General features: G+C 69.6%; 104 protein-coding genes, 3 tRNA genes and 1 pseudogene (2 of these 108 cut by a window edge). 29 read left to right on the top strand and 79 right to left on the bottom strand.

Annotation, left to right across the window (positions count from 1 at the left end):
- The 9 genes from ybeY to lepA all read right to left on the bottom strand — a co-directional run.
- Window positions 1-364 carry the 5' portion of an rRNA maturation RNase YbeY gene (gene ybeY, locus WA967_RS05035; RefSeq protein ID WP_424419795.1) on the bottom strand. It extends 95 nt beyond the left edge of the window, so 364 of the gene's 459 nt are visible here — the first part of the coding sequence; its start codon is at window positions 362-364; its stop codon lies off the left edge, out of view.
- Entirely contained in the window at window positions 361-1,386 is a 1,026-nt protein-coding gene (locus WA967_RS05030; protein ID WP_424419805.1) for a PhoH family protein, read from the bottom strand. The genes ybeY and WA967_RS05030 overlap by 4 nt, the downstream gene beginning before the upstream one ends.
- A gap of 85 nt (window positions 1,387-1,471) precedes the next feature.
- A complete protein-coding gene (locus WA967_RS05025) occupies window positions 1,472-1,819 on the bottom strand; it encodes an HIT domain-containing protein (RefSeq protein WP_424419794.1) in 348 nt (115 codons plus the stop codon).
- A 14-nt stretch (window positions 1,820-1,833) separates the two neighbouring features.
- Window positions 1,834-2,562, bottom strand: coding sequence for a 16S rRNA (uracil(1498)-N(3))-methyltransferase (locus tag WA967_RS05020; protein ID WP_424419793.1), 729 nt, complete (start codon window positions 2,560-2,562; stop codon window positions 1,834-1,836).
- 16 nt (window positions 2,563-2,578) lie between these two features.
- A complete protein-coding gene (gene dnaJ, locus WA967_RS05015; RefSeq protein WP_424419792.1) occupies window positions 2,579-3,691 on the bottom strand; it encodes a molecular chaperone DnaJ in 1,113 nt (370 codons plus the stop codon).
- 22 nt (window positions 3,692-3,713) lie between these two features.
- A complete protein-coding gene (gene hrcA, locus WA967_RS05010; RefSeq protein ID WP_424419791.1) occupies window positions 3,714-4,754 on the bottom strand; it encodes a heat-inducible transcriptional repressor HrcA in 1,041 nt (346 codons plus the stop codon).
- Between the two features lie 52 nt (window positions 4,755-4,806).
- Window positions 4,807-6,027, bottom strand: coding sequence for a radical SAM family heme chaperone HemW (gene hemW / locus WA967_RS05005; RefSeq protein WP_424419790.1), 1,221 nt, complete (start codon window positions 6,025-6,027; stop codon window positions 4,807-4,809).
- Entirely contained in the window at window positions 6,027-6,677 is a 651-nt protein-coding gene (locus tag WA967_RS05000) for a DUF1990 family protein (RefSeq protein WP_424419789.1), read from the bottom strand. The genes hemW and WA967_RS05000 overlap by 1 nt, the downstream gene beginning before the upstream one ends.
- A 51-nt stretch (window positions 6,678-6,728) precedes the next feature.
- The gene (gene lepA / locus WA967_RS04995; RefSeq protein WP_424419788.1) at window positions 6,729-8,576 is read right to left on the bottom strand and encodes a translation elongation factor 4; all 1,848 of its coding nucleotides are present in this window, start codon (window positions 8,574-8,576) and stop codon (window positions 6,729-6,731) included.
- A gap of 255 nt (window positions 8,577-8,831) precedes the next feature.
- Here lepA and WA967_RS04990 point away from each other — a divergent pair, with 255 nt between their 5' ends.
- From WA967_RS04990 to WA967_RS04970, 5 genes are all read left to right on the top strand, one after another.
- Window positions 8,832-9,815 (top strand): ABC transporter permease, encoded by a 984-nt coding sequence (locus WA967_RS04990; RefSeq protein WP_424419787.1) that lies wholly within the window; start codon window positions 8,832-8,834, stop codon window positions 9,813-9,815.
- Window position 9,816: 1 nt separating this feature from the next.
- Complete coding sequence (locus WA967_RS04985; RefSeq protein WP_424419786.1) at window positions 9,817-10,749, top strand: ABC transporter permease; 933 nt, start codon at window positions 9,817-9,819, stop codon at window positions 10,747-10,749.
- On the top strand, window positions 10,746-12,689 hold the full coding sequence (locus WA967_RS04980) for an ABC transporter ATP-binding protein (RefSeq protein WP_424419785.1): 1,944 nt from the start codon (window positions 10,746-10,748) through the stop codon (window positions 12,687-12,689). Before WA967_RS04985 ends, WA967_RS04980 begins: the two co-directional genes overlap by 4 nt.
- Before the next feature lie 128 nt (window positions 12,690-12,817).
- A complete protein-coding gene (locus WA967_RS04975; protein WP_424419784.1) occupies window positions 12,818-14,527 on the top strand; it encodes an ABC transporter family substrate-binding protein in 1,710 nt (569 codons plus the stop codon).
- Between the two features lie 84 nt (window positions 14,528-14,611).
- The gene (locus tag WA967_RS04970) at window positions 14,612-15,334 is read left to right on the top strand and encodes an alpha/beta fold hydrolase (RefSeq protein WP_424419783.1); all 723 of its coding nucleotides are present in this window, start codon (window positions 14,612-14,614) and stop codon (window positions 15,332-15,334) included.
- Here WA967_RS04970 and WA967_RS04965 read toward each other — a convergent pair.
- On the bottom strand, window positions 15,285-16,520 hold the full coding sequence (locus tag WA967_RS04965; RefSeq protein ID WP_424419782.1) for an MFS transporter: 1,236 nt from the start codon (window positions 16,518-16,520) through the stop codon (window positions 15,285-15,287). The genes WA967_RS04970 and WA967_RS04965 overlap by 50 nt on opposite strands.
- Window positions 16,517-17,878 carry a GH1 family beta-glucosidase gene (locus WA967_RS04960; RefSeq protein WP_424419781.1) on the bottom strand — a complete coding sequence of 454 codons (1,362 nt, stop codon included), beginning with the start codon at window positions 17,876-17,878 and terminating at the stop codon, window positions 16,517-16,519. The genes WA967_RS04965 and WA967_RS04960 overlap by 4 nt, the downstream gene beginning before the upstream one ends.
- Before the next feature lie 235 nt (window positions 17,879-18,113).
- Between WA967_RS04960 and rpsT the strand changes: the two genes are divergently transcribed.
- Window positions 18,114-18,374, top strand: a complete 261-nt coding sequence (gene rpsT / locus WA967_RS04955; protein WP_424419780.1) for a 30S ribosomal protein S20 — start codon at window positions 18,114-18,116, stop codon at window positions 18,372-18,374.
- An 85-nt stretch (window positions 18,375-18,459) separates the two neighbouring features.
- Here the strand turns inward: rpsT and holA are convergent, their stop codons facing one another.
- The 5 genes from holA to pabB all read right to left on the bottom strand — a co-directional run bounded on the left by holA (window position 18,460) and on the right by pabB (window position 26,409).
- A complete protein-coding gene (gene holA / locus WA967_RS04950; protein ID WP_424419779.1) occupies window positions 18,460-19,482 on the bottom strand; it encodes a DNA polymerase III subunit delta in 1,023 nt (340 codons plus the stop codon).
- Window positions 19,483-19,513: 31 nt separating this feature from the next.
- Window positions 19,514-21,796 carry a ComEC/Rec2 family competence protein gene (locus WA967_RS04945; protein WP_424419778.1) on the bottom strand — a complete coding sequence of 761 codons (2,283 nt, stop codon included), beginning with the start codon at window positions 21,794-21,796 and terminating at the stop codon, window positions 19,514-19,516.
- A complete protein-coding gene (locus tag WA967_RS04940) occupies window positions 21,793-22,416 on the bottom strand; it encodes a helix-hairpin-helix domain-containing protein (RefSeq protein WP_424419777.1) in 624 nt (207 codons plus the stop codon). Before WA967_RS04940 ends, WA967_RS04945 begins: the two co-directional genes overlap by 4 nt.
- A 121-nt stretch (window positions 22,417-22,537) precedes the next feature.
- On the bottom strand, window positions 22,538-25,030 hold the full coding sequence (gene leuS, locus WA967_RS04935; protein WP_424419776.1) for a leucine--tRNA ligase: 2,493 nt from the start codon (window positions 25,028-25,030) through the stop codon (window positions 22,538-22,540).
- Window positions 25,031-25,128: 98 nt separating this feature from the next.
- Window positions 25,129-26,409, bottom strand: a complete 1,281-nt coding sequence (pabB, locus tag WA967_RS04930; protein ID WP_424419775.1) for an aminodeoxychorismate synthase component I — start codon at window positions 26,407-26,409, stop codon at window positions 25,129-25,131.
- Window positions 26,410-26,478: 69 nt separating this feature from the next.
- Between pabB and WA967_RS04925 the strand changes: the two genes are divergently transcribed.
- From WA967_RS04925 to WA967_RS04915, 3 genes are read left to right on the top strand one after another with little or no spacing between them, the layout of a single operon-like run.
- Entirely contained in the window at window positions 26,479-27,135 is a 657-nt protein-coding gene (locus tag WA967_RS04925) for a DedA family protein (protein WP_424419774.1), read from the top strand.
- A 13-nt stretch (window positions 27,136-27,148) separates the two neighbouring features.
- Window positions 27,149-28,177 (top strand): App1 family protein, encoded by a 1,029-nt coding sequence (locus WA967_RS04920; RefSeq protein ID WP_424419773.1) that lies wholly within the window; start codon window positions 27,149-27,151, stop codon window positions 28,175-28,177.
- Window positions 28,174-29,019 carry a 3-methyladenine DNA glycosylase gene (locus WA967_RS04915; protein ID WP_424419772.1) on the top strand — a complete coding sequence of 282 codons (846 nt, stop codon included), beginning with the start codon at window positions 28,174-28,176 and terminating at the stop codon, window positions 29,017-29,019. Before WA967_RS04920 ends, WA967_RS04915 begins: the two co-directional genes overlap by 4 nt.
- Before the next feature lie 43 nt (window positions 29,020-29,062).
- Here the strand turns inward: WA967_RS04915 and WA967_RS04910 are convergent, their stop codons facing one another.
- Both WA967_RS04910 and WA967_RS04905 read right to left on the bottom strand, forming a co-directional pair.
- Window positions 29,063-30,238 carry a glycoside hydrolase family 3 N-terminal domain-containing protein gene (locus WA967_RS04910; protein ID WP_424419771.1) on the bottom strand — a complete coding sequence of 392 codons (1,176 nt, stop codon included), beginning with the start codon at window positions 30,236-30,238 and terminating at the stop codon, window positions 29,063-29,065.
- Window positions 30,239-30,248: 10 nt separating this feature from the next.
- Entirely contained in the window at window positions 30,249-31,358 is a 1,110-nt protein-coding gene (locus WA967_RS04905) for an NAD(P)-binding domain-containing protein (protein WP_424419770.1), read from the bottom strand.
- Window positions 31,359-31,481: 123 nt separating this feature from the next.
- Here WA967_RS04905 and WA967_RS04900 point away from each other — a divergent pair, with 123 nt between their 5' ends.
- Window positions 31,482-32,618: a calcium:proton antiporter gene (locus tag WA967_RS04900; protein ID WP_424419769.1), complete on the top strand. Its 1,137-nt coding sequence runs from the start codon at window positions 31,482-31,484 to the stop codon at window positions 32,616-32,618.
- A 22-nt stretch (window positions 32,619-32,640) separates the two neighbouring features.
- Here the strand turns inward: WA967_RS04900 and WA967_RS04895 are convergent, their stop codons facing one another.
- From WA967_RS04895 to WA967_RS04865, 7 genes are all read right to left on the bottom strand, one after another.
- On the bottom strand, window positions 32,641-32,976 hold the full coding sequence (locus WA967_RS04895) for a hypothetical protein (RefSeq protein WP_424419768.1): 336 nt from the start codon (window positions 32,974-32,976) through the stop codon (window positions 32,641-32,643).
- A 60-nt stretch (window positions 32,977-33,036) separates the two neighbouring features.
- Window positions 33,037-33,717, bottom strand: a complete 681-nt coding sequence (locus WA967_RS04890) for an ABC transporter ATP-binding protein (protein ID WP_424419767.1) — start codon at window positions 33,715-33,717, stop codon at window positions 33,037-33,039.
- Window positions 33,717-34,598 (bottom strand): ABC transporter ATP-binding protein, encoded by an 882-nt coding sequence (locus WA967_RS04885; RefSeq protein WP_424419766.1) that lies wholly within the window; start codon window positions 34,596-34,598, stop codon window positions 33,717-33,719. The genes WA967_RS04890 and WA967_RS04885 overlap by 1 nt, the downstream gene beginning before the upstream one ends.
- A 27-nt stretch (window positions 34,599-34,625) precedes the next feature.
- Window positions 34,626-37,304, bottom strand: coding sequence for an ABC transporter permease (locus WA967_RS04880; protein WP_424419765.1), 2,679 nt, complete (start codon window positions 37,302-37,304; stop codon window positions 34,626-34,628).
- On the bottom strand, window positions 37,301-39,637 hold the full coding sequence (locus tag WA967_RS04875; RefSeq protein ID WP_424419764.1) for an FtsX-like permease family protein: 2,337 nt from the start codon (window positions 39,635-39,637) through the stop codon (window positions 37,301-37,303). The genes WA967_RS04880 and WA967_RS04875 overlap by 4 nt, the downstream gene beginning before the upstream one ends.
- 71 nt (window positions 39,638-39,708) lie before the next feature.
- The gene (locus tag WA967_RS04870) at window positions 39,709-40,956 is read right to left on the bottom strand and encodes an arginine deiminase (protein WP_424419763.1); all 1,248 of its coding nucleotides are present in this window, start codon (window positions 40,954-40,956) and stop codon (window positions 39,709-39,711) included.
- 82 nt (window positions 40,957-41,038) lie between these two features.
- A tRNA-Ala gene (locus tag WA967_RS04865) sits at window positions 41,039-41,114 on the bottom strand.
- 111 nt (window positions 41,115-41,225) lie between these two features.
- Between WA967_RS04865 and WA967_RS04860 the strand changes: the two genes are divergently transcribed.
- A complete protein-coding gene (locus tag WA967_RS04860; protein ID WP_424419762.1) occupies window positions 41,226-41,642 on the top strand; it encodes a DUF1003 domain-containing protein in 417 nt (138 codons plus the stop codon).
- A gap of 12 nt (window positions 41,643-41,654) precedes the next feature.
- Here WA967_RS04860 and rsfS read toward each other — a convergent pair whose 3' ends face one another.
- From rsfS to rplU, 9 genes are all read right to left on the bottom strand, one after another.
- The gene (gene rsfS / locus WA967_RS04855; protein WP_424419804.1) at window positions 41,655-42,032 is read right to left on the bottom strand and encodes a ribosome silencing factor; all 378 of its coding nucleotides are present in this window, start codon (window positions 42,030-42,032) and stop codon (window positions 41,655-41,657) included.
- Window positions 42,032-43,300: a hypothetical protein gene (locus WA967_RS04850; protein ID WP_424419761.1), complete on the bottom strand. Its 1,269-nt coding sequence runs from the start codon at window positions 43,298-43,300 to the stop codon at window positions 42,032-42,034. The genes rsfS and WA967_RS04850 overlap by 1 nt, the downstream gene beginning before the upstream one ends.
- A complete protein-coding gene (gene nadD / locus WA967_RS04845) occupies window positions 43,297-43,899 on the bottom strand; it encodes a nicotinate-nucleotide adenylyltransferase (RefSeq protein WP_424419760.1) in 603 nt (200 codons plus the stop codon). The genes WA967_RS04850 and nadD overlap by 4 nt, the downstream gene beginning before the upstream one ends.
- 4 nt (window positions 43,900-43,903) lie before the next feature.
- Window positions 43,904-44,113 (bottom strand): hypothetical protein, encoded by a 210-nt coding sequence (locus WA967_RS04840; protein ID WP_424419759.1) that lies wholly within the window; start codon window positions 44,111-44,113, stop codon window positions 43,904-43,906.
- A 49-nt stretch (window positions 44,114-44,162) separates the two neighbouring features.
- Window positions 44,163-45,440: a glutamate-5-semialdehyde dehydrogenase gene (locus WA967_RS04835; RefSeq protein ID WP_424419758.1), complete on the bottom strand. Its 1,278-nt coding sequence runs from the start codon at window positions 45,438-45,440 to the stop codon at window positions 44,163-44,165.
- A gap of 54 nt (window positions 45,441-45,494) precedes the next feature.
- Window positions 45,495-46,283: a glutamate 5-kinase gene (gene proB / locus WA967_RS04830; protein ID WP_424419757.1), complete on the bottom strand. Its 789-nt coding sequence runs from the start codon at window positions 46,281-46,283 to the stop codon at window positions 45,495-45,497.
- Window positions 46,280-47,779, bottom strand: coding sequence for a GTPase ObgE (gene obgE / locus WA967_RS04825; protein WP_424419756.1), 1,500 nt, complete (start codon window positions 47,777-47,779; stop codon window positions 46,280-46,282). The genes proB and obgE overlap by 4 nt, the downstream gene beginning before the upstream one ends.
- Before the next feature lie 95 nt (window positions 47,780-47,874).
- Window positions 47,875-48,132, bottom strand: a complete 258-nt coding sequence (gene rpmA, locus WA967_RS04820; protein WP_298867169.1) for a 50S ribosomal protein L27 — start codon at window positions 48,130-48,132, stop codon at window positions 47,875-47,877.
- A 20-nt stretch (window positions 48,133-48,152) separates the two neighbouring features.
- Window positions 48,153-48,461: a 50S ribosomal protein L21 gene (gene rplU / locus WA967_RS04815; protein ID WP_183037746.1), complete on the bottom strand. Its 309-nt coding sequence runs from the start codon at window positions 48,459-48,461 to the stop codon at window positions 48,153-48,155.
- A 208-nt stretch (window positions 48,462-48,669) separates the two neighbouring features.
- On the opposite strand from rplU, the gene WA967_RS04810 reads away from it, so the two are divergent.
- Window positions 48,670-48,936: a DUF4031 domain-containing protein gene (locus tag WA967_RS04810; RefSeq protein ID WP_424419755.1), complete on the top strand. Its 267-nt coding sequence runs from the start codon at window positions 48,670-48,672 to the stop codon at window positions 48,934-48,936.
- Here WA967_RS04810 and WA967_RS04805 read toward each other — a convergent pair.
- Entirely contained in the window at window positions 48,901-51,183 is a 2,283-nt protein-coding gene (locus WA967_RS04805; RefSeq protein ID WP_424419754.1) for an Rne/Rng family ribonuclease, read from the bottom strand. The two genes, WA967_RS04810 and WA967_RS04805, sit on opposite strands and share 36 nt — an antisense overlap.
- Before the next feature lie 268 nt (window positions 51,184-51,451).
- Between WA967_RS04805 and WA967_RS04800 the strand changes: the two genes are divergently transcribed.
- Complete coding sequence (locus WA967_RS04800; RefSeq protein ID WP_424419753.1) at window positions 51,452-52,060, top strand: vitamin K epoxide reductase family protein; 609 nt, start codon at window positions 51,452-51,454, stop codon at window positions 52,058-52,060.
- Between the two features lie 103 nt (window positions 52,061-52,163).
- On the opposite strand, the gene ndk is transcribed toward WA967_RS04800, so the two are convergent.
- Genes ndk through ileS form a run of 4 tightly spaced genes read right to left on the bottom strand, consistent with a single transcriptional unit; the run spans window position 52,164 to window position 57,733 of the window.
- Window positions 52,164-52,580 carry a nucleoside-diphosphate kinase gene (ndk, locus tag WA967_RS04795; RefSeq protein ID WP_424419752.1) on the bottom strand — a complete coding sequence of 139 codons (417 nt, stop codon included), beginning with the start codon at window positions 52,578-52,580 and terminating at the stop codon, window positions 52,164-52,166.
- Window position 52,581: 1 nt separating this feature from the next.
- Window positions 52,582-52,989, bottom strand: a complete 408-nt coding sequence (locus WA967_RS04790; RefSeq protein WP_424419751.1) for a DUF4233 domain-containing protein — start codon at window positions 52,987-52,989, stop codon at window positions 52,582-52,584.
- On the bottom strand, window positions 52,986-54,338 hold the full coding sequence (locus WA967_RS04785; protein ID WP_424419750.1) for a bifunctional folylpolyglutamate synthase/dihydrofolate synthase: 1,353 nt from the start codon (window positions 54,336-54,338) through the stop codon (window positions 52,986-52,988). Before WA967_RS04785 ends, WA967_RS04790 begins: the two co-directional genes overlap by 4 nt.
- On the bottom strand, window positions 54,335-57,733 hold the full coding sequence (ileS, locus tag WA967_RS04780) for an isoleucine--tRNA ligase (protein WP_424419749.1): 3,399 nt from the start codon (window positions 57,731-57,733) through the stop codon (window positions 54,335-54,337). The genes WA967_RS04785 and ileS overlap by 4 nt, the downstream gene beginning before the upstream one ends.
- Window positions 57,734-58,167: 434 nt before the next feature.
- On the opposite strand from ileS, the gene WA967_RS04775 reads away from it, so the two are divergent.
- From WA967_RS04775 to WA967_RS04765, 3 genes and pseudogenes are all read left to right on the top strand, one after another.
- Complete coding sequence (locus tag WA967_RS04775) at window positions 58,168-58,818, top strand: pentapeptide repeat-containing protein (protein ID WP_424419748.1); 651 nt, start codon at window positions 58,168-58,170, stop codon at window positions 58,816-58,818.
- Between the two features lie 43 nt (window positions 58,819-58,861).
- A pseudogene (locus tag WA967_RS04770) lies at window positions 58,862-59,112 on the top strand (type II toxin-antitoxin system Phd/YefM family antitoxin).
- Window positions 59,109-59,363, top strand: a complete 255-nt coding sequence (locus WA967_RS04765; RefSeq protein ID WP_424419747.1) for a Txe/YoeB family addiction module toxin — start codon at window positions 59,109-59,111, stop codon at window positions 59,361-59,363. The pseudogene WA967_RS04770 and the gene WA967_RS04765 overlap by 4 nt, the downstream one beginning before the upstream one ends.
- On the opposite strand, the gene WA967_RS04760 is transcribed toward WA967_RS04765, so the two are convergent.
- Genes WA967_RS04760 through WA967_RS04745 form a run of 4 tightly spaced genes read right to left on the bottom strand, consistent with a single transcriptional unit; the run spans window position 59,357 to window position 64,257 of the window.
- Window positions 59,357-60,841, bottom strand: a complete 1,485-nt coding sequence (locus WA967_RS04760; RefSeq protein WP_424419746.1) for an ATP-binding cassette domain-containing protein — start codon at window positions 60,839-60,841, stop codon at window positions 59,357-59,359. The genes WA967_RS04765 and WA967_RS04760 overlap by 7 nt on opposite strands.
- Window positions 60,838-61,641, bottom strand: a complete 804-nt coding sequence (locus WA967_RS04755) for an ABC transporter permease (protein ID WP_424419745.1) — start codon at window positions 61,639-61,641, stop codon at window positions 60,838-60,840. Before WA967_RS04755 ends, WA967_RS04760 begins: the two co-directional genes overlap by 4 nt.
- Window positions 61,641-62,615 carry an ABC transporter permease gene (locus WA967_RS04750; protein WP_424419744.1) on the bottom strand — a complete coding sequence of 325 codons (975 nt, stop codon included), beginning with the start codon at window positions 62,613-62,615 and terminating at the stop codon, window positions 61,641-61,643. Before WA967_RS04750 ends, WA967_RS04755 begins: the two co-directional genes overlap by 1 nt.
- Window positions 62,616-62,622: 7 nt before the next feature.
- Window positions 62,623-64,257 (bottom strand): ABC transporter substrate-binding protein, encoded by a 1,635-nt coding sequence (locus WA967_RS04745; protein ID WP_424419743.1) that lies wholly within the window; start codon window positions 64,255-64,257, stop codon window positions 62,623-62,625.
- Between the two features lie 167 nt (window positions 64,258-64,424).
- On the opposite strand from WA967_RS04745, the gene valS reads away from it, so the two are divergent.
- Window positions 64,425-66,995, top strand: coding sequence for a valine--tRNA ligase (gene valS, locus WA967_RS04740; protein ID WP_424419742.1), 2,571 nt, complete (start codon window positions 64,425-64,427; stop codon window positions 66,993-66,995).
- Between the two features lie 2 nt (window positions 66,996-66,997).
- Window positions 66,998-67,255, top strand: a complete 258-nt coding sequence (locus WA967_RS04735) for a hypothetical protein (protein WP_424419741.1) — start codon at window positions 66,998-67,000, stop codon at window positions 67,253-67,255.
- A 36-nt stretch (window positions 67,256-67,291) separates the two neighbouring features.
- Here WA967_RS04735 and WA967_RS04730 read toward each other — a convergent pair whose 3' ends face one another.
- The 4 genes from WA967_RS04730 to tdh form a co-directional block, all read right to left on the bottom strand.
- Window positions 67,292-67,513 (bottom strand): hypothetical protein, encoded by a 222-nt coding sequence (locus WA967_RS04730; protein WP_424419740.1) that lies wholly within the window; start codon window positions 67,511-67,513, stop codon window positions 67,292-67,294.
- Complete coding sequence (locus WA967_RS04725) at window positions 67,510-68,112, bottom strand: helix-turn-helix domain-containing protein (protein WP_424419739.1); 603 nt, start codon at window positions 68,110-68,112, stop codon at window positions 67,510-67,512. The genes WA967_RS04730 and WA967_RS04725 overlap by 4 nt, the downstream gene beginning before the upstream one ends.
- A gap of 184 nt (window positions 68,113-68,296) precedes the next feature.
- On the bottom strand, window positions 68,297-69,478 hold the full coding sequence (locus WA967_RS04720) for a glycine C-acetyltransferase (RefSeq protein ID WP_424419738.1): 1,182 nt from the start codon (window positions 69,476-69,478) through the stop codon (window positions 68,297-68,299).
- 11 nt (window positions 69,479-69,489) lie between these two features.
- Window positions 69,490-70,533, bottom strand: a complete 1,044-nt coding sequence (gene tdh / locus WA967_RS04715) for an L-threonine 3-dehydrogenase (protein WP_424419737.1) — start codon at window positions 70,531-70,533, stop codon at window positions 69,490-69,492.
- An 89-nt stretch (window positions 70,534-70,622) separates the two neighbouring features.
- Between tdh and WA967_RS04710 the strand changes: the two genes are divergently transcribed.
- Window positions 70,623-71,561: a LysR family transcriptional regulator gene (locus WA967_RS04710; protein ID WP_424419736.1), complete on the top strand. Its 939-nt coding sequence runs from the start codon at window positions 70,623-70,625 to the stop codon at window positions 71,559-71,561.
- Window positions 71,558-73,609: a M3 family metallopeptidase gene (locus WA967_RS04705; RefSeq protein ID WP_424419735.1), complete on the top strand. Its 2,052-nt coding sequence runs from the start codon at window positions 71,558-71,560 to the stop codon at window positions 73,607-73,609. The genes WA967_RS04710 and WA967_RS04705 overlap by 4 nt, the downstream gene beginning before the upstream one ends.
- A gap of 54 nt (window positions 73,610-73,663) precedes the next feature.
- On the opposite strand, the gene WA967_RS04700 is transcribed toward WA967_RS04705, so the two are convergent.
- The 11 genes from WA967_RS04700 to WA967_RS04650 all read right to left on the bottom strand — a co-directional run bounded on the left by WA967_RS04700 (window position 73,664) and on the right by WA967_RS04650 (window position 83,849).
- A complete protein-coding gene (locus WA967_RS04700; protein WP_424419734.1) occupies window positions 73,664-74,368 on the bottom strand; it encodes a hypothetical protein in 705 nt (234 codons plus the stop codon).
- A 68-nt stretch (window positions 74,369-74,436) separates the two neighbouring features.
- Window positions 74,437-75,705: an ATP-dependent Clp protease ATP-binding subunit ClpX gene (gene clpX, locus WA967_RS04695; protein WP_424419733.1), complete on the bottom strand. Its 1,269-nt coding sequence runs from the start codon at window positions 75,703-75,705 to the stop codon at window positions 74,437-74,439.
- A 145-nt stretch (window positions 75,706-75,850) separates the two neighbouring features.
- A complete protein-coding gene (locus WA967_RS04690; RefSeq protein ID WP_424419732.1) occupies window positions 75,851-76,702 on the bottom strand; it encodes an aldehyde dehydrogenase family protein in 852 nt (283 codons plus the stop codon).
- Entirely contained in the window at window positions 76,699-78,222 is a 1,524-nt protein-coding gene (locus WA967_RS04685; protein WP_424419731.1) for an aldehyde dehydrogenase family protein, read from the bottom strand. The genes WA967_RS04690 and WA967_RS04685 overlap by 4 nt, the downstream gene beginning before the upstream one ends.
- Window positions 78,223-78,231: 9 nt before the next feature.
- Window positions 78,232-79,233, bottom strand: coding sequence for a deoxyribose-phosphate aldolase (gene deoC / locus WA967_RS04680; protein ID WP_424419730.1), 1,002 nt, complete (start codon window positions 79,231-79,233; stop codon window positions 78,232-78,234).
- The gene (locus WA967_RS04675; protein ID WP_424419729.1) at window positions 79,230-80,165 is read right to left on the bottom strand and encodes a sugar-binding transcriptional regulator; all 936 of its coding nucleotides are present in this window, start codon (window positions 80,163-80,165) and stop codon (window positions 79,230-79,232) included. The genes deoC and WA967_RS04675 overlap by 4 nt, the downstream gene beginning before the upstream one ends.
- Before the next feature lie 158 nt (window positions 80,166-80,323).
- On the bottom strand, window positions 80,324-80,965 hold the full coding sequence (locus tag WA967_RS04670; protein WP_424419728.1) for an ATP-dependent Clp protease proteolytic subunit: 642 nt from the start codon (window positions 80,963-80,965) through the stop codon (window positions 80,324-80,326).
- A gap of 12 nt (window positions 80,966-80,977) precedes the next feature.
- Window positions 80,978-81,568 (bottom strand): ATP-dependent Clp protease proteolytic subunit, encoded by a 591-nt coding sequence (locus tag WA967_RS04665; RefSeq protein WP_424419727.1) that lies wholly within the window; start codon window positions 81,566-81,568, stop codon window positions 80,978-80,980.
- Window positions 81,569-81,657: 89 nt separating this feature from the next.
- Entirely contained in the window at window positions 81,658-82,161 is a 504-nt protein-coding gene (locus WA967_RS04660; RefSeq protein WP_424419726.1) for a tetratricopeptide repeat protein, read from the bottom strand.
- Between the two features lie 83 nt (window positions 82,162-82,244).
- Entirely contained in the window at window positions 82,245-83,714 is a 1,470-nt protein-coding gene (gene tig, locus WA967_RS04655) for a trigger factor (protein WP_424419725.1), read from the bottom strand.
- Window positions 83,715-83,772: 58 nt separating this feature from the next.
- A tRNA-Pro gene (locus WA967_RS04650) sits at window positions 83,773-83,849 on the bottom strand.
- A gap of 106 nt (window positions 83,850-83,955) precedes the next feature.
- Here WA967_RS04650 and WA967_RS04645 point away from each other — a divergent pair.
- The 5 genes from WA967_RS04645 to WA967_RS04625 all read left to right on the top strand — a co-directional run bounded on the left by WA967_RS04645 (window position 83,956) and on the right by WA967_RS04625 (window position 87,103).
- Window positions 83,956-84,026, top strand: a tRNA-Gly gene (locus tag WA967_RS04645).
- Between the two features lie 156 nt (window positions 84,027-84,182).
- The gene (locus WA967_RS04640) at window positions 84,183-84,743 is read left to right on the top strand and encodes a SipW-dependent-type signal peptide-containing protein (protein ID WP_424419724.1); all 561 of its coding nucleotides are present in this window, start codon (window positions 84,183-84,185) and stop codon (window positions 84,741-84,743) included.
- 37 nt (window positions 84,744-84,780) lie between these two features.
- Window positions 84,781-85,395, top strand: a complete 615-nt coding sequence (locus WA967_RS04635; RefSeq protein ID WP_424419723.1) for a SipW-dependent-type signal peptide-containing protein — start codon at window positions 84,781-84,783, stop codon at window positions 85,393-85,395.
- Window positions 85,392-86,576, top strand: a complete 1,185-nt coding sequence (locus WA967_RS04630; RefSeq protein WP_424419722.1) for a signal peptidase I — start codon at window positions 85,392-85,394, stop codon at window positions 86,574-86,576. The genes WA967_RS04635 and WA967_RS04630 overlap by 4 nt, the downstream gene beginning before the upstream one ends.
- 122 nt (window positions 86,577-86,698) lie before the next feature.
- Window positions 86,699-87,103 (top strand): hypothetical protein, encoded by a 405-nt coding sequence (locus WA967_RS04625; RefSeq protein ID WP_424419721.1) that lies wholly within the window; start codon window positions 86,699-86,701, stop codon window positions 87,101-87,103.
- A 59-nt stretch (window positions 87,104-87,162) separates the two neighbouring features.
- Here WA967_RS04625 and WA967_RS04620 read toward each other — a convergent pair whose 3' ends face one another.
- From WA967_RS04620 to rpsA, 19 genes are all read right to left on the bottom strand, one after another.
- Entirely contained in the window at window positions 87,163-87,519 is a 357-nt protein-coding gene (locus WA967_RS04620; protein WP_424419720.1) for an RNA polymerase-binding protein RbpA, read from the bottom strand.
- Entirely contained in the window at window positions 87,519-87,767 is a 249-nt protein-coding gene (gene secG, locus WA967_RS04615) for a preprotein translocase subunit SecG (protein WP_424419719.1), read from the bottom strand. Before secG ends, WA967_RS04620 begins: the two co-directional genes overlap by 1 nt.
- A gap of 81 nt (window positions 87,768-87,848) precedes the next feature.
- Window positions 87,849-88,658: a triose-phosphate isomerase gene (gene tpiA, locus WA967_RS04610; RefSeq protein ID WP_424419718.1), complete on the bottom strand. Its 810-nt coding sequence runs from the start codon at window positions 88,656-88,658 to the stop codon at window positions 87,849-87,851.
- Entirely contained in the window at window positions 88,655-89,875 is a 1,221-nt protein-coding gene (locus WA967_RS04605; RefSeq protein ID WP_424419717.1) for a phosphoglycerate kinase, read from the bottom strand. The genes tpiA and WA967_RS04605 overlap by 4 nt, the downstream gene beginning before the upstream one ends.
- Window positions 89,876-89,885: 10 nt before the next feature.
- On the bottom strand, window positions 89,886-90,896 hold the full coding sequence (gene gap, locus WA967_RS04600; RefSeq protein WP_424419716.1) for a type I glyceraldehyde-3-phosphate dehydrogenase: 1,011 nt from the start codon (window positions 90,894-90,896) through the stop codon (window positions 89,886-89,888).
- A gap of 101 nt (window positions 90,897-90,997) precedes the next feature.
- Window positions 90,998-91,624, bottom strand: coding sequence for a superoxide dismutase (locus WA967_RS04595; RefSeq protein ID WP_424419715.1), 627 nt, complete (start codon window positions 91,622-91,624; stop codon window positions 90,998-91,000).
- Between the two features lie 124 nt (window positions 91,625-91,748).
- Window positions 91,749-92,732, bottom strand: a complete 984-nt coding sequence (gene whiA, locus WA967_RS04590) for a DNA-binding protein WhiA (protein WP_424419714.1) — start codon at window positions 92,730-92,732, stop codon at window positions 91,749-91,751.
- An 88-nt stretch (window positions 92,733-92,820) separates the two neighbouring features.
- Window positions 92,821-93,693, bottom strand: coding sequence for an RNase adapter RapZ (rapZ, locus tag WA967_RS04585; RefSeq protein ID WP_424419713.1), 873 nt, complete (start codon window positions 93,691-93,693; stop codon window positions 92,821-92,823).
- Window positions 93,694-93,720: 27 nt separating this feature from the next.
- Window positions 93,721-95,625, bottom strand: a complete 1,905-nt coding sequence (uvrC, locus tag WA967_RS04580) for an excinuclease ABC subunit UvrC (protein WP_424419712.1) — start codon at window positions 95,623-95,625, stop codon at window positions 93,721-93,723.
- Window positions 95,625-98,516: an excinuclease ABC subunit UvrA gene (gene uvrA / locus WA967_RS04575; protein ID WP_424419711.1), complete on the bottom strand. Its 2,892-nt coding sequence runs from the start codon at window positions 98,514-98,516 to the stop codon at window positions 95,625-95,627. Before uvrA ends, uvrC begins: the two co-directional genes overlap by 1 nt.
- A 9-nt stretch (window positions 98,517-98,525) precedes the next feature.
- Complete coding sequence (locus WA967_RS04570) at window positions 98,526-99,101, bottom strand: hypothetical protein (protein WP_424419710.1); 576 nt, start codon at window positions 99,099-99,101, stop codon at window positions 98,526-98,528.
- Window positions 99,098-100,366 carry a DUF58 domain-containing protein gene (locus WA967_RS04565; protein ID WP_424419709.1) on the bottom strand — a complete coding sequence of 423 codons (1,269 nt, stop codon included), beginning with the start codon at window positions 100,364-100,366 and terminating at the stop codon, window positions 99,098-99,100. The genes WA967_RS04570 and WA967_RS04565 overlap by 4 nt, the downstream gene beginning before the upstream one ends.
- A gap of 2 nt (window positions 100,367-100,368) precedes the next feature.
- The gene (locus tag WA967_RS04560) at window positions 100,369-101,334 is read right to left on the bottom strand and encodes an AAA family ATPase (protein ID WP_424419708.1); all 966 of its coding nucleotides are present in this window, start codon (window positions 101,332-101,334) and stop codon (window positions 100,369-100,371) included.
- A complete protein-coding gene (locus WA967_RS04555) occupies window positions 101,331-101,819 on the bottom strand; it encodes a hypothetical protein (protein ID WP_424419707.1) in 489 nt (162 codons plus the stop codon). Before WA967_RS04555 ends, WA967_RS04560 begins: the two co-directional genes overlap by 4 nt.
- A complete protein-coding gene (locus WA967_RS04550; protein ID WP_424419706.1) occupies window positions 101,816-102,559 on the bottom strand; it encodes a DUF4129 domain-containing protein in 744 nt (247 codons plus the stop codon). Before WA967_RS04550 ends, WA967_RS04555 begins: the two co-directional genes overlap by 4 nt.
- Before the next feature lie 47 nt (window positions 102,560-102,606).
- Window positions 102,607-104,682, bottom strand: coding sequence for an excinuclease ABC subunit UvrB (uvrB, locus tag WA967_RS04545; RefSeq protein ID WP_424419705.1), 2,076 nt, complete (start codon window positions 104,680-104,682; stop codon window positions 102,607-102,609).
- A gap of 59 nt (window positions 104,683-104,741) precedes the next feature.
- Window positions 104,742-105,971 (bottom strand): MFS transporter, encoded by a 1,230-nt coding sequence (locus WA967_RS04540; protein WP_424419704.1) that lies wholly within the window; start codon window positions 105,969-105,971, stop codon window positions 104,742-104,744.
- Complete coding sequence (gene coaE / locus WA967_RS04535; RefSeq protein ID WP_424419703.1) at window positions 105,947-106,546, bottom strand: dephospho-CoA kinase; 600 nt, start codon at window positions 106,544-106,546, stop codon at window positions 105,947-105,949. Before coaE ends, WA967_RS04540 begins: the two co-directional genes overlap by 25 nt.
- A gap of 96 nt (window positions 106,547-106,642) precedes the next feature.
- On the bottom strand, window positions 106,643-108,103 hold the full coding sequence (rpsA, locus tag WA967_RS04530) for a 30S ribosomal protein S1 (RefSeq protein WP_424419702.1): 1,461 nt from the start codon (window positions 108,101-108,103) through the stop codon (window positions 106,643-106,645).
- Window positions 108,104-108,285: 182 nt separating this feature from the next.
- Between rpsA and WA967_RS04525 the strand changes: the two genes are divergently transcribed.
- Window positions 108,286-109,200: a 5'-3' exonuclease gene (locus WA967_RS04525; RefSeq protein ID WP_424419701.1), complete on the top strand. Its 915-nt coding sequence runs from the start codon at window positions 108,286-108,288 to the stop codon at window positions 109,198-109,200.
- A 13-nt stretch (window positions 109,201-109,213) separates the two neighbouring features.
- On the opposite strand, the gene WA967_RS04520 is transcribed toward WA967_RS04525, so the two are convergent.
- Both WA967_RS04520 and trpD read right to left on the bottom strand, forming a co-directional pair.
- Window positions 109,214-110,200, bottom strand: a complete 987-nt coding sequence (locus WA967_RS04520) for a PHP domain-containing protein (protein ID WP_424419700.1) — start codon at window positions 110,198-110,200, stop codon at window positions 109,214-109,216.
- Window positions 110,201-110,213: 13 nt separating this feature from the next.
- Window positions 110,214-111,278: an anthranilate phosphoribosyltransferase gene (gene trpD / locus WA967_RS04515; RefSeq protein ID WP_424419699.1), complete on the bottom strand. Its 1,065-nt coding sequence runs from the start codon at window positions 111,276-111,278 to the stop codon at window positions 110,214-110,216.
- A 192-nt stretch (window positions 111,279-111,470) separates the two neighbouring features.
- On the opposite strand from trpD, the gene WA967_RS04510 reads away from it, so the two are divergent.
- The 3 genes in view from WA967_RS04510 to WA967_RS04500 are tightly spaced (at most 36 nt apart) and all read left to right on the top strand, a layout consistent with a single transcriptional unit that may run on beyond the window.
- Window positions 111,471-112,124 carry a cytochrome c oxidase subunit 3 gene (locus WA967_RS04510; RefSeq protein WP_424419698.1) on the top strand — a complete coding sequence of 218 codons (654 nt, stop codon included), beginning with the start codon at window positions 111,471-111,473 and terminating at the stop codon, window positions 112,122-112,124.
- 20 nt (window positions 112,125-112,144) lie between these two features.
- Complete coding sequence (locus tag WA967_RS04505) at window positions 112,145-112,978, top strand: cytochrome c (protein ID WP_424419697.1); 834 nt, start codon at window positions 112,145-112,147, stop codon at window positions 112,976-112,978.
- A 36-nt stretch (window positions 112,979-113,014) separates the two neighbouring features.
- A protein-coding gene (locus tag WA967_RS04500; RefSeq protein WP_424419696.1) for a Rieske 2Fe-2S domain-containing protein crosses the window boundary here: on the top strand, window positions 113,015-113,332 show its 5' portion. The gene runs 759 nt beyond the window's last position; only the first 318 of its 1,077 coding nucleotides appear in the window; its start codon is at window positions 113,015-113,017; its stop codon lies beyond the right edge, outside the window.

Below are 113,332 nucleotides of genomic sequence, written 5' to 3'. Positions count from 1 at the left end.
CCAGCAGATGCAGCAGGCCGTGCGTGGTCAGCAGGATCAGCTCGTCCATCAGGGAATGGCCGGCGGTCTGCGCCTGGCCCTCGGCGACCTGCGGGCACAGCACGATGTCGCCCAGCAGACCCGCGGGCGTATGCCTGTCGGGGGTGCCCGGACGCAGCTCGTCCATCGGGAAGCTCAGCACATCGGTGGGGCCGGGCTCGTCCATCCACTGCACGTGCAGCGCCTCCATGGCGCCCTCGTCGACCAGCACGATCGCCACTTCGGCGTCCGCGCTGACGTGCAGCTGCTCGAGGTTGAAGTCGGTGAGGCGCTGCAGCACGGTCTCGTCGATCTCGATGGCCGACTCGTTGTTGATCTCGATCATTCCAGGCCCCGTTTCGGCTTGCGGTCTCTGAGGTTCGCCCGCGCACCCGTGCGCCGCTCCGCGCGGTTCGCGAACTCGTGCGCCTGCTCGCGCTCGAAGCGCGCGGCGGTGCGGCGCTCGTCATACTCGCTGTACGCGTCGACGATGCGGCCGACCAGCGAATGGCGCACCACGTCTTCGCTGGTCAGGCGGGAGAAGTGGATGTCGTCGATGCCGTCCAGCACACGAGTGACGAGCCGGAGGCCCGACGCGCCCTGCGGGAGGTCGACCTGCGTGATGTCGCCGGTGACGACCATCTTGGTTCCGAAACCGAGTCGGGTCAGGAACATCTTCATCTGCTCGGGCGTGGTGTTCTGCGCCTCGTCCAGCACGACGAAGGAGTTGTTCAGGGTGCGCCCGCGCATGTATGCGAGGGGCGCGACCTCGATGGTGCCGGTGGTCATCAGCCGCGGCACGATCTCGGGGTCCATCATCTCGTTGAGGGCGTCGTACAACGGGCGCAGGTACGGGTCGATCTTGTCGGTCAGCGAGCCCGGCAGGAATCCCAGTCGCTCCCCCGCCTCGACGGCCGGGCGGGTCAGGATGATCCGCTCGACCTCCTTGCGCTGCAGCGCCTGAACGGCCTTCGCCATCGCGAGGTACGTCTTGCCGGTGCCTGCAGGCCCGATGCCGAACACGATCGTGTTCTGCTCGATGGCGTCGACGTACTCCTTCTGCCCGAGTGTCTTGGGCCGGATGACCCGTCCGCGGGTGGAGAGGATGGCCTCGCCCAGCACCTCGCTGGGGCGCGGCCCGTCATCCCTGCGCAGGATGCGGGCGGAGTGCTCCACGTCGCTGGGCACCAGGTCGGCACCGGCGCGCGTCATCTCCAGCAGCTCCTCCACCAGCCGCTTCGCGGCGTCGACATCGGCATGCGCTCCGCCGAGGGTGATCTCGTTGCCGCGCACCATCACCTGCACGCGCGGATGCTGCTTCTCCAGCATCCGCAGCAGCCTGTCCTGCGGACCCAGCAGCTGCACCATGGCGACCCCGTCGGCATAGATGCGCTCGGTGCGCTCGGGCCGTGCGGGGAACTGCGGGGCGTCGCCGTCGGACGGCGACGGGATATCAGAAGCCAACGAGCTTGTTCTCCTCGATGTTCGCGAGCACATGGGCGTGCACGTGGAAGACGGACTGCGCGGCGCTGGCGCCGTTGTTGAAGATGAGCCGGTACTCGCCGTTGGCGTGCTCGGTGGCGATCTGCTTGGCCATGGCGACCATGTCGGCCATCAGTCCCGGATCGCCGGCGGCGAGCTCGGTGACGTCACGGTACTGCTCGCTGCGAGGGATCACCAGCACGTGCAGGGGGGCTTGCGGATTGATGTCGCGGATCGCGAAGACACGGTCGTTCCGGGCGACGATCTCGCCGGGGATCTCCCCGTTCAGGATGCGCGTGAAGATCGAGGGCTCACTCATGGGCTTCAGTCTAGTTACCAGCGGCCCAGCGCGGCGGAGAGCACCGCGATGGCCGCCGGTCCGGCGGTGGAGGTGCGCAGCACCGTGTCACCGAGCCGAACGCGCTCGGCACCGGCGCCCTCGAGTCGATCCAGCTCTTCCGGGGCGATGCCGCCCTCCGGTCCGACCACGAGCACGATGTCGCGTCCGTCGGAGCGGATGCCGGAGAGCCGGGCTTGCGTCCACGGGTCCAGCACCAGCATCCGGGCCTCTGCCGCACGCTCCGCGAGCTGCGCCGTGGTGGTCACCGGAGCGACCTCGGGAACCCACGCGCGATGCGCCTGCTTGGCGGCCTCGCGGACGATCGTCGACCAGCGCTCCCGCCCCTTGGACGCCTTCGGCCCCTCCCAGCGCGAGACGCTGCGCGCGGCCTGCCAGGGCACGATCTCATCCACGCCCAGCTCGCACGCGGCCTGCACGGCGAGTTCGTCGCGGTCGCCCTTCGCGAGCGCCTGCACGAGCACGATGCGGGATTCCGGAGTCTCCTGCACGCGCCGCGCGGACACGCGCACGGTCACCCGGGCCGCGGAGACGTCCTCGACAGCGCCCTCGATCCACACGCCGCGGCCGTCGCCGAGCGTGACGCTCTCGCCCACGCGCACGCGGCGCACCACCGAGGCGTGCTTGGCCTCGGCGCCGGTGAGCGCGATCACCTCGCCGACGGCGGCGTCCGTGCAGTCCGGCACGATGAAGTGCAGTGCCATGCGGCTCCTGTCGGGGTCAGTGGCTGCGGAAGCGGTCGCGCAGCTTCGAGAACAGCCCCTGCTGGAACTGCGCGAGCTTGGGGGCCGGAGCCTTGGTCTTCTTCGCGAAGTCCTCGATGAGCTTGCGCTGCGCGGAGTCCAGCTTGGTGGGCGTGACCACCTGTACGCCCACCCGCAGGTCGCCGCGCTGGCTGCCCCGCAGCGGCGTGACGCCACGGCCCGCGATGGTCAGCACATCGCCGGACTGCACGCCGGCGCGCAGCTCCAGGTCGACCGAGCCGTCGAGCCCGTCGATGCTCGTGGTGGTGCCGAGGATGGCATCCGCCATCGACACCTCCAGCGTGGCCAGCAGATCGTCGCCCTCACGGCTGAACACCGGATGCGGGGCCACGGTCACCTCGACGTACAGGTCGCCGTTGGGGCCGCCCGCGCGGCCGACCGCGCCGGAGCCCGGCAGCTGCAGGCGCAGGCCGGTCTCGACACCTGCCGGGATGTCGAGCGACACCGTACGACGGGTGCGGACGCGCCCCTGGCCGGCGCAGCCGCCGCAGGGCACCTGGATGACCGTGCCGAAGCCCTCGCAGGTACCGCAGGGCTGAGTGGTGATCACGTTGCCGAGCAGGCTGCGCACCTGGCGCTGCACGTGGCCGGAGCCGCCGCACACGTCGCAGGTGACCGGCGAGGTGCCGGGCGCGCAGCAGCTGCCCTGACACGTCTCGCACAGCACGGCGGTGTCGACCTCGATGTCGCGGTGCGCGCCGAAGACGACGTCGCCCAGGTCCATCGTGACCCGCACGAGCGCGTCCTCGCCGCGTTCCCGCCGAGAGCGCGGGCGCGCCTGTCGCCCGCCGCCGGCACCGGCGCCGAAGAAGGTCTCGAAGATGTCGCCGAAGCCGCCGAAGCCGCTGAACCCGCTGCCGTGCTCGTCGCCGCCCATGTCGTAGCGGCGGCGGGACTCCTCGTCACCCAGCACGTCATAGGCGTGCGTGACGAGCTTGAACCGCTCGGACGCCTCCTCGCTCGGGTTCACATCGGGATGCAACTGCCTGGCGAGCTTGCGGTACGCCTTCTTGATCTCGTCCTGGCTCGCGTCCCGGGACACCCCGAGGACTTCGTAATGGTCCGCCACGATCACCTTTCTGACACCCGGGTCACCGGGTCGTTCCGTCTTCCTCGAGCATGCGCGACAGGTAGCGCGCCACGGCGCGGGCGGCCGCGAGGTTGCTCGGGTAGTCCATGCGGGTGGGGCCCATGACACCGACCCGGGCCGTGCCGCCGGGCGCCGCGTAGTCACTGGTCACGATCGATGCCTCACCGAGGCCGAACGACGCGTTCTCGAGCCCGATGCTGGTGGCCAGCCCGTGCTCGTCCGTGACCATCTCGCTCATCAGCCTCAGCAGCGTGACCTGCTCCTCGATGGCCTCCAGCAGCGGATGGATGCTGCCGCGGAAGTCCTGCTCGCGCCGCGCCAGCGTCGCGGCCCCCGCCATCACCAGCTTCTCCTGCCGGAACTCCGCGAGCTCCTCGGAGATCACCGCGGCCAGGGCCAGCAGCGCGGGCTGCAGCCGGCGCGCACCGGGCTGCTCGGGCTCGCCCAGCGACAGGATGCGGTCGGTCGCATCGCTGACGGCACGCCCGGTGATCAGCGAGGCCAGCCGCGCGCGCAGCACCGCCGCATCCGCCTCGTCGAGCTCGATGGGCAGCGGTGCGATGCGCTGTGAGACGCCGCCGGCGTCGGTGACGAGGATCACCAGCATCCGATTCGGCGTCAGTGCGACCAGCTCGATGTGCGTGATGCTGGCGCGCGCGAACGACGGGTACTGCGCCAGCGCGACCTGTCCTGTCAGCTGCGTGAGCACCCGCACGGTGCGGGCCATCAGGTCGTCGAGATCGGCAGGGTCGGCGAGGAAGGCCTCGATGGCATTGCGCTGCCCGGTGGAGAGCGGACGCACCTGTGCGAGATGGTTCACGAAGACGCGGTAGCCCTTGTCTGTCGGCACACGCCCCGACGAGGTGTGCGGTGCGGCGATGAGCTCCTCGTCCTCCAGCTGCGCCATGTCGTTGCGGATGGTCGCCGCCGAGACGCCGAACGCGTGCCGCTCGACGATCGACCTGCTGCCGACCGGCTCATGAGTGGCGACGTAGTCCTGCACGATCGCGCGGAGGACCTCGAGTCCCCGTTCTGTGACCATGATCCCTCCCGCTGGCACTCTTACCTCTAGAGTGCCAATCTTACCCCCGGGCCTATTCCGTGAGGGCGCGCACCACCGCGTCGGCCAGCAGGCGCCCGCGCAGGGTCAGGCGCACGCGGCGGTCGCGCAGAGCGGATGCCGCGTCCACCAACCCATCGGAGATGAGCTCGGCCACCCGCTCGCGGTGCGTCTCGGCGATGTCCTCGATGTCCAGCCCGTCGGCGAGCCGACTGCGCAGCAGCACGCGCTCCAGCGTGCGCGCCTGCTCGTCGGGACGCTCGCGGCCCGCGGCGGGCGACTCACCCAGTGACAGTCGCTGGGCGTACGCGGCGGGATGCTTCACATTCCACCATCGCAGGCCCGCGACGTGGCTGTGCGCGCCCGGGCCGAAGCCCCACCAGTCGGACCCGCGCCAGTACGCGAGGTTGTGGCGGGACTCGTGTCCCCCGGCCCGAGCCCAGTTGCTGACCTCGTACCAGTCGAAGCCGGCATCCGCCAGCCGCCGATCGGCGAGCTCGTACATGTCCGCCTGCAGGTCGTCATCGGGTGCGGGCACCTCACCGCGGCGGATCTGCCTGGCGAGCTTGGTGCCGTCCTCGATGATCAGCGCGTACGCGGAGATATGGTCGGGTTCGAGCGCCAGTGCAGCATCCAGCGACCGCTCCCAGTCCGCGAGCGACTCCCCCGGCGCGCCGTAGATCAGGTCCACGCTCACGTCGAGTCCCGCCTCGCGGGCGAAGCGCACGGCCGTCGTCACGTTCTCGGGGTCGTGCGTGCGATCCAGTGCTGCCAGCACGTGCGGCACGGCGGACTGCATCCCGATGGACATCCGGGTCACGCCGGCCTCCAGCAGGGTCTGCACGACCTGCGGCGTCACGGTGTCGGGATTGGCCTCGACGGTCACCTCCGCGCCGTCGCGGATGCCGAACGCGTCGGTCGCGGCCTGCAGCATCCGCGCCAGGTCGCCCGCCGGCAGCAGCGTGGGCGTGCCGCCGCCGAAGAAGACGGTGTCCATCGGACGCACTCCGCCGACCTGGTCGAGCACGTCGCGAGCCAGCTCGATCTCGCGGATCAGCGTGTCCGCGTACTGGTCCTGCCTCGCGCCGCGCAGCTCGGTGGCCGTGTAGGTGTTGAAGTCGCAGTAGCCGCAGCGCACGCGGCAGAACGGCACGTGCAGGTACGCCGAGAACGGGACGGCGGGATCGACGAGGAGCCCCGCGGGAAAGCGTCCGTCGGCGGGAGCCGGGTCGCCCAGGGGAAGAGGCCCGCCCATCAGATGGGAGTGGCGTACAGGGGGGAGATGGCCCGAAGATAGCGCGAGAACAGCTCTCGCCGGCGACGACGCACCATGCCCGGGAGCTTGTACAGCATCGAGGTCGGCGTGTCGAAGGCCCGCACGGTGAACCACACCTCGTCGGTGTCCTCGCGCCAGTCGATGTCGAACGACTCCTCGCCGCTGACCGTCGAGCCGCCGACGGTGCCCAGCACGAAGCCGATCCGGCGACGCTCCTCGGTGACGGAGATCACCCGCAGCTCGGCGTCCGCCCGCATGCCCTTGACGCGGCCGCGCACCTTGAGCGTCATCCCCGGCGCGACGAACGGAGTGCCCTCGGCGTCGAAGCGCTGCTCGACCTGGCTCCGGTTGGGGGCGATCGGAGTGCCCTCGGCGTCGAAGCTGACGCCGGTGTAGCTCTCGCCGGATGCCGGGCGCACATCGCTCAGCTCCAGTCCGCCCGCACGTTGCGCCGTCCACGACAGCAGCGCCTCACCGGCGATGCGGAAGCGGTCCTCGCCGCTGCCGATCCGCCAGGACTCCTCCGCGGGGATGCTGCCCTCCGGCGGGTACTGCATGAGGTCGGGGGCATGAGTGGCCCCGACCGCGGCGTAGTCCACCGTGCCTTCTCGGAATGTCCCGCGACGCATGAATCCCAGCCTATTCGACGTGCCTGAACAGCACCCGCACGACGTGCGGAACTACTGCTTCTTGCCCTCGACGTCCCCCGACAGCGCGGCGATGAATGCCTCTTGGGGAACCTCGACGCGGCCGACCATCTTCATGCGCTTCTTGCCCTCCTTCTGCTTCTCGAGCAGCTTGCGCTTGCGGCTGATGTCACCGCCGTAGCACTTGGCGAGCACGTCCTTGCGGATGGCGCGGATGGTCTCGCGAGCGATGATCCGCGCGCCGATGGCGGCCTGGATGGGCACCTCGAACTGCTGGCGAGGGATCAGCTTGCGCAGCCGCTCGGCCATCATGGTGCCGTACGCGTACGCCTTGTCGCGGTGCACGATCGAGCTGAACGCGTCGACCTTCTCGCCCTGCAGCAGGATGTCGACCTTGACCAGGTCGGCCTCCTGCGAGCCTGCGGGCTCGTAGTCCAACGAGGCGTAGCCCTGCGTCTTCGACTTGAGCTGGTCGAAGAAGTCGAAGACGATCTCGCCGAGCGGCATGTTGTACCGCAGCTCGACGCGCTCCTCGGAGAAGTACTCCATGCCCAGCAGCGACCCGCGCCGCGACTGGCACAGCTCCATCACCGTGCCGACGTAGTCCTTCGGCAGCAGGATGGCGGTCTTGACCATCGGCTCGGCGACCGCGGCGACGCGCCCGTCGGGGTACTCGCTGGGGTTGGTGACGGTGACCTTCTCCCCCGAGTCGGTGGTGACCTCGTAGATCACGCTGGGCGCCGTGGTGATCAGGTCGAGTCCGAACTCGCGCGACAGCCGCTCCTGGATGATCTCCAGGTGCAGCAGACCGAGGAATCCGCAGCGGAAGCCGAAGCCCAGCGCGACCGAGGTCTCGGGCTCGTACTGCAGCGACGCGTCGGAGAGCTTGAGCTTGTCCAGCGCCTCGCGCAGCTCCGCGTAGTCGCTGCCGTCGATCGGGTAGATGCCCGAGAAGACCATCGGCTTCGGATCGGTGTACCCCGCCAGCGCATCGGATGCCGGGCGCCGGGCGGTCGTGACGGTGTCGCCGACCTTCGACTGGCGCACATCCTTCACACCGGTGATGAGGTAGCCGACCTCGCCGACGCCGAGCCCCTGGGTGGGAACCGGCTCCGGGCTGGACACGCCGATCTCGAGCAGGTCGTGATTCGCGCCGGTGGACATCATCTGGATGCGCTCACGCGGCTGCAGCTTGCCATCGACCATGCGCACGTAGGTGACCACGCCGCGATAGGCGTCGTAGACGGAGTCGAAGATCATGGCACGCGCGGAGGCATCCGCGTCTCCCGTGGGCGCCGGCACCTCGCTGACGATGAGGTCCAGCAGCGCCTCCACGCCGACGCCGGTCTTGCCGGAGACCCGCAGCACGTCATCGGGGCTGCCGCCGATGAGATCCGCGAGCTCCTTCGCGTACTTCTCGGGTTCGGCGGCGGGCAGGTCGATCTTGTTGAGCACCGGGATGATCGTCAGATCGTTCTCCAGTGCCAGGTACAGGTTCGCGAGGGTCTGCGCCTCGATGCCCTGCGCGGCGTCGACCAGCAGGATGGCTCCCTCGCAGGCAGCGAGCGAGCGGGACACCTCATAGGTGAAGTCCACGTGCCCCGGCGTGTCGATCATGTTGAGCGCGTAGGTCCCGGCATCCGTCTGCCACGGCATCCGCACGGCCTGGCTCTTGATGGTGATGCCGCGTTCGCGCTCGATATCCATCCGGTCCAGGTACTGGGCGCGCATGTCGCGGTCGGACACCACGCCGGTGATCTGCAGCATCCGATCGGCGAGGGTCGACTTGCCGTGGTCGATGTGGGCGATGATGCAGAAATTCCGGATCTGCGACGCGGGCGTCGCAGCGGGCGGGAGCGGGGTGAGTGCGCGGGGTGACATGTGGTCCTTGAACGGGAGGAGGGATCCCGGCAAGTCTACGAGAGGGCGCGCGAATCCTGCATTCGTGCGGACCGGTGATAGTCTCGCGAAGTTGCCGCCGGCCGCCCCATCGGGAGGTCGCGCGGCACAGGACTCCGTCACGGCCGACGCAGGCTGTCGGTGTGCGTAATCGTTCGGATGGTGTTTGAATCATTCCGACCCAGCGCTGCGTCGGCAGATCCCGCGCGCGTCTGTAGAAGAGAAAGAATCACCACCTTGATCAAGTATCTCGTGCGCCGAACTCTCGGCTGGCTGCTGATGATCGTGGTCGCGACCAATGTCACCTACTTCCTGGCATGGGCCTTCCTCGATCCGCGCAGCAACTACGTCGGCCGGAAACCGCCGCTGAGCCCCGACCAGATCGAGGGTCTGCTCCGGCCCCGCAACCTCGATGCGACGGTCCCGCTGCTGGATCGATGGTGGACCTGGTTCACCGGCATCCTCCTGCGATGGGACTGGGGCGTCAGCCCGACCGGCGGCTCGGTCAACAACGAGGTCTCTTACCGCATGTGGGTGAGCGCGGAGCTCGTGCTCGGCGCCACGATCATCGCCACGCTGCTGGGCATCTGGATCGGCGTGTACACGGCGTCGCGCCAGTACAAGCTCGGCGACCGGGTCTGGCAGGGCATCTCGATCGTCACGATGAACATCAACATCATCGTCGCGGGCCTGGGCGTCGTGCTCCTCGCCATCGCGTTCAACGACTGGCTCGGCGTGCGCGTGTTCTACGTGACGGGGTCGTCGACCGAGGGCGTCACCGGGTTCTTCCCCGTGATCATCGATGCCCTCCAGCACCTGGCTCTGCCGACCATCGCCCTGGTGGTCATCCAGTACGCCGGCATCCACTTCCTGCAGCGCACGCTGCTGCTGGACAACATCAGCGCCGACTACGTGCGCACAGCGCGGGCCAAGGGCCTGACCAAGCAGCAGGCCATCCGCCGCCACGCGCTGCGCACCTCGCTGATCCCGGTGGCCACCCAGGTGGCGTTCTCGATCCCCGCGATCTTCACCGGCGGCATCCTGACCGAGACGATCTTCGCCTGGCAGGGCATGGGCCGATACTTCCTGACCACCATCAACGGAAACGACATCCACGGTGTGGTCGCCGTCGCCGCGTTCGGCGCCGTGCTGACCGCCATCGGCGCCCTGCTCGCCGACATCGCCGTCGTTGCCCTCGACCCGCGAGTGAGGGTGAGCTGACATGACCACCGACATGATCGACCCCGCCGTCCAGCCCCCCGTGGGCCCGGACACCACCGCCGAGCGCCTGCCCGGCAAGCAGCTGAGCAAGTGGTCGCTGTACACGCGCCGCTTCCTGCGCAACAAGCCCGCAGTCGCCGGCATCGTGATCTTCATCCTGATGGTGATCTACTCGATCGTCGTCCCGCTGCTCTCGCCCTACAAGATCGACGACCAGGACTTCCTGAACCTGGGAACCGGCCCGTCGCCCGAGCACTGGTTCGGCACCACCGCCGGCGGCAACGACACCTGGACGCAGACCGCGGTCGGCCTGCAGCGCTCGCTGATGATCGCCGTGACGGTCTCCATCGGCATCACCGCGCTGTCCGCGATCGTCGGCACCGCCGCGGCGTACTTCCGCGGCCGGGTGGAGCAGATCACGCTGCTCATCATCCACTTCCTCATGGTCGTGCCGACCTTCCTGATCCTGGCGCTGATCTCCAACGACGCCGGCGGCGACTGGCGCGTGATCTCGCTGGCGATGATCTTCACCGGCTGGTTCTTCCCCGCCCGAGTGATCTGGACGCTGGCGCTCTCGCTGCGCGAGCGCGAGTACATCGACGCCGCGCGCTACATGGGCGTGCCGGGGATGACCATCGTGATGCGCCACCTCGTGCCCAACATCGGCTCGCTGCTGGTGATCAACTTCACGCTCGGCGTGGTGACCGCTGTGATGACCGAGACCGGTTTGTCGTTCATCGGCTTCGGCGTGAAGATCCCCGACGTGTCGCTGGGATCCCTGATCGGCTACGGCGCGGCGACGGTCACCAGCGCGCCCTGGCAGTTCTACTTCCCCGCTGCGGCGCTGACGCTGCTGACCGTCTCGATGGCGCTGGTCGCCGACGGCCTGCGCGACGCCCTCGATCCCACCTCGGCGGCAGGAGGCCGCGCATGAGCACCCCCACTTCGAAGACAGTCCTGTCCGTCCGCGACCTCAAGGTCAGCTTCGCCTCCGAGGCGGGTCGCGTCGACGCCGTCCGCGGCGTCTCGTTCGACCTCGAGGCCGGCAAGACCCTGGGCATCGTGGGCGAGTCGGGATCAGGGAAGTCCGTGACCTCGCTGGCCATCATGGGCCTGCTGGCCGAGAACGCGAAGGTCACGGGATCGGTGCAGTTCGAGGGGCAGGAGCTCCTCGGCAAGTCCGACAAGCAGATGTCGATGATCCGCGGCAACGGCATGGCGATGATCTTCCAGGATCCGCTGACCTCGCTGACGCCGGTGTTCACCATCGGCGACCAGCTGGTGGAGGCCCTCACCGCGCATCACGGCATGTCCAAAGCGGCAGCCTGGGACCGATCGATCGAGCTGCTCAAGGTCGTGGGCATCTCCAAGCCCGAGCGGCGGATGAAGTCGTTCCCGCACGAGTTCTCCGGCGGTATGCGCCAGCGCGTGGTGATCGCCATTGCCATGGCCAACAACCCGCGGCTGATCATCTGCGACGAGCCCACCACGGCGCTCGACGTCACGATCCAGGCGCAGATCCTCGACCTCATCGAGAAGGCGCAGGACGAGACCGGCGCCGCCGTGATCATGATCACGCACGACATGGGCGTGGTGGCGCGCACGGCCGACGACGTGATGGTGATGTACGCGGGCAAGCCGGTGGAGCACGCCCCCGCGCACGAGCTGTTCCACAACACGAAGATGCCGTACTCGATCGGCCTGCTGGGCGCGATCCCCCGCGTCGACAAGGTGGAGAAGGAGCCTCTGATCCCGATCAAGGGCAACCCGCCGCTGCTGATCGACCTGCCGGACGCCTGCCCGTTCGCCGCACGGTGCCCGATCGCCATCGACGCCTGCCACCGACGTGAGCCCGACCTCGTGCCGGTGCACTCGGAGACCGGTGAGCAGCACCTGGCCGCCTGCATCCGCTCCGAGGAGATCGACGCCGACGGACTCATCGGCGGCCTGCCGGTCTACCCGCCGGCGGCGGTGCACTCCAGCGCCCTGACCCGTATGCCCCGCGAGGAGCGCCCGATCACCCTCGAAGTGCGGAACATGCGCAAGACGTTCCCGCTGCTGAAGGGTGCGCTGTTCAAGCGCAAGGTCGGAGAGGTGCAGGCCGTCAAGGGCGTCAGTTTCGACGTCCGCGAGGGCGAGACGATGGCCATCGTGGGCGAGTCCGGCTCGGGCAAGACGACCACGCTGCTGCAGATCATGGATCTGGTCAAGCAGGAGGACGGCGACATCATCATCGGCGGCACCAGCGTGAACGGCCTGCACAACAGGAAGGCCGAGCGAAAGCTGCGGCACGACATCCAGATCGTGTTCCAGGATCCGATGGGGGCCCTGGACCCTCGCATGACGGTCACGGACATCATCGCCGAGCCCATGCACGCCATCGGCATGCACCGTGACGAGATCCACACCCGTGTGCAGGAGCTGATGGACCTCGTGGGCCTGGACCCGGCGCACCGCGACCGCTTCCCCGGTGCGTTCTCTGGTGGTCAGCGGCAGCGCATCGGCATCGCCCGCGCGCTGTCGACCAATCCGAAGATCGTCGTGCTCGACGAGCCCGTGTCGGCGCTGGACGTGTCGATCCAGGCGGGTGTCATCAACCTGCTGGACGAGCTGAAGGTCAAGCTGGGCCTGTCGTACCTGTTCGTGGCGCACGACTTGTCGGTGATCCGGCACATCGCCGATCGGGTGGCCGTGATGTACCTCGGTGAGTTCGTGGAATACGGCGACGTCGACGACGTCTTCGACAACCCGCAGCACCCGTACACGCAGGCTCTGCTGTCGGCCATTCCCGTGCCCGATCCCGACGTCGAGCGCACGCGCCAGCGCGTGATCTTCGACCCGGAGACCATGAGCACGCGCCCGGCGACCGTCTGATCCGCACCGGTATTTCAGTGCGGTAACCGTCGGATAACGGTTAGTCACGATTCACTCACGTGCGTCCCGATTCGGATGCGATGCGAACTAACCTCCCTTATGACACGCCGAAAGGCGAAAGGAGCACCATGAAGCAGCACAAGCTGATGGGAGCGCTGGCAATCTCCGGCGCTTTCGCACTCGTTTTGAGCGGGTGTGCAGCAGGCAACACCGGAAACACCGGTGACAACGGGGGCAAGGATGCGCCGAAGACCGATCTCTCGGACTACAACCCCCAGCCCCGCTCGAACATGAAGCAGGGCGGTACCGTCAACCTCGCGATCAACGAGATCCCCGAGCAGCTGAACGCGTTCAATGGCGACGCCAGCGCGGACACGGCGACGATCGCCGCCTTCTACATGCCGCAGATCATCCTGATGAAGCCGGACGGCACCGAGTACAAGAACGACAACTACCTGTCCGAGTGGAAGCACGAGGTCAAGGACGGCAAGACGGTCCTGACCTTCACGTTCACGGACAAGGCCACCTGGAACGACGGCACCCCGATGGACTGGACCGCCATCGACGCCACGTGGAAGGCCAACCGCTCCACCGATGAGGGCTTCGTCCCGAACGCGACGGACGGCTACAAGGAGATCGAGTCGGTCGTGCAGGGCGACACGCCCAAGACCGCGATCGTGACCTTCAAGGGCGAGTTCGCCTGGCCCGAGATGCCCTTCAACGGCGGCGTCATCCACCCGAAGCTGGCCGATCCGGACACCTTCAACAAGGCCATGATCGACAACCCGCACGCCGAGTGGGGCGCCGGCCCGTACACCGTGGACCAGTTCGACGCGAACAAGGACTTCATCTCCTTCAAGCCGAACCCCAAGTGGTGGGGCGACAAGCCGCTGCTCGACAAGCTCACCTTCACCGGCATGGACGCGCAGGCTTCGATCAACGCCTTCAAGAACGGCCAGATCGACCAGGTCAACGTGGGCACCAAGGACCGCCTGGCCCAGGTGTCCGACATGAAGGACATCACGATCCACCGCGCGCAGCAGCCCGCGAACACCCTCATCGAGGTGGACGCCGACAAGCCGCAGTTCAAGGACGTCAAGGTGCGTCAGGCCTTCTTCGCCGCGATCAACATCGAGCAGCAGAAGAAGATCGCCTGGAACGGCCTGGACTACACCGAGAAGCCCGCAGGCTCCTTCATCCTCTACTCGTTCCAGCCCGGCTACAGCAACTCGCTCGAGAAGGCCGGCTACAAGTACGACCCGAAGGCGGCGAACAAGCTGCTCGACGACGCCGGCTGGGCGAAGGGCTCCGACGGCATCCGCGAGAAGGACGGCGTGAAGCTGTCCGTCACCTACCCCATCTTCAGCGACGACCCCACGCAGGCAGCCCTCGCGCAGTCGCTGCAGAAGATGGAGAAGGAGGTCGGCATCGATCTGAAGGTCGACGTCCGCCCCTCCAACAAGTTCGCCGACGACTACAACGGCAAGAACTGGGACGTCGTCGGGCTTCGCTTCACCTCGTCCGACCCGTTCGGCCCGGCCTGGTTCTTCCAGATGTACGGCCAGGACCAGGGTCTGAACCTGTCCGGCGTGCAGAACGCCGAGACCGACCAGAAGATCCACGACCAGGTCGAGTCGCAGACCACGCCGGAGAAGCAGATCGAGGCCTCGAACAAGCTCGAGCCCGAGATCCTCAAGGAGTGGGGCATCATCCCGATCTACAACGGCCCGATGATCTACGCCGTCAAGAAGGGTCTTGCCAACCTCACGCCGTGGCCGTACTCCGGTCTCGACCTGTTCGGCAACCAGCCCGTCGAGAACTTCGGCTGGGAGAAGTAAGCACCTGACGAAGGGCTCCTGAGCCCGTCGAAGGACGCGGGGCCGGTGGTTCATCCACCGGCCCCGCTTTCCTATGCTGGGAGCGTGAGCGAACAGGTCGTCCTGGTGCACGGCATCCGCACCTCTGCGACGATGTGGCGCGCCCAGCTGGCCTATCTCGAGGCGGCGGGCATCCGCGCCACCGCTGTCGATCTGCCCGGTCACGGCACCCGGATGGACGAGGACTTCACCCTGCATGAGGCGCTGCACACCATCGATGCGGCTGTCCGCAGCGCCGCGCAGCAGGGTCCGGTGCTGCTGGTGGGGCACTCGATGGGCGGGCTGCTGTCGCTGGCGTACACGGGCGGTGAGCAGACGCCGCCGGTGGCGGGACTGGTCGCGGCCTCCTGCAGTGCGCTCCCCCGCGGTGCAGGACTCGCCGCTTACCGGATGCTCGCGGGAGCCGTCAACAGGCTCCCAGACCACGGGGACTGGATCACCGAGCGAATCCTCGATGCGACGATTCCGTCAGAGACGCGCGCGGACTTCGGCGCCGGCGGCTATGCGCTGGATGCCCAGGATGCCGCGCTCCGGAGCCTCGCTGCGCTGGACATCGCCTCAGCCGTCGTGCGCATCCGCATCCCGCTGTGGTTCGTGAACGGGCAGTTCGACCAGCTGCGCACGCACGAGCGGCTGTTCCGCCGGCTCGCCCCGCACGCCGAGCTGATCGTCGTGCCCCGCACGACGCACCTGGTCACGGCCATGCGGCCGCGCGTGTTCAACGCGGTGCTGGGGCTGGCTCTGGCGACCGTGCGAGAGCGGTCATGAGGCCGCCCAGCACCGACAGCACCGCAGCCATCAGGAACACCAGCCAGAAGCCGCCGACCAGCGCGACCAGCCCCGCCCCGGCCATGGGTCCGATGAGCTGCCCCAGTGCCGCGGTGACGTTGACGATGCCGAGGTCCCTGGCGTGGTCCTGCTCGTCGGGCAGCAGGTCGGTGGCGAACGCCAGGCCCACCGTGGAGAATGCGCCGTAGCCGAGGCCCATCAGGGCCGCCGCGACCAGAGTGGTCTCGAACGTGGGCAGGATGACCACCACCACACCGGACGCCGCCTGCACGAACGTCGCCGCCACAGTCAGCCCGCGGCGCTTCCCGGTGCGGTCGGAGAGGATGCCGGTGAAGATCGACGCGATCACGACGAACACCGTGTAGACGACGATCAGCAGCAGCAGGTTGTCCTGCGCCTGGGCCTCGGGCTGGTTCAGTCCGTGCAGCAGGAAGAAGAGGAACAGCGCCGTGCCCAGCGCGTTGCCGATGTTCGAGACGAGCCGGCCCCACAGCATCCAGGCGAAGTCGCGATCACGCAGCGAGGCGAGCCGTCCCCGGTTCGCGGTGCGCCGCGGAAGATCCGACGCCACTGCCGGCGGATCCGGCAGCAGCAGTGCGGCCCCCGTGCCGATCACGGCGATGACGACAGCCAGCAGCAGATAGCCGGCCAGCACGCCCAAGCCCAGGAGCACGACCAGGCCCACGCCCAGCACGATGCCGACGGCCTGGCTTGACCCGACGGCGGATGATGCCGCACCCCGCTGCGCAGGCGGCAGCTGATCGGCGATGAGGGCCGTGAACGCCGCCGAGGCCACCGAAATGCCGATCGACACGCCCACCCAGCACGCGCCGACCAGCCACGGACCGTCGACCAGTCCGGTCAGCACCAGGAAGATCGCGGCCAGCCACACGCCGGCCAGCGCCCACGGGCGGCGGCGTCCGCGCGAAGATCTGGAACGATCTGAGATCGCACCGACGAGCGGCGCCGCGACGATGCCGAACAGCCCTCCGATGCCCAGCACGAAGCCCGAGGAGACCACGCCGCGGATCCAGTCGTCGTCGGAGGTGTTCAGCTGCAGCGGGAGCAGCAGCTGAACCGGCGTGAGCTGCACGGTCCAGATGGCCAGCCAGGCCAAGGTGAACAGCGTCATCCAGCGGGCGCCGACCTTGGCCGTCGCGGTCATCGGGCAGTCCCCTCGGCGGCGGTGCGGGACCGGCGGATCAGGTCGCGATACCAGTCGTACGACGCCTTGGGTGTGCGGATGCCGGTGGCGAAGTCCACGTGCACGAGCCCGAAGCGCTGCGTGCACCCGTCGGCCCACTCGAAGTTGTCCATCAGCGACCAGACCGTGTACTCGTCCACCGGCACGCCCCGATCGATGGCCTGGGCGACCGCGTCGATGTGCCGGGCGAGGTAGTCGATGCGGTCGTCGTCCTGCACGCGCCCGGACCCGTCGGGTTCAGGGAAGGATGCGCCGTTCTCGCCGATCACGATCGGCGGCATGTCCGGATGCCGGTGGTGCAGGTCCACGAGGAAGTCGCGCAGGGCCTCGGGGACGATGGGCCAGCCGAAGCCCGTCAGCGGCGCTCCCGGCGTGGACACCAGATCGAACGGGATGGGGCTGCCCTCGGGAGCCGCGGCCACGGTGGTGGGGTTGTAGAAGTTCACTCCGTAGAAGTCGCAGGATGAGGCGATCTCGTCCAGATCGCCGTCCTGCACCGGCATCGGCGGCAGCCCGAGAGCCTGGATGTCGGGATACGCGCCGGCCAGCAGGGGTTCGGAGAACATTCTGTTGTGCACGAGGTCGTAGACGTGCGCGGCGGCGAGATCGGCATCCGACCCGCTCGCGGGGATCACCAGGGTGTGGTTGTTGGTGAGCCCCACCTGCGCAGCTCCGGCGGCACGTAGAACCGATGCCGCGCGCGCGTGCGCCAGCAGCTGGTGGTGCACGGTGGGCAGCGCGCCGAACAGCAGCTGCCTGGCCGGCGCGAGCTCGCCGGTGCCGTAGCCCTGCAGCGTGGTCATCGCGGCTTCGTTGATCGTGTACCAGCGCGCCGTGCGATCGGCCAGACGCTCGCCCACGAGCCCCGCGTACTCGGCGAAGCGGTCGACGATGTCGCGGGTCAGCCAGCCGCCATCGGCCTCGAGCTCGACGGGCAGCTCCCAGTGATAGAGCGTCGGCTCGGGGGTGAGGCCGTGCTCGAGCAGCGCGTCGACGAACCTCTCGTAGTGGTCCAGCGCGCGCTGATTCGCCGGTCCCGCTCCGCCGGGCTGGATGCGCACCCACGGGATCGAGAAGCGGTAGCCGTTCACACCCAGGTCTGCGAGCAGCGCGATATCGTCCGCCGTGCGGCGATAGCTGTCGCAGGCCCGCTCCGCAGTGCCGCCGTCGATCACGGCGCCGGGCCGGTCGACGAAGTCGTCCCAGATGGACCTGCCGCGACCGTCGGCGGTGCGGGATCCCTCGATCTGGAAGGCGGAGGTGGCTGTGGACCAGCGCAGGTTCGCGGGAATCCGGAGTGCAGACTGCGAGGCGGACATCGTGCTCCTTTGACGTCATCGTCCATCGGGGTACACCGATTGTGCACCCAGTCTCATGCATTGCGCGACTGAATATCATCCTCGACTCGCGCTCCTCCCCCCGTTTCGCGCCGACCCGCCCGGTGCTGGTAGCATTGACTCTTGGCTTGCGTGTGGGTTCGCCCCTCACGACCGCTGTCGGCGCCCTCTCTCGTCTGCAGCATCCGATTCCCATCCAGACAGAAAGCGTCCACACGTGGCAAACATCAAGTCGCAGATCAAGCGCAACAAGACCAACCTGAAGGCGCAGGAGCGCAACAAGGCCGTCAAGAGCGAGCTGAAGACCGTCGTCCGCAAGACCCGCGAGGCCGTCATCGCCGGTGACAAGGAGGCCGCTGAGGCCGCCCTCAAGGTCGCGTCCGTCAAGCTCGACAAGGCCGTCAGCAAGGGCGTCGTGCACAAGAACCAGGCGAAGAACCGCAAGTCGGCCATCGCCAAGCAGGTCGCCGCTCTCTGAGCCCGCAGACACGAGAAGGCCGTCCCGTTCACGGGGCGGCCTTCTGCTTGGCTTCGACAGGCTCAGCAACCCGGCTGTCTGCTGGTCAGGCGCCGTACGGCTCGCGGGTGGCGACGACGGCCACCATGCGCTCCAGCGCGAAGATCGGGTCGCGCGCAGCGCCCTTGACGTCGGCGTCCGCGCGGGCAGTGGCCTGGATGGCCATGCCGAGGGAGCGCTCGTTCCAGCCGCGCAGATCGCGGCGGGCGCGGTCGACCTGCCAGTCCTTCATACCCAGGCGCTGCGCGAGCTGCCGGCTGGGCTCCCGGTTGCCCGCCACGCGGGCCATGGTGCGCAGCTTCATGGCGAAGGCGGCGACCAACGGCACCGGGTCGGCTCCGGAGGCGAGGGCGTGCCGCAGGGCGACCAGCGCCTCGCCGTAGCGACCGGCGATGGCCGTGTCGGCCACCACGAACGCCGACACCTCGACACGTCCGCCGTAGTAGCGGGTGACGACCTCGTCGGTGATGTCGCCCTCGACGTCGCCGATCAGCTGCTGGCAGGCGGCGGCGAGCTCGGTGAGGTCGTCGGCGAAGGCCGAGACCAGGGAGCGCAGCGCCGTCGGCGCGATGCGCTTGCGGGCGGCCTTGAACTCCCCCGCCGCGAAGTCCACGCGGTCGCTGTCGCGCTTGACGGCCGCGCAGGGGATCTCGATCCCCCCGCCCGTACCCGCGCGCACGGCGTCCAGCAGCTTCTTGCCCCGCACCGTGGCTCCGGTGTGGCGCAGGATGACCGTGGCGCCCTCCTGCGGGTGCTCGAGGTACTTCACGGCCTCCTGCAGGAAGGCGTCCGTGCACTTCTCGACCCCGGCCACGCGCACCAGCCGCGGCTCGCCGAACAGCGACGGCGAGGTGAGTCCCAGCAACGTGCCCGCGGCGTAGTCGTCGGCACGGATGTCGCTGACCTCCAGCGCCGCGTCTTCGGCGCGCAGGTAGTCGCGCACGCCGGCGATGGCACGCTCGGCCAGCACCTCCTCGGGCCCGGAGACCAGCACGATGGGTGCGGGGCGAGGCTCGCGCCATGAGATCTGCGGGATCTTCGCGCCCTTCGCGGTCTTCGGTGCTGCCATGCTCTCCAGCCTATCGGCGGTGAAGACATCGTCACCCTTCGGATGGGGGCTCTCCGGGCGGAGCGCGGGTGGACCACATCAGCAGCTCGCCGTCGCGCTCGCCCAGCAGGATCGTGCCGCGTCGGTCGGTGCGCAGCGCCCGGGTGCCCGCGGCTTCCAGCAGTGCCAGAGTCTCCGGACGCGGGTGTCCGTAGTCGTTGTCCGCCCCCACGCTGATCAGCCCGACCGAGGCGCGGACGGCCTCGTACAGGCCGGGCTCCTGGTCGCGGCTGCCATGGTGCGCGACCTTCACGACGTCGTACGCGCCGTGCAGTCGGCCCGAGCTCAGCAGCAGCCGCTGGGATCCTGCGCCCAGGTCGCCCAGCAGGACGGTGCGCGGGATGCCGCCGCCGGAGACCTCCAGCACGACGCTGGCGTCATTGCCCGAGGGGAAGACGCGCGGATCGGCATCCGGCCACAGCACTCGCCAGCGCGCGTCGCCGAGCGTGCCGGACAGCCCGGTGCTGGCGTCCTGCAGCCTCGCTCCCCCGTCGGCCAGTCGTGCCAGCATCCGCCGCTCGTCGTTCTCGGTGACGGGTCCGTGCAGCACGGTTCCCACCTTCCCGAAGACCGCGGAGGTGCCGCCGACGTGATCCAGGTCGAAGTGCGTGAGCACCAGCAGGTCGACGCGGGAGACGCCGGTCTGCGCCAGGCAGCGCGTCAGCAGATCAGGGTCGGGTCCGGTGTCGACGAGGGCGGTCATCCCCGCCGAGCGCAGCAGCACGGCATCCCCCTGACCGATGTCGCAGGCCGCCACAGCCCAGTCCGACGGTGTCGTCAACGGCGCCAGAGGGCCGCTGAGCAGCATCCGCCCGCCCGCGGCTGCCAGCGCGACGATCAGGACGACTGCGGATGCGGTGCGCAGCCACCGCCTGCGGGGCCTGGCCAGCACGACCACGACGGCGATGCTCAGCACCGCCACGATGACAGCCGCAACCGGGCCTGCCACCACCGCGACCGTGGCTCCGGGCAGTCCCGCGCTCACCGTCGCCGTCGTGTCGATCCATGCCGCCGGAAGCCAGGCTCCGGCCGCCAGCAGGTCGGCCAGCGGCGGGATGCCGGCGGTCAGGCATGCCAGCAGTCCCACGACCGTGGCGATGGGCGCCGCGGGCTCGGCGATGAGGTTGGCCACGACGGCGACCAGCGACTGCTGCTCCGAGAACAGCGCGATGATCGGCCCGCAGACCACTTGCGCTGCCAGCGGCACGGACAGCGCGAGGGCCAGCGGCGCCGGCATCCACCGCCCGAGCCCCCGCAGCAGCGGCCTCGACAGCACCAGCAGCGCGGCCGTGGCCGCCGCCGACAGGGCGAAGCCGGGCGACGCGGCGAACCAGGGATCCGCGATGAGCAGTCCGCACACCGCCAGCGACAGCATCGCCAGGCCCGCACTGGGACGCCCCAGAAGGATGCTCAGCATCGCCAGCGCCGCCATGACCGCCGCGCGCACCACGCTGGGCTCCGGGGTGACCAGCACGACGAACGCGCCCAGCGCGGTCAGCGAGAGCACGACCCGCAGCGCGCGGCTGCCGCCCGCCAGCGAGACCAGCCAGAACACTGCGGCGACGATCACCATGCAGTTGCTGCCGCTGACCGCCGTCAGGTGCGAGAGCCCCGACGCGATCATGGCGTCGTTCAGCTCTGGAGAGACCGCCCGGGTGTCGCCGACGGCGAGGCCGGGCAGCAGGCCCGCACCCGGTTCGGGCAGCCGAGTCGCACGGGCCACGAAGGTCGCCCGCGTGCCGGCGGCGACGGCGAAGACACCGGATGCCGGCGATGCGACCTCCACGTCTGTGCCGAAGATCACCAGCCCCGCCTGCTCACTCGGCCCGGTGGCCTTGCCCTGACCGGTCACCCGCAGGCGGGCGCCCATGTCGACGCCGGGGACGGGTTCCACTCCCACCCGCACGCGAGCGCTCAACGGCTCCGTTCGACCGGGTGACCCCACGCTCACGGTCTGGGCGTCGAACCACAGTCGCCCGTCCTCGCCCACGGATGCCGACGATGCGACCTCCACGACGGCCTCCACCGCCCGCCCGTCGGACTGCGCCAGCACGGCGCGCTGCGGCTGAGCGCCGGCGACGACCAGCCCCACCGCGCTCGCGCACAGCAGCACCAGCACGACGAAGCCCCGCCTCCACCGGCCCGCCAGCAGCACCCCGACAGCCCCTGCCCCACAGGCGCCCGCCAGGGGCAGCGTGAGCACCGGCAGCTGAATGCACAGCAGCGCCACCGCCCAGAGCAGCAGCGCCAGGATGCCAGTGCGCAGGTCCTTCATACACGCACCTTGTCGCGCATCCCGGCCAGCAGCTTGTCGCCGATGCCCGGCACCGCCAGCAGGTCGTCGACGGCGCGGAACCTGCCGTTCTTCTCCCGCCAGTCCAGGATGCGCTGCGCGAGCGCCGGGCCGATCCGCGGCAGCGTCTCCAGGTCATCCTGCGTGGCGGCGTTGAGATCGACCTTCCCGTCCGCACCGATGGCCGACTCCGCGGCCTCGCCCGCGGCCGCGTCGGATGCCACGCCCCGGGCCGGCACGATGATCTGCTCGCCGTCGGTGAGCGCGCGGGCGAGGTTCACGGCCTGCAGGTCGGCATCCTCTCGTGTCCCGCCGGCGGCGGCCAGCGCGTCGACCAGCCGCGCATCGGCGTCGAGGATGTACAGACCGGGGTGCTCGACCTCGCCCAGCACGTGCACGTACAGCCCGCCGTCGGCGGGCGTCGAGGTGGACGAGCCGCCCTTCAGGCTGATCGCGTCCACGGGGGTCGACTGCCCTCGCAGGATGCCCCAGCCCACCGCGGCGGAGAGCACGACGAGCCCCAGCGTGACGGCGGCGCCGATGCCCAGCCTCAGACGAGGACGCGGCGGGGCGTCCTGTTCAGACGGCGGAGATGCGGGCACTCCGTCACGCTACGCACCCGCGCGGACGGCGGATGCCGGAATCCCGGCGCATGTGGAGAACTCCTGCACATCGGGGGGATGTGCAGGAGTTCTCGGCGGGCTCAGCGACCCGGCCCTGAGGTCAGCCCTTGACGGCGAAGTTGACGATCTTCGGAGCGCGCACGATGACGCGTACGATCTCCTTGCCCTCCAGGGCCCGCTGCACCTTCTCGTCGGCGCGGGCGGCGGCCTCCAGCTCGGCCTCGCTGATGTCCGCGGGGACGTCGAGGGTGGCGCGAACCTTGCCGTTCACCTGCACGGCCGTGGTGGCGGTGTCCTGCACGAGCAGCGCGGGATCGGCATCCGGCCAGGCGATCTCGCTCAGCGACGGCTCGTGACCCAGACGCGACCACAGCTCCTCGGCGGTGTGCGGGGCGATGGGCTCCAGCAGCAGCGCGACGGTCTCGGTCGCCTCGCGCACGGCAGGGTCGGCCGCGCCGGCACCCGCGTCGATGGTCTTGCGGATGCCGTTGACCAGCTCCATCAGACGCGCGACCAGCACATTGAACTTGGTCTGCTCGAGAAGGGTCGGAGCGTCGGCCAGCAGGCGGTGCGTGATGCGGCGCAGCACGACGTCGCCGCGGGAGGCATCCGCCCCCACCGGACTGGAGGTCTCGTCTCCGGCACGCAGGGCGCGGGCGAGGAACTTCTGAGCCCCGGAGAGCGAGACGCCGTTCCACTCCTTGTCGTCCTCCACGGGGCCCGCGAATGCCAGGCCCAGGCGCAGCGCGTCGGCGCCGTACTGACCCAGCAGGTCCGACAGCTCGACGAGATTGCCCTTGCTCTTGGACATCTTGGAGCCGTCCATGATGACCATGCCCTGGTTGACCAGGTTGGAGAACGGCTCCTGGAAGTCGATCAGCCCCATGTCGAAGAGGACCTTGGTGATGAAGCGCGCGTAGAGCAGATGCAGGATCGCGTGCTCGACGCCGCCGAAGTAGCCGTCCACCGGCGCCCAGCGCTTGGCCTCCGCCGGGTCGAAGGCGAACTGGTCGCTGTTCGGCGACAGGAAGCGCAGGAAGTACCACGAGCTGTCCACGAAGGTGTCCATGGTGTCGGGGTCGCGCAGCGCGGGCTCGCCGGAGACGGGGTCGACCGTGCGCACCCACGATTCGGCGGCGCCCAGCGGCGAGGTGCCCTTGGGGCGCAGGTCCAGGCCCTCCACGTCGGGCAGGCGCACGGGCAGGCGGTCCTCGGGAACCGGCACGACCGAACCATCCTGCAGATGCAGCATGGGGATCGGGGTGCCCCAGAAGCGCTGGCGCGAGATCAGCCAGTCGCGCAGGCGGAAGTTCTTCGCCGCGCGCCCGGTGCCGGCGGCGCTCAGCATCTCGATCGTGCGGGCGATCGCCTCGTTCTTCTCCAGCCCGTCGAGGTCGCCTGAGCCGGTCATGCGGCCGTTGCCGGTCAGGGCCTTTCCGGTGACCGCCGGGTCGAGCTCGGCCAGGTCCTCGCCCTCGTTCGCGCCGCCGGGTGCCGTGGTGTCCAGCACCACGCGCACGGGCAGGTCGAAGGCACGGGCGAAGTCCAGGTCGCGCTGGTCGTGCGCGGGCACGGCCATCACGGCGCCGTGGCCGTAGTCGGCCAGCACGTAGTCGGCCGCCCAGATCGGCATCCGCTCGCCGTTGACCGGGTTGATGACGTGACGGTCCAGGAACACGCCGGTCTTGGGGCGGTCGGTGGACTGACGCTCGATCTCGGTCTGCTTCTGCACCTGCTCCAGGTAGTCCTGGAAGCGCATGCGAACCTCGGCGGAGGATCCGGATGCCAGCTCGGCGGCCAAGTCGGAGTCGGGCGCGACCACGAAGAACGTGGCGCCGTGCAGGGTGTCGGGGCGCGTGGTGAACACCGTGACGGGCTCGTCGCGGCCCTCGATGCGGAAGTCCACGTCGGCGCCGGTGGAGCGGCCGATCCAGTTGCGCTGCATCTGCAGCACCTTGTGCGGCCAGTGCCCCTCGAGCGCGTCCAGGTCGTCCAGCAGCCGATCGGCGTACTCGGTGATCTTGAAGTACCACTGGGTGAGCTTCTTCTTCACGACCTCGGTGCCGCAGCGCTCGCAGCGCCCGTCGACGACCTGTTCGTTGGCCAGCACGGTCTGGTCCTTGGGACACCAGTTCACAGCGCTCTTGCGGCGGTATGCCAGGCCGCGCTCGTGCAGCTTCAGGAACAGCCACTGGTTCCAGCGGTAGTACTCCGGGTCCGAGGTGTGCAGCACGCGCGACCAGTCGTACGACATGCCGTAGCCGCGGAAGCCCGCCTTGTGCTGGTCGATGTTCTTGTACGTCCACTCGCGCGGGTCCGCGCCGCGCTTGATGGCGGCGTTCTCGGCGGGCAGGCCGAACGAGTCCCAGCCGATCGGGTTGAGCACGTTGTACCCGCGGTGCCGCCAGTAGCGCGCCACGATGTCGGGGTACAGGTAGTTGATCGCGTGCCCCATGTGCAGATCGCCGGAGGGATACGGGAACATTCCCAGGATGTACTTGCGGGGCCGCTCGTCGCCCTCACCACCGGCGAGGAACGTCTCGTCCTCCGCCCAGAACTGCTGCCACTTGGCCTGGATGTCATGCGCGGACATCGCCTCAGCGGGTTCGGTGGTGGTTTCGGACGCGTGCTCGGACAAGGAACGACCAATCTGAAGATGCAGGGAGCCCGCGAGAAGCGGGATGTTCCAGGTTATCGCGACTGGAGGAGCGCCGCCCACTCGTGAGGCAGCCCTGCCCCCAGCGCCGCGAGAGGCGCCCTTGCCTTCACGGAGACCTCCGCGGCCTCGGCATCCGGCTTCGACAGCCACGTGATCCCCCCTCCCGCACCGACGTACGCGTGATCGTGTTCGACGACGATGGAGCGGATGACCATGGCCAGATCCACCCTGCCGTCCAGCCCCACGTGCCCGAAGCAGCCCGAGTAGACCCCGCGGCGAGCGCCCTCCAGCCGGCGCAGGATGGCCATGGCCGACTCCTTCGGCGCCCCGGTCATGCTGCCCGCGGGGAAGGCCGCGTCCACGAGATCCCCGACGGTCGTGCCCTCGCGCAGCCGCACGCTCACGGTGCTCACCAGCTGATGCACGGCGGGGTACGTCTCCACCTGCCACAGGCGCTCCACGTCGACCGTCCCCGGCACGCCGACATGGGAGAGATCGTTGCGCATGAGGTCGACGATCATGACGTTCTCGGCGCGCTCCTTGGGATCCGCCTGCAGGTCGGCCGCCAGGCGGGCGTCCTCCTCGGCGTCCGCACCCCGCGGCCGGGTGCCCTTGATGGGGCTGGTCCGCGCCACTCCCGCTGAGACCTCGAGGAACTGCTCGGGACTGGCGCTCAGCAGCATCCGCTCCCCCACGCGGATGAACCCGCCGTGGTGCGCAGGCGTCGCCGCCCGCAGCCGGCGGTAGACCGACAGCGGATCCCGCGGACGCGAGGCGGTGAAGCGCGTCGTCAGGCACAGCTGGTACGCGTCACCGCGCTCGATGGCGGCACGGCACTCCTGCACGAGCTGCATGTACTCGTCGACACCGTGACGGGCGCTCGCGAGGTTCGGCCCGGGTTCTGCCGGAGGAGCAGCGGATGCCGTGGGCACGACAGCCAGGACCTCCGCACGCCAGGCGTCGGCCTCATCCTCGGCGGCGAGCGCGAACGCGCGCCCGGTGGCGTGGTCGACGGCGATCGCGCGCTCCACCGTGATCCAGGCTCCCTCGCCCTCGTACGAGAGCCAGCCCACCCAGCCGCCGCGGAACGGCAGATCGTCTGCGAGGGCGGCAGTGTCCAGCGACACGGAGCGGACCGCAGTCGGATCCTGCTCGACACGGCCGGTGCCGAGGACGCTCCAGCCCTCGGATGCGTCAACGCCGGCATCCAGCCAGAATGCCGTGCTCCGGTCGGCGAGCAGTCGCAGGAAGACGGCTTCGGCATCGACGACGGCAGCCAGCGGCAGAGCCTGAAGAGGGCGGGGAGCGGGCACGTCTCCCAGCGTAGGGGCGCACGGCGCCGTTCTCAGCGTCCGAGAGCTCGGAGGCCGTACGCTCATGGGGTGAACGACTTCGTGCTCTGGGCGATCCAGACGGTGCAGTCCGTCGATCCGGTCCTGCGCACGCTGCTCGCCGGAGCCGCCATGATGCTGGAGACCAGCATCCTCGTCGGCCTGATCGTGCCCGGTGACACGGTCGTGCTCGTGGCGGCGCTCGGGGTCGCGTCGTGGGGCCAGGGCATCGCGCTGGGCGTCAGCGTGATCGTCGGCGCGCTCATCGGCGAATCACTGGGATTCTGGCTGGGCCGCTGGGCGGGACCGCACATCCGGCACTCCTGGCTGGGCCGACGCATCGGCGAGGAGCACTGGGAGCGGTCCGAGCGCTACCTGCGCAAGCGCGGGGGCATCGCCATCTTCCTGTCGCGCTTCCTGCCGTTGCTGCACTCCCTGGTTCCCCTGACCGTGGGCATGAGCGGCTACGCGTACCGGCGCTTCATCGCCTGGACGCTGCCGGCCTGCGTGCTGTGGACGACCGCCTACGTGGGCCTGGCCGCAGGCGCCGCGGGCAGCTACCCCGAGCTCTCCCAGCGCATGCACTACGCGGGATACGTGTTCGTCGGCATCATCGCCCTGCTGCTGATCGGGGTGCTGGTGGTCAAGAAGGTCATCGCCCGCCGCGAGGAGCGCCATATGAGGGATGAGTCGCAGCACGAAGCGTGAAAGACTGGATGCGATGCCCTCCGCCTCCGCGGCCAAGATCCACTGGTTCGCCCGACTCGAACACCGCGTCCATGTCTCGCGCGAACGCCGCGCCCGCAGACGTGGTCGTTCGGCGACCGTCGTCCCGATTCCGGGCTACGGCGGAACCGGCTGGGTGCGGGTGGTCGGGCGGGTGCTGATCCTGCCGCCTGTGCCGAAGAAGGCGCGCGACGAGGCGGCCGGCGCACGCGGCTGGCGCGCATTCGCCGGCATCCCGGTCGGCTACGCGGCCGTGCAGGTGCACGTGGGCGGACGCACGCACGACGTGGTCGCCGACCGCGGCGGCGTGATCGACACCGTCATTCCCGCGGACCTCTCTCCCGGCTGGCAGACCTTCACGATGTCCGTCGAAGGCCGGGAGCCCGTGGAGGCCACGGCGTTCATCGTCGCCGACGATGCGCGCTTCGGCGTGGTCTGCGACGTGGACGACACCGTCATGGTCACAGCCCTCCCCCGGCCGTTCGTGGCCGCGTGGAACTCCTTCGTGCTCGACGAGCACGCGCGCACACCCGTGCCCGGGATGGCCGTGCTGCTGGAGCAGCTGCGCCGCGATCGCCCCGGCGCACCCATCATCTACCTGTCCACGGGCGCGTGGAACGTGGCGCCCACGCTGCGCAGGTTCCTCTCCCGGAACCTGTTCCCCGCGGGGGCCATGCTGCTCACCGACTGGGGCCCCACCCATGACCGCTGGTTCCGCAGCGGCCGCGACCACAAGACGAGCAACCTGCAACGACTGGCCGAGGAGTTCCCCGGCGTGCGGTGGCTGCTCATCGGCGACGACGGGCAGCACGACGAGTCCATCTACTCCGACTTCCTCGAGCGCAATCCCGGGTCCGTCGCCGGCGTCGCCATCCGCCGCCTGCTGCCCGCCGAGGCGGTGCTGGCCGGTGGCCGCGCCACTGTCCAGCACGTGGCAGGGTCCGTACCCTGGGTGAGCGCCGAGGACGGCGCGGGCCTGCGGGATCGGCTGCGCGAGGCCGGCATCATCGACACCGCGTCATGAGACTGCCCCGCGACGCGTGGATGCAGCGCGCCGGAGTGCATCAGGAGCGCGCGGATGCCCTGACCGCGGCGCACCGCGAGCGCGCGGCCCGCGGCGAGAAGCACCCGGTGTGGGACTTCCTGTTCACGTACTACGGCTACAAGCCCGCCTTGCTGCGCCGCTGGCATCCGGGCTCGGGAATCGTGCTCGAGGACGCACCGGAGCGCGCAGGGTGGCGCTGGTACACCCCCGCCGGCCTCGGCGATGCCGTGATGCCGGATCCCGAGGCCTTCCGCACCGAGAAGCCCCAGTTGGCGGGCCTGGTGGAGCGGATGCTGCGCCGCACAGCGTCTCGCCCGGGGCAGTTCGGCTGCTTCGGCCTGCACGAGTGGGCCATGGTCTACCGCGAGGCCGAGCACCGGCATCCGGCGCCGCTGCGACTGGGCCAGGCGGGCACGGATGCCGTGGTCGAGGCGCACGAACTGCGCTGCACGCACTTCGACGCGTTCCGGTTCTTCACGCCGGATGCCGTGCCGCGCAACCGCCTGTCGCCCACGCGCGACTCGCAGCCCGATCTGGAGCAGCCGGGCTGCCTGCACGCGGGCATGGACCTGTACAGGTGGGCCGTGAAGCTCGGGCCGCTGATTCCCGGCGAGCTGCTGCTGGACGCTTTCGAGCTGGCGCGGGACATCCGCCTGCTGGACATGGAGGCCGCGCCCTACGATCTGTCGGAGTGGGGCGTGCAGCCGGTGCGCATCGAGACGCCGGAGGGCAAGGCCGAGTACGTGCGCCGCCAGCGCGGCTTCGCCGAGCGCGGCGCGGTCATGCGGGAGCGGATGCTGGCGGCCTGGCTGGGGCACTGACCTGGCTGGGCACTGACCTGACTGGGGCACTGACCTGACGGGGTCACTGAGCCGGTCGAAGTGTCGCCAGCTGCATGCGCAGCGCCATGACGTGCTCGGCGGCATCCTGCAGTCGCGCGGCGGGCAGTCTACCGTCCTGCACGGCCTGCACGATGGCCCGGGCGATCTGCCCGGCCGTCTGCGGCGTGGAGCCCGCGATGACCAGCACCATGTCGTTGCCGGCCGCGATCGCCGCCACGCCGTCGGCCACCAGGCCCCGGTAGGCCGGCACCCCCGAGGAGGTGAGCATGCCGATGTCGTCGGTGATCGTGAGCCCGGCGAAGCCCAGCTCGTCGCGGGCGATCTCGTGCCAGCGCGGCGACAGCGAGGCGGGGGCGGAGTCCACGGCGGCGTACGCCAGGTGGCCGAACATGAGCACCTCGGCTCCGGCGGCGATGCCGGCCTGGAACGGCACCGCCGGGCCCTGCCGCCACTGCGCCAGTGCCAGGTCTGTGTGCGGGATGCTGACGTGCGAGTCACCCGGCGTCGCTCCGTGACCCGGGAAGTGCTTGAGCGTGGACAGCACGACGCCCTTCTCACCGTTCACGGCCGCGGTCACGCGCGCGGCTGCGGACGACGGATCCGCACCCAGCGCGCGTGGCGCGATGAACGCCGTGGGATTGGCGGGGACATCGGCGATGACGCCGAAGTTCAGGTTCGCGCCGATCTCGGCGACCATCTTCGCTCGCTGTGCGAAGACCTGCTGCACCCGAGCGGGATCGTCGGCCTGGAGTCCCCTTCCACCGGGCAGCGTGTCCCACGGCAGCCGGGAGATGTAGCCGCCCTCCTGGTCGATGGCGATCAGCGGCGGCAGGTCGGCATCCAGCGTGAGGGCGTCCGTCACAGTGCGCTCGGCGGCGGCGTCAGCGGCGATGTTGTCGCCCATCAGGATGAAGCCGCCCAGCGGCGCGCCGTCGGCACCCGAGGCCATGAATGCGCGGAGGGCGGCGGGGTCGGTTCCCGGGATCGTGCCCATCACGACGCTGGAGGCCTGCTGGGCGGGGCTCATCCGCGCCACTGCCGCCTGCACGGGATCCGGGGTCGGAGTCGGGGTGGGGGTCGCGGTCGGCGACGCGGCCCGTGATCCCGTCGGCCCGGCCGGAGCTGTTGCGGGCGCGCAGCCGACCAGGGCGATCACGGCGAGCGCTGCGATCGCCGTGCCCCAGGCGGATCTGCGCATGCCTGCGACTCTAGGCGATGACGCTGACAACTCCCACTGATGGGTTCCTGAGCCTGTCGAAGGGCCCTGCTTCGAGTCCGTCGAGACTGCGCCGCACGCCCTTGGCCGCCGAGCGCCCCGCGCGGTTGGCGCCGATGGTGCTGGCCGAGGGGCCGTAGCCCACCAGCTGGATCCGAGGATCCGCGACGGCAGTGGTCCCCCGGCCGTTCCGGGCGAGCTGGATGCCGCCCTGCGGGCTGCGCAGATGCAGCGGCGCCAGGTGTGCGATGGCGGGACGGAAACCGGTGGCCCACAGGATCACGTCGACCCGCTCGAAGGATCCGTCCGCCCAGCGCACGCCGTCGGGCTCGATGCTCTGGAACATCTCACGGCGGGCAGCGTACGCGCCGAGCCGTTCGGCCGTGCGCTCCTGCGGACGCAGCACGAGTCCGGTGACGCTCACCACGCTCTGCGGCGGCAGGCCCCGCGCGACGCGCTGTTCGACGAGGGCGACGGCCGCGGCGCCCGCCTCGGGCGTGAAGTCATCGGTGCGCCACACCGGCGGACGGCGCGTCACCCACACGGTATCGGTGATCGGGGCCAGCGCGCCGAGGAACTGCACGGCAGAGGCTCCACCGCCCACGACCAGCACCCGCTTGCCGGCGAAGTGCTCAGGGCCCGGGTAGTCGACGGTGTGCAGCTGCTCGCCGAGGAAGGTCTCCATACCCGGGTAGTGCGGCAGGAAAGGCTTCGACCAGGTGCCCGTGGCGTTCACGAGGGTGCGCGTGCGCCAGGTGGCCCGGGCGGCGCGCACCACGAGGATCCCCCCGTCGTCACTCACCTCGCGCACGGTCACGGGCCGGATGATCGGCAGGCCGTGCTCGTGCTCATAGGCGGCGAAGGTGCGCGGCACGGCCTGATTGGCGCGCTCCGTCGTGTGCGCGGGCGGGCTGTCGCCGGGCAGCTCCGCGACGCCGTGCACGTCGAGCATCGTCAGCGCGTCCCATCGGTGCTGCCAGGCCCCGCCGGGATGCTCGTTCGCATCCAGCACGACGTGCCCGATGCCGAGTCGCTTCAGGTGGTACGACGTCGACAGGCCCGCCTGGCCGGCTCCGATCACGATGCTCTGAAGGATGCTCACACCGCGGCCCAACGCCCGGAAGGGTGCGGATGTTCCCTTGCTACACTGGCCGGCAAGCGACCGCCGGGACGACCCGGCGGAGAGATCACAGGCGGGGACGGCCCTGCGGATTCGGCATCCGCCATGCGAACCCTGCTGCGCTCCACCCTCACCCCCATCGCCGTCCTGCGGCTGGTGCTGGGCTGGGGCTCCTTCCTCCTGCTGCTCGTGCTGGCGCCCTTGCTCGCCGGTCCGCTCCCGGTCTGGCTGCTGTGGCTGATACTGGCCGGCATCGTCGCGGTCATCACCGTCAGCGCGTTCGGCGTGGTGACGGAGGCCGAGCATCTCGCCGACCGCCTGGGCGACCCCTACGGCACCCTGGTGCTGACCCTGTCCATCGCCGCCATCGAGGTGATCCTCATCTCAGCCGTCATGCTGGGGCCGGGTGAGCATGCGACCATCGCCCGCGATTCGGTGATGGCCGTGTCGATGATCATCATGAACCTGGTGATCGGCGCTTCCCTGCTGGTGGGCGGGTACCGGCATCCGGATCGGCGCGCCAACAGCACGGGCGTCTCGCTGTATCTCGGGATGCTGATCGTGCTGCTGACCGTCGCCTTCGCCCTCCCCGGGCTGATCGGCGACGGCACGGGGGCCTACACGCCCGCGCAGGCGATCATCGTGGTGATGCTGACCGTGGGCGTGTACGCCTTCTTCCTGGTGCGGCAGATGGGCGCGCAGCGCACGGACTTCCAGGAGATCGAGGAGGCCTCGCCACCGGCATCCGCTCCCGCTCGTCCGCCGATCCCGCGGGTGCTCTCCGAGCACCGCGCCGAGCTGACAGCGCGCACCGCGCTGCTGATCGCGATGGTGCTGCCGATCGTGCTGCTCTCGCACGACATGGCCGTCCTGCTGGACGAGGGACTGGATCGTCTGGGGGCTCCGGTCGCGCTTTCCGGCATCCTCATCGCGATGATCGTTTTCCTGCCCGAGACCATCACCACCATCCGCGCGGCCGCCGGCGGTGAGCCTCAGCGGGTCAGCAACCTGTGCCACGGTGCGCTGGTGTCGACGGCGGGACTCACGATCCCCGCGGTGCTGACGATCGGGCTGCTCACCGGGCAGCACGTGCTGCTCGCCGAGACTCCGGTGAACCTGGTGCTGCTGGGCGCCTCGCTGCTGCTGACGCTGGCCACGTACTCGGCCCGCAGGCTCACGCCGCTGCACGGCGCGGTGCACCTGCTGGTGTTCGTGCTGTACGGGCTGAGCGTGTTCGCCTGAGCGCCGGTCGGCGGGCCTGTGCTCACGCCTTCTCGGCGGTGCCGAACTCCCCCACCAGATAGGTCATGGTGCGGGCCACGCAGTCCGCATCGCACCGCCCGGCCTGATAGCCGCCCCCGCAGGTGATGAGCTCTTTGAGCACGGGGATGAGTTCGTTCGATCGGGCGCCCAGAGGCGCCAGGTCACGGCCGGCCTCCCTCTCCTGCGCCTGGTAGCCGCGCACCGCGGCGATCATGGCGTCCGTCATGTCCTGCACATCGATGTCGCCGCGCAGGAAGCCGGGTCCCATCGCGATCGGCGCCTCGATGGCGGTCCTGATGCGGTCCGCCTGCTGCTCTGCCTCGATCGTGTCCACCATGGTCTGCTCCTTCGCGCTGCTCCCGGTACTTCCATTGTGCTCCCGATCCGGGTGAGAAGCTCAGCCCCGACGGTCGCGCAGCACTCCGTCGTGCAGCTCCAGCACGCGATCGGCGCGCGCCGCCATCGCGGCGTCGTGCGTGGCGACGATCGCAGCCGTGCCGTTCTCGTGCACGAGGCGGGCGATCAGCTCCATGATCTGCGCACCGGTCTCGCTGTCCAGCTGGGCGGTCGGCTCGTCCGCCAGCAGGATGCCGGGTGCCATCACCAGTGCGCGGGCGATCCCGACGCGCTGCTGCTGGCCGCCGGACAGCTCCCCTGGACGCTGCCCGGCATGATCGGCCAGGCCCACGTCGCGCAGCGCGTCCGCCACACGGCGATCCCTCTCGGCAGGCGCCATCCGGCGGATGCGCAGCGGCACCTCGACGTTCTCGGCCGCCGAGAGCACCGGGATGAGCCCGGAAGTCTGGAAGATCGAGGCGATGCGCGATCCGCGCAGAGCGGCGACGTCGGTGGAGGCGTCAGCGAGGTCGGCGCCGTCGACGAGCACCCGACCGGACGTGGGACGGTCCAGACCGCCCAGCATCGTCAACAGCGTGGTCTTGCCCGCCCCCGACCTGCCGGCGACCACCACCAGCTCTCCCGCCCGCACGGACAGTTCCGCCTCGCGCACGGCCGCCACGTCGCCCGACGGGCTCGGGAAGACCCGGGACAGCGCCTCGGCCTCCAGCACGGCGCTCATCAGGAATCCTCCTCGCGGTCGGGCGCGACGCGCACATGATCGGGCTCCAGGCTCAGCCTCACCCGCTCGCGCAGGTCGAGGGCCGACACGAAGTCGGCCGGCAGCTGCATCCGTCCCGCACGATCGAGCACCGCGTACTCCCTGGCCGTGCGCACGGCGACGCCGTCTTCACCCGTGCTGCGGCTGCGCAGCGTCTCCGTCGACGTGCGCCCGTCGCGGATGCGCACGGTGCGCTCGACGTGCTCGGTCACACCGGCATCGTGCGTGACGATGAGCGTGGTGACGCCGCGCTCGCGATTGACGATCTCCATCGCCGCGAGGACCTCGGCACTGGTCTGATCGTCGAGCTCGCCCGTGGGCTCGTCGGCCAGCAGCACGCGCGGCCGGTTGGCGAGAGCCACGGCGATCGCGACGCGCTGCCGCTGCCCGCCCGAGAGCTGTGCGGGACGCTTGTCCGCGAAGTCCGCGGCGCCCAGTTGCGTCAGGAGCTCGTCGGCGAGAGCCCCCCGCTCCCCCCGTGGCACGACGCCCGCCATCTCGTGGACCATGGCGATGTTCTCCCGTGCCGAGAGGTACGGCAGCAGATTGCGGGCGGACTGCTGCCACACGAACCCCACACTGCTGCGGCGGTATCTCAGCCTCTCCGCGCTGCGCATGGTCACCAGATCGTGCCCCGCCACGCGCGCCGAGCCGGCCGTCGGCCTGTCGAGCCCGGCCAGGATGCCGAGCAGGGTGCTCTTGCCCGATCCGGAGGCGCCGATCAGCGCCACCATCTCGCCCGTCGCCACCCGCAGCTCGAGTCCCTGCAGCGCCTGCACCTCCACGCCCTGCGCGGTGAAGATCCGCACCAGGCCCGCGCAGACGATCGCACCATCCGACATGTCACTCATCCTCTCCCGACCTCCGGCTCACGGCATCCGCTCATCGCCCGCGCGGATCGCGTCCGCAGAATCCAGCCGTGCGGCCAGTCCTGCGGCCACCGCGACGGAGAACGCGGCGACCAGTGCGAATCCGACCACGGCCGCGAGCGCCCACACGCCGCCCAGCGACACCGGCGGCTGCGCCGACCCTCCCACGAAACCCCGCAGATCCAGCTGCGGGATGACCAGCATCGCCGTCGCGACTCCCGCGCCCACGCCGAACGGCAGTGCCAGCAGCAGCGCAGGCGCCACCTCCCAGGCCACCAGGCGGCCCGCCGTGCGGCGGACGCTCCCCAGCGTGCGCAGGATCGCCAGCATCCGCGCCCTCGTGTCCGCCCCCAGTGCGAGCGTGGCGATGATCGCGACGGTCAGCAGCACCGCCACGATCCCACTGGCCGCCAGCAGCGCGCCGCGCACGACGGCGTAGCCGGGATCCTCGGCGTGCGCAGCCACGACGCGTTCGGGGGTTGTGAACACGGCATTGCCGCCCGCTGCGGCGACGGCCGCGGCGCCGACGGCATCCGGGTCGGAGCCGGGCTCGGTCGCGAGATACAGCTGGGAGTAGCCGGTGCTGTCCTGCCCGACGGCTTTCGCACCCCCCACATCGACGATCACCCACTCGTCGGTGCTGCCGAAGGGCACGTCCGACGTCACGACGCCCACCACCCGAACCGGCGTCCGGCCGATCTTGAGCTTCGCGCCCGCGCCACCCAGTTCGTTCCACAGCCCCTGCGACATGACCACCGGCACGGGTCCGTCCGCGCGCTCGCCCAGTGACGCCGGCAGCGGGATGCGCGTGTCGAATCCCTGCTGCACGCGCGCGAACGCGGTACGGTCCAGCACGTACACCCTGGTCTGCTGCTCGGTCGTGCCTGCGGAGATCTGCGCGTTGCCGCCGTCCTGCGTCGCCGCCAGCGCGGCCACGCCGTCCAGCGCTGCGACGTCCTTCACCGCGGCATCTGTGATGTAGGCGGCATCCACCCGCACGTCGGCTCCGACGTCGATGTCGGCCGCCCGCACGATGCCGCCGGAGACCGTCGCCGCGAAGGAGATGGAGAAGACGGCCACGCCGAGCCCGGCGACGACGCCGAAGACGGGTGCGGTGCGCACGGCCGACTCCCGGCGCGCGCGTGCCGGGCCCAGCAGGGATTCCAGCGATGCGCGGCGCGCCCCGCGGCGCTCTGCCAGCCTCAGCAGCACGGGCAGCAGTCTCAGGGTGAGGATGCTGCCCGCGACGCCCAGCAGCACGGTCAGCGCCAGCAGCACCGGATCCGCGCCGCCGCCCTGCCCGCGCATCATCACGAGGATCCCGAGTGCGGCTGTCGCCGCGAGCGCCAGCAGCTCCAGCGCGATCCTCCCGGTCCCGCGGCCGTGCTTCTCGCCCAGGTCACGGCGACCCTCGGCGGCGGCGTCCGCGAGCGTGCTCCACGGCAGGGCGACAGCCGGGACGAGCGCGAGGACGACGGGCACGGCCAGCACCCAGCCGCCGTCCAGGCCCCACATCGCTGCGGCGCCGCCCACGCCGACCGCGGCTCCGATCACGCCCAGCAGCGCACCCTCCCCGCCGAGCAGGGCGATCAGCCGTCCGAGGGAGGCGCCTCGTGCGCGGAGCACGCGGATGCCCGCCACCCGCCGCACCGCGATGAGCCGGGCCACCAGTGTCAGCACCACCAGCGCCACCATCATCGGGCCGACCGCCGCCACGGTGACGACGGGCGTCATGGCGTTCGCGCGGGAGATGCCGGCATCCAGCGCCTGCGGCAGCGCGGAGTGGAACTGCAGACCACGGCTGTAGAAGCCGTTGTCCGGCATGCGGATCGCGACCACGTCGGCCGAGAGCAGGCGCAGCTGCGCGGAGGCGCGTTCGGCGGTGGTCACGTCCACTCCCGTGGTCCAGAACGGCATCCAGGAGTTGATCTTGGCGTTCCTGGTCCACTCGTCCAGGAGCGAGGCCTCGTCGACCTGCATGAACGCCGCGCCGATCAGGATGCGGTTGCCGCCCCCGTCGACCTCGACGCGCGGGGTCGCCGATCCGCCGATGAAGGTCCAGTCCCCGGCATCCTTGCCGTTCGGCGTCACGATGCCGACCAGGGTCAGTTCGAGCCGGTCCCAGCGGCGCCGCTCACCGACCCGCCACTTCAGCTCGTCGGCGACCTCGCGGGTGAACACGATCTCGACGCCGTCGGCGGGATCGGTCTTTCCCGGCATCCGTCCCTCGGCGAGATCCACACGCCCAGCGAGACCCGGGTCGGAGATCAACCCGACGCGGTTCAGCGGCACCGGGGTGGTGCGCTGCGGGTCGTCGTCGACCGTCGCGGACGGATCCAGTCCGACGGTGATGCGCGGCGTGCCCAACAGGCTGCGCAGCGGCTCCGGCTGGGTGCGGCGCACCTGCTCGACCGCCGCCAGCGCACCGCCCCAGACGCCGAGGCCGTCGTCGGACGTGCGACTGGCGAGCGGCAGCCCCGGTGCGGTCGCCGACGGCCAGCGCGTGAGGTCGGGGACGGATGCCACGCCGCGGCGGATGGTGGCCGTGCGCCCGTCCGACAGCAGCGCGGGCGCCGCCACGGCCAGTGCGGAGAGCACCGCGATCACGACGATGACCAGCAGCGACAGCAGCGGCGTGGTCGCCGCGCCCCGGGTCAGCAGCCGCGTCCGCCCGCTCATGCGCCCGCTCCCAGTACCACGGGCAGGACGAGCCAGGCCACGACCGCGCCGAGCGCGCCGCCGACGAGCACCGCGTAGATCGCCACCCCCGCCGTCTCCCCCGTTCTCATCGCACGCTGACGGCGGCGCGACAGCCCGAGCGCGCGCAGCACCACGGGTTCGCCGCGGCGCTCGCCGCCCATCGCCGAAGCCGCGGCGAGGAAGCCCAGGACCCCGAGCGCGGCAGCCGCCAGCGCACCGGCGCTGAGCACAGTGGGAGCGACGGACGTCACCGGCGTCGCACTCACCTGCGCGGCGGTGAGGAGGCGGGCGGGGTGCGCGGTCGCCGCCCGCAGCCTGCGCACGGTGTCCGCCGGCTCGTTGCTGTCCACCCACAGCTCGTCAGGCGCGATGTCGGCGCCGGTGAGGCTCAGCTGCTCCGCGGCGACGGCCACCCCCCAGCCGGTTCCCACGGTCGGCAGGGAATCGACGATGCGGGCGACGCGGAATCGCACAGCCTGGGCGCTGAAGCGCACCTCGCCCGTGAACACCGTGCCGCCGGCGGCCTCGAGCCGGTCGGCGAGGCTGCGGGTGACCTCCACGGGGATGCCGCCGTCGGAGCCGACGGGAAGTTTCATCCCGCCGACCCGTTCGTGCGATGGCGCGGCCAGCAGCACGGCCTCATCGCTGCCGACGACCAGCCGCGTGCGCAGCACCGGAGAGACGCTCCTCACCCCGGGCCAGGACGCGACCTCGGATGCCCGCACGTCCAGGGCATCGTCGGCTATCATCCGCACGTCGCCCGCCAGCTGCGCGATCCGCGTGCCCTGCTCGGCGGATCGGGCGGCCGAGGGCGCAGCCACGGCGAGTGCGACGGATGCCGTGGCGAGGGCCAGGCACAGGATCGCGATCGCCGCACCGCCCATCCGGCGGGCCAGCTGGCGAAGGGGCAGGATCGGCGAGATGCCGCGGGTGCGACGCAGCAGCCGCTCGGCCAGCCCCGCGAGCGGCACCGCGACCGCGGGTGCGAGGGCGCACGCCGCGATCAGCAGCAGGGCGGGCGCAGCCGCCGCGAGCGGATCCGCAGTGCCGTCTTCGCGGACAACACTGCCGGCTCCGAACAGCTGCCAGGCAGGCAGGGCCGCCGCTCCCGCGGCGACGAGGGCCGGCAGCAGCACGGCCGCCAGCGAGCGCAGGCCCGCGTCGGACCGCGCCGTGTCCGGCCGCATCCCGCTGCGCACGGTGAATGTCGCTGCGGCGACGGCGGAAAGTGCGACCGCAGCGGTTGCCGCCAGCACGCCGGTGCCGGTGATGCCGACGCTCGGCGCGAGCGCGGCCAGTGCCAGGAGCGCTCCCGCAGCGGCGACCACGGCGATCTCCGCGGCGGCGGTCGATGCGAGCCGGATGCTCGAGGCTCCGCGCGCCCGCAGCAGCGCGAGCTCCTCACGGCGGGACACCGCCAGCGTGCGCAGCACGACCCCCAGCACGAGGGCGCCGAGCAGGGCGAGGATCAGCGGCGGGGCCACCAGCAGACCCCGCGTGCCCGCCAGCGCAGCGGCCTGGCGCTCAAGCGTCGCCCCCAGCTCGCCGTCGATGCGGACGTTGTCGTGGTGCTGGGGGTCCACGGCATCCGGCAGGTCCTGCAGCGCCGTGAGTGCGCGCTGCAGCCCGGGGATGTCTGCCGGCGCCGTCCGCGTCGGCGTGATCTGCCACGTGACGGTGGGGGTGTCCTGGACGGCGGCGAAAGCCGCCGCGTCTACGACGGCAGGCCCGATGACCCCGTCGCTCTCGCCGGATGCGACAGACGGGTCGCCGAGCCATGCCGGGTCGGCCGGGTCGCCGGGCTTCCAGGTGCCGGCCAGGGTCAGCGGCGTTCCGCCGTCGGTGAGGGTGACGGCATCTCCGATGGTGAGATCCGCACGGCGCGCAGCCGGCGCGGTCAGTGCGAACTGTCCGCCCGACGTCGGCCAGGTCCCCTCGGCGAGGCGACCGAGTCGGATGATGCGGTCGTCCTGCAGCAGCCGCAGCGAGAGCTGCTCGCCCTGCGCCGACTGCACCCGCGCCTCCACCTCGACCTGACGCGACACATCGACATCCGCGCCGGTGAACGCCTCTGCGACGGCCTTGCGCACCCGGGTGTCCTGGGCTGCGGGGTCAGCGGCCTGATAGGCGACGACCCTCGCTGTCTGCGCGTCGGGTTCGGCACGGGCGAAGATCTCCGAGGCGCCGGAGGCCAGCATCCGCTGCGCCACGGCGTCGAGCGCGCCGATGCTGACCACCGCGAGCACGACGATGAGCACGATCAGCGACAGTCGGCCGAGATGCTCTCGGGCCCGCCTGGCGAAAAACGTCATCGTCCCTCATTCGCTGCGCACAACGCTGACCATCCTCGCCCCGGCTGTGCGCAGAGCGCAACAGGGGGAGATCAGAAATCGACGGCGTCGCGGATGATCGGGCACGTCATGCAGTGCCCGCCGCCACGGCCGCGACCGAGCTCCGCGCCGACGATCGGGATGACCTCGATCCCGGCGCTGCTGATGAGATCGTTGGTCTTCGTGTTGCGGTCGTAGGTGTAGACCACGCCTGGTTCCAGTGCCACGGCGTTGTTGCCGCTGTCCCACTGCTGGCGCTCGGACTCGTACACATCGCCACCGGTCTCCAGCACGCGCAGCCGGTCGAGATTCAGCGCCGATGCCACGACATCGGTGAAGGCCGCGTCGCCATGGTCGGTCACGTGCAGGGCCTCAGAGCCCGTGCCGGGGCGCAGGGTCACGGTGCGCACGGCATCCATGATGCGCGGGTACACGATGACCGCGTCCCTGTCCACGAACGTGAAGACGGTGTCCAGGTGCATGGCCGATCTCAGCTTGGGCATGCCCGCCACGATGACCTGCTCGGCAGCGCCCGACGCGAACAGCGATGCGGCGACCTGCGTGATGGCCTGCCGCGAGGTGCGCTCGCCCATGCCCATCAGCACGGCGCCGTTGCCGATGGGCATGACATCGCCGCCCTCGAGGGTCGCCGGTCCCGAGCCGTGCTCGGCATCGCCCCACCACACACGGGAGCCGGTGTAGTCGGGGTGGAAGGAGTAGATGGCCTTCATCAGCAGCGTCTCGTCGCGGCGCGCCGGCCAGTACAGCGGGTTCATGGTCAGGCCGCCGTAGAGCCAGCAGGTGGTGTCGCGCGTGTACAGCGTGTTCGGCAGCGGCGGCATGAGGTACTCGCTGGCGCCGGTGGACTCGCGGGCCAGGGCGAGGAACCCGTTGCGGTAGTCCGCCGGCAGGTCGGTCGTGGCCAGGCCGCCGATCAGGAACTCCGCCAGCTGCTCGGTGCCGAGGGATGCCAGGAAGGCGCGGGTCGGGTCGATGAGGCCGACGCCCACCTGGTCGGCGGTGATCTTGCGGTCCAGCAGCCAGTCGGTGGCGCCGGGGACGGCCAGGGTCTCCGTCAGCAGTTCGTGCAGCTCGACGACCTCCACGCCGTGCGCGCGCATGCTGGCGACGAACGCGTCGTGATCGCGCTGCGCGTTCTCGACCCACAGCACGTCGTCGAACAGCAGCGAGTCGGCGTTGGACGGCGTGAGCCGGTGATGCGCGAGCCCCGGGCGGCACACCAGCACCTTGCGGAGCCGGCCGACCTCGGAGTGCACCCCGTAGTCCACAGCAGTCGTCATTGTCGTTCCTTCCCCATGTCGATCCCTACGATCGTATTCCCGGGACGGAAGAAGCCCCGCGATCTCTCGCGGGGCTCCTCGATGGTGGACCTGAGGGGACTCGAACCCCTGACCCCCTGCATGCCATGCAGGTGCGCTACCAGCTGCGCCACAGGCCCATCTGCGCTGCGGGGCCTGTGGCCCGGCAACCTGTTCAGCATACTACGGAGATTCAGACCATCGCCAATCGCGGGCGATCGCCGGGAGTGTCGCGCGCCTATATTTCTCACATGACCTCTGATGGCACGAGCCGGCCGCTGACCAACTGGCACACTTCGCACGCCGAGCGTCTGACGGGCGGTCAGCGCGCAGCGGACCGCCTGCGCAACGGGATGGGCTCGTGGGCGTTCATCGCCGCGTTCGTCGTGCTCATGCTGGCCTGGGCAGTGGTGAATCTCACGGCGGTGGCATGGGATCCGTATCCGTACATCCTGCTGAACCTGTTCCTGAGCATGCTCGCGGGTCTCCAGGGCGCGATCCTGCTCATCGCCGCCAAACGGCAGGATGCCATCGCCGCTGCGCTCGCGCAGCACGACTACGAGACGAACCTCGCCGCCAAGAAGGGGATCGAGGAGCTGATGGCCATCAACCGGCTCCAGCTCGAGCTCCTCCGCGAGCTGCGCCACCCGGCTGACGACGCGCGATGAGACACGGCGGGACTACTCCCCGGCGACGCGCTCCGCGATCTCGATCGGGACGACGGGGCAGTCCTTCCAGAGGCGCTCCAGCCCGTAGTAGCTGCGCTCCTCGGCGTGGAAGACGTGCACGATCAGGTCGCCGAAGTCCAGCAGCACCCACCGTGCCTCCGCGCGGCCCTCGCGGCGCACGCGCTTGTGACCAGCTTCGAAGAGCTGGTCCTCGATCTCGTCGGCGATGGCGGCGACGTTGCGCTCGCTGTTGCCGGTGACCAGCAGGAAGATGTCGACTAGCGGCAGCGGCTCCGACACGTTCAGCGCGACGAGGTCCTCACCGCCCTTGGAGTCCGCCGCGTTCGCGGCGATCTGGAGCATCTCGAGGGCGTTCTGGGGGGACTGCATCAACCGAAGACTCCTGTGATGAAGGCGATGACCAGCGTCGTGGCGAGGACGATGGCCAGACCACCGGCGACGATCGCCAGGGTGATCATGAGCTTGTTGCTCTTGTCGGGTGCCGGCGGGCGGATGACCTCGCCCGCGGGCTTGGAGGTGCTCACGGCGGAGCTGGCGGCGATGGGCGTGGGCGAGGACGCCGGGGCGAGCTCGCTGTCCATGAATCCCGCGTCGGCGGCCCTGCCGTCGGCGGCGCCGAGAGCGTGTCCCTGCGAGCCCAGCCCCTCGGGCAGCGCATACGTGCCCGTGACGAGGATCTCGCCGGTGGAGGCGATCGGGCCGGAGAGGGAGCCGAGCCCCGGCGAAGGGGTGAAGATCAGCGCCGTGGATGCCCCGTGCTGGGAGTTCGAGGCCGTGCCGTCGAGCACGTCGTCGAAGCGCGCACCGGCGACGGGATCGGTGCGCCGCGCCTGCACGCCGATGCCGAATGCAGCGCCGACCTTCGGGCGATCGGGCTCGACGCCCTTGGGCTCGACGCCGTCGGGCTCGACGGTCTCGGTCTCGACGCCCTCGGGCTCGACGGTCTTGGGCTCGACGTCCGCCGGCTCGGCAGCCGGGGGCTCAGCACCCGCGGGCGCGACGGGCTCGGGCTCGGGCTGCTCGCTGACCCGGACCTCATCGGCGACATGTCCCGGAAGCATCAGGCCCCGGCCCATCACCTCGGGGACGATGCGCTTGCGCGGGGCGGGCGCCGCGGTCGCCGCGGGAGTCTGCTCGTCCTCGACAGGTCGCTCGAACATGGCGGCGACCCGGTCGCGATCCACGGAGGCGGGCGCGGGGTCCGCAACGGGCGTCGCCTCGGTCACGGCATCGAACCGCGGTGCGGGGGCGGGCGCATCCGTGAACGTCGGAAGGCCTGAGACGAGTCCCGCGCTCTGCGGCGGAACGGTCTCGCGGACATGCTCGGGCGCGACCGGGGCTGGCACCGGAGCAGGAGCCGCCTGGTCAGCCGCCGGAGCGTGCTCGGCGGCCGCCGCGGCGTGCTCGAGCGCGCGGATCTGGCGACGCGTCAGGGGTGCACTCGGGTGCGGCCGCTCCTCGACCGGCGCAGGGGCGATCTCGATCGGCTCTGCGGCACGCGGCAGGACGGTCGTCGGAGGCACGACGGCCGCAGCCGCCTCCTCCTCGCTGATGACCGGCGTGGAGCCGGTCAGACGGATCTCGCGCAGCTGCTTGCGAGTCAGCTGCACCTTCCCGTTCTCTTCCGATGTGCTCATGCCCTGCTCCGATACAGATGATGCTTTGCGATGTACTGGACCACGCCGTCCGGCACCAGGTACCAGACGGGCTGTCCGTTCTCGACCCGGTCGCGGCACGCCGTCGACGAGATCGTCAACGCCGGCACCTCGAGCTGGCTCACGTCATCCGTGGGCAGCCCGGCGGTGCTCAGCACATGTCCGGGGCGTGAGACCGCCACGAAATGCGCGAGGTCCCAGAGTTCATCATGGTCCCTCCAACTGAGAATCTGCGCCACGGCATCCGCTCCGGTGATGAAGAAGAGCTCCGCTCCCGGGCGCTCGCGCTTCAGGTCGCGCAGAGTGTCGATCGTGTAGGTGGGACCGTCGCGGTCGATGTCGACGCGGCTGACGGTGAACTGCGGATTGGATGCCGTGGCGATCACCGTCATCAGATAGCGGTGCTCGCTGGGCGAGACGTTCTGCTTCTGCCAGGGGCGGCCCGTGGGCACGAACACGACCTCATCGAGGTCGAAGGAATGCGCCACTTCACTGGCCGCGACGAGATGGCCGTGGTGGATCGGGTCGAACGTGCCGCCCATCACTCCGATGCGCGGCGCCCGAGCAGAGGAATCCTGCATGCGCCTAGTGGCTGTGCCCGTCCTCGCCGTGCTTCTCGGCGAATGCCTCGGCCTTGGCCGAGTGGCGGTTGGCGACGTTGCGGTACGAGAGGGTGACCAGCGCCAGAGCGGCGAAGATCACGGCCGCGATGATGCCGGCGATGACCGTCTGAGCCATCACGTTGTGTCCTGGGGCTTCGGCCGCGGCCATCGCGATCTGTGCGACGAGGTTCATTCTGGCTCCGTTTCTGGGCGGTCGGGCGAGCGCCTGTCCAGTCTAGCGCTCAGCCGCGGGTCTGACCTGACCCCCTGGCCAGCCATTTCGTGCTGGTCAGCTCGGAGACCCCCATGGGTCCGCGGGTGTGCAGCTTCTGCGTGGAGATGCCCACTTCCGCACCGAACCCGAACTCGGCGCCGTCGGTGAACCGGGTGGACGCGTTGGCCATCACCACCGCGGAGTCCACCTCGGCGAGGAAGCGTTCCGCGTTGCGGGAGTCGGTCGTGATGATCGACTCGGTGTGGCCGGTGCTGTACCGGCGGATGTGCGCGAGCGCGTCGTCGAGCGTGTCCACGACCTTCATCGAGATGTCCAGGCTCAGGTACTCGGTGGACCAGTCCTCCTCGGTGGCGGGGATCACGCCGGTGACGAGGCCGGCGACCATGTCGTCGCCGTGGATCGCGACGCCCTCGCTCTGCAGCGCGCCGGCCACCACGGGAACGAGCAGCGGCGCGGCCTGTCGCAGCACCAGCACCGTCTCGACGGCGTTGCAGACGCTGGGGCGCTGCACCTTCGCGTTCACGACGATGTCGCGTGCCCAGTCCAGCGGGGCGGACTCGTCCAGCACGATGTGCACCACTCCCGCGCCGGTCTCGATGACGGGCACGGTGGACTCGGTCACGACGGTCTCGATGAGTGCGGCGCTCCCCCGCGGTACCAGCACGTCGACGAAGCCGCGCCCGTGCATGAGCGCCCTCGCGCCGTCGCGGCCGAAGTCGTCGACGGTCTGGATGGCCTCGCGATCGACGCCGACCGATGCCAGCGCTTCGCGCATGAGCTCCACCAGCACGGTGTTGGACTCCTTGGCGGCGCTGCCGCCTCGGAGCACCACGGCGTTGCCGGCGCGCAGCGCGAGCGCCGCGATGTCGACGGTGACGTTGGGACGCGCTTCGTAGATGGCGCCGACAACGCCGAACGGCACCCGGACCTGCTCGAGGGCCACGCCGTTCGGCATCCGGTGCCCGCCCAGCACCTGGCCGATCGGGTCGGGCAGCGCCGCCACCTCGCGCACAGCGGATGCCAGCGACGCGACGCGCTTCTCGTCGAGACGGAGCCTGTCGATGAGCGCATCGCCGATGCCGCCCTCGCGTCCGCGCCGGATGTCGCGCTCGTTGGCGGCGATGATCCGCTCCGCATCCGCCTCGATGGCTCGGGCGATGGCCTCGAGCGCCTGCTCCTTCTGGCCGCTGGTCAGGCGTGCGACCTCGCGCGACGCCTCCTTGGCGCGCGCGAGGCGGTCCTGCGCGGTCTCGACAGGTGCCGGGGCGAGGTCGGATGAGGTCATGCGGTCAGTGTATCGGCGCTCGACGTCGCCGAGGGCCGTATGACCGGCGGCGTCTCAGTCCGTGACGACGGGCTCGAACCAGGTGCCGATGGGGGCGCCCTCGAGCGCCTTGCCGACGAGGTCCGCGCTCGTGACCAGCACGCCGATCCCGGCCGCCGCGGCCATGCGGGCGGCGGACACCTTCGTGGCCGCTCCCCCGGTGCCGACGCTGTTGACGACCGACGCGCCGAACTCGAGCCCGGTCAGGTCGGCGTCCGCGGCGACGACGTCGATCGGCTCCGCATCCGGATCCATCGGCGGCTTGGTGTACAGCGAGTCGACGTCGCTCAGCAGCACCAGCGCGTCGGCATGCAGCAGCGTCGCGACAAGGGCCGCGAGCCGGTCGTTGTCGCCGAAGCGGATCTCCTGCGTGGCCACCGTGTCGTTCTCGTTGACGATGGGCAGCACGCCCAGCGCCAGCATCCGGTCCATCGCGCGACGCGCGTTGCTGCGCGGCGTGGGGTTCTCCAGGTCGCCGGTGGTCAGCAGCACCTGTCCGGCGACGATGCGGAACGGCCGCAGCGCCTCCTGGTAGCGGAACACCAGCATGTTCTGGCCGACAGCCGCAGCGGCCTGCTGCGTCGCGAGATCGTTCGGGCGGGAGCCGAGATCGAGCACCGGGATGCCGGTGGCGATGGCGCCCGAGGACACCAGCACCACCTCGACGCCACGACGATGCGCCATGGACAGCGCCTGCACGATCAACGGGATGCGCCAGGACGCCTCACCGCTGATCGAGGAGGATCCGACCTTGACGACGATGCGCGTGGCCGTGGCGAGGTCTGCGCGATCGCGCGCGCTCATTCCTCGCCCTCGCGGGATGCCAGACGCTGCTGCTCCAGCTCGGCGCGGGCGGCCGCCTTGGCATCCATCCGCTCGTGATACCGCTCCCGTCGCTCGCCGGTGGTGCGCCGGCTCGTGCCGCCGATGCGGATGTCGGTGCCACGCGGCGAGGTCATCAGCTCGGCGGTGGAGGCGATGGAGGGCTCCCAGTCGAACACGACGCTGTTGTCGCCCGTGCCGATGACGACCGTGGATCCGGCGACCGCGCCGGCCTTCAGCAGCGCGTCCTCGACGCCGAGCTTCTCGAGCCGGTCGCCGAGGTAGCCGACGGCCTCCTCGTTCTGGAAGTCTGTCTGCTGCACCCAGCGCACCGGCTTCTCGCCCAGCACGCGGTACACGTTGCCGTAGGTGCCGCCCTCGACCCGGATGGTGAAGTCGGCCTGCGCGCCCTTCGGGCGGATCACGATGCGCTCGGCGGGCGCCTCGACGGCGACGGCCTGGCGGTGCTCCTCGACGAGCTCCGCCAGTGCGAAGCTCAGTGGGCGCAGACCCTCGCGGGAGACCGTGGAGATCTCGAACACGCGGAAGCCGCGCGCCTCGATGTCGGCGCGCACCATGTCGGCCAGGTCGCGGGCCTCGGGCACGTCGACCTTGTTCAGCGCGACGAGCTGCGGGCGCTCCAGCAGCGGGATCTGCCCCTCCGGCACCTCGTAGGCGGCGAGTTCGGCGAGGATGACGTCCAGGTCGGAGAGCGGGTCGCGACCGGGCTCGAGCGTCGCGCAGTCCAGCACGTGCAGCAGCGCACTGCAGCGCTCGACATGACGCAGGAACTCCAGGCCCAGGCCCTTGCCCTCGCTGGCGCCCTCGATGAGTCCCGGCACGTCGGCGACCGTGTAGCGGCGCTCGCCCGCCTGCACGACGCCCAGGTTCGGGTGCAGTGTGGTGAACGGGTACTCCGCGATCTTCGGACGCGCAGCGGACATCGCGGCGATCAGGCTCGACTTGCCGGCGGAGGGATAGCCGACCAGGGCCACATCGGCGACGGTCTTCAGCTCGAGGACGACCGAGCCCTCCTGGCCGGGCGTGCCCAGCAGGGCGAAGCCCGGAGCCTTGCGCTTGGGCGAGGCCAGCGCCGAGTTTCCCAACCCGCCGCGACCGCCCTCCATGATCACGAATCGCTCGCCGGGGACGACCATGTCGTGGATGAGCTCGCCCTCGGGCGACTTGACCACGGTGCCCAGCGGCACGGGCAGCTCGAGCGTCTCGCCGTCATAGCCGGAGCGGTAGTCGCCCATCCCGAAGCCGCCGTTGCCGCTGCTGCGGTGCGGCGAGTGGTGGTAGGACAGCAGGGTCGTGACCTGCGGGTCGCCGACCAGGACGATGTCCCCGCCGTCACCGCCCTTGCCGCCGTCGGGTCCGCCGAGCGGCTTGAACTTCTCGCGCTTGACCGAGACGCAGCCGTTGCCGCCCTTGCCTGCTCGCAGGTGCAGGGTGACGGTGTCCACGAACGTGACCATGTCGCTCCTTCGGGTTCCCGAGCTCGTCGAAACGGGCCCATACGCAGGAAAGGGGCGAGCCGAAGCCCGCCCCCTTCCGAGAAAGTCTGCTGTGCTTACTGAGCGGCAGCGACGATGTTGACGACCTTGCGGCCGCCCTTCGTGCCGAACTCGACAGCGCCCGCCTCGAGGGCGAACAGCGTGTCGTCGCCGCCGCGTCCGACGTTCGCACCGGGGTGGAAGTGCGTGCCGCGCTGGCGGACGATGATCTCGCCGGCGTTGACGGCCTGGCCGCCGAATCGCTTCACGCCGAGTCGCTGTGCGTTGGAGTCACGACCGTTGCGGGTCGAGCTCGCACCCTTCTTGTGTGCCATTTCTCAGCTCCTCTTCGTGCTTACTTGATGCCGGTGATCTTGACGCGCGTGAGGTCCTGGCGGTGCCCCTGGCGCTTCTTGTAGCCGGTCTTGTTCTTGAACTTCTGGATGACGATCTTCGGGCCGCGGAGGTTGCCGAGAACCTCAGCGGTGACCTTGACCTTTGCCAGCTTGTCCGCGTCGGTGGTCACCGTGGCGCCGTCGACGAGGAGCACGGCAGGAAGCTCGATCTTCTCGCCCTGGGCGGCCTGAACACGGTCGAGCTGAACGATCGTGCCGACCTCGACCTTCTCCTGCCGTCCACCGGCGCGCACTACTGCGTAAACCACTTCATACCTGTTTCGTTGGGGAGCGGACTGCTCCGGGAATCTCACGGGAAGACTGCTGCTTGCGTACGACGCCTTCGCGAAGGGTGCGGACGCAAGACTTCTGTCGCCGGGTGGGCAGACAGGGGTCTCGCACCAAAGGACTACTTTACCGGAATGCGGAGGATGCCGCAAAGTGAGCACCGTGGTGTGTCGGACCTAGGATCACGATATGACCGTTCTCGTCGACGACCCCGTCTGGCCTGCGCACGGTCGACTCTGGGCGCACCTGGTCAGCGACAGCGACCTGGATGAGCTGCACGCCCTGGCTGCGGCCGCGGGCATCCCCCGGCGGGCGTTCGACCGCGATCACTACGACGTTCCGGCAGACGCGCTGCCGAGGCTCCTCGCCGTCGGTGCGCAGCATGTGGGCGGCAAGGAGCTCACCAGGCGTCTGATCGCCTCAGGACTGCGCGTCAGAGCTCGGGAGCGACACTGAGTCGGATGCCGCGGCGTGGGCGCCTGCTGTGAGCATGGCCGTGGTGACGCGACGGCGGTTGCGTCCCTGTCCGGGGGCCTTCGGCTCGGGCAGCGCGTCCAGGACGGAGTCCAGCAGCTGCTCTGCCTCGGTCTTCGGCCCCTTGCGGTCGGAGCCGCGCTTCTTGCGGCTCTTCTTGGGGCGATCGTGCACGACGGGCTCCTCGGCCTGCTCGGCGACGGCCACAGGGGCTTCGCCGGAGACGGGGGCGATGGTGGAAGCCGCGATCGCGGCCAGCGCCGACTTCGCGCCTTCGGTGATGCCGTGCGGGCTGACTGCGGCCGGAGCCTGCGCGGGCGCCGGCGCGGCGGACTGCTGCGACGACGAGGGCGAGCCACCACGCGAGCGACGCCCCTGGTTGCCGCCGTTGTTCGACGAGCCGCCACCGCGGTGCTTGACCACAGGATCGTGGTGCACGACCACGCCGCGGCCCGCGCAGACCTCACACGCCTCGCTGAAGGTCTCCAGCAGGCCCAGGCCCAGCTTCTTGCGGGTCATCTGCACCAGGCCGAGCGACGTGACCTCGGCCACCTGGTGCTTGGTGCGGTCGCGGCTCAGGCACTCGACCAGACGGCGCAGCACCAGATCGCGGTTGGATTCGAGCACCATGTCGATGAAGTCGACGACGATGATGCCGCCGACGTCGCGCAGGCGCAGCTGGCGGACGATCTCCTCAGCCGCCTCGAGGTTGTTCTTGGTGACGGTCTCCTCGAGGTTGCCGCCGGTGCCGACGAACTTGCCGGTGTTCACGTCGATGACCGTCATGGCCTCGGTGCGGTCGATCACCAGCGAGCCGCCGGACGGCAGCCACACCTTGCGGTCCAGCGCCTTCTCGATCTGCTCGGTGATGCGGTAGGCGTCGAACGGGTCGACGTCGTCGGTGTAGGTCTCCACCCGCTCCAGCAGGTCGGGAGCGACGCTCTCCAGGTAGGCGCTGATGGTGCGATGCGCGTCGTCGCCCTGGATGGTCATGCGCGCGAAGTCCTCGTTGAAGACGTCACGGACGATCTTGACCAGCAGGTCCGGCTCCGCGTGCAGCAGCGACGGGGCCTGCTGGTTCTGCACGAGCTTCTGGATGTGCTCCCACTGAGCGGTCAGGCGCTGCACGTCGCGGGTCAGCTGCTCCTCGGTGGCGCCCTCGGCCGCGGTGCGGACGATCACGCCGGAGGACTCCGGCAGCACCTCCTTGAGGATGCGCTTCAGGCGCGCGCGCTCATTGTCGGGGAGCTTGCGGGAGATGCCGTTCATGGAGCCGCCCGGCACGTACACGAGGTAGCGGCCGGGCAGCGAGACCTGGCTGGTCAGGCGGGCGCCCTTGTGGCCGACCGGGTCCTTGGTGACCTGCACCAGCACGCGGTCGCCCGGCTTGAGCGCGAGTTCGATGCGTCGCGGCTGGTTGCCGGTCTCCACGGCATCCCAGTCCACCTCGCCGGAGTACAGCACGGCGTTGCGTCCGCGGCCGATGTCGACGAAGGCCGCCTCCATGCTGGGCAGCACGTTCTGCACGCGGCCGAGGTACACGTTGCCGATCAGCGACGCGTCCTGGTTGCGCGCGACGTAGTGCTCGACGAGCACATTGTCCTCGAGCACGCCGATCTGAGTGCGGCCGTTCTTGGCGCGCACGACCATCATGCGGTCGACCGCCTCGCGGCGGGCGAGGAACTCGGCCTCGGTGACCACGGGGCGGCGGCGTCCGGCATCCCGCCCGTCACGGCGGCGCTGCTTCTTGGCCTCCAGGCGGGTGGAGCCCTTGATCGCCTTCGGCTCGGTGATGTACTCAACGGTGTGCTGGCGCTGACGGCGGTCGTCACGACCCTCACGACCCTCGCCGTCGGATCCGCGGTGACGGCTGCGGCGGCGCGAGAACGCCGATCCGCTGTCATCGTCGTCCTCGCCGCGGTGGTGCTCCACCGCAGGAAGGGCGACGATCTCGGGCGCGTAGAAGTGCAGCTGCGTGGAGACCTGCGAGACGAACACCTCGGGCAGCAGCCCCAGTGTCACGGCCGTGACAGGCTTCGGCTCCTCCGGCTCGGCCGGCGTCTCCGGCTCGGCCGGCGTCTCCTGCTCGGCCGGTCTGGCGGGCTCCACGGCATCCGTCTCCGTCGCAGCGGACTCGTCCACCACGATCTCAGCGGACTCCTCGGCTACCGGCTGCGCCGGCGTCTCGTCGAGGGTAGGGGTGGTCTTGTCATCATTCTCATCGGCCATCTCGGGCGGACTCCCTGCGCGGGCACTGCGTGCGCCGCGGAAACTCGTGCGGCTGTACTGCGGCCGCGAACTCAATCGGCATGCGATCGGCTCTGTCGCCGGATCACGTGGGGCATACCGCCCCGAAGTCTTGTCGATGCGATCGCGATTCCTCGCGACGACACCTTCGTCCATTATCGCATCCCGATCGCGCTGACGCCGCATCACCACGACACGCGCGCGTCTGCTCTCACGCCGATCGCATAGCCCGCGCTGGGATAATCCCGATATGAGCGCGCAGAAGACACGTCACGTCGGCTACGGCATCTGGCTGATCATCGCCAGTCTCGCGGGCTGGTGGGCGGCGTTCCAGCTCACGATGGACAAGTTCGCGACTCTGGAGAACCCGAACGCCGCTCTGGGCTGCAACATCAGCGTGTTCCTGTCCTGCGGCACGAACCTGGAGTCCTGGCAGGGCTCGGTGTTCGGTTTCCCGAACCCGATCATCGGTGTGGCCGGCTGGATGGCGGTGCTCGTCATGGGCGTGGCCGTGATCGCCGGCGTGAGGTTCCCACGCTGGTTCTGGGGGCTGTTCGGCCTGGGGATCCTGTTCTCGTTCGTGTTCATCGCCTGGCTGATCGGGCAGAGCTTCTTCGACCTGCACACGCTGTGCCCCTGGTGCGGGGTGACCTACCTCGCCGTGATCCCCACTTTCCTGGCGACGGTCGTGGAGCTGGGCCGCAACGGCACGCTCTCGAAGAGGAAGCCAGTGCAGGATGCCTTCGGCCGCCTGATGGCCTGGACGCCCCTGGCATCCATCGTCGTGTTCGCGGTCATCGTGGCGATCGCGCAGTTCGCCGGCGTCGATCTGCTCGGCGAGGTCGCGCGGATGCTGTGACGTGCTGACGGCCCTTCACTTCGACTCGCTGACGCTCGCTGAGCACGAGCGACGGGCTCAGGAACCCACGATCATGGGTTGCTGAGCCCGTCGAAGCATCGAGTCAGTCGAACCAGATGCCCAGCTCGCGCTGCGCGGACTCGGGGCTGTCCGAGCCGTGCACGAGGTTCTGCTGCACGGCCAGGCCCCAGTCGCGGCCGAAGTCGCCGCGGATGGTGCCGGGTGCTGCCGAGGTCGGGTCGGTGGTGCCGGCGAGCGACCGGAAGCCCTCGATGACGCGGTTGCCGGCCAGGCGGATCGCGACCGACGGGCCCGACATCATGAACTCGATGAGCGGCTCGTAGAACGGCTTGCCCTGGTGCTCTTCGTAGTGCTTCGCGAGCACGTCGCGGTCGGGCTCGACCAGGCGGATGTCGACGAGCGCGTAGCCCTTCGCCTCGATGCGGGCGAGGATCGCGCCGGTCAGCCCGCGGGCGACGCCGTCGGGCTTGACGAGGACGAGGGTTTCTTCAGTGGCCATGTCATTCGCTTCCTGTCTGAGACTCGGTGGTCTTCTGCGGCGGGGTCTGCCTGCGGTCCATCCGGGCCCCCACGATCGTCGCATATCCCCACATGCCGCCGAAAATCAGGGCGACCAGCGCGATGGCGGGCACGAGGACGGCGGATGCCACGACGATCAGCTGCAGGGCCCAGCCTGCGATGATGGCGCCGGGGCGCGCGATCGCACCCGCCACGGCGATCAGCAGCACGCCCAGGACAACACCGCCAACGATCCCCCACCAGTCCGGGACCGGGTGCGGCAACGCCTTCAGGCCGTAGACCGTGAGGCCAGCGAGGAAGACCACGACGGACTCGAAGCCCAGCACGATGGCGCCGAGCTTCTGGGCCAGCGTGCGCGGCGCGCGCGTCTTCGGCGTGCGAGGGCTCATCCGTGCCATCCGCTCTTCCAGTCCTCCTCCTCGGAGAGCAGGATCGCCTCCCCGGCGAGGTGGATGGAGCCTGCGATGACGACGGCGCGACGCTCGGAGGCAGAGGCCCACTCGCGGGCCGCGTCCACGGCATCCGCAAGGGTCGGATGCACGCTGGCGCGGCGCCCGCGCTCCTCGACGAGGTCGGCGAGCGCGTCGGCCTCCTCGGCGCGCACGGAGTCGACCGTGGTGGTGAACACCTCAGCGACCACCGGCAGCAGCTGATCGACGATGCCCGCGGTGTCCTTGTCGGCGAAGATGCCCAGCACCAGACCCCATTCGTCGAAGTCGAAGCTGTCCTGCAGTGCGCGCACCAACGACGCGGCGCCGTGCGGGTTGTGCGCGGCGTCCACCACGACGGTGGGCGAGACGCCGAGCAGCTGCAGCCGGCCCGGCGAGGTCGCGCCGTGCAGCCCGTCCGAGACGATGTCGGCGGCGATGCGCTGCTCGCCGGCCCCGATCAGGGATTCGACCGCGACGACCGCGAGGGCTGCGTTGTGGCCCTGGTGCGCGCCGTACAGCGGCAGGTACTCGTCGGGGTATTCCCCCGCAAGGCCTCGGATGCTGATCATCTGACCGCCCACGGCCAGCGCCTGCGCGGAGAGTCCGAACCGGTCGCCCTCGAAGGCGATGGGGGCGTTCTTCTCCGCAGCGACGCGCCGCAGCACGGCTTCGGCCTCGGGGCGCTGCTCGGCCGACACGACCAGGGCGCCCTCCTTGATGATGCCCGCCTTGACGGTCGCGATCTTCTCGATGGTGTCCCCGAGCCGGTCGGCGTGGTCCATGTCGATGGGCGCGAACACCGCCACATCGCCGTCGGCGGTGTTGGTGGAATCCCATTCGCCGCCCATGCCGACCTCGAGCACCAGCACGTCGACCGGCGCGTCGGCCACGGCCACGAACGCCAGCACCGTGAGCAGCTCGAAGAACGTCAGCGGAGCGTCGCCCGCCGCCTCGAGCTCGGCATCCACGATCGAGACGAACGGCTCGATCTCGTCCCACGCGTCGGCGATCGCCGCATCCGCGATCGGCTCGCCGTCGATCATGATGCGCTCCGTGAAGCGCTTCAGGTGCGGACTGGTGAACAGGCCGGTGCGCAGCCCGTGGGCGCGCAGCAGGCTCTCGATCATCCGGGCCGTGGACGTCTTGCCGTTGGTGCCGGTGATGTGCACGACGCGGTAGGTGCGCTGCGGGTCGTCCAGCAGCGTCAGGATGCGGGCGACCCGCTCCTTGCGCGGCTGCACCCAGCGCTCCCCCGCGCGCTCCAGGAGCTTGTCGTAGACGGCGTCGGCGCGCTGAACGTCACTCATGCGCCACCTCCGATCCGGCTGACGGCCACGGTGAAGGCATCGCGGTTGGCGTAGGTGCCCTTGCCGATCTCGGCGGCGTACTCGCTCTCAGCGAGCTCATCGCCGGCGCGCAGCAGGCTGTGCTCGAGTGCGAGTGTCTCGCCGGCGACATCCGCCAGCTCGAACGCCTGGTGCACGGCCTCTGCATCCGCATCATCCACGAACCGCAGCTGCAGGCGGATCCGGTCGCTGACGTCGAAGCCGGCCTTCTTGCGAGTGTCCTGCACGGCGCGGATGATGTCGCGGGCCAGACCCTCGGCCTCCAGCTCGGGCGTGGTCGTGGTGTCCAGCAGCACGAAGCCGCCGTCCGGCACGAGCGCAAGCGCCTCGCCATCCGGGCGGCCGGCGGTCTCCAGCACGAGCTCGTACTCCTGCGGTTCCAGCGCGACACCGCCGGCGACGACCTGTCCCTTCCACTCGCGCCACTGCCCGGACTTGGCGGCAGCGATCACGCGCTGCACGTCCTTGCCCAGACGGGGACCGGCGGCACGGGCATTGACGCTGAGGCGATGACTGATGCCGTACTCGGTCGCGGTGTCCTCACCCAGCTGAATGAACTCGACGGACTTGACGTTGAGCTCCTCGCGCAGGATGTCCTCGAACTGCGCCAGATCGGACGCGAGCGGCGAGACGACGGTCAGCCGCGCCAGCGGCAGGCGCACGCGCAGCTTCTCCTTCTTGCGCAGGGCGTTGCCCACGCTGGAGAGCTCGCGCACGGCATCCATGGCGTCGCGGACGTCGTCCGCAGCGGGGAAGAGATCGGCATCCGGCCAGTTCGTCAGGTGCACGCTGCGTCCGCCGGTCAGGCCCTGCCAGATGCGCTCGCTGATCAGCGGGACCAGCGGCGCCGCCACGCGGGTGAGCGTCTCCAGCACGGTGTACAGCGTGTCGAACGCGTCGATCCCTGAGCCCGTCGAAGGGTCGATCCCCTCCCAGAATCTGTCGCGGGAGCGGCGGATGTACCAGTTCGTCAGCACTTCGGCGAAATCGCGCAGACGAGCGGATGCCGTGGTCGAGTCCAGCCCCTCCAGGTCGGCCTGCACCTCGCGGATGAGATCGCCGAGCCGAGCCAGGATGTAGCGATCCAGCACATCGGTGGAGTCCGTGCGCCACGCGGCCTCGTACCCCTCGGGGGTCGCCGCGTTCGCGTACGTCGCGAAGAAGTACCACGAGTTCCACAGCGGCAGCAGGAACTCCCGCACCCCTGCGCGGATGCCCTCCTCCGTGACGGCGAGGTTGCCGCCGCGCAGCACCGAGCTCGACATGAGGAACCACCGCATGGCGTCGGAGCCGTCGCGGTCGAGCACCTCGCTGACGTCGGGGTAGTTGCGCAGCGACTTGGACATCTTGTACCCGTCGCTGCCCAGCACGATGCCGTGGCAGGCCACGCCGCTGAACGCGGGGCGGTCGAACAGCGCCGTGGAGAGCGCGTGCATCACATAGAACCAGCCGCGGGTCTGCCCGATGTACTCCACGATGAAGTCCGCCGGCGCATGCGAGTCGAACCACTCCTGGTTCTCGAACGGATAGTGCACCTGCGCGTACGGCATCGAGCCGGAGTCGAACCACACGTCGAAGACGTCCTCGATGCGGCGCATCGTGCTCTTGCCGGTGGGGTCGTCCGGGTTCGGCCGGGTGAGCTCGTCGATGTACGGGCGGTGCAGATCCACCTCGCCGTCGGCGTTGTGCGGCAGACGCCCGAAGTCGCGCTCCAGGTCGGCCAGCGAGCCGTACGCGTCCACGCGCGGGTGCTCGGGGTCGTCGCTCTTCCAGATCGGGATGGGCGAGCCCCAGTACCGATTCCGGCTGATCGACCAGTCGCGCGCGCCCTCGAGCCACTTGCCGAACTGGCCGTGCTTGACGTTCTCGGGCACCCAGGCGATCTGCTCGTTGTTCGCCAGCATCCTGTCCTTGAAGTCCGTGACGCGCACGAACCAGCTGGACACGGCCTTGTAGATGAGGGGGTTCCGGCACCGCCAGCAGTGCGGGTAGGAGTGCACGTAGCTCTGCTCGCGCAGCAGCCGCCCGTCAGCCTGCAGCAGCCGGATGAGCGGACGGTTGGCGTCCATCCAGAGCATCCCCGCGACCTCGGTGATGTTCGGCAGGAACTTCCCGCCGTCGTCGAGGGAGAGGATGGTCGGGATGCCGGCGGCGTTCGTCACCCGCTGGTCGTCCTCACCGTAGGCGGGAGCCTGGTGAACGATGCCGGTGCCGTCGGTGGTGGTGACGTAGTCGTCGACGAGGATGCGCCAGGCCATCTCGGTGCCCCACACCTCGGTGTCGGCGTAGTAGTCGAACAGGCGGTCGTAGGTGATGTCCTCGAGATCCTTGCCGCGATGGATGGCCTCGACGGCGGCGAGCGCGTCCTCCGCGGACTCGTAGCCGAGGTCCTTGGCATAGCTGCCCAGCAGTTCGCGGGCGATCAGGTAGCGGTGCGCGGCCGTCTCGGCGGGGTCGTCGCCGGCGACCACGTCAGTCGCACCGTTCGGACCCGCGGGCACCACTGCGTACTCGATCTCGGGCCCGACGACCAGGGCGAGGTTGGTGGGCAGGGTCCACGGCGTGGTGGTCCAGGCCAGGGCGCGCACCGCCGTGAGGCCCAGGGTCTCGGCCTTCGCGCCGGTGAGGGGGAACGTGACGGTGACCGAGGGGTCCTGACGGTCCTGGTAGACGTCGTCGTCCATGCGCAGCTCGTGGGTGGAGAGCGGGGTCTCATCGCGCCAGCAGTATGGCAGCACGCGGTAGCCCTCATAGGCGAGGTTCTTGTCGTAGAGCGTCTTGAACGCCCACAGCACGCTCTCCATGTAGCCGAGGTCCAGCGTCTTGTAGCCGCGGTCGAAGTCCACCCAGCGGGCCTGGCGGGTGACGTAGTCCTGCCACTCGCGGGTGTAGGCCAGCACCGATTCGCGCGCCTTCGCGTTGAAGACGTTGACGCCCATGTCCTCGATCTCGTGCTTCTCGGTGAGTCCGAGCTGCTTCATCGCCTCGAGCTCGGCGGGCAGACCGTGGGTGTCCCACCCGAAGACACGGTCGACCTTCTTGCCCAGCATGGTCTGGAAGCGCGGGAACAGGTCCTTGGCGTAGCCGGTGAGCAGGTGGCCGTAGTGCGGCAGGCCGTTGGCGAAGGGCGGGCCGTCGTAGAAGACCCACTCCTCGGCATCCTCGCGCTGCGCGATGGACGCCCGGAAGGTGTCATCGTTCTTCCAGAACTCGAGCACCTCGGTCTCGATCTCGGGGAATCGCGGACTCGGGGTGACGGCGGCCGGGCCGAAGGCGGCGCCGGCATCGGTCCCTGAGCTTGTCGTTTGTACTGAGCGAGCGTCAGCGAGTCGAAGTGAAGGGCGCGGGTATGTCATCGTCTCTCGCAGTGGTCGTGGGCGGATGCTGCTGCGAGGACGACCCGTGCTCTCGCGCGGACCGCGGTACCACCTCACGTACTGCTGGGCCCCTGAGCCAGTCGAAGGGTCGAAGCAATCACTCTCACTGCGGCGATGACGGGCCTGCCCCGCTCGGTTCTACCGACCCCGCCTGCTCAACGACCCTTGGGTCGCTGAGCCTGTCGAAGCGTTCTTCCGAGAGCTCCCCGGTGATGGCCGGATCAGTGCTGATTCGGCCATTCTACGCGCATCTGGTCACTGCTCGCTGTGCCGCCGGCCCGGGCCTCGGGCGCTTCGCGCGGGGATATGCATCACCCGCGGACGGATTCCCGGCATCCGTCCGCGCGAAGCGCATCCTTCCGCGCGACGTGCACGGAGGGCAGACGTCGGCCCCTCCCCTTAGAGTCGAACGCATGGTTCGTCGCAGCGAGGATCTCCGCCCGCCCCTGGTCACCGCTCCGGATCTGCCACCGCACCTGGAGCAGGCGGATCCCCGGCGCAGCACGGATCTGCATGCGTCGCGCATCGAGTTGAGCGGGGATGCCGAACTCTCGCACTCCACACTGGAGCAGTGCGTGCTGACCGGTAGCTCAGGCGCCCTCGAACTGCGCGGCGCGACTCTGATGGACGTCGAGTTGCAGAACGTGCAGGTCACGACCCTTGCCGCCCGCGACGCGAACCTGCGGCGCGTGCGCCTCACCGGCGGCCGGATCGGCACGCTGGACCTCACCGACACGCGCATCCACGAATTGGAGCTGCAGGGCGTGCGCATCGACTACCTCACGTTGGGCGGTGCCAAGGCCACCGACGTGCTGGTGGAGCACTGCCAGATCACCACGCTGGATCTGCCCGGCAGCACGCTCACCCGCATCGCGTTCACGGACACCCGCTGCGACGAGGTCGACCCGCACGGCCTGCGCGCCGAGCACGTCGATCTGCGCGGTCTGGATGCTCTGGCGTTCCTCGACGTGAACTCGCTGCGAGGCACCACGCTGACCGTGGCGCAGGTCGAGCAGCTGGCGCCGGTGTTCGCGGCATCCGCCGGCATCTCGGTGCGCGACTGATCTCAGTGACGTACAACAGTACGTACGTCGAGAGGGTGCAGAGATGAAGACCATGAGCTACAGCGATTCGCGCGCACGGTACGCGGAGGTGCTGGACAGCGTCGTGAACGACGCGAAGAGGTCGTCATCACGCGTGCCGGCCGCGAGCCCGCCGTGATCGTCTCCCTCGACGATTACGAGTCCCTGAAGGAGACTGCTTACCTGCTGCGCAGTCCCGCCAACGCCCGTCGTCTGCTGACGTCGATCGAAGCGCTGGAATCCGGTGAGGGAACCGCCCGGGAACTGCTCGAGTGAAGATCGTCTTCAGCCCCGAGGCCTGGGAGGACTGTCTCTGGTGGCAGGCCCAGGACCGCAAGCTGCTGAAGCGCATCAATCAGCTCATCACCGATGCCACGCGCAACGGCAATGAGGGAATCGGCAAGCCCGAGCCTCTGAAGCACGGGTTCTCCGGGTACTGGTCACGACGCATCAACGCCGAGCACCGGCTGATCTACCGGGTTCTGGACGACGAGGTGCGCATCGCAGCCTGCCGGTACCGCTACTGACCTGCGGCCAGCAGCTCGCGGGTGAACGGATGCCGGGGATCGGCGAACACGTCGGTGATCAGCCCCTGCTCCACGATCACGCCCTTCTGCATGACCAGCACGTCGTCGCACACCGAGGCGATCACGCCGAGGTCGTGCGAGACGAACACCATGGTCAGCGCGCGCTCGCGCTGGAGACGCGCCAGCAGGTCCAGCACGTGCTGCCGCACCGTCGGATCCAGCGCGGAGACCGGCTCGTCGAGCACCATCACCTGCGGGTCGGCGGCGAGCGCCCGGGCGATGGCCGCGCGCTGACGCTGACCGCCGGAGACCTCCCGCGGACGGCGAGACGCCAGCGCCGGATCCAGGCCCACCTCCGTCAGCAGCTCCGCGACCCGCCTTCCGCGTTCGCGCCGCGGAACCCCGGCGGCCTGCAGCGCCTCGCGCAGTGAGCGCCCGACGCGCCAGCGCGGATCGAACGCGCCCAGCGGATTCTGGTGCACGAGCTGCACCCGCTGCGGCGAGGCCCACTCCAGTGTCCCGGAATCCGGACGTTGCACCCCGACGATCATGCGGGCGAGCGTGGTCTTGCCCGAACCGGATTCCCCCACGATGCCCAGCGTGCGGCCGGCACCGAGTGCGAACGTCGCGTCGACCACGGCTGGGCGGTCGAATGACTTCGAGACGCTGAGCGCGCGCAGCAGGGGCGCACCCGGCGCCGCCACCGCAGTGCGCGGTGCCGGCGTGCTGGCAGCGATCAGCTCCCTGGCGTACTCGGTGCGCGGGGCGCGCATCACCTCCTCGACGGCGCCCTGCTCGACGACCGCCCCGTCGCGCATGACAAGCACGCGGTCGGCCACGCGTCGCACGGCGGCGAAGTCGTGGCTGATGAACACCACCGCCGTGCCGCCGTCGGCGATGCCCCGCAACAGCGTGAGGATGCGGGCCTGCACGGTGGCATCCAGCGCCGTCGTCGCCTCGTCGGCCACCAGCACCGCGGGATCCGCGGCCAGCGCGGAGGCGATCAGCGCGCGCTGCTGCAGCCCGCCGGACAGCTCGTGCGGATGGTTGCGCGCACGCCGCTCGGGCTCGGGCATGGCTGCTGCGGTCAGCAGGTCGAGCACCCGCTGCGGGCGATCTCGCGGATGCAGGCCGTGGATCTCCATCGGCTCCGCGATCTCATCGCCGATCCGCCGCAACGGGTCCAGCGCTGCCAGCGCATCCTGCGAGACCAGAGCGATCCTGCGTCCGCGCATCCGACGCCAGCCCGCAGGGCCCAGCTGCGCAGCATCCGTCCCCGCGATCCACAGCCGCTCCACTCGTGAGACCGCGCCCGCCGGCAGCAACCCCAGCAGGGCGCGGGCGGTGAGCGACTTGCCGGCGCCGGACTCGCCGACGATGGCCACGCACTCGCCCGGTTCGACGGTGAACGACACGTCGTCGACCACCGAGCGCCCGCCGATCGTGATGCGAAGTCCCTGCAGGTCGACGGCGCTCATGCCGCGCCTCCGTCCAGCCTGCGGCGCAGCGCCCTGCCCAGCACCGTCGCGCTGATGACGGTGAGCGTGATGGCCAGCCCGGGGAACACCGAGATCCACCAGGCCTGCCCCAGCACGTTGCGCCCGCCGGAGAGCATGAGTCCCCATTCCGGGTCGGGCTCGGCAGGCCCCAGCCCCAGGAAGCTGAGGCCGGCCGCGGAGAGGATGGCCGAGCCGATGCCGATGGTGGCCAGCACGCTCAGTGCGCCCAGCACGCTCGGCACCACGTGGCGACGGAAGGCCCGTATCCGCCCGACGCCGACGATGCGCGAGGCCTCGACGTACTCGGCGGAGCGCTGCGTGAGTGTCTGCGTGCGTGCCAGCCGAACGTACACCGGCACCGCGGCGATGGTCACGGCGATCGCGACGTTGACGCCGCCCGGGCCGAGGACGGCGACCACGATGAGCGCGACCAGGAACTCCGGGAATGCCATCAGCACGTCCGTCACGCGCATCAGCACTGCATCCGCCAGTCTCGGAGCGACGCCGGACAGCGCCCCGATGGCCAGCCCGATGACGAGGGCCAGGGCGGTGGCCAGCAGGCCGATGCCGGCCGAGCGGGCAGCGCCGTGCACCACGCGGGAGAGCACGTCTCTGCCCGACTGATCGGTGCCGAAGAGGTGCACGGCGTTCGGCGGCTGCAGCGCGGCTCGCACGTCAGTCTGCAGCGGGTCGTGGGAGGTGAGCAGGTCGGGAGCGAACGCGGCGACGGCGACCAGCGCGAGGAACGCCGCCGCCAGCCACAGCCCTACCCCCCTCATCACCGTTCCTCCATCACCGCGTCGGCGGCGCGTTCGACGAAGACCCGCCGGCTCGCACGCAGACGCGGATCCAGCAGAGGATGCGCGAGCTCGACGAGCGTGTTGACGATGACGAACACCAGGGCGCTGAGCATGATGACGCCCGCCACCACGGGCAGATCACGGTTGAGGATGGCAGCCAGCGTGATGCGCCCGAGGCCCGGGCGGGCGAACACGGTCTCCACGAGCACGGCGCCGCCCAACAGGGACCCGGTCAGGTAGGCGGCCAGCGTGAGCGCGTTGGCAGCGCCGTGCCGCAGCGAGTGACGAAGCACCAGCCGCGCCGGTCCCGCACCGCGCGCCCGCACCGTCTCGGCGAACGGCTGCCGCTCGGCCCGGTCGATGCCGTCGCGCAGCACCTGCCCGATCAGCGCCGCCACCGGCAGTGCCAGCGTCACGGCGGGCAGCACGAGCGTCGCCGGCGTCCGGGATCCCGCGACCGGGAACCAGCCCAACCAGAACGAGAACACCGCCAGCAGCAGGATGCCGATCCAGAACACCGGCGAAGAGAGCACGACCAGTTCGAGGCCCACGACGATCCCCTGGGCGATCCCACGGCGCGCGAACAGCGCCCCGGCCAGTGCCAGCACCACCGCGATCAGCAGCGCCAGCGCGGTCAGCTGCAGCGTGGGTCCGAGCTGGCGGCCGATGACCTCGGTCACCGGCATCCGCAGCTGGTAGGACTGGCCGAGATCGCCGTGCAGCAGCCGACCCAGATACGACAGGTACTGCACCAGCGGCGGCTGGTCCAGCCCCAGATCGGTGCGGATGCCGGCCTTGACCTGTTCGCTGACCTGCGACTGCGGGCCCAGCATGGCCGTGACCGCATCTCCGGGGATGATCCGGAACGCCAGGAACGCCAGCGTCGCCGCGCCCCACAGGACGATGACGGCGGATGAGGCGATCCCGGCGATCCGGGTCAGAGCGCGTGGCACGCAGGCCTCAGCCGGCGAGGCTCACGGTGTAGAACAGCGGACGGCCGTACAGGTCGTAGGTCAGTCCCTTGACGTCCTTCGACGTGGCCGTGATGGCCGAGGACACGTACAGCGGCACGATGGCCACGTTCTCGGCGTTCCACTGCTGCACCTGCTGGTAGATCGTGGCGCGGGCGGCCGCGTCGGTGGCGGACAGTCCGTCCTGCAGCAGCTTGTCCAGGGCGGGGTCGCTGACCACGGACGCGTTCTGGAAGCCGTCGGTGCCCAGGTGGCTGCGCAGCAGGTCGGGGTCGACGCCCGAGAAGTCCCAGTCGGTGATGTCGTAGGTCCTGGGGCCGTACTGCTCGTTGTACGCGGCCGGCTCCAGCGTCTCGCGCTTGATCTCGAAGCCGACCTTCTTCAGGTCGGACTGGATGGCGTTGGCCATGGCGGTGTGCTCGTCGGAGACGGGGGTCCACGCGATCCAGCGTGCGGACAGGCGCTTGCCGTCCTTGGTGCGGTAGCCATCGGAGTCGCGGGCTGTCCAGCCGGCCTCGTCCAGCAGCCGGTTCGCCTTGTCAGGGTCGAAGGTCCGGGTGCCCTCGAGCGAGGCGTCGTAGCCGGGCGTGGTCGGGCCGAGAATGCTCCAGGCACGGGGGAACTGGCCGAAGAAGATCTGCTTGACCGCGGCATCCACGTCGATGGACAGCTCGAACGCACGGCGCACGCTCTGGTCGGCGAACACGCCGTACTTCTCGTTGAGGAACAGCGAGTACGGCAGGCCGGGGTACTCCTTGGCCGTGACGGTGATGGCCTTGCCCAGGCTCTTGACCGCACTCGGCGGCAGGTTGCTCGCGATCTGCGCCTCACCGGAGCCGACGACACCGGCGCGGACGGATGCCTCGGGCAGCAGCTCCACGCGCAGGGTCTTGATCGCAGGCTTCTTGGCGCCGTCGGGACCCCACGCATAGTCGTCGTTGCGGGTGTAGACGATCTCCTGGTTCGCGGTGTACGAGGTCATCGTGAACGGGCCGGTGCCGACGTTGACGTCGGGTCCTCCGGCCTTGATCTGGTCGCCTGCGCTCTTGATCACCTTCGGCGACCAGAACCCGAGCTGCGCGGTGCTGGCAGCCTGCAGGAACGGGGCGTAGGGCTTCGTGAAGTCGACCTCGACGGTGTGCGGGTCGATGACCTTCGTCCCGGCGTACAGCTCGCCGCCGAGCATGGCCGCGGCCTGCGCGGACTCGGTCTTGGGATCGACGATGCGGTCGAAGTTGGCCTTGACCGCTGCCGCGTCGAACACGGTCCCGTCGGTGAAGGTCACGTCATCGCGCAGCGTGAAGGTGTAGGTCTTCCCGTCGTCGGAGACCTTCCAGCTCTTGGCCAGCCACGGCGAGAACGTGCCGTCGGCCTCCTGGTAGACCAGCGAGTCCAGCACCTGGCGCTGCACCATGGCTGTGGAGTCGAGCTGGCTGGACTGCGGGTCCATCTTGCCGTTGGAGAGGTTGGCGCCCTCGACGGCCCAGGTGATCTCGGCATCCGGATTCGCACCGGATTTCGCGCCGGAATCGGATGCCGGTCCTGCGCACGCGCTGAGCACGAGAGCGGATGCTGCGGCGAGAGCGGCCAGGGGAAGAAGACGGCGCACGGGAAGAGAAGGCATTCGGGAACCTCGGAAGAGTGCGGGAAAAGGGGTGTGCCTCCATCGTACCGGCGGTTCTTGGACGCGGTCGATCTACGCACCCTCCAGATTCAGCCGATAGAATCTCCCCACAACCCACACTCAGGCACGCTCACACAGTGCCGCACACATCGCTCAAGGAGACCTTCATGTCCGCCATCCCCGACAAGCCCGCGCTCGAAGGTCTCGAAGCGAAGTGGGGTGAGCGCTGGAACGAGCAGGGAACCTTCCTGTTCGATCGCGCCAAGGCCACGGCATCCGGCCGCACGGGCGTCTACTCCATCGACACTCCCCCGCCCACGGCATCCGGCAGCCTGCACATCGGCCACGTGTTCTCGTACACGCACACCGACATCAAGGCGCGCTTCGAGCGCATGCGCGGCAAGAACGTCTTCTACCCGATGGGCTGGGACGACAACGGCCTGCCCACCGAGCGCCGCGTGCAGAACTACTACGGCGTGCGCTGCGACCCGTCCCTGCCGTACGACCCGGACTTCACCCCGCCGTTCCACGGCGACGCGAAGAGCCTGAAGCCGGCCGACCAGCTGCCCATCAGCCGCCGCAACTTCATCGAGCTGTGCGAAGAGCTCACCATCGAGGACGAGAAGCAGTTCGAGGCGCTGTTCCGCCAGCTCGGCCTCAGTGTCGACTGGACGCAGACCTACCGCACCATCTCCGACGACACCATCCGGCAGAGCCAACTGGCGTTCCTGCGCGGACTGGAGCGCGGCGAGGCGTACCAGTCGCTGGCCCCCACGCTGTGGGACATCGACTTCCGCTCCGCCATCGCGCAGGCCGAGCTCGAGGACCGCGAGCAGCAGGCCGCCTACCACCGGCTGGCGTTCCACAAGTCCGACGGCTCCGGCGATATCCACATCGAGACCACCCGCCCCGAGCTGCTGGCGGCCTGCGTAGCGCTGGTCGCGCACCCCGACGACGAGCGCTACCAGCCGTACTTCGGGTCCACCGTGCGCACCCCGATCTTCGACGTCGAGGTGCCCGTGCTGGCGCACCACCTCGCGCAGCCCGACAAGGGCTCCGGCATCGCCATGATCTGCACCTTCGGCGATGTGACCGACATCGTGTGGTGGCGCGAGCTGGACCTGCCCAACCGCACCATCCTCGGCAAGGACGGCCGCGTGCTGGCCGATGCTCCCGAGGCGATCACCTCGGATGCCGGTCGTGACGCGTACGCGCAGCTGGCCGGCAAGACGGTCTTCAGCGCCCGCAAGGCGATCGTGGAGCTGCTGGGCGAATCAGGTGAGCTCGTCGAGGTGGGCAAGCCGTTCAGCCACGCCGTGAAGTTCTTCGAGAAGGGCGACCGCCCGCTGGAGATCGTCTCGACGCGCCAGTGGTACATCCGCAACGGCGCGCGCGACGAGCAGCTGCGCGACCAGCTGCTGGAGAACGGCCGCCAGATGGCCTGGCACCCCGACTTCATGCGCGTGCGCTACGAGAACTGGGTGGGCGGGCTCACCGGCGACTGGCTGGTGTCGCGCCAGCGCTTCTTCGGCGTGCCGATCCCGATCTGGTACGGCCTGGACGAGAACGGCGAGCGCGACTACGACCGTGTGCTGACCCCGTCGCACGAGGAGCTGCCGATCGACCCGACCAGCTCGGTACCGGCCGGCTACACCGAGGAGCAGCGCGGCGTGCCCGGCGGCTTCGTGGCCGAGCAGGACATCTTCGACACCTGGGCCACCTCCTCGCTCACCCCGCAGCTGGCCGGCGGCTGGCAGCGCGACGAGGAGCTGTGGAACACGGTGGCGCCGTTCGACCTGCGCCCGCAGGGCCAGGACATCATCCGCACCTGGCTGTTCTCCACCATGCTCCGCTCCACGGAGGAGGACCAGCGCGCCCCGTGGGCCAACGCCGCCATCTCCGGCTTCATCGTGGATCCCGACCGCAAGAAGATGTCCAAGTCCAAGGGCAACGTGGTCACCCCCGCCGACATCCTCGACAAGCACGGATCGGATGCCGTGCGGTACTGGTCGGCGTCCAGCCGGCTGGGCATGGATGCGGCGTTCGACCCGCAGAACCCTACGCAGGTGAAGATCGGCCGCCGCCTGGCGATCAAGATCCTCAACGCGGCGAAGTTCGTGCTGTCGTTCCCCGTCCCCGAGGGCGCGCAGATCACGCACGCCCTGGATGCCTCGATGCTGGTCACCCTCGACCAGGTGGTGCGCGAGGCCACGGCCGCATACGAGAACTACGACCAGGCCAAGGCGCTGGAGGTCACCGAGTCGTTCTTCTGGACGTTCTGCGACGACTACCTGGAGCTCGTGAAGGAGCGCGCCTACGACCGGACCGACGTGGGGCAGGCATCCGCTGCGCTCGCGCTGCGCCTGGCGCTGTCGACGCTGCTGCGGCTGCTGGCGCCGATCATCGCGTTCGCCACCGAGGAGGCGTGGAGCTGGTTCGAGGAGGGCTCGATCCACACGGCCGCATGGCCGGAGCCGCTGGCGATCGAGGGCGATCCGGCTGTGCTCGCCACGGCCAGCGAGGCGCTGATCGGCATCCGCCGGGCGAAGACCGAGGCCAAGGCCTCGCAGAAGACGCCGGTGGCCACCGCGACCATCTCGGCGCCCGCTGCGAAGCTCGAGGCGCTGCGCGCGGCTGCCGAAGACCTGCGCGCCGTGGGCCGCATCGCCGAGTTGTCGTTCGCGGAGGCCGACGAGCTGGCCGTCACGGCCATCGAGCTTGCCCCGGTGGAGGCCTGATCATGCAGCTCGGCACGCGCTGGGCCGTGGGCGCAGAGCCCCCGGCATCCGTCCCCGCGGCCCTCCGCCCCGCGATCGCCGAGGTGGAGGCGACCCTCACTGGATCCCTGAGCTCCACCACTGGGTCCCTGAGCCTGTCGAAGGGCGGAAACTGGACCCTCACCTGGCTGGAGGGCCGCCCGCTGGCCGAACTGGATGCCGGGTGGGAGGTCCTGCTCACGGCATCCGGTGAAGTCATCGCCCGCCCCTTCGAGGACTGAACTCCTTCGTCGAGACCCCTCCAAGAGGTCGAGCATCTAGCGACGCGGGCGGGATCCCAGTGCCAGCATCGCGGTGTCCAGCGCGCGAGGGTCCTGTTTGCGGGACTGCTGCTCGCGCAGGATGTCCAGCGCGATCTCGTGACGGTCGGCGCGAAGTTCACGGCGGTGCTCGGTATACGCGGTGATGGCGTCGGCGAGGCGCAGCAGCGTGCGCTCGACGGCGGTCGGTGTGGCGAGGTGAAGCGTGGCGGCGGTCATGAGCGATTCTCCTTCTCGGTCGAGACGGGCAGGTCGAAGATCTCGGCGCGAAGGGACACGCGCCGGGTGTCGGGCTGGGACTCCTGGCCGCGATAGCGCTCCACCATGGCATCCACCAGCTCGGAGAGCTCCCGGCGCACCTCGAGCATCTGCTCGGGCGTGAGATCGAGCATCGTGGTCATCACGAGTCCGGCATCCCGCCATTCCTCCGGCTGCTCGGATGTCGGGCGGTTGAGGTACTCCATCAATGACTGATGACGCAGGCGGAAGAACTCAGAGGTGACGATCTCCGCTGCCGCCCGACCTGCCGGCGACATCGAGTCGTCAGGTCCGGGGAGGTTGATGCGACCCTTCGGGCGCTCCCACCAGCGCTCGCGCGCCGTGCCGCGATCCGGGATCTCGCGGATGAGGTCCTTCGCGGCCAGCGCCCGCAGGTGGTAGCTGGTGGCCCCGGAGGTCTCGCCGATGATCGCAGCGAGCGTGCTCGCGGTCTGCGGCCCTCGCTCACTGAGCAGGTCGTAGATGCGCACGCGCAGGGGATGCGCGAGCGCCTTCAACGCTCCGGCATCCAGCGTCCGTCCTTCTTCGTTCTCCGTCATGCATGCAAAGATACCCTTGCAACGATCTCTTTGCAAGTACTTCTTTGCAGAGAGTCTTCTGCACTCCGCCTGATCTGCCTTCCTTCGTCGAGACCCCGCCTTATCACCGAGACCCCTGCCGGCAGACGTCCGCATCACGGGGTATGGGCGGCAGGCCGGGGTCTCGGCGAAAGAGGACCGGGCGTCAGTCGCTCACGGCATCCCGGGCCGCGACGAACGCCGCAACGCAGCGCTCCACCTGCTCGGGCGTGTGCGCGGCCGACAGCTGCACGCGGATGCGCGCCAGGCCGCGGGGCACGACCGGGAAGCTGAACGCGGTCACGTACACGCCGTGCTTCTGCATCTCGGCGGCGATCCGCGCGGTCAGCGCGGCCTCGCCGAACATGACGGGGACGATGGGGTGCTCCCCCGGCTGCAGCGTGAAGCCCTCCTCGGTCATGCGAGTGCGGAACAGCTCCGCGTTCTCGCGCAGGCGCGCGCGCAGGTCGGCGGAGCCCTCCACGAGGTCCAGAGCCGTCAGTGTGCCGGCCACGATCGCCGGCGCGAGAGTGTTCGAGAACAGGTACGGACGGGAGCGCTGGCGCAGCAGGGCGACGATGTCACGGTGCGAGGCGACGTACCCGCCGGATGCGCCGCCCAGCGCCTTGCCGAAGGTGCCGGTGTAGATGTCGACGCGATCGCTCACGCCGCACAGCTCGGGCGTACCGCGGCCGCCTGCGCCGATGAAGCCGACGGCGTGCGAGTCGTCGACGAAGACCAGCGCGTCATACTTCTCTGCCAGATCGCAGATCTCCGGCAGCTTGGCGATGTAGCCGTCCATCGAGAACACGCCGTCGGTGACGATCACGCGGAAGCGGGCGCCCGCCGCATCCTTCAGCTGCTGCTCGAGGTCGGCCATGTCGCTGTTGCGGTAGCGGTAGCGCTGGGCCTTGGACAGGCGGATGCCGTCGATGATCGACGCGTGGTTGAGCTCGTCCGAGATGATCGCGTCCTCCGCCGAGAACAGCGTCTCGAACACGCCGCCGTTGGCGTCGAAGCAGGACGAGTACAGGATGGCATCCTCGGTGCCGAGAAATGCCGCCAGGCGCCGCTCCAGTTCGAGGTGCTGCTCCTGCGTGCCGCAGATGAAGCGCACGCTGGCCATGCCGTAGCCCCACTCGTCCAGCGCGTCCTTGGCTGCGGCGAGGATGCGCGGGTCGTCGGCGAGCCCCAGGTAGTTGTTGGCGCAGAAGTTGAGCACCTCGGCGCCATCGGCGGTGATCTCGGCGCTCTGCGGGCCGCGGATGCCGCGCTCGCGCTTGGTGAGCCCCGCCTCCTCGATGCCCGCGAGTTCGGTGGCCAGGTGGTCCTTGAAGGTCGTGTACATCGCAGTGCTCCTTAAAGCTGGGTCCAGTCGAGGATGATCTTGCCCGTGCCGGCGGCAGCCGCCGCGTCGAAGCCCTTCTCCCAGTCTCGCGCGGGGATGACCTCGGCGATGACGCGGCTGATCGACTCGCGCAGCGTCGCGCTGGTCTGCAGCATCGCACCCATGGCGTTCCAGGTCTCGAACATCTCGCGGCCGTAGATGCCCTTGATGGTGAGCATGTGCGTGACGAGCTTGCCCCAGTCGATGCTGAACCCGGCGCTCGGCAGGCCCAGCATGGCGATCCGCCCGCCGTGGTTCATGTTGTCGATCATGGCCGGCAGCGCCTGCGGTGCACCGCTCATCTCGAAGCCGACGTCGAAGCCCTCGCGCATGCCGAGAGCGGCCTGCGCCTCGCGGATGTCCTGCTGGGAGACGTCGATGACCTGGTCGGCGCCCATGGCCTTCGCCATCTCCAGGCGCGGCGCGCTGACGTCGGTGGCGGTGATGAAGCGGGCGCCGGCGTGCCGGGCGACGGCGATGGACATCAACCCGATCGGGCCGCAGCCGGTGACCAGCACGTCCTCGCCGACCACGCGATAGGTCAGCGCCGTGTGCACGGCGTTGCCGAGCGGGTCGAAGATGGCGCCGAGCTCGGGTGTCACGTCGTCGTGGTGCTTCCACACGTTGGTGGCCGGCAGCGAGAGGTACTCGGCGAAGGCCCCGTCACGCTGCACGCCCAGGCCGATGGTGCGGATGCACATCTGCCGACGCCCGGCGCGGCAGTTGCGGCACGTGCCGCAGACGATGTGCCCCTCGCCGGAGACCCGGTCCCCGACGGCGATGTCGCGCACCTGCTCGCCGATCTCGACGACCTCACCGTAGAACTCGTGGCCGGGAACCAGGGGAGCTGCGACGGCGGATGCCGCCCACTCGTCCCAGCGGCGGATGTGCAGATCCGTGCCGCAGATGCCGGTGCGCAGCACGCGGATGATGACGTCCCCAGGCCCGGCGACCGGATCGGGGCGTTCGGTGAGTTCGAGGCCGGCGGCAGCGGCGGGCTTGAAAAGAGCCTTCATGCTTCGATCTGACCGCATCCGACGTTGTAGAGCAACAGCCTTCTCCTGCACAGTTCTTTCAGTTAATGCTTAACAATAAGATCGGAGTCGTGGAACTCCATCAGCTGCAGATCCTGCGGGAACTCGGGGCGCTCGGCAGCGTCACTGCCGTGGCCGAGGCGATGCGCGTCACGCCCTCCGCCGTGTCGCAGCAGCTGGCGGCACTGCAGCGTGGATTCCGCACACCGCTCACGCGAAAGCGGGGGCGCACACTGGCGCTGACGCCCGCCGGCGAAGTCCTCGCCGCGGCGGGCGCGGAGGCCATCGACGCCATGGCCGCCGCTCGCAATGCGCTGGACGAGTTCGAGCACGATGCTGCCCGCGCGGTGAGCCTCAGCGGCTTCCACAGTGCAGGCCAGGCGCTGTTCGGACCGTTGGCGCGGGAGCTGGCGGCATCGGACCCCGCGCCGGCCGTGCACCTCACCGACGAGGACGTCGCGCAGAGCGAGTTCCCCGCGCTGACCGCCCGCTACGACCTGGTGCTGGCGCACCGGATGGAGCACTCCGCGCAGTGGCCGACCAGCGGCATCCGCAGCGTGACCCTGGTGCGCGAGCCGCTGGACGTGGCGGTCGCAGCGCAGCATCCGCTGGCCTCCCGCCGATCTCTCTCCCCGGCCGACGTGGCCGGCGAGCGATGGGTGACCAGCCGCGTCGGCTACTCCCCTGACGACGTGCTGCGGGCGGTGTCGGCCATCGCCAACCGGCCCGTGCAGGTGCAGCACCGCATCAACGACTACGGCGCGGTGGCCGCGGTGATCGCCGCCGGCGACGCGATCGGCCTGCTGCCGCGCTACACCTCGCGCAGCGTGGACGACCGCGACCTCGTGCGCCTGCCGCTGCGCGGCGTGAACACACTGCGCACCATCGACGTGCTCACTCGGCCCGAGAACCTGCGCCGCAGTTCGGTACGGCTCGTGATCGAGGCGCTGACCCGCGTGATGGCACGGCTCGCGGATGGTGACACGCCTGCGTCTAGGCTCAAGGGATGACCGAGGCCACGAACCCGTTGCTGTCCCCCTCCGCGCTCCCGTACGGATTGCCCGACTATGCGGCGATCCGCCCGGAGCACTATCTGCCGGCGTTCCAGGCGGCGTTCCAGGAGCACCTGGGCGAGGTGCGGGCGATCACGATGGTGCGGTCGATGCCCACGTTCGAGAACACGCTGGTCGCGCTGGAGCGCGCCGGCAGCATGCTGGAGCGCGTGGCGGAAGCGTTCTACACGGTCGCGTCGGCCGACGCCACCGCCGACATCCAGGCCATCGACGAGGAGCTGGCACCTCTCATGTCGGCTCACGAGGACGCCATCCGGCTGGACTCGCAGCTGTACTGGCGGGTCTCGCAGGTGCATGCGCAGATGGACGAGCTGGACCTGGATGCCGAGCAGCGCTACCTCGTGCAGCGCCACTTCCGCGAGATGACGCACGCGGGAGCGGCGCTGGGCGATGCGGCCAAGGCCAGGCTCACGGAACTCAACCAGCGGCTGTCCACGCTCAGCACCACGTTCGAGAAGAACCTGCTGAACGACACCAACGAACTCGCTGTGCTCTTCGACGACGCCGCCGAGCTCGACGGGCTCACCTCCGGCGAGCTGAGCGCCACGGCGCGCGCCGCCGCCGACCGCGGCGAGGCGGGCAAGCACCTCGTGGGGCTCACGCTGTTCAGCGGCCACCCGTACCTGGCATCCCTCACCGCGCGCGAGAGCCGACGGCGCATCATGGCAGCGTCGCTGTCTCGGGCATCCCGCGGCAACAAGAACGACAACAGCGCGGTGCTGACGGAGATCGTGAGGCTGCGCGCCGAGCGCGCGGCTCTGCTGGGATACCCGTCGCACGCCGCGTACATCACGGCTGACGAGACGGCGAAGACCCCGGATGCCGTCGAGCGGATGCTGCGCGAGCTGGCCGCTCCCGCCGCTCGCAACGCCGAGCGCGAGCGAGCAGCCCTGCAGGAGATCATCGACGCCACCGAGTCCGAGCCGTTCGAGCTCGAGGCTCACGACTGGGCGTTCTACACCGAGAAGGTGCGCCAGGCGCGCTACGACATCGACACGGCAGCTCTCCGGCCCTGGTTCGAGGCCGAGCGCGTGCTGCGCGACGGCGTGTTCTTCGCCGCATCCCGGCTGTACGGCGTGACCTTCACCGAGAGGGCTGACCTGGTCGCCTATCATCCGGGCGCGCGCGTGTTCGAGGTGCATGACGCCGACGGCTCGCCGGTGGGCCTGTACGTGCTGGATCTGTACACCCGCGACTCCAAGCGCGGCGGTGCCTGGATGAACCCCATCGTCAGCCAGTCCGCGCTGCGCGGCACCCTGCCCGTGGTGGTCAACAACCTCAATGTGGCGCAACCCGGCGACGGCGAGCCCACCCTGCTCACCCTGGACGAGGTCACCACGCTCTTCCACGAGTTCGGGCACGCCCTGCACGGGCTGTTCGCCCGCGTCACCTACCCGCACTTCTCCGGCACCAACGTGTTCCGCGACTTCGTGGAGTTCCCCAGCCAGGTCAATGAGATGTGGATCCTGTGGAGCGAGGTGCTCGACAACTACGCCCGCCACGTCGACACCGGAGAGCCGCTGGATGCCGTGATCGTGCAGCGGCTCCGCGAGAGCGAGGCGTTCGATCAGGGGCACGCCACCAGCGAGTACCTTGCCGCGGCATGGCTGGACCAGGCCTGGCACCTGCTCGGCGCGGGTGAGGGGCCCGGCGATGTGGCGTCGTTCGAGCAGGCGGCGCTGACCGACATCGGCCTGCTCAACCCGGTGGTGCCGACGCGGTACTCGTCGACGTACTTCGCGCACGTGTTCTCGGGCGGCTACAGCGCCGGGTACTACTCGTACATCTGGAGCGAGGTGCTGGACGCCGACACCGTGGAGTGGTTCCACGAGCACGGCGGGCTGACCCGCGAGAACGGTGACAGGTTCCGTTCGCTGCTGCTGGGCGTGGGCGGATCGAAGGATCCGCTGGAGGCGTATCGCGACTTCCGCGGCCGGGATGCCGAGATCGCGCCGCTGCTGAAGAGGCGTGGTCTGGATCACTGACGCGGCGGGTCTCAGTGCAGTCATGCCCGCCGGCGGCCCTCGTGCGCGGTCGGCTCAGTCGTCTGCGTTGATCACGGTGGACTCGCCGAGGTCGGCGCGGACGGTGTCGATCACATAGTCGGCGGGGCTGCGCCCCACGGACGCCGACCTGGCCACGATCGCATCCACGAGATCGATCGGGAGCTGCACGGTCAGCGCGGTCGAGGCATCCGGGCTCTGGCCGCGGAGCATCGGGCCCAGGATCGGCAGCACCACTGCTCCGAGCACGGCGAGGATGAGCAACGCCCAGAACATCCGCCAGTACCAGTCGCCGCCAGCTCCCGGGATCTCGCCGTCGGTCGCGGCGGACAGCACCAGCATGAGCGTGGTGGCGGCGATGAGCCCGAGTTCGACGGGCAGCAGTCGACGCACGATGCGGTGGCGATGGCTCATCAGCGGCAGCAGCAGACAGGTGAGGGCCAGCGCTACGGCCACTATCGACGTCGACGAGAGCACGCGGAAGAGGAACTCCGGGCCGTCACCCCCGCTCCAGATCGAGTCGATGGCGAGCCCGGCGGCGATGGTGGCGAAGAGGACGCCGAGCCAGCCGACCCAGCCCACATCGCGCCCGACCAGGGTCAGATCGGCGAGGGCGACGATGCCGAGAGCACCGACGACGAGCGTCGTCCCCATGATCCGCCAACGAACCTCGTCGGCGTCGCCGGTGAGGATCATGACGACTCCGATCACTGCAGCGATCACGAGCGATGCGATCGCCACGATGAACGCCACCCTGCGGATGCCCCGGAACGGAGCAGCGGCACTCTCGCCCCTCGTCCGACTCACGATCAGGCGCTCTTGCGCTTACGGGCCAGGACAACCGTCGGTGGCGCGCCGTCATCGACGGCAGCCTTGGTGACGACGACCTTCGTGACGTCCTCCGCGGACGGGATCTCGAACATGATGGGCCCGAGCACGTCTTCCAGGATGGCTCGGAGGCCGCGGGCGCCGGTCTTGCGCAGCACGGCCAGGTCGGCGATGGAGCGCAGCGCGTCGTCCTCGAACTCGAGCTTGACGCCGTCGATCTCGAACATGCGCTGGTACTGCTTGACCAGGGCGTTGCGCGGGCCGGTGAGGATGTCGATCAGGGCTTCCTGGTCCAGCGGCGACACCGAGGTGACGACGGGCAGGCGACCGATGAACTCGGGGATCAGGCCGAACTTGTGCAGATCCTCGGGCAGCACCTCGCTGAACAGCTCGAGGTCCTTGTCCTTGTCGTGCAGGGGCGCCCCGAAGCCGACACCGCGCTTGCCCACGCGGGCGGAGATGATGTCCTCGAGCCCGGCGAAGGCACCGGCCACGATGAACAGCACGTTGGTGGTGTCGATCTGCAGGAACTCCTGGTGCGGGTGCTTGCGCCCGCCCTGCGGCGGCACGGAGGCGACGGTGCCCTCGAGGATCTTCAGCAGCGCCTGCTGCACGCCCTCACCCGACACGTCGCGGGTGATCGACGGGTTCTCGGCCTTGCGGGCGATCTTGTCGATCTCGTCGATGTAGATGATGCCGGTCTCGGCGCGCTTGACGTCGTAGTCGGCGGCCTGCAGGAGCTTGAGCAGGATGTTCTCGACGTCCTCGCCGACGTAGCCCGCCTCGGTGAGCGCGGTGGCGTCGGCGACGGCGAACGGCACATTCAGCCGCTTGGCGAGGGTCTGCGCGAGGTAGGTCTTGCCGCAGCCGGTCGGGCCGAGCATGAGGATGTTGCTCTTGGCGACCTCGACCTCTTCGGCCTTCTGCTCGGCGGTCTGCAGGGTGCCGCGGACGCGTACGCGCTTGTAGTGGTTGTACACGGCGACGGCCAGCGAGCGCTTGGCCAGCTCCTGCCCCACCACGTACTCCTCGAGGAAGGAGAAGATCTCACGCGGCTTGGGAAGGTCGAACTCGGCGACCGGACCGGTGCCGGCCTCGGCCATCCGCTCCTCGATGATCTCGTTGCACAGTTCGACGCACTCGTCGCAGATGTACACACCGGGGCCGGCGATCAGCTGCTGCACCTGCTTCTGACTCTTTCCGCAGAAAGAGCATTTGAACAGGTCGGCGCTCTCACCGATGCGTGTCATGCGCGTCCTCCTCGAAGCCGTGGATCAGGCGGGGGCCTGATGCCGCCTTTCGAGCCTAACCGCACGCACCGACACCGGGCCGCATTGGCACGCATGCGAAGGGCCCGGGTCCACCGACAGCGGAACCGGGCCCTCGCAGCCAGCCCTACAGCATCGACTTCGTGTGCCAGACGGTCTTCGTCTCGGTGAACGCGGTGATGCGGTCCAGGCTCTGCTCGACCTCGCCGGGGCGCAGCACGCGCTTGAGCGTGTCCGCGGCGGCGATCTCGAGATCGACCCAGTCCAGGTCTCCCGCACCCGCCAGGTCGATGGCGTTGACGTCGGCGTGCGACGCCAGCCACGGCGTGACCTCCGCAGGGTCGCCGGTGAGCACATTGACGACCCCGCCGGGCACGTCGCTGGTGGCCAGCACCTCGGCCAGGCTGATCGCGGAGAGCGGATGCCGTCGACTGGCGATCACGACCACGGTGTTGCCGGTGACCAGCGCCGGGGCGATGACCGAGACCAGGCCCAGCAGCGCGGAGTCCTGCGGCGCGACGACCGCCACCACGCCGGTGGGCTCAGGCACCGAGATGTTGAAGTACGGGCCCGCGACGGGGTTGGCATTGCCGGCGAACTGCGCATATTTGTCGCACCAGCCCGCGTACCAGACCCACATGTCGATGGCTGCGTCCACCTGCGCGCCGGCGACGGCGGCCGAGACCCCCTCCTGGTCGACGATCTCGTCGATGAACTGGGCCCTGCGGCCCTCCAGGATCTCCGCGACGCGGTACAGCACCTGACCGCGGTTGTACGCGGTGGCGCCGGACCAGCCCTTCACGGCCGCGCGGGCCGCGACGACGGCATCCCTGGCATCCTTCCGCGACGCCTTCGCGGCGTTGGCGAGGAACGCACCCTTGGCCGACACGACCTCGTAGGTACGCCCCGACTCGCTGCGGGGGAACTTTCCGCCGATGGCGAGCTTGTAGGTCTTCGGAATGGTCAGACGCGCGCTCATGCCGCGGCTCCCTTCTTGGCGGGCTTGGCAGTCTTCGCGGTGACGGCCCTGGCCGGCTTCGCGGTGATCGCACGAGTCGAGGAGGAGCCGCTCTTCAGGTACGCGGTCAGGCCGTGGCGGCCGCCCTCGCGCCCGTAGCCGGACTCCTTGTAGCCGCCGAAGGGGCTTGCCGGGTCGAAGCGGTTGAAGGTATTGGCCCACACCACCCCGGCGCGCAGCCGGTCGGCGACGGCCAGGATGCGGGATCCCTTGTCGCTCCAGATGCCGGCCGACAGCCCGTACGGGGTGTTGTTGGCCTTCGCGATGGCCTCCGCGGGCGTTCGGAAGGTCAGCACCGACAGCACCGGTCCGAAGATCTCGTCGCGGGCGATGCGGCTGGAGGCCTCGACGCCGGTGAAGATCGTCGGTGCGAACCAGAAGCCCTTCTCCGGCAGTGCGCAGTCGGCGGTCCAGCGCTCGGCACCCTCGGCTTCGCCGATGTCACTGAGCTCGCGGATGCGGGACAGCTGGGCAGCGGAGTTGATGGCGCCGATGTCGGTGTTCTTGTCCAGGGGGTCACCCAGGCGCAGCGTGGACAGCCGGTGCTTGAGCCGGTCGACGACCTCGTCGTGGATCGATTCCTGCACCAGCAGACGGCTGCCCGCGCAGCACACGTGCCCCTGGTTGAAGAAGATGCCGTTGACGATGCCCTCGACGGCCTGGTCGATGGGCGCGTCGTCGAACACGATGTTGGCGGCCTTGCCGCCCAGCTCCAGCGTGACGCGCTTGTCGGTACCGGCGATGGCCTTCGCGATGTCGCGGCCGACCGCCGTGGAACCGGTGAACGCGATCTTGTCGACATCCGGATGCCGCACCAGCGTGGCGCCGGGGGCGCCCGCACCGGTGATGATGTTCACGACGCCGGCGGGCAGGTCCGCCTGCTGCAGGATCTCCGCGAAGATCAGCGCCGTCAGCGGGGTGGTCTCGGCGGGCTTGAGCACCACCGTGTTGCCCGCGGCGAGAGCCGGGGCGAGCTTCCACGCCAGCATGAGCAGCGGGAAGTTCCACGGGATGATCTGACCGGCCACGCCCAGCGAGCGCGGGTCGGCGCCGAGGCCGGCGTAGTCGAGCTTGTCGGCCCACCCGCCGTAGTAGAAGAACCAGGCCGCCACCAGCGGCACGTCCACGTCGCGGCTCTCCTTGATGGGCTTGCCGTTGTCCAGACTCTCGGCCACCGCCAGCTCGCGGGCGCGCTCCTGCACGAGGCGTGCGATGCGGAACAGGTACTTGCCGCGATCTCGGCCGCTCATCTTCGACCAGACGCGGTCGTAGGCGCGACGTGCGGCTGCGACGGCGCGGTCGACATCCTCATCGGAGGCCGAGGAGATCTCGGCGATGCGGCTCTCATCCGCTGGCGAGATGGTGTGGAAGGACGGGCCGGAGCCGTCGACGAACTCGCCGTCGATGAACAGGCCGTAGCTGTCCTTCAGGTTCAGGATCGTCTTCGACTCCGGTGCCGGAGCATATTCCAGGAATGACATGTCTCGTCCTCAGTCGATGGTCACGTAGTCGGCACCGGAGTAGTGACCGGTGGTGATCTTCTGGCGCTGCAGCAGCACGTCGTTGAGCAGGCTCGACGCGCCGAAGCGGAACAGGTGCGGCTGCAGCCACTGCTCGCCGGCGGTCTCGGCGACCGTGACGAGGTACTTGATAGCGTCCTTCGACGAGCGGATGCCGCCGGCGGGCTTCACGCCGATCCTCTCCCCCGTGGCTCGGTACCAGTCGCGGACGGTCTCGAGCATGAGCAGCGTTGTGGGCAGGGTGGCCGCGGGCTGCACCTTGCCGGTGGACGTCTTGATGAAGTCGCCGCCGGCCAGGATGGACAGCCACGAGGCGCGCTTGATGTTGTCGTAGGTGTTCAGCTCGCCGGTCTCCATGATGACCTTGAGCGCGGCGTGGCTGCCGTCCTCGCGGCGGCAGGCCTCCTTGACCCGGGCGATCTGGTCGAACACGAACCCGTAGCGCCCTTCCAGGAACGCGCCGCGGTCGATGACCATGTCGATCTCGTCGGCGCCGGCGGCCACGGCATCCGCGGTGTCGGCCAGCTTGACCTCCATCGACGCACGGCCGGACGGGAAGGCCGTCGCGACGGCGGCGACGTGGATGCCCCCGTCGTCGGGATCGCCGTGCGCGGAGCCGAGCGCCTCGATGGCGTGCGGGACCATGTCGCCGTACACGCACACCGCGGCCACGCGCGGGGTGCTCGGGTCGGCGGCGTCCGGGGTCTTCGCCTTCGCGACCAGCGAGCGCACCTTGCCTGCGGTGTCGGCGCCCTCGAGGGTGGTCAGGTCGATCAGCGAGATCACCTTGTCCAGCGCCCCTGCCTTCGAGGTCGTCTTGATCGAGCGCGTGCCGAGAGCGGCGGCGCGCTGTTCCAGGCCCACCGCGTCGACACCGGGCAGTCCATGCAGGAAGCGGCGCAGGGTGGCGTCGTCGGGCTCACCGCCCAGCACGTCGACAGCCGCGCGACGGCTCAGTTCTGTGGTGGTCACATCTCCTCCAAGAGTGCTCGTGCTGTGGATTCGTCGGTCACCAGTACGGTGCAGAGCCCGTTGCCGACGACTGTACGCGCGATGTCGTGCTTGGCGGCACCCGCGGTGACGAAGATGGATCGGGGTGCTGAGCGCACCCGCTCGAGGCTCACGCCGACGGTCCGCGCGTCCAGCTGCGGGTCGACGATGTTGCCCTCGGCGTCGATGTAGCGGCCCAGCAGATCACCGACGGCGCCGCGTCGGGCGAGCTCGGCGATGTCGGCTGCGGTCAGGTAGCCGTTCTCGACATGAGCGGATGCCGCGTCGCACGGCCCCGCGGTGAAAAGGAATGTGCCCGCGCGCGAGGCCTGATCGAGGATGGCCGCGACCGTGCGGTCGGCCTCGATGGCCTGCTTGGTCTCCACGCGCTCGAGAATGGCGGGGCTGGGCAGCAGCACGGCCTGGCCCTCACCGCGCTGCGCGATCGTGGCGGCGACGGATGCCGCTCCCCCGGATCGCCTGTTCAGACTCACACCGCCGTTGGCCTGCACCACGGTGACGCCGTGCGCCCAGCCCTCGGGCAGTGCCTCGGCGATGGCGGTGAGCGTGCGCCCCCAGCTGACGGCCAGCGTGCGGGGCACGGGGCGCAGGGCCGTGAGCATGTCGGCGGCGGCTCTGGCCACGCGCTCCAGCACGGCGCCGGGCTCGTCCGGTGCGGGCACGACCACGGCGTCCTTCAGCCCGAATCTCTCGATCAGCGCGCGCTCTGCTCCCAGTCTGCGGGCTCGCGGATGCACGATCTCGATGCGCACGACACCACGCTCGCGCGCCTGCACCAGCAGCCGCCCGACCTTCCAGCGCGAGATGCCGAGGAGGGCGCCGATCTCGTCCTGCGTCTTGCCCTCGTCGTACGAGAGCTCGGCGACACGCACCATGAGCAGTTCGTCGTCCACAGCGTCCTCCTTCCGCCTCCAGCCTAGGAGGACGCCGACGCTCGCGCACGGGTCTGCTCAGATGAGCAGCAGACGCGGTCGGGATGCGCATCCGTTGCCCGCACGTCGCAGAAGAGCGGCCCGGCGTGATGCCGGACCGCTCTTCTGCGACGGGTGACTCAGGCGCGCTTGCGCGAGCTGAGCACCTGGTCGACGATGCCGTACTCCTTGGCCTGCTCGGCCGAGAGGATGTTGTCCCGGTCGATGTCGCGGTTCACCTGCTCGACGGGCTTGCCGGTGTGACGGGACATGGTCTCCTCGAGCCAGGTGCGCATGCGCAGGATCTCCTTGGCCTGGATCTCGATGTCGGATGCCTGGCCCTGACCGGCCTCTCCCATCGCCGGCTGGTGCATGAGCACGCGGGCGTTGGGCAGTGCGAGGCGCTTGCCGGGGGCGCCGGCGGCCAGCAGCACGGATGCCGCGGATGCCGCCTGGCCGAGCACCACGGTCTGGATCTGCGGCGCCACGTACTGCATGGTGTCGTAGATGGCCGTCATCGCGGTGAACGAGCCGCCGGGCGAGTTGATGTACATGGTGATGTCGCGCTCGGAGTCCTGGCTCTCCAGCACCAGCAGCTGCGCCATCACATCGTCGGCCGAGGCGTCGTCGACCTGCACGCCGAGGAAGATCACGCGGTCCTCGAACAGCTTGTTGTACGGGTCCTGGCGCTTGAAGCCGTAGGCGGTGCGCTCCTCGAACTGCGGGAGCACGTAACGGCTGGAGGGAAGGGTGCCGGCGGAGCGGAACGTGGGTGTGTACATGTGTCGTGTTCCTTACTTGTCCGCGCCGGTGCCGCCGCCGCCGTGCACGTCGCTGGCGTGCTCGCGGATGTGGTCGACGAATCCGTACTCGAGCGCCTCGGCGGCGGTGAACCAGCGGTCGCGGTCCCCATCCTCGTTGATCTGCTCGACGCTCTTGCCGGTCTGTCCCGCGGTGATCTCGGCGAGACGCTGCTTCATCGAGAGGATGAGCTGCGCCTGCGTCTGGATGTCGCTGGCCGTGCCGCCGAAGCCGCCGTGCGGCTGGTGCAGCAGCACGCGGGCGTTCGGAGTGATGTAGCGCTTGCCCTTGGTGCCGCTGGTCAGCAGCAGCTGGCCCATGGACGCAGCCATGCCGATGCCCACCGTGACGATGTCATTGGGCACGAACTGCATGGTGTCGTAGATGGCCATGCCCGCGGTGATCGATCCGCCGGGCGAGTTGATGTAGAGGTAGATGTCCTTCTCGGGATCCTCGGCGGCGAGAAGGAGGATCTTCGCGCAGATCTCATTCGCGTTCTCATCGCGCACCTCAGAGCCCAGCCAGATGATGCGATCCTTCAGCAGCCTGTCGAAGACGCTCGTCGCCATCAGGGGTTCAGCCATGTCAGCTCCCGTTTGTCGTGTTTCGGTGATTCGAATCTACCGGCGCACGCGCAGGCGCTCGGCCGTGTTCGCCCTGAGCACAGAGCGTGTCACTCCCCCGACTTCGCCAGCAGTTCGGCGGCGTAGCCCGTCACGGATCGCGTGTAGCTGTTCAGGTGCGGGGCCAGCGCCGTCAATGCGACGGATGCCGCGCGCACCGCGTCTCCGGAAGAAGTAAGCGCCAGCGCGTAGAACGCCGCGGCCTCGTCGGCCATCTCTCTTCCGCGGGTGGCCTCGTACTCGTCGCGCAGCATCGCCAGCGATTCGTCGACCTTTCCGAGGTTGCGGATGGTGCTGGCCAGCTGGATGACGGCGCGCGTGCGCCGCACCGGATCGAGGCCGGCTGCCAGCGCCGCACGGTACAGCGGCTCGGCCTCGAGCTCCCGGCCGGCGCTGTCGCGGGCTCCGGCGCGTTCGAAGAGCGCGACGGGATGCTCGTTCCCGAGTTCGGCCGCCAGCGCGTCGATGGCGGCGATGCGCGCGTCGTCGTCCAGGGTGCCGTCCTGCCACACCGCATCCGCACGGTGCTGCCAGTCGTCGAAGTCCACTGTCATGATTCCTCCTGGATGCGGAGAAGGCGGATGCCGCAGCATCCGCCTTCTCCCAGATTCGATCGGCCCTCGGAGCCGACCCGCGATCACTCGGCCTTGTCGGCCTCGTCCTTCTTCGCAGCCGCCTTCTTGGCCGGAGCCTTCTTGGCCGGGGCCTTCTTGGCGGGCTTCTCCTCGGCGTCGTCGGACTTCGCAGCCGCCTTCTTGGCCGGAGCCTTCTTGGCGGCGGGCTTCTCGGCGGGCTTCTCCTCGACGGGAGTCTCCTCGGCGTCGTCGTCGGCGTCGCCGATGAACTCGGACAGGTCGACGGCCTTGCCCTTGCTGTCGACGACCTTGACCTTGCCCAGCACCGAGGCGAGGGCCTTGTTGCGGGCGATCTCGCCGACCAGGGCGGGCAGCTGGCCGGCGCCCTGCAGGGCCTCGACGAACTCCTGCGGAGCCATGCCGTACTGGGCGGCGGACTGCACGATGTACTGGCTCAGCTCCTCCTGGGAGACCTGCACGTCAGCGCCCTCGGCGATCGTGTCCAGCAGCACCTGCGTGCGGAACTGCTTCTCGCTGGCCTCGGCGACCTCAGCGCGGTGCACGTCATCGTCCAGGCGGTTCTCGTTCTCGAGGTGGTTGTGCACCTCGTCCTCGATGAGCTGAGCCGGGACCGGGATCTCGACCTTCGCCAGCAGCGCGTCCAGCAGCTGGTCACGAGCGGCGGCGCCCTGGGTGAAGACCCCCTGCTGGCCGACGCGCTCGGCGAGGCTGTCGCGCAGCTCTGCCAGCGTGTCGAACTCGGATGCCATCTGAGCGAAGTCGTCGTCGGCCTCGGGCAGCTCGCGCTCCTTGACGCCCTTGACCGTGACGGTGACCTCGGCCTCCTCGCCGGCGTGGTCGCCGCCGACGAGCTTGGAGCGGAAGGTGGTCTGCTCACCGGCGGTCAGCGAGTCGATGGCCTCGTCGATGCCCTCGAGCAGCTCGCCCGAGCCGACCTCGTACGACACGCCGTCGGCACGGTCGATCTCGGCGCCGTCGATCGTGGCGATCAGGTCGAGCTCGACGAAGTCGCCCTGGGCGGCCGGGCGGTCCACCGGCACCAGGGTGCCGAAGCGGGCGCGCAGGCTGTCCAGCTCGGCGTCGATCGCGGCGTCATCGGCGTCGACGGCGTCGACGGTGATCGTGATGTCGTCGTAGGAGGGGACCTCGATCTCGGGACGCACGTCGACCTCGACGTCGACGAGCAGGTCGCCCGAGAAGTCCTTCTCGTTCGGCCACTGGGTGATGTCGGCGGCGGGACGGCCGACGATGCGCACATTGTGCTCGGCGGCGGCCTCGCGGAAGAAGCGGTCCAGGCCCTCGTTGACGGCGTGCTCGATGACGGCGCCGCGGCCGATGCGCTGGTCGATGATCGGAGCAGGGACCTTGCCCTTGCGGAAGCCGGGGATCTGCACGTCCTGAGCGATGTGCTCGTAGGCGTGCTTGATGCTGGGCTCGAGGTCCTCAGGGGTGACCGTGATGCTGAGCTTGACCCGAGTCGGGGAAAGCTTCTCGACGGTGCTGTTGGCCATACTGGTGTATCTCCTTGTGGTTTCCGCGCGGACGGCGCGGGCATGAAGTCTGTTGCCGTGGTCGGGGCGACAGGATTTGAACCTGCGACCTCCCGCTCCCAAAGCGGGCGCTCTACCAAGCTGAGCTACGCCCCGGCTTGAACCCGCGCGCACGGGAACGGCCCTGACGAGTCTAACGGACGGAGCAGCCCGCGACGTCCGCTATGCTTTACGAGGCGCTCAGCTCAGCGGGCGTCCGAGCGGGGCTGTAGCTTAATGGTAAAGCCTCAGTCTTCCAAACTGATGACGCGGGTTCGATTCCCGTCAGCCCCTCGCAACATGGGAGAGCCTCCACCAACAGGTGGGGGCTTTTCTCCGCTTCTTGGTAGTTTCTCGACGGATCGGCTCGTTAGCCCTTCCTGGCGAACCCGTCGCCTACTACGATGACGCGCAAGCGTGCTACCCACACGCTGTCGAGAGGGGAATCTCATGAGCCAGTCATCCGTCGTATCCGCGGACCGCAGGGCCCTGCACCGGCGCAGGATCTACGCCCTGCTCGCCGGGGGCCTCGTCCTCGGCGTCGGCGCCGCAGTCACGCTCGCCGCATGGAACGACTCCGAGTTCGCGAAGAGCACGTTCACCACCGGGTCCTTCGTGTTCCAGGGATCCACGGACGGCTCCACCTTCACGGATCACGCATCCGACGCGGGGGCCGCAACGCTGACGTTCCAGTCGAATGCGGCGAACCTGTCCCCCGGAGCGGTCGTCTACGCCCCGTACGCCCTCAAGCTGACGGGTTCGTCGCCGGCCGCGATCACAGCGACGGCGCCGGCTGCCACAGGCACGCTCAGCAGCTCGCTGACGTTCGCCGCCGTGTCCACGACGACGTTCGGATGCGACCAGGCCGCATTCACTGCGGGCACTGCGGTGCCCACGACGATGCAGCCCGGCGACGTCATCAATCTCTGCCTGCAGACCACCGTCGGCGCCTCCCCCACTCAGGGAGCGACGAGTGCAGTCACCTGGAGATGGGATGCCGTGTCGCAGTAGCCGATCCTGACGGCACCGCGTCGGAGGGAGGGCTCGAATGCGGTATCGCGCTTACGCTCGTGCGCCGTTCACCCGCACGCGAGCAGTGCTCGCAGGTGGGCTGGTGCTCGGCATCGGTCTCACGATGACGCTCGCCGCCTGGACGGATCAGGAGGTCGCCTCCACGACCGTCCAGGCGGGAACGTTCTCGCTCGTGTCGCAGACGAGGGACAGCCCGCTCGGCTCGCATCCCGAGGGCAGCACCGCCTCTCTCGGGCTGGATGCGACCGGGCTGTATCCCGGAGTGAGCCGGGCCGGCTGGATCCAGCTGCGGACGTCCGGCACGCTGGGCGGCGCTGTCACGCTCAGCGGTGTGACGGCGACGGCGACGGGGGCGGCAGATCAGGCGCTGCTCAGCGCCCTGTCGGCGCGGATCTTCACCGTCACCCAGCCCTCGGACTGCACCACGACGGCGACTGGGGGAACGTCTCTGGCACTGTCGGCGGTCCCGACGAGCACCCAGTTGCCACCGGTCATGGTGCAGGGAAATGGCGCGAACGCGGTGACGTACTGCGTCGTGCTCACACTCTCCGCCGGCGCACCGACGACTGCTCAGGGCGGCACCGTCACACCGGTGTGGACGTTCACGGGGACAGCGGGGGCAGCCGGTTGAACGCCGTAGCGAAGGTGGGCCGCGCGCTCCGGGAGGCTCTGCTGACCCTCGCCGCCATCGGCGGAGTGATCTGCATCGTGCTGACGATCATGGCGTTCGCCGGCGGCTTCTCGCTGATCATGTTCAAGACGGGATCCATGTCGCCGACGATCCCCGCAGGGTCCGTCGCACTGGTGCAGAGCATCCCGGCATCCGAGATCGCCATAGGCGACGTGACCACCGTCGACCGGGCCGGTGAGCTGCCCATCACGCACCGCATCATCGGCGTCTCACCAGGACCCACTGCGGAGACGCGCGTGATCACGATGAAAGGCGATGCCAACGACAGCGCGGACCCCGCGCCGTACACGGTCTCTCAGGTGCGGATCGTGCGCGGCTCGGTGCCGGGGCTCGCGTACGTCATCGTGTGGTTCGGCAACCCGTGGGTGCTGGGGGCCATCACCGTGGCGGCAGCGCTGCTGGTCACCTGGGCGTTCTGGCCGCGTTCGCCCAGGCCGGAGACTCCGGATGCCGAGGATGCGACGTCCGCAGCGGACGACGACCCCGCAGCGCCCGAGCCTTCGACGCGCCGCGAGCGCCGCCTCAGCCGGAACGTGACCTCTTGCATCGCGATCGGAGCACTCGTCGCGCTTCCGACTCTCGGCTCCGCCCCTGCGGCGGATGCGGCAGGACTCGTCTCGATCGCGTCCAACGGCGGCGGCACGCATGCGCTCGATCCGGTGATCCCCTACGACTGGGATCTCGACATCGATGCCCGCGCGGCCCCGGACGACGGCGACCTGACCATCACGCTCCGCGGTGAGGGCCAGGGCCTGCAGCTGTTCACCGTGGCGCGGACGTGCTCGATGCCCTGGGATGCCTCAGGCTGCCGAGGCACCACGACGGAGGTCGACGCTGCGAGAACCCTCGCGCTGGACAGCACGGAGCAGCAGCTGATCCGTCGTGCGACACCATCGACCGTGCACCTGCGGATCTCGGTGACCGGTTCCGGCGCCGCGGGCACCGCCACTCTCACGCTGCGTGCCACTGCCGCGCAGACCAGCGTGGAGCAGACGGTCGGCGGCACGACCCTCGCACGCACTGGCGGTACGTCGTCTGGGATGCTGGCAGCGCCCGCAGCAGTGCTGGTCGGGCTGGGCGCGGCATTCATCGTACGTGTCAGGCGGAAGAAGCCACGATGACGAGAGTTCGGATGCTGGCGTCAGCCGCAGGAGCGGTCGCTGTCCTGACAGCACTGTGCGGCCCGATGCGCCCAGCCTCAACCGCGGCGGAGTGGACGGGGAGCCAAGCAGCCCAGTCGCAAGTGACGGCCATCGACATCCCCGAGCCGATCACCTCCCAGACACCGGGGTGCACGACCAGCTCTGTCCTGGGCGCGAATCCCACAGTCACGATCTACTGGAGAATTCCCGCCGGTGCCGACGGCTATACGAAGGACAACGCCGAATACGGGCAGATCGTCAACCAGGGGCTCCTGGAGCCGATCCTGAGTGATCTTCTCGGGAGTGTGAACACGACAGGCACGTCTTCCGCTTACGTCACAGTCATCAACGGAGGTCTGCTCTCCGGACTCCTCGGGGCGACGAAGACGTTCGGCATCCGGCTCATCGGCCCAGGCGGATGGACCTCGGACTGGCTCGTCGCGACCGCAAGCTTGGGATTGCTGGGCGCGAATCCAAAATGCACGATCTCCACTTCCCCGAGATGACAGCGGAGCCGCCGTGAGGAATCCCACAGCGGCTCCACCCAGCCTCGGGATGCTGCGTGTCAGGCCTGGCCGCGGCGCTGACGCAGCTGCGTGAGCGCGTCGGCGAGAAGCTGCTCGGCCTCTTCGTCGGTGCGACGCTCCTTCACGTAGGCGAGGTGCGTCTTGTACGGCTCGGCCTTGGACATCGCCGGCGGGTTCTTCTGATCGCGCCCGGCGGGAAGACCCGTGTGCGGGTGGTCGATGGTCTCGGGGATCTCCTCGTCCGGCACGCCGGCGGCGAAGTACCGCACCGTCTCGTTGCCGAGCGCATCCCAGTACGAGACCGCGACGCGGTCGGCGTGGTAGCCGTGGTCCTGCTCCCCCATCGGGCCGGAACCCACCCGTGTGCCGCGGATCGCGTTTCCTCCTGCAGCCATCAGATCGCCGTGAACTTCGTGATGAGGCCGAGTGCCACGATGGTCACGAACCAGATCAGCGCGAGCACCACAGTGAACCGGTTGAGGTTGCGCTCGGCGAGCCCGGACGATCCGACGGCGGCTGTCATGCCACCGCCGAACATGTCGGACAGACCGCCACCGCGACCCTTGTGAAGCAGGATGAGGAGCGTCAGCAGGACGCTGCTGATGCCCAGCACCACCTGCAGGACGAACTCGAGAACCACCACGGATGAAGCCTTTCGCCAGGGTCCGAGAAGACCCGCCTAGCAGTCGATTATAGGACGAGGCGCGGGATGCGCCCCGCCGACTCACACTCCGACGTGCTTCTGATAGCGCACGATGGCCGCGAATTCGTCCACGACGAGACTCGCCCCGCCCACCAGCGCACCGTCCACATCGGGCTCGCGCATGAAGCTGGCGATGTTGCTCGACTTGACGGAACCGCCGTACAGGATGCGCGTGCGAGCCGCGGCATCGTCATCCAGCACCCGTGCCAGCACACCGCGAAGAGCGGCCGCGACCTCCTGCGCCTGCGCCGGAGTCGCCGCCTGCCCGGAGCCGATGGCCCAGACCGGCTCGTACGCCACGACGATGTCGGCGGAGGCCGGAACGCCCTCCAGCGCCTTCTCAAGCTGCGAGACCGGAACGGCGCTGCCGCCGAAGCGCTCCAGGTCCTCGGCGGTCTCACCGACGCAGATCACCGGGGTCAGACCATGCTTCAGCGCAGCCTTCACCTTGGCGCCCACGACGTCGTCGCCCTCGTGATGGTAGGCGCGGCGCTCGGAGTGTCCGATGATCACCAGACCCACGCCCAGCTTGGCCAGGAACGCGCCCGAGACCTCACCCGTGTAAGCGCCCGAGTCGTACGCGGACAGGTCCTGCGCACCCAGCTCGAACGGGATCTTGTCGGCATCGATGAGTGTCTGCACCGAGCGGATGTCGGTGAACGGCGGGAACACCGCGACTTGCACCGAGCCGGTCTCGTGACCGGCATCCTTCAGCGTCCAGTGCAGCTTCTGCACGGTGGCGACCGCCTGCAGGTGGTCGAGGTTCATCTTCCAGTTGCCCGCGATCAGCGGGGTTCTGCTGCTCCGGTTCTGCGTAGCAGACGAACTCATAGAGACTGCCATCCGAGGACCTCCAGTCCAGGTAGGTTCTTGCCCTCGAGGAATTCGAGGCTGGCGCCGCCGCCGGTGGAGATGTGCCCGAACCGGTCGTCCGAGAAACCCAGCTGGCGCACGGCGGCGGCCGAGTCTCCGCCGCCGACGACCCCGAGGCCGTCGACCTCGGTGAGCGCCTGTGCGACGGTCTTGGTGCCCGCGGCGAACGCCGGGAATTCGAACACGCCCATCGGACCGTTCCAGAACACCGTGCGCGATCCGCGGATGGCGTCCGCGAATGCGGCTGCGGTGTCCGGTCCGATGTCCAGGCCGATGCCGGAGGCGCCGAAGGAGCTGGACTCGATGGCATCCGCTGCGACGGTCTCGTGCGCGGCATCCGCGGCGAACGATGCGGCGACCACCACATCGGTGGGGAGCACCAGCTCCACACCGCGCTCCGCCGCCTCGGCGATGTAGCCGCGGACGGTGTCGAGCTGATCGTGCTCCAGCAGGCTGGAGGCCACGGCATGGCCCTTCGCCGCGAGGAACGTGAACAGCATCCCGCCGCCGACCAGCAACCGGTCCACGCGCGGGAGCAGGTGTGAGATGACGCCGAGCTTGTCACTGACCTTCGACCCGCCGAGCACCACGGTGTAGGGGCGCTCCGGGCTCTCCGTGAGCCGGTCCAGCACATCCAGCTCCGTGGCGATCAGCAGTCCAGCCGCGGACGGCAGAGTCTTCGCCAGCTCGTACACGCTGGCCTGCTTGCGGTGCACGACGCCGAACCCGTCGGATACCAGGGCATCGCCCAGGGCTGCGAGCTCGTCGGCGAACGACTGACGCTTGGCCTCGTCCTTGGCGGTCTCGCCCGCGTTGAAGCGCAGGTTCTCCAGCACCACGACACCGCCGTCCTCGAGGGAGGCGACCGCGCCGCGAGCGGACTCGCCCACGGTGTCCCGGGCGAAGGCCACCGGCTTGCCGAGCAGCTCGGACAGTCGCTGCGCGACCGGCTCCAGGCTGTACTGCGGGTCGGGCGCGCCGTCGGGGCGACCCAGGTGCGAGCACACGACGACACGTGCACCTGCATTGATGAGAGCGTTGAGGGTCGGCAGCGAGGCGCGAACGCGGCCATCGTCCGTGATGACCCCGTCCCGGAGCGGGACGTTGAGGTCACAACGGACGATGACGCGCTTGCCTTGAAGCGACCCCAGGGTGTCGAGGGTGCGCAGAGTCATGCGTATGAGCTTAGAGGCGCTCGGCGACGTACTCGGTCAGGTCGACGAGACGGTTGGAGTAGCCCCACTCGTTGTCGTACCAGCTCGAGACCTTGACCAGGTTGCCGCTGACGTTGGTCAGCGCCGAGTCGAAGATCGAGGAGTGCGGGTTCTGCTGGATGTCGCTGGAGACGATCGGGTCCTCGGTGTACTCCAGGATGCCGTTCAGGCGACCATCGGCGGCGGCGGCGCGGTACGCAGCGTTGACCTCGTCGACCGTCAGGTCGTCGCGGTCCGAGATGATGGTCAGATCGACGATGGAGCCGGTGGGCACGGGCACGCGGTACGAGGAGCCGCTGAGCTTTCCGTTCAGCTCCGGTAGCACCAGGCCGATGGCCTTGGCGGCGCCGGTCGAGGCCGGGACGATGTTGATCGCGGCGGCGCGGGCGCGGCGCAGGTCCTTGTGCGGGCCGTCCTGCAGGTTCTGATCCGCGGTGTAGGCGTGCGCGGTCATCATGAAGCCGCGCTGGATGCCGAACGTGTCGTTGAACACCTTGGCCAGCGGGGCCAGGCAGTTCGTGGTGCACGACGCATTGGAGATGATGTTCTGGGTGGCCGAGTCATAGGTGTCCTCGTTCACGCCCATGACGAACGTGCCGTCCACACCGGTGCCGGGGGCGGAGATGATGACCTTCTTGGCACCGCCGGCGATGTGCTTGCCTGCGGAGGCGGCGTCGGTGAAGCGTCCGGTCGACTCGATGACGATGTCCACGCCGAGCTCGCCCCAGGGCAGAGCAGCGGGGTCACGCTCCTCGAAGACCTTGATGGCCTTGCCTCCGACCGTGATGACGTCGCCCTCATGGGAGACCTCGACACCCAGGGGACCTCCGACGGAGTCGTACTTCAGGAGGTGCGCCAGAGCGGCGTTGTCGGTGAGGTCGTTGACAGCGACGATCTCCAGGTCAGCGTTCTGTGCGAGTGCTGCACGGAGGAAGTTACGTCCAATACGACCGAAGCCGTTGATACCGATCTTGACAGACACGAAAGTCTCCTGGTTCTTAATCAAGGAAATGCGTAAATTTCGCGGATTGCGTGGACAACGGCGTCCTGATGGGCTTGATCGCCCATCAGGACGCCCATCTTTTACGACAGTACCAGCAGACCAGTGGTCTTCTCGCGCGCTGTTTCAAACCGCTGCGCGACGTTCTCCCAGTTGGCGATGTTCCAGACAGCCTTGATGTAGTCGGCCTTCACGTTGAGGTAGTCCAGGTAGAAGGCGTGCTCCCACATGTCCAGCTGGAACAGCGGGACGGTGCCCTGGGCGGCGTTGGCGTGCTGGTCGAACAGCTGCTGGATGATCAGGCGCGCGCCGATCGGGTCCCAGCTCAGCACGGCCCAGCCGGAGCCCTGGATGCCGGCCGCCACCGCGGCGAAGTGGGCCTGGAACTTCTCGAACGAGCCGAAGTACTCGTCGATGGCGGCCTTCAGCTCGCCCTCGGGCTGGCCGCCGCCGTTCGGCGACAGGTTCGTCCAGAAGATCGAGTGGTTCACGTGACCGCCGAGGTTGAACGCGAGGTCCTTCTCCAGCTTGTTGACGTTCTTCAGGTTCCCGGTCTCACGGGCCTCCGCCAGGCCGTCGAGGGCTGCGTTGGCGCCGGCGACGTACGCCGCGTGGTGCTTGTCATGGTGGAGTTCCATGATCTTGCCGCTGATGTGAGGCTCGAGTGCCGCGAAGTCATAGGGAAGGTCGGGCAGCGTATAAGTCGCCATGTCGATTTCATCCAATCCGCGCCGCGCCGCGGCGCTTGCGTTCTCTGCGGCACCGTGTGCGCCGCAGAGCAGACGTTTCACATCCTACTGACGACAACCGACCCTGCGTCAGGATCCTTCCCGCTCAGACGTCGAGACCGGCGGGCACGGCAGCCTCGGTGCCGGGGACACCGTCCGCCGCGGCGCGCTTGTCGGCCATCGCCAGCAGGCGGCGGATGCGGCCGGCCACGGCGTCCTTGGTCAGCGGCGGCTCGGCGTGGTGGCCCAACTCGTCCAGGCTCGCGTCGCGGTGCGCGAGACGCAGGTTCCCCGCGGTGCGCAGGTGATCGGGCACGTCGTCGCCGAGGATCTCCAGCGCGCGCTCGACGCGTGCGCAGGCGGCGACGGCTGCCTGCGCGGAACGGCGCAGATTGGCGTCGTCGAAGTTCACCAGCCGGTTCACGCCGGCGCGCACCTCGCGGCGCTGGCGCATCTCCTCCCAGGCGGTGGCGGTGCGGCGGGCGCCCATGGCTGCCAGGATGGCGCGAATGGCCTCACCCTCGCGCACCACGACGCGCGGCATGCCGCGGACCTCGCGGGCCTTGGCCGTGACGCCCAGGCGGTGGGCGGCGCCGACGAGCGCCATCGCGGCCTCGCCGGAAGGGCAGGCCACCTCGAGCATGGCGGAGCGACCGGGGTCGCTGAGCGTGCCGGCGGCGAGGAAGGCGCCGCGCCAGATGCCGGCGAGCTCCTCCGGAGCACCCGTGGTCAGCCGGTTGGGCAGGCCTCGCACGGGGCGGCGTCGAGCGTCCAGCAGTCCGGTCTGGCGGGCCAGGGTCTCCCCCGGGCCGATCACGCGGACGGCCCAGCGCGCGCCGTCACCGGACTGCGCGGCGCTGGCCTTGACCTGCGCGATGTCCGGACGGACGCCGTAGATCTCGGCGAGGTCCCTGGCCACCCGACGGGCCAGCAGCTCGGCATCCACCTCTGCCTCGACCGCCACGCGACCGGCGATGGAGTGCAGCCCACCTGCGAAGCGCAGAATCGTCGTCACCTCGGCCACGCGCACCGCGGGGGGCGCGTTGCGAATGCTGACGAGTTCGGCCTTGACGTCGGTGGTTAGTGCCACGGGACTCCTTCTCACGATCCTGGCGTCGGATCGCGACGCAAGGAACCAGCCTACAAGGCCGCGGGACCTTCCACCGCTTCGAGAGCCGTCACTCGCGTCCGAGATCGCGGTGGCGCACGTTGACGGCGACGCCAGGGACATCCGCCAGCCGCCGTGCCAGCTCCTCGGCGACCGCCACCGAGCGGTGCTTCCCGCCCGTGCAGCCGACGGCGACCGTGGAATGACTCTTGTTCTCGCGCTGGTAGCCCTCCAGCACAGGCCGGAGCGCCTGCTCGTACGAGTCCAGGAACTCTTTCGCCCCCGGTCTGGAGAGAACGAAGTCGCGTACGTCCTCGTCCTGCCCGCTGTGCGCACGTAGCTCCTCCTGCCAGAACGGATTGGGCAGGAACCGCATATCGGCCACGTGGTCGACATCGGTGGGGATGCCGTACTTGAAGCCGAAGCTGAGAAGTGTCAGACGGTGACGGGCCGCGCCCTCCTCGGAGAACATCTCCGAGACCTGGGTGGCCAGCTGGTGGATGTTCAGAGCCGACGTGTCGATGAGCAGGTCTGCGGCCTCGCGGATGGGTGCCAGGCGCGTGCGCTCGGTGCGGATGCCGTCCAGCAGCGTGCCGTCGCCCTGCAGCGGATGCGGGCGGCGGACCGACTCGAACCGGCGCACCAGCACGTCGTCGGAGGCGTCCAGGAAGAGCACCTTGACTCCGCCGCGGTCACGCAGCGCGTTGGCCACACCGGGGAAGTCGTCGAACAGGCTGCGGCCGCGCACGTCGACCACGGCGGCGATCTTCGGCAGGCTCGCACCGCCCATGTCCGTGAGGTCCAGCAGCGGCCGCAGGATCTGCGGCGGCAGGTTGTCGACCACGTACCATCCGAGGTCCTCGAGCGCGTTGGCGGCCGTCGTGCGCCCCGCGCCCGACATGCCTGTGACGATCAGGAACTCGCCCTCATCTGCGGCCGTCATCGTGCTCTCCCTTCCCCGGACTCCACCCTATCCACTCGCGCCGGTTCGCTCGCGGCCCAGGTGGGAGTGGATGGTCGCGGCCAGGGTCGGGCCGATCCCGCTGACCTCGGCGATCTGCTCGGGCGAGGCCCCTCGCAGCGCCGCCACGGAGCCGAAGTGCTTGAGCAGGCCCTTGATCCGGGCCGCCCCGAGACCGGGGATCTCGCTGAGCACCGTCGTGATGTCGCGCCGACGACGACGACGCTGATGCGTGATCGCGAAGCGGTGCGCCTCGTCGCGCAGGCGCTGCACGAGGTAGAGCGCCTCGCTGGTGCGCGGCAGGATGACCGGGAAGTCATCGCCGGGCAGCCAGATCTCCTCGAGCCGCTTGGCGATGCCGCACAGCGCGATGTCGGTGCGGCCGCTGTCGCGCAGCGCCCGCTCGGCCGCGTGCACCTGCGGCTGTCCGCCGTCGACGATCAGCAGCTGCGGGCGGTAGGCGAATCGCGGCTTCTTCGACGCTTCGACAGGCTCAGCGACCCCGTCGGTGGAGGCAGCGCCGTGGTTCTGCGCCTCGTCCACGCGCGCCAGCCGGCGCATGAGCACCTGGTACATCGAGTCGGTGTCGTCGGTGGTCTCGGGGATGTTGAACGACCGGTACTGGTCCTTGCGGGGCAGTCCGTCCTCGAACACCACCATCGATGCGACGACGTTCGTGCCACTCAGGTGCGAGATGTCATAGCACTCGATCCGCAGCGGCGCCTCGCTCATCCCCAGCGCCTCCTGCAGATCGGTCAGCGCCTGTGTGCGGGCCACGTAGTCGCTGGTGCGGCGGGTCTTGTGCCGCAGCAGCGCCTGCTGCGCGTTGAGGGTCGCCGTGCGCATGAAGTCCGCGCGCAGGCCGCGGTGCGCAACGGCCAGGGACACCTTCCTGCCGCGGCGCTCACGCAGCCACTGCTCCATCTCGCTCGCGTCATCGGGCAGCACCGGCACGATCACGCGGCGCGGGACGTCGTCGGAATCGCCGTACACGCGCTGCAGCACCTGGTCGACCAGGTCGCCGCCCGAGATGTCGAGCTCCTTGTCGAGCGTCAGCGAGCGCACGCCTCGCACCCGTCCGCCGCGGATCACGAAGTGCTGCACGGCGGCCGACAGCTCGTCCTCGGCGATGCCGAACAGATCCGCGTTCTCGTCGGCCGGCAGCACCAGCGCGCTCTTGCCGAGCACCGCCTCGATGGCCGCCAGCTTGTCGCGGTACCTCGCGGCGGCCTCGTAGTCCATCGCGGCGGATGCCGCCAGCATCCGCTTGGTGAGGTCGTGCGTGAACCGCTCGTCCCCGCCGGACATGAACGCGACGAAGTCGTCGACCATCGCGCGGTGCTCTTCGATCGTGCAGGTCATCGAGCAGGGGCCGCCGCACTTGCCGATCTGGCCGGGGAAGCACGGCCGTCCTGTCTGCATGGCGCGCCGGTAGCTGGCGTCGCTGCAGGTGCGGATAGGGAAAGCCTTGATCATCAGGTCGATGGTCTCGTGCACGGCCCACACCTTCGGGTAGGGCCCGAAGTACTTCGCTCCGCGGATCTTGTGATTGCGCGTGACGATCACGCGCGGAGCCTCATCCGCGAGGGTGATGGCCATGAAGGGGTACGACTTGTCGTCCTTGTAGCGGACGTTGAAGGGCGGATCGAACTGCTTGATCCACATGTACTCCAGCTGCAGCGACTCCACGTCGGTCGCGACGACCGTCCATTCCACGGATGCGGCGGTGGTCACCATCCGCCGCGTGCGCTCGTGCAGCGAGCGCAGCGGTGCGAAGTAGTTCGACAGGCGCTGGCGCAGGTTCTTCGCCTTGCCGACGTACAGCACGCGCCCCTCGGCATCCCGGAACCTGTACACGCCGGGATCGGTGGGGATCTCGCCCGTCCGAGGCTTGTACGGCAGGACGTCGGCCATCAGCCCGCCTTGCGCCGGCTCTGAGCGGCCCCCGGGAGGATCTCGGCCAGGAAGCGCCCGGTGTGGCTCTCCTCTATCGCGGCGATCTGCTCGGGCGTGCCGATGGCCAGCACCTGCCCGCCGCCGGAGCCGCCCTCCGGGCCCAGGTCGATGACCCAGTCGGCGGACTTGATGACGTCGAGGTTGTGCTCGATGACGACCACGGTGTTGCCCTTGTCGACCAGCCCGTTCAGCACCTCGAGGAGCTTGCGGACATCCTCGAAGTGCAGACCGGTGGTGGGCTCGTCCAGCACGTAGATGCTGCGGCCGTTGGAGCGGCGCTGCAGCTCGGTGGCGAGCTTGACGCGCTGCGCCTCACCGCCGGAGAGCGTGGTGGCCGCCTGCCCGAGCCGCACGTAGCCGAGGCCCACGTCGACGAGCGTCTTCATGTAGCGGTGGATGGCCTGGATGGGCTCGAAGAACTCGGCCGCCTCGGCGATGGGCATCTGAAGCACCTCGGCGATGTTCTTGCCCTTGTAGCGCACCGAGAGCGTGTCGCGGTTGTAGCGCTGGCCGTGGCAGACCTCGCAGTCCACGTACACGTCGGGGAGGAAGTTCATCTCGATCTTGATGGTGCCGTCGCCGGAGCACGCGTCGCAGCGCCCGCCCTTGACGTTGAAGCTGAACCGCCCGGGCCGGTAGCCGCGCACCTTGGCGTCGGGCGTCTCGCTGAACAGCGTGCGGATGCGGTCGAAAACGCCGGTGTAGGTGGCGGGGTTCGAGCGCGGGGTGCGTCCGATGGGCGCCTGGTCGACGTGCACGACCTTGTCGAGATTGTCGAGCCCGGTGACCCTGGTGTGCTTGCCCGGCACGGTGCGGGCGCCGTTCAGACGCCCTGCCAGCACCTGGTACAGAATGTCGTTGACCAGCGACGACTTGCCGGATCCGCTCACACCGGTGACGGCCGTGAGCACGCCCAGCGGAAAGTCCACGGTGACGTTCTGCAGGTTGTTGGCACGGGCGCCCACCACCTGCAGCATCCGCTTCCTGTCGATCCTCCGTCGCCTGCGGGGCGTCGTGATCTCCCGCCGCCCGGCAAGGTAGTCGCCGGTCATCGACGCGGTCTCACCCAGCAGCGCGGAGTACGGCCCGGAATGCACGACCTCTCCCCCGTTCACGCCCGCACCCGGTCCGATGTCGACCACCCAGTCGGCGGCCTGGATGGTCTCCTCGTCGTGCTCGACGACGATGAGCGTGTTCCCCAGGTCGCGCAGCTTGACCAGGGTGTCGATGAGACGGCGGTTGTCCCGCTGGTGCAGGCCGATCGACGGCTCGTCGAGCACGTACAGCACGCCGGTGAGCCCGGAGCCGATCTGCGTGGCCAGGCGGATGCGCTGCGCCTCGCCACCCGAGAGCGAACCGGCGGCACGGCCCAGATTCAGGTACGCCAGGCCGACCTGCAGCAGGAACTCCAGCCGGAGTCGGATCTCGCGCAGCACCTGCGCGGCGATCTTGGCCTCGCGGTCACTGAGCTCGAGGGTCTGCATGAACGTGGCGGCCTCGGCCAGGCTCAGGTTCGACACCTCGGCGATGGAGTGGCCGTGCACTTTGACCGCCAGCACCTCAGGCTTCAGGCGGGCGCCGTCGCAGACCGGGCAGGGCACCTCGCGCAGGTACTCGCCCCAGCGCTGCCGCTGCGTGTCGGACTCGGCCTGCATGTACTGCCGTTCGATGTAGGGCACCACGCCCTCGAATCCGGAGGTGTACCGCATCTCGCGGCCGTAGCGGTTCTTCCACTTGACGGAGACCTTGTAGTTGTCGCCGCGCAGCACCGCTTCGCGCACGTCGGAGTGCAGGTCCTTCCACGGTGTGTCCAAGGAGAAGTCCAGGTCGCGGGCGAGGCCCTCGAGCAGGCGCTCGTAGTACTGGAAGAGTCCCTTGCCCTGCGTGGTCCACGGCAGGATGACGCCCTCGCGGATGGACAGGTCCTCATCTCCCAGCATGAGGTCGACGTCCACGGACATTCGGGTTCCGAGGCCCGAGCAGGCCGGGCACGCCCCGAACGGCGCGTTGAACGAGAAGGTGCGGGGCTCGATCTCGGTGAGGGTGATCGGATGCCCGTTGGGGCACGCCAGCTTCTCGGAGAACGACTGCCAGGCGCCGTGGCCCTCCTCGTCGACGAAGTTCACCTGCATGATCCCGCCGGCCAGCCCCAGCGCGGTCTCGACGGAGTCCGTGACGCGGCCGAGGATGTCGCCTGATGCCACCAGGCGGTCGACGACGACGGCGATGTCGTGCTTGTAGCTCTTCTTCAGCGCGGGCGGCTCGGCGAGCTGGATCAGGTCGCCGTCGACCATGGCGCGCGAATAGCCCTTGGCGCCGAGCTCGCGGAACAGGTCGGTGAACTCGCCCTTCTTCTGCGTGACGACGGGCGCGACGATCTGGTACCGGGTGCGCTCGGGCAGCTCCATGAGCTGATCGGCGATCTGCTGCACGGTCTGTCGCTGGATGCGCTCACCGCACTCGGGGCAGTGCGGGATGCCGATGCGCGCCCACAGCAGGCGCATGTAGTCGTGGATCTCGGTGATGGTGCCGACCGTGGAGCGCGGGTTGCGGTTGGTCGACTTCTGGTCGATGGAGACGGCAGGGCTCAGGCCCTCGATGAAGTCGACGTCGGGTCGGTCGACCTGGCCGAGGAACTGACGCGCGTAGGCGCTGAGGGATTCGACGTAGCGGCGCTGCCCTTCGGCGAAGATCGTGTCGAACGCGAGGCTCGACTTGCCCGACCCCGACAGGCCGGTGAAGACGACCAGGGAGTCGCGCGGGATCTCGATGTCGATGTTCTTGAGATTGTGCACGCGGGCACCGCGGACACTGAGTTTTCCGGACGAGGCGACAGGAACGATGGGCACCAGACAAGTCTAGGAGGGGCTTCCGACATCGGCGCGGCGAGCGGACGCCGGGACCGGCCGCCGCGGCACGGCGAAGCCCTCCGGCCGTCTCTGCGCCAGCATCCGGACTCCCCCCACGGCCAGCACCAGCACGGCCGCCGCTGCCACGAGCCCCGCGATCGGGAAGCCTCCGATCACGGGCAGCAGCGTGGCGCCCGCGCCCACGGCCTGCGCGACGATCTCGACGAGCACGAGCCTGATCGCGGTGGGTCGCAGAGCGCGCAGGGCGATGCGCGAGCGCAGCGGTACGACCAGGGCCAGGGACCCCATCACGTGCAGCAGGTGCACTGCCAGGATCACCACGGCGGTGTGCCAGAGGGTCGGCTCGGCCGCCACCAGCATGACCACCAGGATCGCGACGGCCAGCCAGGGGCCTGCCGCCATCCGGGCGAAGCCGCTCAGCGCGGCCGCGGTTCCTGACGCGACCGCCCACCCGATCGGCGCCTGCAGCGCGAGTCCCGCTGTGACCGCGACGATGATCAGCAGCAGTGGCAGCACCGCACCAGGAACCGCCGGCCCGATCCTCAGCGTGTCATCGCGTCTCACGGTGCGCCTCCCCGCAGCAGGACGGCCAGCTGCGCATCCACGTCGACCGACCAGGTCAGTGTCTCCACACCCGCCTCCCGCAGCTGGTGAAGCATGTCGGCACGCTCGGCGAGCACGACTTCGAGGGCCAGCGAGCGCTCCGCTGTGAGCCGGGCCCGGTCCAGGTGCGGCAGCGTGTCGACCGCCACCACGCGATGTCCGGCCGCGCGCCAGCGCGTCGCGATCTCGGCCGCGGCGCCGTCGAAGAACGTCGAGAGCACGTAGATGATCGATCCGTGCGGCACCGGCGGAGTGCGCCGGAAGCGCGCGTCGTCCCCGGCGCGCCCGCTGGACGCGATCTCCGCGACGATGCGAGCGAGGTGTCTCCGCCCGCCTCCGGAGCGCACCGAGCGCCCACCGTGCGCGAGGGTGTGGAACGCCACGCGGTCGCCCTGCGCGACGGTGGCCTCGGCGATGGCGCGCGCCGCGCTGCGGGCCAGGTCCAGTGAGGTGACTCCACTGCGCAGCGGGTCGACGGCGCCCCAGGTGGCCACCACGGCGCCGAGATCCTCGACGGTGTCCATCACGATCACCGCGGACGCGTCGCTGAGCGCATCGGTGCGCCGGATCAGCAGCTCGCCGGGCCGACGCGCCGCACGTGCGGTGGCCTTCCAGTCCACCCGGCGCAGTTCATCGCCGGGAGCGAACGGGTGGATGTCGCGGAACTCGCCGCCCTGACCGGGCCGGGTGCCCTCGTGCGCGCCGTGCAGCCCGGTGAGCCGCGGTGCCACGGGCGTTCGGGGCAGCCGATGCGTCATGGGTTGAACCGCACGGACGACGGCGACCGGCGCCTGGGGAGCCCCCAGCAGTCCGGCATCCGCATCCAACCCGCGCACCGCGACCTCGACGCTGATGACCGGCCCGGAGTGCAGCGCCCTGCTGGATGCCTCGAGACGCGACCGGCCCGCCACGAAGACCCGCCGCTGCGCGCGCTCGGCCTGGATCAGCGAGACCTCCACGATCTCGGCATCCGAGTCGATCACGACGTCGTCCCGCAGCCGCCGTCCGTCGCCCTCGGGGCTGCTCTCCACCACCAGTCCGACGCCGCTGCGGCCGGGCCTGGTCAGCGCGAGGACGCCCCACAGTGCCAGAGGAAGGCCCGCCGCCATGACGTCGGGCCGGGAGAACGCCACTCCCAGCACGAGCGCGCCGACGGCGCCGATCACGGCCAGTGCGACCGTCGGCGCCGTCCGGCGCCCGGCCTGCTCCTGCCCCTGCGCGCTCATGCTCAGTGCTGCGCCGCCGACACGCTGGGCGGTACGGCGACGGTGGCGACCACGCCGCGGACCACCTCAGCGGGATCGACGCCCTGCGCCCATGCCTGCGGGGTGAGAGTGAGCCGGTGCGCGAGCACGGGCACCGCCACGCGCTTGATGTCGTCGGGGCGCACGTAGTCGCGCCCGTCGAGGGCCGCCAGCGCGCGTCCCAGCAGCACGAGCGACTGGGAGCCGCGCGGCGAGGCGCCGACGGCCACATGCTGCGCGGATCGTGTTCCGGCGGCCAGTGCCACGCAGTACGCCGCGACGTCGTCGTCGACGTGGATCCGCTCCACGGCATCCTGCAACTCCGCCAGCTGCCCCGGCGCCAGCACCGGGTCGACGTGCGTCGCCTCCTGGTGCCTGCGGAGCCGCCCCAGCAGGATCTCGGTCTCTCCGCGCTGGTCGAGGTAGCCGACCGACAGCCGCACCATGAAGCGATCCAGCTGCGCCTCCGGGAGCGAGTAGGTGCCCTCGTACTCGATCGGGTTGGCCGTGGCGATGACATGGAAGGGCGGCTCCAGCGGGAAGCTGTTGCCCTCCACGGTCACCTGACGCTCGGCCATGGCCTCGAGCATGGCCGACTGCGTCTTCGGGGTGGTGCGGTTGATCTCATCGGCCAGCAGGACGCCCGTGAAGATGGGTCCGGGACGGAACACGAACTGGCCGGTGTCCGGTGCGTACACGTACGAGCCCGTGACATCACCCGGGAGCATGTCGGGTGTGCACTGCAGGCGCCGGAACGACAGGCCCAGAGCGGATGCCAGGCTGCGGGCCGCCACGGTCTTGCCGAGCCCCGGCACGTCCTCGAAGAGCACGTGTCCGCCGGCGAGGATGGTCGCCAGCGCGATCTCCAGCGGATCGTCCATGCCGACGACCACCGTCGCGACGGCCTCACGGATGCTGTGCCCGAGCCGGGCGATGTCCTCGAAGTTCATTGTTCGTGCCCCCTGTGCGGTGAGTCGGATGCGGGTGCCAGCCGTTCGGCTGCGGCGAGCGCCTCGCGGAGGTCGGCGACGCGAGTGCGCCGGCCGTTGAGCCGCGCCCACAGGCCGGCGCCGATGAGCTCGTCGACGCGCACGGCCTGCCGCTCGTCGTCGACGTAGACGCCGTGGCGCAGCAGGCGGCGGCGCAGCGTCGCGCGCACCCGGCGCACCACCGCCTCGTTGGCGGTGTCGGTGTGCAGGTTGATGGCCCATGCCAGCCGTGACACTTCGGAGCCGGTGTACTCGGCGCCGCGTTCGCGGCCGGGTGCATCGGCTCGTGGATCGTCGGCGAAGCGGATGCCGAACAGCAGCGCGCCTGCGGCGACCAGCATCCCCCATCCCGAGGTGTACACGACGGGCAGCTGCAGCGCGTTCAGTCCCAGTGCGACCACCGCCCCGACCCCCAGGGCGATCCACATCCGCGACCCGCGCCTCATCGCCAGACGTCCTCGATCGCGGCCAGCGCATCGGCCGCCGCGGTCCGGTCGGATTCGCTCGCGGCGTGCCTGCCGAAGCGCACGCCCTCGTACAGGCGCAGCAGTCGGTTCGTCGGACCGTCGATTCCCTGCCTGTGCCGCAGGATCCGCAGCGTGAACTCCGCGGGCGTCTCACTGGTGCCGCGCCCTGCGCCGGCATCCGACGCGGTCTCCTCCAGACCCAGCCACGCGGCGATGATCGCCTCGCCGGGGTCGATGCGCCGGGTGATGGCGTCGCGGGCCGCGGCTATGCCTCGACGAACGGCGGGCGCGTCCGGCACGGGTTCGGCCGAGGCTTCGACGGCGAGGTCGAGATCCACGTCGACCGCGTCCTGCCTGCGCAGCGGTCGGTCCTTCCAGGCCCGGATGAGCGCGCGCACCAGCAGCACCAGCCCAGCCGCGATGAGTGTGACGACGATCAGGACGAGGATGATGCCGATGATCCTCAGCGCCACGTCGGGCGCGTCGCGCTGCGACGGAATGCCGCCGGCCGCCGAGTCCGATCTGGTCGGAGTCGGCAGGGCCGACAGGGGTGGCGGGGTCGACGAGGGAAGGTCGATCACAGGACGGCCTGCGACGGCGACGCCCAGCATGGCGACGGCGAAAAGCAGCAGCGCGCCGCCTGTCGTCAGGGCACGACGTGATCCTCCGAGGAGGGTTCCACGGGGATCGCTCCCCCGCTGGTGGCCCTGGTCCGTCACGGTCTCACTCTAGGCGAGCGTCCGGCCCGGTCCGCCCGACGTCCGCGTCAGGCGTGTCCGGCCTTCTCCATGGCGCGCAGCTCCTTCTTCAGGTCCTGCACCTCGTCGCGCAGGCGTGCGGCCAGCTCGAACTTCAGCTCGGCCGCCGCCGCCAGCATCTGGTCCGAGAGATCGCCGATGGTCTCCTCCAGCTGTGCGGCGCCCTCGGCTGCGATGCCGGTGCGGCGCAGGTTGGGCGTCGGCGCCTTGCCCTTCCCCCTGCCGGACTTGTTCCGCCCGGCGCGCAGGTCGGCGGTGTCGGCGGCCTCGCGCGCGAGCACCTCGGTGATGTCGGCGATGCGCTTGCGCAGCGGCTGCGGATCGATGCCGTGCTCGATGTTGTACGCCCTCTGCTTCTCGCGCCGGCGCTCGGTCTCCTCGATGGCCTTCGCCATGGAGTCGGTCATGTTGTCGGCGTACATGTGCACCTGACCCGAGACATTGCGCGCCGCGCGGCCGATGGTCTGGATGAGCGAGGTGCCGCTGCGCAGGAAGCCTTCCTTGTCGGCATCCAGGATCGCGACCAGCGAGACCTCGGGCAGGTCCAGTCCTTCCCGCAGCAGGTTGATGCCGACCAGCACGTCGTAGACACCCGCTCGCAGCTCGGTGAGCAGCTCGACGCGGCGCAGCGTGTCGACATCGGAGTGCAGGTAGCGCACGCGCACGCCGTGCTCGCCGAGGAAGTCGGTGAGCTCCTCGGCCATCTTCTTGGTGAGGGTCGTGACCAGCACGCGCTCCTCGCGCTCGACGCGCAGGCGGATCTCCTCGAGCAGGTCGTCGATCTGCCCCTTCGAGGGCTTGACGACGATCTCCGGGTCGAGCAGGCCGGTGGGGCGGATGATCTGCTCCACCACCCCATCGGCGATGCCCATCTCGTACCTGCCCGGCGTCGCGGAGAGATACACGGTCTGGCCGATGCGGTTCTTGAACTCGTCCCAGCGCAGCGGCCGGTTGTCCAGGGCGCTGGGCAGTCTGAAGCCGTGCTCGACGAGAGTGCGCTTGCGGGAGGCGTCGCCCTCGTACATCGCGCCGATCTGCGGCACCGTCACGTGCGACTCGTCGATCACCAGCAGGAAGTCGTCGGGGAAGAAGTCCAGCAGGGTGTGCGGGGGCTCGCCCGCCTCGCGCCCGTCGAGGTGCCGGGAGTAGTTCTCGATGCCCGAGCAGAAGCCGAGCTGCTGCAGCATCTCCAGGTCGAAGGTGGTGCGCATGCGCAGCCGCTGGGCCTCGAGCAGCTTGCCCTGGCGCTCCAGCTCCTCCAGCCGCTCGGCGAGCTCGGCCTCGATGGTGCCGATGGCGCGCTGGATCACGTCGGTGCCCGCCACGTAGTGCGAGGCCGGGAAGATGGGCACGGCATCGAGTCTCTCGATGACGTCTCCGGTCAGCGGATGCAGGGAGTACAGCGCTTCGATCTCATCGCCGAACAGCTCGATGCGGATGGCGCTCTCCTCGTACACCGGGATGATCTCGATGGTGTCGCCTCGGACACGGAAGTTGCCCCGCGAGAAGTCCACGTCGTTGCGGTTGTACTGCATCGAGATGAACTGACGGATGAGTGCGTCGCGGTCGTACCGCTCACCCACCTGCAGCGCCACCATGGCGCGCAGGTACTCCTCCGGCGCGCCGAGCCCGTAGATGCACGAGACGGTGGAGACCACCACGACATCCCGCCGGGACAGCAGGGAGTTGGTGGTGGAGTGCCGCAGCCGCTCGACCTCGGCGTTCACCGAGGAGTCCTTCTCGATGAAGGTGTCCGTCTGGGGCACGTACGCCTCGGGCTGGTAGTAGTCGTAGTACGAGACGAAGTACTCCACGGCGTTGTTCGGCATGAGCTCGCGGAACTCGTTGGCCAGCTGCGCGGCCAGCGTCTTGTTGTGCGCCATCACCAGCGTCGGGCGCTGCACCTGCTCGATGAGCCACGCCGTGGTCGCGGACTTGCCGGTTCCTGTCGCCCCCAGCAGCACGACATCCGTCTCGCCGGCGTTGATGCGCGCCGCGAGCTCGGCGATGGCCTGCGGCTGATCACCGGCGGGCATGTATTCGCTGACGACCTCGAAGGGACGGACGCTGCGCGTGGGTTGCATCCCTCCAGCCTACGAGGGGCCACGGACATGCGGGCGGACGCGCCACCGCCTGACCGCCGTCAGCGGGTCGGCTCGACCCGGCCGAGCGCCGAAGCTGCGGCGAGAGCGGATGCCGCGCACATCGCCACGACGACGGCGATGAACGCCCCCCATCCCGCTCCCCCGAACACCAGGCCCAGCGCCCAGCCGAACAGGCTGGAGCCGCCGTAGTAGGCGAAGTAGTACAGCGAAGACGCCTGGGCGCGCACCGCAGGCCCTGCGACGACCGGTGTCCAGCCGGAGGCGATGGCGTGCGCGCCGAAGAAGCCGGCGGTGAACATCAGCAGACCGATGAGCACCACGACCGTCTGCGGAACCGCCATCAGCAGCGCGCCCGCCGTCATCACGCCGACCGACCCCAGCAGCACCGGGAACCGCCCGATGCGGGATGCCAGCATCCCCGCCCACGGCGACGAGACCGTGCCCGCCAGGTATGCCAGGAACAGCAGGGTGACCAGCCAGCCCGGCAGGTCGAACGGCGCCGCCGAGAGGTGGAAGCCCAGGTAGTTGTACACCGCGACGAAGCCGCCCATCAGCAGGAAGCCCTGCAGGTAGAGCGCCCACAGTCGCACCGAGCGCAGCGGCCGCCACAGCCGCTGCGCGATCCCGGGTCCGCGGTGCGCCCGCTCGCGCAGCGGCACGAAGCCGCGGGCCCGCGGCGTGAGCCAGACGAACAGCACAGCGGATGCCGCGCACATCCCCGCCACCGCCCAGATCCCCCAGCGCCACTCCGCCACCTCGCCGACCAGTCCCGACACGATGCGGCCGGACAGCCCGCCCACCGTGGTGCCGGCGATGTAGCTGCCGGCGGCGGTGGCCGCGTAGCGGGCATCCACCTCCTCGCTGAGGTATGCCAGCGCGACCGCCGGGACCGATCCCAGCGCTGCTCCCTCGAGCAGCCGCAGGCTCAGCAGAACGAGGATGTCATCGCTGAGGGGTGCCAGGATGCCCAGCACGGTGGCGGAGAACACGCCGATCGTCATGGCCGACACGCGCCCGAGGCGGTCGGCCACGATCGACCACGGGATCACGGCGACGGCGATTCCCAGCGTGGCCGCGGACACCGCGACGGCGGCCGTGGCGGGGTCGATGCCGAGGCCCCGGGAGAGCTGCGGCAGCACGGCCTGCGGCGAGTACAGCTGCGCGAAGGTGGCGACGCCGGCGAAGAACAGGCCGACGATGAGGCGCCGATACGACGACGTTCCAGGGATGTGACCGGCGACGGTCACCGCGCTCGAACCCGTTCCCACAGCGCATCCGTCTGGGCGATGGTGCGCTCGATCGTGCCGGACGTGTCGATCACGACATCCGCGACGGCCCGGCGGACGTCATCGGGCACCTGCGACGCGAGGCGGGCCCGCGCGTCCTCCTCGGTCATGCCGCGCAGCGCGATCATGCGCTGTGCGCGCATGTCGGCGGGTGCGTCCGCCACCACGATCAGATCCCAGGGATCGTCCACGCGCGCCTCCACGAGCAGCGGCACGTCGTACACGACGACAGCTGCAGGGTCCGCGTCGAGGGCCGCCGTGAATCGGCGTGCGGACTCCTCGCGCACGGCGGGGTGCACGATGGCATTCAGCGCCTGCAGACGATCCTGATCGGCGAACACCCTGGCGCCCAGCGCGGCCCGGTCCAGCGCGCCGTCCACGCGGATGACATCCTCGCCGAACTCCGCGGCGATCGCCGCCAGCACCGGGGATCCGGGGCCCTGCACGTCGCGCACGATCTGATCCGCGTCGACGATCACGGCACCGTGCTCGGCCAGACGCGCGGCGATGGTCGACTTGCCCGAGGCGATGCCTCCGGTGAGGGCGATGAGCGGCATCCCTCCATCCTGTCACGCAGCGCGGCGCCGCATCCGCCCGGATACGCGGAACGGGCCGCCGCCCGAAGGCGACGACCCGTTCTGCGTGATGGCTGCTTACGCGTTGCCGCCCGAGAGCTTCTCGCGCAGAGCGGCGAGAGCCTCGTCGTCGGCCAGCGTGCCGGCACCGGCGGAGTCGCTCGAGAACGAGGACTGCGCACCGCCGAAGCTGTCGCCTGCCGCGGCCTCGGCCTCGGCAGCCTTGACGACCTGAGCCTTGTGGGCCTCCCAGCGAGCCTGGGCAGCCGCGTACTCCTGCTCCCATGCCTCGCGCTGGGCGTCGAAGCCCTCCTTCCAGGCACCGGTCTCGGCGTCGAAGCCCTCCGGGTACTTGTACTCGCCGTTCTCGTCGTACTCGGCGAGCATGCCGTACAGCGCCGGGTCGAACTCGGTGCCGTTGGGGTCGACGGCGTCGTTCGCCTGCTTGAGCGAGAGCGAGATGCGGCGACGCTCGAGGTCGATGTCGATGACCTTGACGAAGACCTCTTCGCCGACCGAGACGACCTGCTCGGCCAGCTCGACGTGCTTGCTGGAGAGCTCGGAGATGTGCACGAGGCCCTCGATGCCGTCCGCGACGCGGACGAAGGCGCCGAACGGGACGAGCTTGGTGACCTTGCCCGGTGCGATCTGACCGATCGCGTGGGTGCGGGCGAAGACCTGCCACGGGTCCTCCTGCGTCGCCTTCAGCGACAGGGAGACGCGCTCGCGGTCCAGGTCGACCTCGAGGATCTCGACGGTGACCTCCTGGCCCACCTCGACGACCTCGGAAGCGTGCTCGATGTGCTTCCAGGACAGTTCGGAGACGTGCACGAGGCCGTCCACGCCGCCCAGGTCGACGAACGCGCCGAAGTTGACGATCGAGGACACGATGCCCTTGCGGACCTGACCCTTGTGCAGGTTGTTCAGGAACGTGGTGCGCGACTCGGACTGCGTCTGCTCCAGCAGGGCGCGACGGCTGAGGACCACGTTGTTGCGGTTCTTGTCCAGCTCGAGGATCTTCGCCTCGAGCTCCTGGCCGAGGTACGGGGTGAGGTCGCGGACGCGACGCAGCTCGATCAGCGAAGCGGGCAGGAAGCCGCGCAGTCCGATGTCGACGATGAGGCCGCCCTTGACGACCTCGATGACGGTGCCGGTGACGACACCGTCGTTCTCCTTGATCTTCTCCACGTCGCCCCAGGCGCGCTCGTACTGGGCGCGCTTCTTGGACAGGATCAGACGGCCTTCCTTGTCCTCCTTCTGGAGGACGAGGGCCTCGACCTTGTCGCCGACGGCGACGACCTCGTTGGGGTCGACGTCGTGCTTGATGGAGAGCTCACGCGAGGGGATGACGCCCTCGGTCTTGTAGCCGACGTCGAGCAGAACCTCATCGCGGTCGATCTTGACGATCGTGCCCTCGATGATGTCGCCGTCGTTGAAGAACTTCAGGGTCTTCTCGACCGCGGCCAGGAAGTCCTCGGCAGATCCGATGTCGTTGATCGCGACCTGCTTGGTGGCCGGGGCGGTCGTTGCGCTAGTCATGTAGTGGGTTGTCCTTGTGAATGGATACTCGGGCCTCGGGCACCGGCGAGATGCCATGATGGAGCCGAGGCGGATTTGTTGTTGGTTTGCGATGTCACGCAGGCACGCGGATGCTCGCCACGAGTGACACTCCAGTTTATCAGACGATGGCGGGTGCGCCATCCCCTCTCTAGGCTGATCCCGTGACCGATCGTCTGATGCTGCTGGACACCGCCTCGCTCTACTTCCGCGCCTTCTACGGCGTGCCCGACCGGGCGAAGGCGCCCGACGGCTCCTCGGTCAACGCCGTCCGCGGACTGCTGGACATCGTCGCCAAGCTCGTGACGCTGTACGAGCCGACGCAGATCGTCGCGTGCTGGGACGACGCCTGGCGCCCGCAGTGGCGCGTGAACCGCATCCCGAGCTACAAGGCGCACCGGCTCATCTCCTCGGACGCCGGCGACATCGAGGACGTCCCCGAGGCCCTCGTGCAGCAGGTTCCGCTGATCCGCCGTGCACTGGAGGCCGTCGGCATCCCGATCCTGGGAGTCGCCGATCACGAGGCCGATGACGTGATCGGCACGCTGTCCACCCGCTCGGGCATCCCGGTCGACATCGTGACCGGCGACCGGGACCTCTTCCAGCTCGTCGACGACGCCCGTGACGTGCGCGTGGTCTACACGGCCAAGGGCATGAGCAATCTCGAGATCGTGACGGATGCCGTGGTCGTCGCCAAGTACGGCATCCTCCCCTCCCAGTACGCGGACTTCGCGACCCTGCGCGGGGACGCCTCCGACGGCCTGCCGGGTGTGAAGGGCGTGGGCGAGAAGTCCGCGGCGACGCTGCTGCTAGCCCACGGCGACCTGCAGGGCGTGCGCGAGGCAGCCGCCGCGGGCGCGCTGAGCGCGGCTGTCACGGCACGGTTCGTCGCGGCATCCGACTATCTCGACGTCGCCCCGGCCGTCGTGCAGGTCGTGCGCGACCTCGACGTCGCAGCGCCGGGCATGCCGGTGCGAGCGCTGGAGCCTGCGCAGGCGGATGCTGCGGAGCAGCTGGCCGCGCAGTGGAACCTCGGCACGTCGATGACTCGCGCACTGGCCGCGCTCGCGGGCGCTTAACCGACCCGGGCGCTCAGCAGGCCCAGGCGCTCAGCCTCTCCAGACCCCAGGTGGTGACGATCCGCGCAGGGGGCACACCGCACGCCTCGGCGCGGGCGGCGCCGTGATCCAGCAGCGAGAGCTGGCCGGGCGCGTGCGCGTCGGAGTCGATGCTGAACAGGCACCCCTCCGCGAGCGCGACCGCGAGGAGCTCGTCGGGCGGATCCTGCCGCTCCGGGCGGGAGTTGATCTCCACGGCCACGCCGTTCGCCGCGCACGCGGCGAAGACCGCCGACGCGTCGAAGTCGGATGCCGGACGCGTTCCGCGCTCCCCCTGCACGAGCCGGCCCGTGCAGTGCCCCAGCACGTTCACGTGCGGGTCTGAGACCGCGGCGATCATCCGACGTGTCATGGCCGGGGCGTCCATCCTCAGCTTCGAGTGCACGGACGCGACCACGATGTCCAGTTCAGCGAGCAGGGCTGGATCCTGATCCAGCGCGCCGTCGTCGAGGATGTCCACCTCAATGCCCGCCAGCACGGTCAGACCGTCGCCGGAGTGTGCGCGCGCCTGCGGGATCTGCGCGCGAAGCCGTTCCGCCGAGAGCCCACGCGCGACGCGCAGCCTCGGCGAGTGGTCGGTGATGGCCAGGTACTCGTGGCCCAGCGCGCGAGCCGCATCGACCATCGCGCCGAGAGGCGTGGTCCCATCGGACCAGTCCGTGTGGCTGTGCAGGTCGCCGCGCAGACTCGACCGCAGCGCCGACGGGACCTCCGGCTCCACCGCTGCGCGGAGCTCGGCGAGATATTCCGGCACCACGCCCTGCTGGACCTGCCTGATCACCTCGAACGTCGAATCGCCGATGCCCTTCTGGGCGCGCAACCGGGACGGGTCGGACACCACCTCCGCCGGCAGCTCCGCGAGGATGGCCGCGGCGTGCCGGAACGCCCGCGCCCGGTAGCGGGAGGCGCGCTCTCGCTCGAGCAGCTCGGCGATCTCGCGCAGCGCGTCAGCGGCATCCATGGCGCCGGCCTGTTCAGGCCTTCGCGGTCTCCTGGGCGGCCTGGATCCAGTCATCCAGCTTCCTGATGGCGCGGCCGTCGTCGATGGCCTCCTCGGCCCGCCCGTACGCGTCGCGCAGACGCGCCACGATGGGCTGCTGGGTGAGTGCCGCATCGTGAGAGAGCTCGTACGCGACGATCCCGGCGGCGGCGTTGAGCAGCACGATGTCGCGCACCGCACCCTTCTCGCCCTCCAGGGTGTTCCGCAGAATGCGGGCGTTGTGCTCGGGTGAGCCGCCGATGAGGTCGGACAGCTCCGCCAGAGGGATGCCCAGGTCGCGGGGGTCCAGGTCGTGCTCGTGGATGTCGCCCCGCGCGACCTCCCAGATGCGGGAGTGCCCGGTGGTGGTGAGCTCGTCGAGCCCGTCGTCGCCGCGGAACACCAGCGCGGTCGCTCCGCGGGTGCGGAACACGCCCGTGATCAGCGGCACGAGATCGAGCTTCGCGACGCCCACCGCGTTCGCCTCGGCGCGCGCCGGGTTGCACAGCGGGCCCAGCATGTTGAAAACCGTCGGCACGGCCAGTTCCGAGCGCACGGCGCCGGCGTGCCGGAAGCCGGGGTGGAAGGCCGACGCCCACGCGAACGTGATGCCCGTGCGCTCCAGCACGGACGCCACGTGGGCGGGATCCAGGGAGATGTTCAGCCCGAGTGCCGCCAGCACATCGGATGACCCCGACGAGGAGCTGGCGGCCCGGTTGCCGTGCTTGACGACGGGAACGCCGGTGGCGCCGACGATCACGGCCGCAGTGGTGGAGACGTTGACGGTCCCCACACGGTCGCCGCCCGTGCCGACGATGTCCAGCACGTCCGAGGAGACCGGCAGCGGCACCGCCGCCTCGAGGATGGCATCCCGGAATCCGACCACCTCGTCGACGGTCTCGCCCTTGGCCCGGAGAGCGATGAGGAAGGCGGCCAGCTGCGCCTGCGAGACCTCGCCGCGCATCACCTGCCGCATGGCCCAGGTGGACTCCCACACGCTCAGGTCGCGCCGCTCCAGAAGCGTCAGCAGCAGATCGGGCCATGTCAGGGAGTCAGCCATATCTGCGATCATAATCGCGGCTCGCACGACGCCGAGTCGAGATGACGCCGTGCGACTTGCGGCACGACCTGCGGGATTCATCACGATCCGGGCACATTCGCAGGCGCCTCCTGGCCCTCTCCGAGGCGCCGAACAGCGAAACGGGTGGCAGTGGTGCAAGAATCGGCGCGCGGAATCCGCCATAATGGGTCTGTGACCACCTCAGCGACGCATGCCCCGGCGGCAAGAACCATCAAGCGCCCCAATCCGGTCGCTGTCGGCACCATCGTGTGGCTCGGCAGCGAGGTGATGTTCTTCGCGGGACTCTTCGCGATCTACTTCACCCTCCGCAGCACCTCACCGGATCTGTGGGCCTCCCGCACCGGCGAGCTGAACGTCCCCTACGCGCTGGTGAACACGCTCATCCTCGTGGCGTCCTCGTTCACCTGCCAGATGGGCGTCTTCGCGGCCGAGGACCTTCAGCCGTACCACGTGGCCAAGGGCAAGCTCAACGCCGCCGGCCGCCGCCGCCTGTTCGGCTGGGGCATGGTCGAGTGGTTCTGGCTCACCTTCATCCTCGGCGCGATCTTCGTCAGCGGCCAGGTCTGGGAGTACGCGACGCTCGTCGCGGAGGGCATGCCCATCAACGCGGATGCCTATGCATCTGCCTTCTACATCACGACCGGCTTCCACGCCCTGCACGTCACCGGCGGTCTGATCGCCTTCGTGCTCGTCATCGGCCGCGCGTACGCCGTGAAGAACTTCCGCCACAAGGAGGCGACCTCCTCGATCGTCGTGTCGTACTACTGGCACTTCGTCGACGTCGTCTGGGTGGTGCTGTTCTTCGTCATCTACTTCCTTAAATGAGAGCGGAGCGTTTTTCCGAAATGGCACGAGAGAAGAAGCGCCGCTCGCGCGGCCGCCGCAGCCCCTTCGCCGCCGTCGCGCTGATCGGCGCGGGCCTGCTGCTGACCGGCGGCGTGTACGCCGGGGCATCGGCGGCGATGGCGTCGACCACCGACACGCAGACCACCGCGGCATCCGAGCTGACGGCAGCCGACGGGCAGAAGCTGTTCACCGCGAACTGCGCCACCTGCCACGGCCTCGACATGCAGGGCACCCCCGAGGGTCCGAGCCTCATCGGCGTCGGCGAGCTGTCCGTCGAATTCCAGCTCGCGACCGGCCGCATGCCGCTGCAGATGCAGGGCCCGCAGGCTCCGCAGAAGACCCCGCAGTTCACCGAGCCGCAGATCCGTGCGATCGCGTCGTACGTGCAGTCGGTGACCCCCGGCCCGACGTACCCGGAGCAGTGGGTCACTGACGGCAAGACCGACCCGGAGGACTCCTCCGACGAGGTCAGCGTCTCCAAGGGCGCCGAGCTCTTCCGCATCAACTGCGCGATGTGCCACAACGTCGCCGCGGCCGGCGGTGCTCTCACCGCGGGCAAGTACGCCCCGGCGCTGACGTCGACCAGCGCTCTGCACATCTACGCGGCCATGGTCACCGGCCCGCAGAACATGCCGGTCTTCGGCGACATGAATCTGAGCACTCAGGACAAGCGCGACATCATCGCCGCCCTGGTGTTCCAGCAGAACGAGGTTCAGGTCGGCGGATTCACGCTCGGCTCGCTGGGCCCGGTCTCAGAGGGCCTGTTCATCTGGATCTTCGGAATCGGCGCATTGGTCGCCCTCACCGTGTGGATCACGGCGAAGTCCAACTGACGCACTTTCATCGACGAACCACGTACGAGGAGCACCATGGCACACGACGACGACACGCAGGCTCTGGAGCGGGCCTACCAGCCCTCACCGGGGCTGGGCGTCGCAGTCAGCGATCCCGCAGTCGACCCGGGATTGCCGCCGCACCGCCAGCGCATGACGGATAAGGACCCCAAGGTCGAGAAGACCGCGGAGCGCACCGTCTACACGCTGTTCTACCTGTCGCTGGCCGGCAGCATCTGGGCGGTCGCCGCATACATGCTGTTCCCGATCGAGTCCGGCGCGCTGATCGATGTGCGCTACAACAACATGTTCATCGGCCTGGGCATCGCCCTCGCGCTGCTGAGCATCGGCATC

This window comes from Microbacterium sp., assembly GCF_049650565.1.
GTDB lineage: Bacteria > Actinomycetota > Actinomycetes > Actinomycetales > Microbacteriaceae > Microbacterium.
This window is presented reverse-complemented; position numbering and strand designations above follow the sequence as displayed.

What these genes read in the sequence shown, in the direction of transcription:
- WA967_RS04790 (WP_424419751.1), bottom strand. Translation starts at nt 52,989, where the DNA reads ATGAGCCCTCGCACGCCGAAGACGCGCGCGCCGCGCACGCTGGCCCAG.
- WA967_RS04880 (WP_424419765.1), bottom strand. Translation starts at nt 37,304, where the DNA reads ATGAGCGGGCGGACGCGGCTGCTGACCCGGGGCGCGGCGACCACGCCG.
- WA967_RS04885 (WP_424419766.1), bottom strand. Translation starts at nt 34,598, where the DNA reads ATGTCGGATGGTGCGATCGTCTGCGCGGGCCTGGTGCGGATCTTCACC.
- WA967_RS04785 (WP_424419750.1), bottom strand. Translation starts at nt 54,338, where the DNA reads ATGAGTGACGTTCAGCGCGCCGACGCCGTCTACGACAAGCTCCTGGAG.
- rsfS (WP_424419804.1), bottom strand. Translation starts at nt 42,032, where the DNA reads ATGCAGTCCCCCCAGAACGCCCTCGAGATGCTCCAGATCGCCGCGAAC.
- WA967_RS05020 (WP_424419793.1), bottom strand. Translation starts at nt 2,562, where the DNA reads ATGGCACTGCACTTCATCGTGCCGGACTGCACGGACGCCGCCGTCGGC.
- tdh (WP_424419737.1), bottom strand. Translation starts at nt 70,533, where the DNA reads ATGAAGGCTCTTTTCAAGCCCGCCGCTGCCGCCGGCCTCGAACTCACC.
- WA967_RS04755 (WP_424419745.1), bottom strand. Translation starts at nt 61,641, where the DNA reads ATGAGGGGGGTAGGGCTGTGGCTGGCGGCGGCGTTCCTCGCGCTGGTC.
- ileS (WP_424419749.1), bottom strand. Translation starts at nt 57,733, where the DNA reads ATGACATACCCGCGCCCTTCACTTCGACTCGCTGACGCTCGCTCAGTA.
- WA967_RS04685 (WP_424419731.1), bottom strand. Translation starts at nt 78,222, where the DNA reads ATGTCATTCCTGGAATATGCTCCGGCACCGGAGTCGAAGACGATCCTG.
- WA967_RS04505 (WP_424419697.1), top strand. Translation starts at nt 112,145, where the DNA reads ATGGCACGAGAGAAGAAGCGCCGCTCGCGCGGCCGCCGCAGCCCCTTC.
- hrcA (WP_424419791.1), bottom strand. Translation starts at nt 4,754, where the DNA reads ATGGTCACAGAACGGGGACTCGAGGTCCTCCGCGCGATCGTGCAGGAC.
- WA967_RS04895 (WP_424419768.1), bottom strand. Translation starts at nt 32,976, where the DNA reads ATGGTGGACACGATCGAGGCAGAGCAGCAGGCGGACCGCATCAGGACC.
- WA967_RS04725 (WP_424419739.1), bottom strand. Translation starts at nt 68,112, where the DNA reads ATGACGGAGAACGAAGAAGGACGGACGCTGGATGCCGGAGCGTTGAAG.
- proB (WP_424419757.1), bottom strand. Translation starts at nt 46,283, where the DNA reads ATGAGCGCGCGCGATCGCGCAGACCTCGCCACGGCCACGCGCATCGTC.
- WA967_RS04670 (WP_424419728.1), bottom strand. Translation starts at nt 80,965, where the DNA reads ATGTACACACCCACGTTCCGCTCCGCCGGCACCCTTCCCTCCAGCCGT.
- tig (WP_424419725.1), bottom strand. Translation starts at nt 83,714, where the DNA reads ATGGCCAACAGCACCGTCGAGAAGCTTTCCCCGACTCGGGTCAAGCTC.
- WA967_RS04635 (WP_424419723.1), top strand. Translation starts at nt 84,781, where the DNA reads ATGCGGTATCGCGCTTACGCTCGTGCGCCGTTCACCCGCACGCGAGCA.
- WA967_RS04900 (WP_424419769.1), top strand. Translation starts at nt 31,482, where the DNA reads ATGCGAACCCTGCTGCGCTCCACCCTCACCCCCATCGCCGTCCTGCGG.
- WA967_RS04595 (WP_424419715.1), bottom strand. Translation starts at nt 91,624, where the DNA reads ATGGCGACTTATACGCTGCCCGACCTTCCCTATGACTTCGCGGCACTC.
- rpsA (WP_424419702.1), bottom strand. Translation starts at nt 108,103, where the DNA reads ATGACTAGCGCAACGACCGCCCCGGCCACCAAGCAGGTCGCGATCAAC.
- WA967_RS04705 (WP_424419735.1), top strand. Translation starts at nt 71,558, where the DNA reads ATGACCGAGGCCACGAACCCGTTGCTGTCCCCCTCCGCGCTCCCGTAC.
- WA967_RS04980 (WP_424419785.1), top strand. Translation starts at nt 10,746, where the DNA reads ATGAGCACCCCCACTTCGAAGACAGTCCTGTCCGTCCGCGACCTCAAG.
- uvrB (WP_424419705.1), bottom strand. Translation starts at nt 104,682, where the DNA reads ATGCAACCCACGCGCAGCGTCCGTCCCTTCGAGGTCGTCAGCGAATAC.
- WA967_RS04555 (WP_424419707.1), bottom strand. Translation starts at nt 101,819, where the DNA reads ATGAGGCGCGGGTCGCGGATGTGGATCGCCCTGGGGGTCGGGGCGGTG.
- WA967_RS05030 (WP_424419805.1), bottom strand. Translation starts at nt 1,386, where the DNA reads ATGGTGCAGCTGCTGGGTCCGCAGGACAGGCTGCTGCGGATGCTGGAG.
- WA967_RS04660 (WP_424419726.1), bottom strand. Translation starts at nt 82,161, where the DNA reads ATGACAGTGGACTTCGACGACTGGCAGCACCGTGCGGATGCGGTGTGG.
- WA967_RS04665 (WP_424419727.1), bottom strand. Translation starts at nt 81,568, where the DNA reads ATGGCTGAACCCCTGATGGCGACGAGCGTCTTCGACAGGCTGCTGAAG.
- holA (WP_424419779.1), bottom strand. Translation starts at nt 19,482, where the DNA reads ATGGCAGCACCGAAGACCGCGAAGGGCGCGAAGATCCCGCAGATCTCA.
- WA967_RS04805 (WP_424419754.1), bottom strand. Translation starts at nt 51,183, where the DNA reads ATGGCCGATGAGAATGATGACAAGACCACCCCTACCCTCGACGAGACG.
- WA967_RS04945 (WP_424419778.1), bottom strand. Translation starts at nt 21,796, where the DNA reads ATGAAGGACCTGCGCACTGGCATCCTGGCGCTGCTGCTCTGGGCGGTG.
- WA967_RS04735 (WP_424419741.1), top strand. Translation starts at nt 66,998, where the DNA reads ATGCAGCTCGGCACGCGCTGGGCCGTGGGCGCAGAGCCCCCGGCATCC.
- WA967_RS04690 (WP_424419732.1), bottom strand. Translation starts at nt 76,702, where the DNA reads ATGAGCGCGCGTCTGACCATTCCGAAGACCTACAAGCTCGCCATCGGC.
- coaE (WP_424419703.1), bottom strand. Translation starts at nt 106,546, where the DNA reads ATGCCGCTCATCGCCCTCACCGGAGGCATCGCCTCGGGCAAGTCGACC.
- leuS (WP_424419776.1), bottom strand. Translation starts at nt 25,030, where the DNA reads ATGTCCGCGCATGACATCCAGGCCAAGTGGCAGCAGTTCTGGGCGGAG.
- nadD (WP_424419760.1), bottom strand. Translation starts at nt 43,899, where the DNA reads ATGCAGGATTCCTCTGCTCGGGCGCCGCGCATCGGAGTGATGGGCGGC.
- WA967_RS04730 (WP_424419740.1), bottom strand. Translation starts at nt 67,513, where the DNA reads ATGACCGCCGCCACGCTTCACCTCGCCACACCGACCGCCGTCGAGCGC.
- WA967_RS04605 (WP_424419717.1), bottom strand. Translation starts at nt 89,875, where the DNA reads ATGACTCTGCGCACCCTCGACACCCTGGGGTCGCTTCAAGGCAAGCGC.
- WA967_RS04640 (WP_424419724.1), top strand. Translation starts at nt 84,183, where the DNA reads ATGAGCCAGTCATCCGTCGTATCCGCGGACCGCAGGGCCCTGCACCGG.
- WA967_RS04560 (WP_424419708.1), bottom strand. Translation starts at nt 101,334, where the DNA reads ATGAACTTCGAGGACATCGCCCGGCTCGGGCACAGCATCCGTGAGGCC.
- lepA (WP_424419788.1), bottom strand. Translation starts at nt 8,576, where the DNA reads ATGTCACCCCGCGCACTCACCCCGCTCCCGCCCGCTGCGACGCCCGCG.
- rapZ (WP_424419713.1), bottom strand. Translation starts at nt 93,693, where the DNA reads ATGACGGCCGCAGATGAGGGCGAGTTCCTGATCGTCACAGGCATGTCG.
- WA967_RS04565 (WP_424419709.1), bottom strand. Translation starts at nt 100,366, where the DNA reads ATGAGCGCGCAGGGGCAGGAGCAGGCCGGGCGCCGGACGGCGCCGACG.
- WA967_RS04920 (WP_424419773.1), top strand. Translation starts at nt 27,149, where the DNA reads ATGCCCTCCGCCTCCGCGGCCAAGATCCACTGGTTCGCCCGACTCGAA.
- WA967_RS04810 (WP_424419755.1), top strand. Translation starts at nt 48,670, where the DNA reads ATGACCGTTCTCGTCGACGACCCCGTCTGGCCTGCGCACGGTCGACTC.
- WA967_RS04760 (WP_424419746.1), bottom strand. Translation starts at nt 60,841, where the DNA reads ATGAGCGCCGTCGACCTGCAGGGACTTCGCATCACGATCGGCGGGCGC.
- WA967_RS04875 (WP_424419764.1), bottom strand. Translation starts at nt 39,637, where the DNA reads ATGACGTTTTTCGCCAGGCGGGCCCGAGAGCATCTCGGCCGACTGTCG.
- WA967_RS04870 (WP_424419763.1), bottom strand. Translation starts at nt 40,956, where the DNA reads ATGACGACTGCTGTGGACTACGGGGTGCACTCCGAGGTCGGCCGGCTC.
- WA967_RS04620 (WP_424419720.1), bottom strand. Translation starts at nt 87,519, where the DNA reads ATGGCTGCAGGAGGAAACGCGATCCGCGGCACACGGGTGGGTTCCGGC.
- WA967_RS04960 (WP_424419781.1), bottom strand. Translation starts at nt 17,878, where the DNA reads ATGTCCGCCTCGCAGTCTGCACTCCGGATTCCCGCGAACCTGCGCTGG.
- WA967_RS04745 (WP_424419743.1), bottom strand. Translation starts at nt 64,257, where the DNA reads ATGCCTTCTCTTCCCGTGCGCCGTCTTCTTCCCCTGGCCGCTCTCGCC.
- WA967_RS04835 (WP_424419758.1), bottom strand. Translation starts at nt 45,440, where the DNA reads ATGACCTCATCCGACCTCGCCCCGGCACCTGTCGAGACCGCGCAGGAC.
- WA967_RS04890 (WP_424419767.1), bottom strand. Translation starts at nt 33,717, where the DNA reads ATGAGCGCCGTGCTGGAGGCCGAGGCGCTGTCCCGGGTCTTCCCGAGC.
- tpiA (WP_424419718.1), bottom strand. Translation starts at nt 88,658, where the DNA reads ATGAGTTCGTCTGCTACGCAGAACCGGAGCAGCAGAACCCCGCTGATC.
- rpmA (WP_298867169.1), bottom strand. Translation starts at nt 48,132, where the DNA reads ATGGCACACAAGAAGGGTGCGAGCTCGACCCGCAACGGTCGTGACTCC.
- WA967_RS04800 (WP_424419753.1), top strand. Translation starts at nt 51,452, where the DNA reads ATGAGCGCGCAGAAGACACGTCACGTCGGCTACGGCATCTGGCTGATC.
- WA967_RS05025 (WP_424419794.1), bottom strand. Translation starts at nt 1,819, where the DNA reads ATGAGTGAGCCCTCGATCTTCACGCGCATCCTGAACGGGGAGATCCCC.
- ndk (WP_424419752.1), bottom strand. Translation starts at nt 52,580, where the DNA reads ATGGCCACTGAAGAAACCCTCGTCCTCGTCAAGCCCGACGGCGTCGCC.
- hemW (WP_424419790.1), bottom strand. Translation starts at nt 6,027, where the DNA reads ATGGGCGGGCCTCTTCCCCTGGGCGACCCGGCTCCCGCCGACGGACGC.
- WA967_RS04985 (WP_424419786.1), top strand. Translation starts at nt 9,817, where the DNA reads ATGACCACCGACATGATCGACCCCGCCGTCCAGCCCCCCGTGGGCCCG.
- WA967_RS04840 (WP_424419759.1), bottom strand. Translation starts at nt 44,113, where the DNA reads ATGAACCTCGTCGCACAGATCGCGATGGCCGCGGCCGAAGCCCCAGGA.
- WA967_RS04860 (WP_424419762.1), top strand. Translation starts at nt 41,226, where the DNA reads ATGACCTCTGATGGCACGAGCCGGCCGCTGACCAACTGGCACACTTCG.
- obgE (WP_424419756.1), bottom strand. Translation starts at nt 47,779, where the DNA reads ATGGTCACGTTCGTGGACACCGTCACCCTGCACCTGCGAGCAGGCAAG.
- valS (WP_424419742.1), top strand. Translation starts at nt 64,425, where the DNA reads ATGTCCGCCATCCCCGACAAGCCCGCGCTCGAAGGTCTCGAAGCGAAG.
- WA967_RS04720 (WP_424419738.1), bottom strand. Translation starts at nt 69,478, where the DNA reads ATGTACACGACCTTCAAGGACCACCTGGCCACCGAACTCGCGGGCATC.
- trpD (WP_424419699.1), bottom strand. Translation starts at nt 111,278, where the DNA reads ATGGCTGACTCCCTGACATGGCCCGATCTGCTGCTGACGCTTCTGGAG.
- WA967_RS04520 (WP_424419700.1), bottom strand. Translation starts at nt 110,200, where the DNA reads ATGGATGCCGCTGACGCGCTGCGCGAGATCGCCGAGCTGCTCGAGCGA.
- WA967_RS04975 (WP_424419784.1), top strand. Translation starts at nt 12,818, where the DNA reads ATGAAGCAGCACAAGCTGATGGGAGCGCTGGCAATCTCCGGCGCTTTC.
- uvrC (WP_424419712.1), bottom strand. Translation starts at nt 95,625, where the DNA reads ATGGCCGACGTCCTGCCGTACAAGCCTCGGACGGGCGAGATCCCCACC.
- WA967_RS04850 (WP_424419761.1), bottom strand. Translation starts at nt 43,300, where the DNA reads ATGAGCACATCGGAAGAGAACGGGAAGGTGCAGCTGACTCGCAAGCAG.
- WA967_RS04965 (WP_424419782.1), bottom strand. Translation starts at nt 16,520, where the DNA reads ATGACCGCGACGGCCAAGGTCGGCGCCCGCTGGATGACGCTGTTCACC.
- WA967_RS04775 (WP_424419748.1), top strand. Translation starts at nt 58,168, where the DNA reads ATGGTTCGTCGCAGCGAGGATCTCCGCCCGCCCCTGGTCACCGCTCCG.
- WA967_RS04915 (WP_424419772.1), top strand. Translation starts at nt 28,174, where the DNA reads ATGAGACTGCCCCGCGACGCGTGGATGCAGCGCGCCGGAGTGCATCAG.
- WA967_RS04910 (WP_424419771.1), bottom strand. Translation starts at nt 30,238, where the DNA reads ATGCGCAGATCCGCCTGGGGCACGGCGATCGCAGCGCTCGCCGTGATC.
- WA967_RS05000 (WP_424419789.1), bottom strand. Translation starts at nt 6,677, where the DNA reads ATGCGTCGCGGGACATTCCGAGAAGGCACGGTGGACTACGCCGCGGTC.
- clpX (WP_424419733.1), bottom strand. Translation starts at nt 75,705, where the DNA reads ATGACACGCATCGGTGAGAGCGCCGACCTGTTCAAATGCTCTTTCTGC.